We start from the raw sequence: 94,960 nt of genomic DNA on the forward strand, positions 1-94,960 counted from the left end.
ATACGAGGATCATCCAATTGGCCAAAAACATCTAAAAAATCCATCTCTTCCTGTCTCATTAATCAAATTCACTCAAAACGGCGTATTCTGCTTCCAAAAGTTTTAATGAGGTAGCCCTGCATTATTTATAAATTCAGGTTTATTTTTATCTAATGTAATGATATTAGTTGATGCCCTTTTCCATACATCGAAAAGCTCATCATTCATTTTTATTTCATATTTTGCAAGAAACATAATAGTTGCTTCAATCCAAAGTTGAATACAGCTAAGAACCATTTGAAGCGAAAAAATATATTTTTCAGCTTCTACTCCTTTTTCAATCCCTTCTATTTGAACAACTCTAGCCATTAAATTATTAAGAGAATCTTCAGCATCATTATGAGATTGCGAACATAAAGCTGAGTATAATGTTCGGTACTTTATTTCCATATTAACTTTTTTGAACCTATCAAATGTACTCGGCCAATTGCTATTGATAGCATCATAATCAATATCAATTATTGAGAAAGATTCTCTTAACATATCTTCATAACCATCCAATGAACTTTCTTTATTATCAATGAGTTTAATATGGTCAATTTGATATTCTTCTGGTTCACCTGAATTTTTTACAGCTTCCCGCCACTTCTTATTTTGATCACGTTCAGTTTTGATATGGTACTTAAAATAAGAAATAACATTTTCTACATCATTACCCACACTCAAATAATATAAATTAATTGATGATTCTACTGATGTTCTACATATGGCTTCAGCTGAAGCTATATGTGCAATTATGAATAGAGATAGTGCTGCCTCCGTATATTTATAGCTTCTTGTATATATGTCATACACTATTGACCATACAGCTTTGTCTTTTAAAGATTCAATATTTTCTAGCGAAATTCTATTCGCTATTTCATAGGCAGACTCTAAAGTATCTATTGCTTCTATAATGTAATCATTAAGTTCAATATCTTCACAAATAGAATTTTTTTTAAGAAATTTTTCTGTCTTATTAGTCATGCTTAAATATATGTCTTCCTTAGAGCCTAATTAGTTATTATCTGGGTCGGCATATGTTATATACCAAAGTAAATGTAGAGCAACAACTCGGTAGGACGCGGTGAGACACGAACCGCATCTTTTGGATGATTGGTAAGACGCAGGCCTGGAACTAGGCAAAGGCCGCTAAGGAAAGGGAAAATCAACGAGAAGGGATAAATAAAACCGCTCCAGCAGAACGCTGGAGCGACAGGATTTACTCGCTATGCCAGCAATCAATCTTCCAATTGCTGGATGCCGTCCAGATACCAGGAGGGCTGGATGCTGTTTTTGGGTTTAATGAAATGCCAGACCTCGCGGACCTGGCTGGCCTGCGCATCGGCATCTTCGCGCATGATCACGTCGAACAACACGACCGCTTGCAGTTCCGAGCCGACTTCGCGCACTTCCAGCAGTTCCGCGTCCAGTTTCAGAACATCGGTGCGGTTTTCTTCGCTGGAGGCTTTCAGCTGGTCCTGAATCTCGGCGAATACCTTGTCGGTCGTCAGGCCTCTGATTTCGGCCAAGTCGCGGTCATCCCAGGCTTTTTGCAGCGTCTTGAAAGCGGTTTTGGCGCCGGCCAGAAACGCCTGCGTGTCAAAGCCTGCCGGAACGGCGATAGCCTGGCCAAAGTCGGCATCCTGCTGGAAACTCTGCACAGCCGGTTCAGCGCCTGGCTTGTCTTTTTTAAACAGAATATCGGTATCGAAACCGGACGGGTTCGATGAACTTGATTGCGGCTCCTGATAGGGCGTATAGGCCGACGCGCTGTTGTCGTAATGGCCGTCGGTCCGGTCGTAAACGGGTTGTTGTTCGCGCGCTTTTTTGGCCGCGAAGAACTTATACAGCATGAATGCCAGAGCGCCCAGCACCAGGATATCGAGGAAGTTGATGCCCTGGAAAGCGCCGCCGGCCAGCAGCGAGCCCAGCAGGCCGCCCAGCGCCAGGCCGCCCAGCAGGCCCATCAGTCCGCCGCGGTTAGCCATGCCCGATCTGGCCGTCTGGTTTTGTTGGGCGGCTTGTTGCTGTTGCTGCTGTTGAGTCGCCGAACGGGCCGGCGCATCGGCAGAACGTTTGTAAGGCTGGCTGAATGAGGATCTACCGCCGAACGAACTGCCGCCGCCGAAACGTTTGGCTTCGGCATCGGAGATACTGCCCAGCGACAGCGACAGGCCGATTAATAAAGTGGCTACTATGCCGGTATATCTGTTCATAATTTTTCGGAAAGTATTAAATAACATCAAATTGAGGTTTAACTAATATAAGGCTGAATAACCAAATTACAAGTTGTGAATTCTTTTTTATTAGCATAGCATTATAAGCATGTTCTCAGCACTGCGCGTTTATCTCATTTTCTTTCTGGCCCTGCTGCAATTGATTGCACCGCTGGTGCATGCGCATGCCGGTGAGAACCTGTCGAATAAAGGCCTGCATGTGCCCGGCCTTGAGATGTATACGGCAGAACAGCATGCCTTTCTGTCTCAACCGACAAACCATATCGCAGGCTCCGAAGCGCTGATCATCAGCGTCGATGCCGGCATCAAGCACAATCAGGCTCAGGCCGATACCGATACGGACGCCGCCGACCACAGCTATTATCTGCACCAGGAGATAGCCATCTTCAGTGCACCGATTTCGGCGTTCGATATCAACTTTTCTCCGCAACCGTCGCCGTTTGTCTGCCGGTTATTCATCCCATCGCTTTCGCCGCGCGCGCCTCCCGTCTCCTGATCTCCACAGTTTTTTAAGTTCTGTCGCAGAACTTATTCTTAATTTTATTAAAAAAACTATAAGCGGTATTAAACCGCTAACGGAGCCTTTACTATGTTTGCCCTTAATCTTATTAGAGGGTGTTTACCTGTGTATTTGCTGGCCACTTCGCTGGTCTTTGCAGATGCGCTACCTGCTGTTACTGTGGAGCATCGCGATCCGATTGAAATCGATGCCGGCATGAGTCTGGCTCAAACCATCGATTTAACACTGGAAAAACATCCTGACAACGCCTGGCTCAAAGCGTTGGAAGAAGAATCCGCTGCGCTTGAGCAGCGCAGTAAGAGCTGGTTTGCCGGCGCGCCCAGTGTCGGCCTGTTCTTTCAGGAAGCCACCAGCGGCACACTGCATTACGGTGATGCCAACGTTAGAGCGCCGCTTTGGAACTTCGGCCAGCGCGATGCCGAAAAGGCCGTCGCAAGACAAGCCGAAATCAGTGCGCATACCCAATCGGCTGCCATTAAATTACGCGTGGCGGGACTGGTCAGAATGGCATTGTGGGACATGGAACTGCAGCAAATCCGCCTTGATCAGGCACACAACGAGGTCCATATATTTGAACAATTACTGGCCAAGGTTGAACGCCGTGTCGAACTAGGTGACCTGCCGCGCGCGGATTTATTGCTGGCGCAGACCGAATTGCTGCAAAAGCGCGCCGTACTGACGCAAGCCGAGGCCGAAGTCATGCATGCGCGCAAACGCTATACCACCATCACGCAAATGATCAAAGTGCCTGGCAATTACCGTGAAACCCTGGCCGATATAGCTGAAGTCCAGCAAAATCATCCAGACCTGGTGGCCATTAATGACCTGATCGCACGTATGCAGGCCGAGGTCGAGGCTATCAGGGCAGTAGGCTCGGGCCAACCCGACGTCGCGGTTGGTATCAACACCGACCACGGCCCTGACGAACGCAGTAACAAGACCGAAAGCTTCAATATCAGCGTATCCGTGCCGTTTGGAGGTCAAGCACATCTGGCTCCGCGAGTGGCTGCAGCCAATGTCGAACTGAACAGATTGGTGGCCGACCGCGAACAGCTCCGTAGAGATCTCGATCAGGCCCACCATGAAGCCGAGCACAACCTGGAAGTCAATCGGGCCGAGCTGACTATTGCTGAAAATTTAAAGCAGGCGGCCGTAGAGCATTTAAAAATGACGGAATTGAGTTTTTCGCTGGGCGAAATCAACCTGCTCGATTTGCTGAAGATCCAGTCCAGAGCCCAGCAAGCCATCCTGAATGCCAAAGAACGCTCAGTCATACTGGAGCGCGATAAGGCAATGTACAACCAAGCCGTCGGAGTTACACCATGAGAATCCTCTTATTATTACTGTTGAGCCTGGTTGGTGTCAGCGTCCAGGCGGCAGACAATGTTATTCAAATAAGCCAGCCCCAGATTGACAGCCTGGGCATTAAACTGGGCAAGCCGGAACAGGCAAGCCAGGTGCCGATTCTCTATGCGCCGGCCCAAGTTGTGGTCCCGCCTACACGTGAATACGTCGTCAGCACCACTCAGGCCGGCTTGGTCAATAGACTGTATGCAGCAGTCGGCGATAAAGTCCAGAAAGGCCAGGCGCTGGCTGAACTTCATAGCCAGGATTTGCTGGCCTTGCAACAGCAATATCTTAAAGCCGTCAATGAACTGAACTTAGGTCAGGCCGTTTATAACCGGGATAAGAAACTGCTGGAAGAAGGCGTCATATCTGACAAGCGCTCTCAGGAGACCCGCAGCCAATATCAACTCTATCTGACCGAAACGAACGAGACCAGGCAATTGTTGGAAATGGCCGGCATGTCAACTGCGGAAATTAATCGTCTGACTAAATCACAGCGCTTAAGCAGCCTGTTGACTTTACGCGCGCCTATGTCGGGCGTTGTGCTTGAGCGCAAGGCCTCTGCTGGCCAACGCATAGACAGTCTGGCACCGCTATACCGTATTGCCGATCTGAGTGAGTTGTGGCTGGAAATCAATATTCCCCAGGAACGCATAGGCGACATTAAGGTCGGTGACCAGGTGCAGATCGACAATACCAACATCACTGCGCATATTGATCTGCTTGGCCAAAACGTCAACCCGGAGAATCAGACATTGATGGCCAGAGCTGTTATCAAAGGTCCTTCTGCCGCTGTGCGCGTCGGTCAGAAAGTCAACACGAGCATTATTCATGGCAGTGACAAGACGACGGCATTCAAAGTACCGAACGCGGCCATCGCACAGAACGAAGGCCAGACTTATATCTTTATCCGCACGGGCCAGGGCTTTATGGTCAAGCCGATCAAAGTCATCGGCAAGCAGGATACCGATTCCATCATTACCGGCGAACTGACCGGCGCTGAAGATATCGCCGTTACGGGCGCGGTTGCGCTGAAAGCCAATTGGCTGGGGCTCGGGGGCGATGAGTAATGGGTGGTCTTATTCGTTTTGCGCTGAGCCAGCGCCTATTGATGCTGATTGTCATAGTGCTGCTTGCTGGCGGCGGCTTTTATGCATTTAAAAACATTCCCATCGATGCCTTTCCGGAAGTCTCGCCGACCCAGGTCAAGATTATCGTAAAAGCGGCCGGCATGACGCCGGAAGAGGTCGAAGCGCGCATTACCGCGCCGATAGAAATCGAACTACTGGGCATTCCGCATCAGACCATGCTGCGTTCGATTGCCAAGTATGCGCTGACCGATATCACGATCGATTTCGAAGAAGGCACCGATATCTACTGGGCGCGCCAGCAGATCGCCGAACGTTTGAACACGATTTGGGGCGATTTGCCGGCTGGCATCGATGGCGGCATTGCGCCGATGACGACGCCGCTCGGCGAGATGTACATGTTTTCGATTGAAGGCGGCGACCTGAGCCTGATGGAACGGCGCAGCCTGCTGGACTGGGTCATTCGCCCTGCCCTGCGCACTGTGCCCGGCGTGGCTGACGTCAACTCGCTGGGCGGGCTGGTCAGAAGCTTCGAAGTGATACCGGACAATGTCCGCATGGCGGCGCGCGGCATTGATATCGACAAACTGACAAAAGCGCTGGAAAACAATAACCGCAATGACGGCGCCGGGCGTCTGACCGAAGGTGAAGAAGCCTTGATCGTGCGGGCCGAAGGCCGCATCAAGACACTGGACGATGTCGCTGCCATTGTCGTCGATAACAAAAACGGCGCGCCGATCAAAGTCAGCGATGTCGCCGATATCCAGATCGGGGCTTTAACCCGCTACGGCGCGGTCAGCAAAAACGGCAAGGGAGAATCGATCACCGGCCTGGTGCTAAGTTTGCGCGGCGCCAATGCCCGCCAGACCATCGAGGGCATAGAGAAAAAAATGGACGAACTTAAAGCCGGTTTTCCGCCTGGCGTCAAGGCCACGGTTTTCTATAACCGCGGCAATCTGGTCGATAAGGCCGTCGATACGGTTCAGCATGCCTTGCTGGAAGCGATCGTGCTGGTTGTAATCCTGCTGATCCTGTTCCTAGGCAATCTGCGTGCAGCGCTGACCGTTGCCTTGATCCTGCCGCTGGCGGCCCTTGTGACCTTCATCCTGATGCAGCAGATGGGCATGTCAGCCAACTTGATGAGCCTTGGCGGTCTGGCTATCGCGATCGGCATGCTCGTCGATGGGGCCGTGGTCGTGGTCGAAAACATCATCACGCACATGGCGCATACGGAAAAGGCCCAGCGCCTGCCGCGCCTGCATGTGATCTATCGGGCCGTGCGCGAAGTGTCCGTGCCCGTGACTTCAGGCATCCTGATCATCATCATCGTGTTTCTGCCGCTGCTGACCTTGCAGGGCCTGGAAGGCAAACTGTTCACGCCGGTGGCCTTGACCATCGTGTTCGCACTCAGCGGCTCGCTGCTGCTGTCCTTGTCGGTAATTCCGGTGCTGTCCTCCTACCTGTTGAAGAAAGTATCGCACGAAGAACCCTGGCTGCCCCGGCAGTTACTGAGACTGTATCAACCGGCCTTGCTGTGGTGCATCGCCAACAGCAAGAAAGTCTTTACCGGCGTCGGCGTCTTGCTGGTCCTGACGGCGGCGGCCTTCACGCAGATCGGCAGCACGTTCATGCCGACCATGGACGAAGGCGATATTATCGTGCAATTGGAAAAACTGCCGTCGATTACGCTGGCGGATTCGGTCGCCCTGGACGTGCAGGTACAGAAAAACCTGCTCAAGAATATTCCTGAAGTGGTCGATGCGGTCTCGCGCGTCGGTACCGATGAGTTGGGCCTGGACCCGATGGGTTTGAACGATACCGATACCTTCCTGATCCTGAAACCCAAGGGAGAGTGGCGCATGCGCAGCAAGGATGAGCTGATCGAGCAAATCCGGCAGGTCATGGCCGCCACGCCGGGCATCGCCTTTAAATTCACGCAGCCGATCGAGATGCGTGTCTCGGAAATGCTGACCGGTACGCGCGGCGATGTCGCGGTCAAGCTATTTGGCCCGGAGCTGAACGTACTGAATGAGAAAGCGGCGCAGATCGCCGGCGTCCTGAGGGATATCAAAGGCTCCAGCGACGTGTTCACAAAGCAGAATGAAGGCATGCAGTTTCTGCAGGTGGCGATCGACAAAACGGCAGCCGGACGCCTGGGCCTGGACAGCGACAGCATCGAAACGATGTTGCGCTCGCAGATCGAAGGGCTGAAACTGGGCATCGTGCAGGAAGGCATCAAACGCACGCCGCTGATTGTCCGCGGCGGCAGCAATACGACCAACTTCGAAAACCTGCAGGTGACCCTGCCCGATGGCGGCCATGTGCCGATCACGACCGTCGCGCGCCTGGAGAAAGTCGAAGGCGTGGTGTCGGTAGAGCGCGAGCGGGGCCAGCGTTTTGTCGTGATCAGCAGCAACGTGCAGGACCGCGATCTGGTCGGTTTTGTCGATGAAGCGCGTCAGGTCGTCAAGGACAAGGTCGATTTGCCGACCGGCTATTTCGTTGAATTCGGCGGCCAGTTCGAGAATCAGCAGCGTGCGGCCGCGACGCTCTCGGTCGTAATCCCGGTATCGCTGGGCCTGATCTTTCTGCTGCTGTTCTCGACGTTCGGCTCGGTGCGCCAGGCCACGCTGGTTCTGTCGAATATTCCGCTGGCCATGGTGGGCGGCGTTTTCGCCTTGTGGCTATCCGGCGAATATCTGTCGGTGCCGGCTTCGGTCGGCTTTATCGCCCTGCTGGGTATTGCGGTGTTGAACGGCGTGGTCATGGTCAGCTATTTCAACCAGCTGCGCGCGACCGGCATGGCCATGGCGCAGGTCGTGGTCGTCGGCTCCATGCGCCGCTTGCGGCCCGTGCTGATGACGGCCAGCATCGCGGCCTTCGGCCTGATTCCGCTGCTGTTCGCGACCGGCCCGGGCTCGGAGATTCAGCGCCCGCTGGCTATCGTTGTGATCGGCGGTCTGGTTTCATCGACGTTCCTGACGCTGTTTCTGCTGCCTATTTTGTTTAAATTGTTCGGTCAAGCGCCTGAGCTGCAAGCCGAGATGAACTCGATGACCGATGGAGTCAAATCATGAACAACGGTAAAGAATACCTGGTTACTTTGAATGTCCCGCCCGGTCTTGAAGAGGCGGTCGTCGACAATCTTTTGGTTCTGGAATCGGAACACGGCTTCAGCAGTTTCATTGTCAACTCGCATGACCATAGAAACGAGGGCTTGTCGTTGCTTGAGCAGGTGACGGGGCGGCAGAAAAAAATCCGCTTTCAGATGTATGTGCCGGAGCAGGGGCTGCCGGTACTATTGGCGCAGTTGAGGCAGGAGTTTTCCGGCGCCGGCATTCATTACTGGGTCATGCCTGTCATTGAAAACGGCTTTATTTAGAGCAATTATCGATATGATAAATCAACTCACCATGCCCTGATACCTGGTTCAGGCAATGACCAGCGAAAGTTTCAAGCTAATGAGTGCCTGAACTTTTTCAGGCATTTAGGATATGTCTCTACGCAATAAGTAAATGTTCTGGCTCAGCACCAATTTTGAGTGGCGGGTTTTGGCACTTATGCAAAGCTTTGCATAAGTGCCATTATGTATAGTAATGGACTATTTGCAGTCGATCGCGCTAAGCCACGAGTGACCGAACCTGCAGGTCAAATTACTTCACATAATTTTCGATTTCAGGAACAACATTGTTTTTTCAGATTATCGAGCTATCATTAACAGACGTGCCGGTCACAACCAATTTGTAATCAAAGAAAGGGCCCTGTAGAAACCTCAGTAACACGGTATGAAGACTTTTTAGGTGAAATAGCGTTCCTGGTCCCTTTGCTTCCGTACTTAAAATCGTTGAAATTATGTAAAGCTCGTAGGCAAGGTCTGGACGTGGAAGCCAGACCACAACTCGCTCGCGGCAACACCGCTATACATAAAAGGAAACTTTACATAATGGCCGAACTACACCAGTCAATCGACAGGCAAAAATCGACTTTTAAGAGACTGATAGAAACCGGAGAACATTCCAGAGCTAATTGCTTAGAATCTGGTTATCAGGGGTGATATATAGAAACCATTTAATCACTTTTTAGGTTTTAAGCTACATCAGAAAAAGGAGAAATTATGCTGCATATTGATCAAAATGGGCGCGTCTTAAACAAGAAGAAACTTGGCCATTAGTTTAGCTGTTCAAAAAAAGCCCATGTCTCACATTTCAGGAATTATCGTGCATCAGACGGGAGGTGCTACTGCGCAATCTGCGTTTAATAGTTATAAGGCAGGAGGTTCCGGTGCGCATTTTCTTATCGATAAAGATGGAACAATTTATCAAACTGCATCCTTGAATTATCAAACTTGGCATGTCGGAAAATTACAAGCACGTTGTCTTGTAAATATGGCATGCGCTCCGATAGAACTTGAGGCGCTTAAGAAATTTAACCCAACCTCTGAGCATCGCAGAGAAATAGCTAAAAAAGTACCGAACCGTTATCCGGCCAATCAAGACAGTATAGGTATTGAGCTTGTAGGTGAAGCATTGCCTAAAACGGTACCTGAAGAAAAACGAGTATACGAAACAGTCACAAAAGAACAAAATGCTTCTCTTAAATGGCTAATCGATCAGTTGAGGTTTAATTTTAAAATACCTTTGACTGAAGTCTTTCGTCATCCGGTTGTTTCAAGAAAAAATCCAACTGAAGCGGCAACTGCGAGGTGGTGAAAAATGAATAAAGCTATATCAATTCTCTTTTTTTCGTTAGCGTTTGCTTCTTGTGCATCCACATATACAAGTGAAGATATCGAGCCACGCACATATCCACTTCAATTAAGCAAGATAGTAAATATTCGTATTACCAATTCGGGAATGACATCTCCTGCTATAGATGATCCTAAAAAATACAATTGTAGTAATTTTGTTTTATCTGCAAAAGAAGTTAATGACTTCTTCAACGATACGATGATGGTTCATGAGAATGACTACAGACATATGCTTGATTGGTCTCCATGTTATGTAGAAGGGAGTATGGATTTTTCAGATGGCACATCTGCAGTTTGGGCCATTCACCAATTTAAAGCGGGGTCCATCGTTTTGGATAGCGGTAAAACTGTTTATTTATATTGCCCTAATTGTAAGGCTGATGCATTTGTCTCACAATGACGGAGAACAAACCTAACACTCGCGTAAACTCGGACAGACAAAAGTGGGGCGGCTAAAGCGTAGCGGAAGCCGCCCCACTTTTGTCTGCCGGTTACGCCTGGCGTTAGGAGTCTTATTGGGTGAAACTGATACTACGCCTGAAATTTTTATAGATACCGTAGCCTCGCCCGAAAACATAAGAAATGGGCCAAGGATTCAATTTTGAATTCTGAGTATTACTTTTCTTCGCTCGAAGCTTTTAATAATCTATTCGCCTGTCGGCCGGTTATTTGACTGAATGAAACTAAAGAAGAATTAACCAAGTACTACGAAGATGTGATTTTCAGACAAACTCCACATTGGAACCGACAACAGTGCAGAAGAGAGGCCAGAGAGCGATCCCAGGAACGTAATAATTTACTGGAAATGCATCCAATCTATGGCGAGATAGTTACACCAAGGGAGTGCTTTGCTGATCGGCAACATGCAGCAATTCGTATGCGGACGCCCATAAGGGAAAGGAATATATCGGAAGTCTTTCACCAGCCCGCTAGAAACCTCTACAATAAGCCTTAGAACATTTTTTGAAAGCTGCAAATGACCACAAAAGAGAACCAGATCGAGCAAAGCTTAATTAATAAGTTGACCGATCTCAAATACACCCATCGTAGTAATATCCGGGATCGAGAGGCGCTAGAGCAAAACTTCCGCAAAAAATTCGAGACACTTAATCGAGTCAACCTAACCGATTCCGAATTCGCCCGCCTGCGCGACGAAATCGTCACCGCCGACGTTTTCACCGCCGCCAAAACCCTACGCGAGCGTAACACCTTCATACGCGAAGACGGCACGCCCCTACAATACACCCTGGTCAACATCAAAGACTGGTGCAAAAACGACTTTGAAGTCGTCAACCAGTTGCGCATCAACACCGATAACAGCCACCACCGTTATGACGTGATTCTGCTCATCAACGGCGTCCCCGTGGTGCAGATTGAGCTGAAAACACTCCAGGTCAGCCCGCGCCGCGCCATGGAGCAAATCGTTGAATACAAAAACGACCCCGGCAACGGCTACACCCATACGCTGCTGTGTTTTATGCAGCTGTTTATTGTCAGCAATGAACGCAATACCTACTACTTTGCCAACAACCACCACCAGCACTTCAGCTTTAACGCCGACGAGCGCTTTTTGCCCATCTACCAACTGGCGGATGAAGGCAACAACAAAATCGCCCACTTACACGATTTTGCCGATACATTTCTGGCCAAATGCACGCTAGGCCAAATGATCAGCCGCTACATGGTCCTGGTGGCCAGCGAGCAAAAGCTGATGATCATGCGCCCGTACCAAATCTATGCGGTCAAGGCCATTGTCGACTGCATCCATGAAAACCGGGGCAATGGCTACATCTGGCACACCACCGGCAGCGGCAAAACCCTCACCTCGTTCAAAGCTTCCACGCTGCTCAAGGACAACCCGGACATTGAAAAATGCCTGTTCGTGGTAGACCGCAAAGACCTCGACCGCCAAACCCGCGAGGAATTCAACAAATTCCAGGAAGGCTGCGTGGAAGAAAACACCAACACCGAAACCCTGGTGCGGCGCATGCTATCGGAAGACTACGCCGACAAGGTGATCGTCACCACCATTCAAAAGCTCGGCCTGGCGCTCGATGAAAACAGCCAGCGTAACCAAAGCAATAAACAAAAAGGCAAGCTCACCTACAAACAACGACTGGAGCCGCTGCGCGACAAGCGCGTGGTGTTCATCTTCGACGAATGCCACCGTTCGCAATTCGGCGAAAACCACAAGGCGATCAAAGAATTTTTTCCAAAAGCGCAACTGTTTGGCTTTACCGGCACGCCGATTTTTGGCGATAACGCCAGCTACACACAAATCGACGGCACCGTGGGCTCTTTCAAAACCACCAAAGATATATTCGAAAAAGAACTGCACGCCTATACCATCAGCCACGCCATCGAAGACAAAAACGTGCTGAGCTTTCACATCGATTATTTCGGAAAAGATAATAAAGCCGAAGGCGCAAGCAAATCTAAATCGGGCCCCAAAACCGGCATAGCCCCACCACCAGAGGCCGTCGTAAAGGAAATATTAAAGAAACACGATGCCGCCACCAACTCGCGCCGCTTTAACGCCATTCTGGCAACGGCATCCATTAATAACGCCATTGAATACTACGGCGTATTTAAAACCATCCAGGCACAAAAGCTGGCGGAAGACGACAGCTTTCAACCGCTGAACATCGCCTGCGTGTTCTCGCCGCCTGCGCAGGGGCTGGCGAAAGACAGCGACAATCAAAACGGCAAAAACGTTGCAGACATCAAACAGCTGCAAGAGGACTTGCCGCAGGAAAAGGCCGACAACCAGGAAGCGCCGGAACAGAAAAAAGCCGCGTTAATGGCCATTATTGCCGACTATAACCGCCAGTACGGCGCCAACCACAGCATTAACGAATTCGACCTCTACTATCAGGATGTGCAGCAGCGCATCAAAGACCACAAGTATTCCAACCGGGACTACCCGCACAAGAACAAAATCGACATCGTCATCGTGGTGGATATGCTGCTCACCGGCTTTGATTCCAAATACCTCAACACTCTGTACGTGGATAAAAACCTCAAATACCACGGTTTGATTCAGGCCTTCTCGCGCACCAACCGCGTGCTGAACGACACCAAACCCTGGGGCAATGTGCTGGATTTTCGCGGGCAGGAAAAAGAAGTCGATGACGCCATCGCGCTGTTTTCCGGCCAATCGACAGAACAAGCCAAAGAAATCTGGCTGGTGGACCCGGCCCCGGTCGTCATCGATAAACTCAAAGATGCCGTGGTCAAACTCGATACCTTTATGCAATCCAAAGGTCTGGACTGCGCGCCGGAGCAGGTCGCTAACCTGAAAGGCGATGACGCCCGCGCCGAATTTATCAACCATTTTAAAGAAGTGCAGCGCCTGAAGACCCAGCTCGATCAATACACCGATTTAAGCGAGGACAGTAAAAGCCATGTCGAGCAACTGCTTCCCGAAGACACCCTGCGCGCCTTTAAGGGCATGTATCTGGAAACCGCCCAACGCCTGAAAGCCCAACAAGGTAAGGGCGGCGACGCTGACGAAAAAGTCCAGCAACTGGATTTTGAATTTGTACTGTTTGCCTCGGCGGTGATCGATTACGACTACATCATGGCCTTAATCGCCAAATCCACGCAAAAAACCGGCAAACAAAAAATGACCCGCCAGCAACTGATCGACCTGATCAGTTCCAGCGCCAATTTGCTGGACGAGCGCGACGACATCATCTCCTACATCAACAGCCTGCCAGCGGGCCAAAGCCTCAACGAAAAAGCAATACGCGACGGCTACCAGGCTTTTAAAGCGGCCAAAGCCGCCAACGACCTGGCTGTCATCGCGGAAAAACACGGCCTGGAGCCGGGAGCTCTGCAAGCCTTTGTGGATGCCATTATGAGCCGCATGATTTTCGATGGCGAACAATTAACAGACCTGCTCGAACCACTGGAGTTGGGTTGGAAAGAACGAAGAATAAAAGAGCTGGCCCTGATGGAAGACCTGGCGCCTATGTTGAACAAACTTGCCCAGGGGCGTGAAATTTCGGGATTGGCAGCGTATGAGTAAGCAAACGAAAAGGGCTTTAGTGCCTGAGTTGCGGTTTCCTGAATTTCTGGATGCGAGGGAGTGGGAAGTAAAGCGACTGGGGAGCATAGGCTCTTTTGTAAGAGGGCTAACTTATAGTGCGGCCGATGTGTCAGAAAGAGGCCTCTTGGTTTTGAGATCTAGCAATATTCAAGAGGGTAGTCTCGTGCTGGATAAGGATCTGGTTTTTGTGTCGAAATCTTGTCCGAATGAACTTGCATTACATAGAGGCGACATTGTTATTTGTATGTCAAACGGAAGCAAAGCCCTAGTAGGTAAGAATGCTGAGTATGTTGGCAACTACCCGAACCCTATAACGATTGGTGCATTCTGTTCTTTCTTTCGTCCTCGAAGCCAATTTGCCAAGTACATCTTCCAGACTGACAGGTATCTGAGTTTTGTTTCTTTTTCTATTGGCGGTGGCAACATCAACAACCTTAAGAATTCCGACTTAGAAGAATTCACTGCGACAGTTCCCAAAGATGTTGGAGAACAACAAAAAATTGCCGATTGCCTGTCTTCCCTCGACGAATTGATCACCTCACAAACCCAAAAGCTAGCCGCACTTAAAGCCCATAAAAAAGGCCTGATGCAGCAGCTATTCCCCGCCGAAGGCGAAACCGTCCCCAAACTGCGCTTTCCTGAGTTTCGGAATGATGGAAAGTGGAAGGAATATTTATTAGGAAAACTTATAAAGGTAAATTCTGGAAAAGGCTTTAAAGCTTCAGAATATTCCAAAATAGGAATCCGCTTGCTTCAAATTGAGAATGTTGGATATGGCGCAGTAAAGTGGAATGACAAAATCATTTTCCTTCCGCAAAGTTATTCTGTTGAATACCCTGAGCTAGTCCTGCATGAGGGAAATATAGTTCTTGCGTTGAATCGACCCGTTACTAACAACGAACTAAAAATTGCTCGACTTCGAAAAGAAGACGAACCTTCATTACTATATCAACGCGTTGGAAAGCTTGAATTACTCTCTGATGCTGTAAATGAAGATTTTTGTTTTCATTTGTGTCGAACATTTATAAAAGACTTTGTAGAGAAACAATCAATTGGCAGTGATCAGCCTTTTATTTCTATAAAAGATTTATATGCTCAAAAAATTTTTATTCCATCACCATTAGAACAACAAAAAATCGCCGATTGCCTGTCTTCCCTCGACGAACTGATCAGCGCACAAACCCAAAAACTAGCCGCACTCAAAGCCCATAAAAAAGGCCTGATGCAGCAGCTATTCCCCGCTGTTGAGCAAAATAATGAGAAGGATCTTTAACATATGAATTTGGCAGATATCGCAAACCAACTTAAAGAACTAAATGAAAACATTGTTCTTATTTACGCCTTTAATGCCACAGGCAAAACAAGGCTATCAGTAGCATATAAAGACGCAACCAAAGATCCTGAAAGCGGCAAACATGAAGGGGTTTATTACAATGCTTTCAGTGAAGACCTTTTTGTTTGGGATAATGACGACGAGAACGGTGGCAGTAATATTAATCTAACCGTTAGATATAGCAGCTTAAACCAGTTTCATAGCCTATTGAATGAAGAGGCTATTCGAGAAAAGCTTGCACCTTATAATCCAAAATATAACTTCTATTTCAATCCGCACGAAGATGCCGAAAGGGGCATTGAGTCGGTGTCATTTTTCATTGAGAGTGACGAAAATACGTCAATAAAAATCTCTAGAGGGGAAGAACGTATTTTTGTCTGGAGTTTTTTTCTGGCGCTCTTTGATGTTGAAGGATGGGCAGACCAGCAAGACGCGCATTTTTTCATTGATGACCCGGTATCTAGCCTGGATGACCATAATATATTTGTGACCGCCGATACTATATTTCAGTTGATCGAAAGCCAATATCTAAAGAAAAGAATTATTATTACCACACATCACATTGGCCTGTTTTCCATATTGGCAGATCGACTGAAAAAAGGTGAGAAAAGTAGTCGATATAGAAACTTAACTAGGTTGTTTATTTTGAGCAATCGAGACAACGAACTGGTACTCGTTACCCCCAATAACAACGTATTCCTATATCACTTGCACTTGCTGCAAACTTTAGAAAATGCAAGTCACGAACAGCTTTACTCCTATCACTTTGCACTGCTACGACAGGCACTTGAAAACATTGGCTCGTTTTTAGGCAAGGGAAATATTGGCTACACCTTGACACAAATCGGTGTTGAAGATGTTGAGAATGCAGTGAACATCATTAATTCACTCTCTCACAAGGATGCTTATTATTTTCAATCCGAATTAATGGCTCCAAGTGTAGAAGAAATCTTCAGAGATATTTTTAGAAAGCTCATTGAAAAATATCAATTCGTATTACATGCAGGTTAAATATGACCGAAAAATCGCCTAAAACCACCGGCAGCGCCCCGCCTGAATTATTAGCGGCCTTGCGCGGCTTGATTAGCCAAGCCCGCCAGCAGGCACTGCGTAGCGTGGATGTGGTGCAGGTACGAACCTATTGGCGTATCGGCAGGCACATTGTGGAATTTGAGCAAGGCGGACACAACCGTGCCGCCTATGGCAAGCAGTTGTTAAGCCGTTTGGCGGAATCGCTGCCTCATGAGTTTGACAAGGGCTTCGATGCTTCTAACCTGCGTTATATGCGCCTGTTTTATCAAGCGTTTTCAAATTGTGACGCACTGCGCCACGAATTGAGCTGGACAAAATGGAACGCAGTGCGTTCCGAATTGAGATGAGCACATTATCACCCGATTCCGAACAAGAAAAAACCATGACCGAACAAGAACTCAATAGACTGGGCAGCACACTCTGGGGTATCGCCGACCAGCTGCGCGGCGCGATGAATGCGGACGATTTTCGCGACTATATGCTGTCGTTTCTGTTTTTGCGTTATCTGTCCGATAACTATGAAGCCGCTGTAAAAAAAGAGCTGGGATCAGATTACCCAGATGTATACCCGGATGTTATGAAAACAATTGGCGCGATGTCGCCACTTCAAATTTGGTATGAAGAAAACAGAAACGATGTGGCGGAATTTGAAAAACAAATGCGCCGCAAAGTGCATTATGTGATTGAGCCGCAATATCTGTGGGGCAGCATTGCCGAACTGGCTAGAACTCAAAACGACGAATTGCTGCACACCTTGGAAAGCGGCTTCAAATACATTGAAAATCAAAGCTTTGAGAGCACCTTTCAGGGCCTGTTCTCGGAAATTAACCTCAACTCCGAAAAGCTCGGTAAAAAATATGCCGACCGCAACGCCAAGCTGTGTACCATCATCAGCAAAATCGCTGAAGGCATCGCCAAGTTTTCTACCAACAGCGATATTCTGGGCGATGCCTATGAATACCTGATCGGCCAGTTTGCCGCAGGCTCGGGCAAAAAAGCCGGCGAGTTTTATACGCCGCAGCAGATTTCCACCATTCTTTCCGAAATCGTCACCCTTGATAGCCAGGAACCGGCCACCGGCAAAAAGAAAAAACTCGATAAGGTGCTGGATTTTGCCTGCGGCTCCGGCTCGCTGTTGTTGAATGTGCGCAAGCAGCTTGGCCCGCATGGCATTGGCAAAATCTACGGCCAGGAAAAAAACATCACCACCTACAACCTGGCGCGCATGAACATGCTGCTGCACGGCGTGAAAGATTCCGAATTCGAAATCCACCACGGCGATTCCTTGCTGAACGATTGGGCTATTCTGAACGAAATGAATCCCGCCAAAAAGCTGGAGTGCGATGCCGTGGTCGCCAACCCGCCGTTTAGCTACCGCTGGGAGCCGACCGAAACCTTAAGCGAAGACTTCCGTTTTAAAAGCTATGGCCTTGCCCCAAAATCCGCTGCCGACTTTGCCTTCCTGCTGCACGGTTTCCACTTTTTAAGCGATCAAGGCACCATGGCCATCATTCTGCCGCATGGGGTTTTGTTCCGGGGCGGTGCCGAGGAACGTATTCGTACCAAGCTATTAAAAGACGGCCATATCGATACCGTGATTGGCCTGCCCGCCAACCTGTTTTTCTCGACCGGTATTCCTGTGTGTGTTCTGGTGTTGAAAAAATGCAAAAAGCCGGACGACGTGCTGTTTGTCAACGCCAGCGAACACTTTGAAAAAGGCAAACGCCAAAACCGCCTGCTGCCTGAGCATATCGACAAAATTGTAGATACTTACCAATTCCGCAAGGAAGAAGAGCGCTATTCCCGTCGCGTTTCAATGGAAGAAATTGAGAAAAACGATTTCAACCTGAATATCTCGCGTTATGTCAGTACCGCCAAAGCAGAAACCCAAATTAACTTGCAGGCGGTCAATGACGAGTTGGTGAAATTAGAGGAAAACATTGTCAAAAGCACTAACAGGCATAACCAATTTCTCATGGAGCTGGGGTTGGCACCTTTGCCTTGAGCCTATACAGTGGAAGCGGCTCTATTTTCACCGCAAGCAATAGGTCAAGAAACGCAGGCGCTGTATAAAAGGGCGCTACGGTGAGTTTTTGCGTTGAACGACAGCTTTCGGTTTTTCAGTCGCCATACACTGAAAACCGTGAATCTCGCAAAGTGACATCATCTGGAAGTGATTGAAAATATTTCACATCTATTATTCAGCGGCAAAAAAAGCTTTCACAGAAAACTTGACTGAGCCTTATTCCGGCTCCCGGCTTTATTGGGAGAGCAGCGCTTTTAACAACGGCTCCAGATGATGCTGTTGCCGTTGCCTGGTCAACCGGTTGGCGATCAGGATGCTTTTTAATTCCGCCAGCGCCTGCTCAAATACATCATTGACGACCAGATAATCAAACTCATCATAATGGCTTATTTCGGCAACGGCATCGCGCATGCGGCGCGCGATGATCTGCTCATCGTCCTGGCCGCGGCTTCGAAGGCGCTGCTGCAGGATATCGGTTGAAGGCGGCAGAATGAAAATGGACAGGCTGTCCGGCAGCAGTTTTTTTATCTGCTGGGCGCCCTGCCAGTCGATTTCCAGAATCACATCCAGGCCCAGGCTCAGGTTTTCCTCCACGGTTTGCCGCGCGGTGCCGTAGAAATTATCAAACACCTGGGCATGCTCAAGAAATGCCTGCCGCTCCAGCATGGCCTGAAAATCCGCCACCGGAACAAAGTAGTAATCCCGGCCATGTTCCTCGCCGGGGCGCATAGGGCGCGTCGTGTGAGAGGTCGATACGGTCAGACTGTCGAGTTCGGCGATCAGTTGCCTGACCAGGCTGGTTTTGCCGGCTCCGGACGGTGCGGAAATAATGTAAAGTTTTCCGTGATTCATGGTATTTTTTATTAATAGAAATATTGGACTGATGCGAAAAACTCAGGGCGTTTTATTCAACATTCTGTATCTGCTCGCGCATCTGCTCAATCAGCACTTTCAACTCGATGGCGATCTGCGTCATTTCCTTGTCGGCCGATTTGGACCCCAGGGTATTGGCCTCGCGGTTTAATTCCTGCATCAGAAAGTCCAGTCGCCTGCCGACGGGCTCTTTTTGCTTGAGCACCCTCAGCACTTCGGCAATATGGGTTTCCAGCCGGTCCAGTTCTTCGGAGATATCCAGTTTTTGCGCCAGAAACACCAGTTCCTGTTCCAGGCGATCGAAGTCGGGCTCGGCGACCAGTTCAGCGATCCGGTCTTTCAACTTGTTACGAAGCTGAGCCAGAACTTCCGGCAGGCGTTTGCCGGCCGCAACGACAAATTCCTGCATTTTCAGGCAGCGCTCCGCGATCAGTTCGCCGAGCTGGGCGCCTTCCCGCTCCCTGACTTCCAGCAATTGGTTCAGTGTCTGATCGACCAGCGACGATACGCCCAGCTTAAGCTGCTCCCTGTCATTGTCGGACTCTTGCTGTACGCCGGGAAAAGCCAGCACGTCCAGTGCCGAGAATGACAGCGGGGCCATCATCTGCTGTTCGATTTCATTGGCGGCCGCCAGCAATGCCGCGACAGCATCGCGGTTAATCATGAGAGTTTGACCCTCTTTAGCCTGTTTTTTGCAATTTATGATACATTCCACCTTGCCGCGTTTAATTTTGGCCGCGATGAGGGCGCGCAGATCGGACTCGATAAAGCGCAAGCGATCCGGCAATTTGAATGTGATATCGCAGTAGCGGTGATTGACCGTGCGCAATTCACAGCTGAGGGTCAGGTTGCCGATTTCTGCTTCATTACCGGCAAAAGCGGTCATACTTCTAATCATTTTTCACCTATACTTGCAGGGTCTTAGCCCGATAGAATTTTTGCAATGGCCGAATACTACGACCCCGACACCTATCCGAAGCAGTGGAACTATCTTCAAACCGGCACTATTATAGACCAGTATATAATCGAGCGGGAATTGGCGCACGGCGGATTCAGCTCGGTCTACCTGGCCAGGCAAATCAGCGATCAGGTTCAGGTGGCGATCAAGGAATATCTGCCGCGCAAGCTGGCGCATAGAACCTGGAACAACATGGTCGTCGCCAACAATGAAGAAGACCAGCCCCTGTTCCGGCGCGGCCGAGCCTTGTTCTTTGAAGAAGCCAAGGTTCTGGCGAAGCTGAAGCATCCCAATATCGTTGAGGTCATCAATTTTTTTGAAGCCAACGCCACGGTTTACATGGTCATGACTTATGACTATGGCCTGACGCTCAATAAGTTCCTGAAACATAAAGCCCAGCCTGTTACCGAAAAATTCCTGCTGGCTTTATTCACTTCACTGCTGAACGGCATCAACCACATGCATGAGCATCATTTGCTTCACCTGGACATCAAGCCTGCCAATATTCTTGTGCGCCCCGGCAATGATGCATTGCTGCTCGATTTCGGCGCCATCCAGAGTTATCCGCTCAAACGATTGAGCAAGCAAGGCAAGGTGCTGACTAAAGGTTTCTCTCCCATAGAACAGCATGACCTGAGCGCGCCCTTAGGCCCCTGGACGGATATTTATGCCGTGGGCGCCAGCATGCGCGCCTGTCTTGAATATAAGCCATTGATTCCCGCAACGGAGAGAGTGCATCAGGATGCCCTCGTGCCCGCTGTTAAAGCCTTTAAAAACAAATTTCCGGAACCGCTGTTGAAAGCAATAGACTGGGCCATGGAAGTGCGGCCGGAAAAGCGCCCGCATTCGGTTGCCCAGCTGCAGCAGGCGCTTGCCGCGGGAAAATGAACGCGCGCTTCATGCCTATAAATTGGCCCCGTACGACCCGCATTCGGGTATACTGTGCGGTTTTATTTTAGTGGAACAGATAATGAGACCTAGCGGACGTAACCCGGATCAACTGCGAGACATAAAATTCACCTGCGGCTTTACAAAACATGCGGAAGGATCTGTTCTGGTTGAATTTGGCGACACGCGCGTGCTGTGCACGGCCAGTGTCGAAAACCATGTGCCGCGTTTTCTGAAAGGCAAGGGCGAAGGCTGGGTGACCGCGGAATACGGCATGCTGCCGCGCTCGACGCACAGCCGTATCGGGCGGGAAGCCAGCAGCGGCAGGCAAGGCGGCCGCACGCTGGAAATCCAGCGCCTGATCGGCCGCTCACTGCGCGCGGCAGTGGATTTGAGAGCCCTGGGCGAAAACACCATCACGATAGACTGCGATGTGCTGCAGGCGGACGGCGGCACGCGCACGGCATCGATCACGGGCGGCTTCGTCGCCTTGTCGCTGGCCGTGCAGAAAATGCTCAAACGCAGGCAAATAAAAGTTAATCCGCTGCACGGGCAGGTCGCTTCCGTCTCTGTCGGCATCTACAATGGCGTGCCGGTGCTGGATCTGGATTATGCCGAGGACAGCAACGCCGAGACCGATATGAATGTCGTCATGAATGACGCCGCCGCTTTTATCGAAGTGCAGGGGACGGCCGAGGGCCATGCCTTCAGAAAGGACGAACTGGACGCGATGCTGGAACTGGCCGGTTACGGCATCAGGCAGCTGATAAAAAAACAGCGCGAAGCAATAGAAGACTTTATATGAGCGTGAACCCATCACGACAAATCGTGCTCGCCAGTAGCAATGCCGGCAAGATCCGGGAAATCCAGGCCCTGCTTGCCGGCTACACGATCGTGCCGCAATCCGCGTTCAATGTTGTCGAATGCGAAGAAACCGGCCTCACCTTTGTGGAAAATGCGATCCTGAAAGCCCGAAATGCGGCGCGCCAGAGCCAGCTGCCGGCCATTGCCGACGATTCCGGCCTGGTCGTCGATGCTCTCGACGGTGCGCCCGGCGTTTTCTCGGCCCGATATGCAGGCATCGGCGCCAGCGATCAGGACAACATCGAAAAACTGCTGCGCGAATTGCAGGACGTGCCCGATCAGCAGCGCAGCGCGCGCTTTATCTGCGTCATGGTGTTCATGGCGCATGCCGATGATCCCTGCCCGATCATCGCCCAAGGCATCTGGGAAGGCCGTATTTTGACGCATGCCGTCGGTGAAAACGGCTTCGGCTATGATCCGGTGTTCTGGGTGCCGGAGCAGGACTGCGCATCGGCCGAACTGGCGCCGAGCGTCAAGAATTCGCTGAGCCACAGAGGCAAGGCGCTGAAGGATTTGATAGCAGGCCTTACCAAGGGTTCGGTTAAAAAATAACTTTCCGATTCGTCGATGAAATCATGTAGGGGCGACTTTACTTGTGCTCCTTGCGGGTATTCGCCCTGGGCGGCTACCCAAAGGGCACAAGTAAAGTCGCCCCTGCACCTGTTGCCCGTCAAAGTTCAGGGAAGTTATTTCTCACCTTATCCTTATGTAACCCTGTGGGGCGACTTCGCCTAAAGCGCCTACTGTTGGCAGTCGCCTTGGGCGAATGAATTCGCCCCTACAGTTCACTTTCTAAACCCGTTTCAATTCAACTGATGCGTAACATCAGTTATTTCACGCTTTATCCAAGCTGCATGGTTAGGGAAGCATGTCCGGGTTATCGGACCGGACAGTCATTCAGCAAGCCATGCTTCAATCGATAACCCCACGGCGGCTTCGCCTGCCAACAGCAGGCGCTCTTTGTGTCTGAATGAACGACTGCCGAGTGACTCAACTCCTGGCCATTTGTTGCTTGGCCAACAAACGCAAGCTATCCAGCACTTGCTGCAGCACAAGGGAAGCGCTGTCGCGTGGAAAAACCATATAAGTCGGCAGCCTGAAGCGCGGACTGCCAGGGACATGAAACAATTTTTTGGCCTGGATCAAAGGCTCGGCCATGCGAACGGGCAGAAAACAGGAGCCGCCGTTGCTGATGATCAACTGCACCCCCAGCCAGCCGATATTCACCATTTGAGACGGGCTTTCCAGGTCGGGATAATGGCTATTGTGCAGTGCGTAAAAGGCCGGTCCCCAATCCACGTAAATGTAGTCGTCATTCGGCCAGGGCCTGTCGGGGTCGGTGGTCAGCAGCGCCAGCGTTTCATCGAACAGGTGTTCGATCTGAAGGCCGGGGCTGTGGTGCGGCGTGTACATGATGGCGACATCCATCCGGCCTTCGATGAGTGCCCGCATCAAGTCTTCTTCAAAACCGATCTGGCTGCGGATGGATATGTCCGGCGCCTGCCTGCGCATGTCCCCGACCCATCGGGGCAGCAGTTCTTCCCATAAGGCGATCCGCGTACCCACGGTAATGCTGGCGCGAAAGCGGCTGGGCAACCCGATATCATGCCGCGCCTGTTCCAGCGTCAGCAGCAGGGATTTGGCATGGCGCAAAAAGCGCTGCCCCGGAGGCGTCAGTGCGGCGCCGGAGCGATTGCGCACGAACAGGGTGACGCCGAGATAAGACTCCAGCCGCTGTATGCGCGTACTCACGGTCGATTGGGTGACGTACAGCCGGTTGGCCGCTTCCAGAAAGCTGCCGTTGGCGACGACGCTTAAAAAGGTTCTGATCTGTTCTATGTCCATCTGCTTAATATCGGATATATCGATATTAATGTCCAATAAAAATCGTTTGTCTTATATAAAAAGAAATTTTTATAGTATTCGTATGAACATGAATCGATCATTCGCCTTCCCGTCTTCAGCGCTGGCCAGCCTGGAAACCAAACACACAGTCCTACTGAAAAAAAGGCTGCCGGCGCTCGATGAATTTATGCCAATGCGGCCGGGCAGCGTCAAGCGCCGAATCCTCGCGGATTGCGCGCGAAAGGCGTCCGGCTGGTACATACCTTCAACAACCGGCAGGTTAAACCCATGACTCTCATCTACGCCGAACGCCTGCGCGGCTGGCGCTTCATCCTGTTTAATGTCGTGCTGGGCCTGGGGCACATGATCGTGCTGTTCAATGTCGGCTGCTATATCGCACTGCTGCCCCATGTCGCCGGCGATCTGGGCGGGGTGTTGCCGAGTTTTGCCACCTGGGGCCAGACCTATTTCATCATTGCCCTGGCGCTGGCCTTTCCCGGCGCGCGATGCCTGTCGGGCCTGTTCGGCGATTATCGCCTGTTCAGCGCGGCATTTGTCGTGTATGCCCTGGCCTCCTATCTGTGCGCCATCAGCCAGAGCTTATGGCTGTTCGTGCCGGCGCGCATCCTGCTCGGATTCTCGGGCGGGATTACGCTCTATGTCGGGCAGTCCCTGCTGTTGAAGGAATACCCCGATCATCTGAAACTGTTGGGCTTGGGAGTATGGGGCCTGGTCACGCTGATGCCTTTTACCATCAGCTTTCCCATAGGCGGCATGATCGCGGACGAACTGGGCTGGCGTTATCTGTTCTACCTGAATATCGTCTTCGCCCTGGCCATCGCCGGCATCAGCGGCTCATTACTTGCCGGAAGGGGATTCGAGCGCAACTTTACCCGCTTCGACGATATCGGTTTTGTGCTCATGGCCTTGATTCTCGGCAGCGTGCAGACCTTTTTGAATCAGGGCAACGATTTTGACTGGCTGGATTCGCCTTTTCTGTGCAGCATGCTGCTCGTCCTGGCCGTGGCGTTGCCCTGCTTCATCATCTGGGAATTCGATGAACCCTATCCGGTATTCGACCTGCGCCTTTTCACGCACCGTAACTTTACGATCGGCGCGATTTGCCTCGCCGTGGGATTTCTTTCAATCCAGGGGCTGCTTTCCGTGTTCATCGTTCAGCTTCAAGTATTGCTGGGGTATTCCTCGTTTCTGGCCGGCATGGTCTACCTGCCCATGATCCTGCTGGCGGTGCCGGTGACCCTGGCAATGCACAAGCTGCCCGACAGGCTGGACGCCCGCCTGCTGGCATGCCTCAATCTCCTCGGTTTTTCCTTTACCTTTTATTGGCTGGGCCTGTTCGACGACCCCGGCTCATTCGATCAGATTTTTTGGCCCATGCTGCTGCTCGGCTTTTTTCTGGGCTCGTTCTTCACCCCGCTGACCAGGCTGACTCTGCACGGACTGCATGGCGACCGGGAGATGCGCGCGGCCGAAGAGGCGGGGCTTCTGCGGATTGTCGCCGGCGCAATCGGCATCACCTGGCAGGGCGTCGTGCTGTTTCGGCGCATCCCCTTTCATCAGCTTCATTTCTCGGAACAATTCGGGGGGCGGCGGTTCGCTTCCATTGATGTGCTGGAAGGGTTCGCTTCGAACCTGCAGGCTTCCGGCCTCGATACCGTCATGGTCAAGGGCAAACTCCTCAACGTCATCCGGCGGCATGCCACCCTGCTGGCGTTAAACGATGCCTTTTTGCTGACCAGCTACCTGTTTATCGGCTTGGCCGGCCTGGTATGGCTGGCCTATCCCACCTATCAGCCGCTGCATCCGACTTTGCAGCAGGAACTGGGCGATATCCGGGCGGAAACGCTCATGGAGGAGCCATGAGCCGCCGGTCCGTCGCAAAGCAATCGCCTAGGTGGGGACTCTCCGCCGGGCTTGCGCTTTTGATGGCCGGTTGTGCCTGGATACCTGAAGGCGATAAGCCTGCCGAGTTCCTGAAGCCGCCGTCGCTGGAACACGCGCTATCCCATGCGGCTCATGGCGAGCCGCTTGCTCCCGAGGCGCGTTGGCCGCCTGAGCGCTGGTGGTGGGAATTCGGCAGCCCGGAACTCAACGGCCTCATGGCTACCGCCCTGGAAAAGAATATCAGCCTTAAGGTGGCGGCCGCGCGGCTGCGTCAGGCGCATGCCATGACGCGCGTGGAGGGCGCAAGACTGCTGCCGTTCCTGGATGCCGAGGTGGAATTGGCGAACGAGCGCATTTCAGAGAATGGCGTTTTTGCCGTGCTCAACCGCGAAGAGGCGGCGGGCGCGAACATCGTCTTCGGCAGGATTACGCCTTTGAGCTTACGCTATGAATTCGATTTCTGGGGGAAAAACCGGGCCGCGCTGGAAGCGGCGCTGGGCGAGGAGTCGGCCGAGGAAGCGGAGCATGCCGAAGTCCTGCTTCAGTTGACTACCTCGATTGCGCGGGCCTATATGCATGGACTGGCGCTGCGGCACCAACTCGACCTGTTGCATGACATGATCGAGTTGCGGCGCGACCTGCTCGATATGGATGAAACCCGGCTGCGGCTGGGCCTGGATTCCGCCGATCCGGTGCAGCAATCGGCCATTGAATTGGAACAACTGAACAAGCGCGAAGCGGGCATAAGGGACCTGTTGGATCTGCAGCGGAATTTGTTGGCCCGGCTGATTGGCAGCGGACCCGATTCGACACAACGCCTGTTCACTGACGCGGCGATCAGCCCGGAAGGCATGCGCTTGCCGGCGCAACTGCCGCTGGAGCTGCTCAGCCAGCGCCCGGATCTTGCCGCCGCGCTGCACCGGGCCGAGGCAGCCGCGCAACGGATCAAGGTCAACAAGGCCAGTTTTCTGCCCACCATCGATCTGACCGCCTTCGTCGGCGTCAATGCTCTCAGGCTGACGAAGGGGGCGAGTTCCCTGGCCAATCTGCTGTTTTCCGGCTCCAGCTTCTCCTACGGCGTCGCGCCGGGGCTGCGGCTCCCCTGGTTCGAAGGCGGGCGCCTGCGAGGGGAATTATCGGCGCAGCGGGCGGAATACGATAGCGCGGTGGAACTTTACAATGATACGTTGCTGCATGCCGTGCAGGAGGTCGCCGACAGCCTGAGCCGCTGGCGGGAGACACGCGCCATGCTCGTCGCGCAAGGCCGCTTGCTATCCGCCCAGAGCGAAAAACTGGACCTCGTCCAGGAGCGTTTTCACAGCGGCCTGGATGACCGCCGGGCGTTGCTGGAGCGCGAGACGGCCGTGCTGGATCAGCAATATGTCTTGAAGGACCTGGAAGCGGAACAGCGGATCGCCATGGTGGATTTGGCGGAAGCGCTGGGCGGCGGGTACGTGAACGATTTCAAGATCAGTCCGCGCCCGCCGGAACAAACGTGGCGCTGGTGGTTGCCATGGCGGCTTTAACGGAAGCCCGGAGCGGGCGGAAACGCAAACAGCCTCGAGCTTATCCGGCACAAGCCCGAGCGATAGCTGAAAAATATATGTACCTGTTTTCGAAAATAGAATTTGGCATTGCCGATATAAAAATTTATGAGCATTCATTCCAAGATTATTCGCATTCATCCCAATATCATCCGTACCCGCCGCAATCGCTATCTGTTATCGGTTGCGCTCGTTTTGGCCGTGGGGGCCATGGCTTATGCCGGCTATTGGTGGCATTACTGCCGGTTCTGGGTGGTCAGCCGTAATGCGTTTGTCACTGGCAACCTTATTCCGGTGGAAGCGGACGCAACGGGCATCGTCACGCAGATATTGGTCGAGGAGAGCCAGTACGTGAACAAGGGCGATCTGCTGGTCCGCCTTGATGAGCATCGCGCACAGACCGCTTTGGGCCGGAGCCGGGGCGAGCTGGGACAGATCGTGCGCGAAATCGGCGCCGTTTTCGCCACGCGCCGGCAAATGTGCCAGAAACTGACTGCCCGCTCGGCCCGGCTGGCGCGGGTGCGCCACGATGTCATCCGCTTGCGGCAGGCGTTGCCGAACGGCTCGGTATCCGAGCAGGCCTTGCAAAATGCCGAGGATCAGATGACGGCCCTCGAAGCCGATATGCGGGAGGCCGAGGCGGAGCTCGAATCAGTGGACGCGAAAGTCGGCGGCACCAGCCGGATACTGCATCCGGACGTGGAAGCGGCCAAGCATAGATTCATCGCCGCCTATCTTGAATACTCGCGGCAACGCATCCATGCACCCATTTCAGGCTATGTGTCCATGCGCAAGGTACAAGTCGGGAACCGGGTTCAGCCCGGCGATCAGCTGATGACGCTCGTGCCCCTGGAGCATCTGTGGATAGAAGCGAACCTGCGGGAGACCGAGGTGGGGCGGGTGCGGCCCGGCCAATCGGCGGAGATTACCGTCGATCTTTACGGCGAGAGCCGCATCTATCATGGCACGGTGGAAGGGTTGGTGCCGGGCACGGGCAGCGTTTTTGCCTTGCTGCCGCCGGAAAACGCGGCCGGAAATTTTATTCATATCGTGGAACGCGTTCCCGTGCGTATCGGACTGCGGAAGGACGAGGTGCTGAAAAACCCCATTCGCCCCGGACTTTCCACCAAGACCGCGATCCACGTCCAGGATTCGAAGCAGCCTCTGGGCGCTTCGCTGGCGACGGTTTCTACTCAGGAGTATGCGACTGACATCTTTATCGATGAGCTTATCAAGGCGGAATCCAAGGCCCAGGAAATTATCCGGGAGAATCTGATTCAAGAAAACGACCCGCTACTAGAGCCGAATTGCGGATCCCTTAAGCCGGCAGCCGTTAAAGATGCCGGCCTTTAGCGACGATACTGATTTTATGCTTGCTGGCGCGAGCCCTGGCACCACCGGCATTGGAGAGGCGGGGGTTGCCTAATAGGCCGGCCACTTGGAGAGTTACACATGATTTTATCCATTAATCGAAAAGTCGCCTTCAGCTTAATCCTGGCGCTCGTCATTACCGTCATTGCACTATCCGATGCGGCGCTCCACTTATTGCTCGAGTTGATGCATGTTTCGTTCGAATTGTTTGAACAGACGCTTGACCTGATCGTCGAGCATACTTTCCATACGGACCGTCATAAGACGCAAGTCATTGTGTTTTATATAATGTTCTCCATCGCCTGCTATGGATTGTACAAACTGTACAAGCTGTCGCAGATGCTGCATCGCTGGTTCCGCGAATGCAGCGAGAGTCTTGCGATCAGCTGGCTACTGCTGAAGAAAGAAATTTCAGCTTACTGGCAGACTTTACCGGCAATCGGAAAAACCAAATGGCTGATGGGTTTTTCGGCGGGCGTCACCTGCATGGCCTTCTGGATCTTGATGTGATTGCGATGCATAAAGCTGACGAACCGCTGCGTTTTGTAATACTTAGCCATCTAATACCGGAAGAACCGGCCGTCGGCTAATCGGCAGTTCCGCCCCTGAGAGCTGAAGCGCAGAAAATGACTTCCGCCACATCCTTGGCGAGGACAGTTATCTATATTTTGAAAAAAGCCGCTTATAATAGCCATAATAAAAACTTGATCATGGCTGACTTGAAAAAGCTGGCCGTGAGCCGCTTCATCGGATTTAGAAAAACGCCATGCCAGACTTAGAGTCGCTGTTTCCTGTTGCCCGCCAATTCACCAAAAGCCAAGCCGTCATAGCCATACAACCGCTGGGCAATGGCCTGATCAATGACACGTTTCTGGTCACGACGGATTCATCGCCGTTCGTCCTGCAGCGCATCAACACGGCGGTTTTCCCGCAGCCGGCGCAAATTATCGAGAACCTGCACGCATTAAACGAACATCTCCTGCAGAAAAAGCCGGACTCAGTCAAATTGCAGATCCCGGACATTTTATCGACGGCCGAAGATGGCTATTGCTACGAAAAAAACGGTGATTACTGGCGGGCGCTGAGCCTTATCGATAATACGGAAAGCCTGGAAGTCATCGGCAGTACACATGATGCGGCGCAGGCAGGCTTTGCGCTGGGCCATTTCCATCGCCTGCTCAGCGATCTTGACCCCGGCATTCTGCACGATACCCTGCCCGGTTTTCACATTACGCCGGGCTACCTGAGCCGCTATGACCAGGTTTTGGCGACTGCACAGCTTTCAGAACCCGAAAGCCGCTATTGCGCCGATTTCATCGGCCGGCTCCGGCATATTGCCGGCGATCTGGAAACGGCAAAACAACAGGGTTTGCTGCCCCTGCGCGTGATACACGGCGATCCCAAGCTCAATAATTTCCTGTTCGACAAGGACAGCAAAAAGATAGTCAGCCTGATCGACCTGGATACCGTCAAGCCTGGGCTGGTGCATTACGACATCGGCGACTGCCTGCGCTCCTGCTGCCAGACGACGGACCCGGTCGGGTTCGATGCGGATTGCTGCGCCGTCATTCTGGAAAGCTATCTGGCCGAGGCCGGCGCGTTCTTTTCCGAGTCCGATTACGATTATCTGTACCCGGCCATACGGCTGATTCCTTTTGAACTGGGCCTCCGGTTTTTTACCGATCATCTGGAAGGCGACCGCTATTTCAAAGTGACGGAGCCCGGGCAAAATCTTCGGCGTGCGGTCGAACAATTCCAGCTCTGCGAGAGCATCGTGCAGCAGGAACCGGTTATCAGGCAGCTGATAGCGCGCCTGAAAAAACAGACGATGGGAGCGCGATCATGAGCGCCGCCTCGCCCGGGCAGCGCAACCTGCTTATCGGCTGCGGCCTGGTGCTGCTCGGCGCCCTGGGCTTTTCCGCCAAGGCCATTTTTATCAAACTGGCTTACGCGGCCGGCGGGCAAATTGATGCAATCAGCCTGATGACTTTGCGCATGTTGTTTTCGCTGCCGTTCTTTCTGGCGGTCGTGCTCTGGCATAACAGGAAATCGCCGGCCGAGGCGCTCACCAAAAAGCAGTGGGCCGTGATTGCCGTACTGGGGCTGATGGGTTATTACATCGCCAGCTACCTGGATTTCATCGGCCTGCTGTACATTTCGGCCGGCCTGGAGCGGATCATCCTGTTTTTGTATCCGACCTTCGTCGTGCTGTTTTCGGCGCTGATGCACAAAAAAGGTATTTCATTGCGCGAAATGGTCGCCCTGGCTTTAAGTTATGCCGGCATGATCATGGTTTTTATCGAACAATTGTCTACGGAATCAGAGGGCATCTGGCTGGGATCGTCGCTGGTACTGGCCGGCGCCGTGGTCTTTGCCTGTTTCACCATGGGCAGCGGCGTCATGGGCCGGCGCATAGGCTCCGCGCGCTTCACGGCTTACACGATGACGATCGCCAGCATCGCTACCATCGTGCATTTTTCAGTCGGTCATGGCCTGGCACTGACCGGCTTTCCTGCCGAAGTTTACAAACAGGCCTTGTTGATGGCGGTCTTCTCCACCGTATTGCCGTCGTTTTTCATGAATGCCGGCATCAGGCGAGTCGGCGCCGGCTCGGCGTCCATTATCAGCATGATCGGCCCGATCGCGACACTGGTGCTGGCATTCTTATTCTTAGGCGAACCCATCACGATCATGCAGCTGTCCGGCACGGTTTTCGTGCTGGCTGGCGTGTTTGTGATCAGCCGCGCCAAATCCTGACTCAGGCAATCATTTCGGTGCGGTAGCGGTACACTTTGAGCGTATCGGACCAATAGTCGGGCGCGAATCCGGCTTTCTGTTTCAGATGCCGCAGAAACTGTTTAGGTTCCGGCAGTGATTCCCATACCGAGGGCAGGAATGTGCCGCGCCGGAGGCCTTCCATCAGGATCAGCCCGTCCGCCCCTGCCTGAAGCTGCTCCAGCAGATCCTGCTCCGAAGTGAACGACATCGGCTCGGCCGGCGTCAGAAGGGAAAGATGGATGTCCAGATCGCTCAATTCATGGGCCTCCAGCGGCGGAAACCGGGGGTCGCGAAAGGCTGCCGAAAAGGCGTTTTCAGCGATATCGACCGCCAGCGGCCTGACCGCGTCCAGCGTGCCGATGCAGCCGCGCAACAGATGCTGCCTGTGCAGTGTCACAAACGTGGCGCGCTGTTCTGCCAGTTCGGCCGGGTATTCGTTTAAATCGATGATCAACGGCTTGCCTGTTTTCAAGCCATGTTGAATGGAATTGATTGCCAGCCCCATCAGCCAGCGGTGGTGTTCTTTATTCAATGACATAAGCTCCATAACCTACAACTCTGTCTTTATCGCCTGCGGTATCGCCGGAGTTGCGCAAATCAATGGTTTTAATTGAGAGTGAATTATCCCGCGCCAGCTTCAGCAGCCCGCTGACCGGCACTTTGCCGCAAGCAGATCCAGAAACGAGATGCTCATATTGCAGATGCTCTATGGCCTCGCTGGTCGATTTGTCCAACTGTTGAGCGGTCGTGTAATCATGGAAATGGCTCAGGTCCGAGCTGACCACAATCAGCGTTTCGCTGCCTCCCCACAACATCTGTATAACCTGGCTGACCTGTTCCGGCGTAGCGTCGCCAGCCACAATGGGGATCAGTTTGAAGTCGTCGAGCATCTCCTGCAGAAAAGGCAGATGCACCTCCAGACTGTGTTCATAGGTATGCGCCTGTTCAATGTATTCGACAAAAGGCAGCTTGACCAGCGCCTGCACCGCCTCCTCGTCAACAGCGATATCGCCCAACGGCGTGGAGAACGTTTGCGCCCGGCTCACGGCCAGTCCTCGAAAGGCAACACGATGGGAGGGGCCGATCAGCACGACCTTCTGGATCTGATGGCGCGCATTTTTCAAGCGCGCATAAGCGGTGGCCGCGACGGGTCCCGAATAGATATAGCCGGCATGCGGCGCGATGATGGCTTTAGGAACTTTCGCGTCGGATTTAGCCTCATTTAAGTATCGATCTAGCATTTGGCGAAGTTGTTGCGGATTGGCTGGGTAAAAAGTACCCGCCACAGCAGGTTGCCTATTCATGAGATATCCTGTTATTTTCCGGGAGAAGAATGAGTTAGCGTGAAAACTGTTGAAACAGAGCTATTGCGCTGAAAATTAATCAATACAACTGGCGTAAATGTTAGTAACCAATTTTTACCAAAATGTGACCATACGATTTATTACATGGTTCCAGGAGACTATTCATGACTGTCTTCATTACGCCTGATACGGTGAAAACGCGGCATTGGCACCGCCTGAAAGATGGCCGTGTCCAATGCGATATTTGCCCGCGATTCTGCAAGCTGCATGAGGGGCAGCGCGGCCTCTGCTTTATCAGACAAAATCTGAACGATGAAATTGTCATGACCAGCTACGGCCGCTCCAGCGGTTTTGCCATCGATCCGATTGAAAAAAAACCGCTGAATCACTTCCTGCCCGGTACGCCGATCCTGTCTTTCGGTACGGCCGGCTGCAATCTGGCCTGCAAGTTCTGCCAGAATTGGGACATCAGCAAATCGCGCGAACTGGATACGCTGATGAGCCAGGCCTCGCCGGATGCGATTGCGCAGGCGGCGCTCGAGCATGGCTGTACCAGCGTCGCTTACACCTACAATGATCCGATAATCTTTCACGAGTATGCGATAGATACCGCTCAGGCCTGCCGCGCTCTGGGCATAAAATCGGTGGCGGTGTCGTCCGGCTATGTCTGCGCACAGCCCCGTGCCGAATTTTATCAATGGATGGATGCCGCCAACATCGACCTGAAAGCGTTTACGGAGCATTTTTACCATCAGATTACCGGCGGCCATCTGGAGCCGGTGCTGGAGACGCTCAAATACATCAAGCACGAAACCTCGGTCTGGCTGGAACTGACGACATTGATCATCCCGGGCGAGAATGACTCGGAAGCCGAGCTGGAAGAGATGGCGCAATGGGTCGTCGAAAACCTGGGGCCGGATGTGCCGATGCATTTCTCGGCCTTCCATCCTGACTGGAAGATGCGCGACAAGCCCCATACGCCATTATCATCATTGCTGCTGGCGCGCAACACCGCGCTAAAGAACGGCGTGCGTTACGCCTATGTCGGCAATGTGCACGATAAATCGGCCAGCAGCACCTATTGCCACAATTGCGGATCGCTGCTGATAGGCCGCGACTGGTACGACCTTGACGAATGGAACCTGGACGCATCGGGCAATTGCCGTTTCTGCGGCGAGCGCTGCGCCGGCGTCTTCAGCGAAACCCCCGGCGGCTGGGGCGGCAAGCGCCGGGCCGTCGCCATGCCCCGCGCGGGCCATGGCCTATGACGAACAGGCTCGAACTCGCTTGGCTTCAAGCAGCCATATCTCAATCGAATCCGCCGCAATCCACAATGCGCAACATCAGCAGATCTCTGGTTCATGTGGGGAGACTTCAGTCGCCCTGGGCGAGACTACCAAAGGGCACAAGTAAAGTCGCCCCCACATACCTGAAAATTCAGGGAAGTTATTTCTCACCCTATCCCTAACCAATCAGGCAATAAAAAAGCTTGTCATGTCAAATGATAATCATTATCATTTAAACAAGGCGACAATTTGACCTCTCGCTGCTTTTCGTTTAACGCGCCTGCTTGCACAACAGCGCGTTAAACCCTTTTTTCAATCGACTACAAACCGAGGAGTTTTATGCCTGAACAATTATCTACTCCCGCGCGCACCGAAATATCGCAGTTGCACGCAACCACCTGTTTGTCGATGACGCAGTTCATCAACGGCCGCCACTGCCCGAAACTGGCTCATTCGATCGTGCATCAGCTGGGCCTTTTGCTGGCGCATCCGGATCTGGCCGCGGCCAGCCGCGAGCTGTATCAGCAACTGCTGGAACATTGGCAAAAAGTCGCCGCGCATCTACTGGAGCAAGGCGCCAGACGCGAACCCCGGCCGGTTTATCATTAATAACCTGGGTTTTATGAAAGATAAAAATAATAACCGCAACCTCCATCGTCAAAGCGTCGAGATCGTGGAACAGGAAACAGTTCCGGCGCGGCGCCGGGTCAGCAGCAACGAACTGTTCGGCGCACAAAACGAAATCGTCATCGATCACCACGACGACGAATACCGCCTGCGCATCACCAGCAACGGCAAACTGATTTTGACGAAATAACCATACCCGCTCCAACCAGCGGCATAGCCAGCCATCCAGCCCTGCCGGGCCAGGAAGCCAGCCAGCCTTTTTACCAATCGCGAGGCACGCTATGTCGGCACAGGCTAAAAAAATCATCCATTTCCCGGAATCTCCGGCCAGGGCAGAGATATCGGCTTGCGCCCAGTTGCGTGCCGGCAATGAGCCCATGCCGCTCAATAATCCATTCAGCCAACGACTGCCGGAACTGCCGGCATGCCGCCGGAGCGAAGGCGCGATCGGCCTTGGCGCCGCGTTCGCGTTTCACCTGATCTGGCTTGCGGCGGCGCCGGCGTTCGAAAAGCCGGCGCCTGTCACGCCGCCAACACCCATTCAGATCGCCTGGATTGCATCGCCAAAGCCCCGCGCCGAGCCCCCGAAACCCGAACCGCCGAAACCGCAAAAAAAGCCAAAGCCGGCCGCCAAGCCCAAGGCAAAACCGCGCAAACCAACCCCGGCCAAACCGAAACCGCTGATTTCCGCACCCGACAGCGCCTCGGAAATAACCGTTGCGAAAACGGCGGAAACGCCCAAAACGCCAACGGTGGAAGCTCCGAAAACGCCGCCTGCAGCCAGCTCGGCGCCCGCCAAGAGTGCGCCGACGGAAGCGGCGCCGTTAATCCAGCCGCACCTGAACGCCGATTACCTCGACAATCCGCCTCCGGCCTATCCCCGGATCTCGCGCCGGCTGGGCGAACAGGGCAAAGTGCTGCTGCGCGCCATGATCAACACCGACGGCTCGGTCGCCCAACTGGCCGTGCAGAAAACCAGCGGCTTCAGCCGCCTGGACCAGGCGGCGCTGGAAACGGTCAAGCACTGGCGCTTCGTGCCCGCGCGCCGCGGCAGCCAGATTGTGCCGGCCTGGGTCGTCGTTCCCATTTCATTTTCTCTTGAAGGATAAACGCATGGATTTCAAAGACAACCTCACTCATTTCCTGGCCCAGAGCGATGGCGTCGGGCAAACGCTTTTTGCCTTGCTGGCCGCGATGTCGATCGCCAGCTGGTATTTCATTATCATCAAAGCCTGGCAGGGCGCCATGATGCGCCGGCGCTCGGCGCAATTTCTGAAAACGTTCTGGGATGCCGCCTCGCTGGACGAGGTCGCCCGATATCTGAACCGGCACGCGCCGAACGAGCCGTTCGCCTATTTGACCTGGCACGCCATAACCGCGGCGCGGCATCACGCCGCGCATGGCGCGCATCGTCTGCACGAGGCCGGCTCCGCTTCGGAGTTCCTGACCCGCTCGATGCGCCGCGCGATCGACGAGGAAACCGCGCGCCTGGAATGGGGCCTGACGGCGCTGGCCTCGATCGCCAGCACCGCGCCGTTCGTCGGCCTGTTCGGCACGGTCTGGGGCGTCTACCACGCCCTGCTCGGCATCGGGCAGGGCGGAGCCGCCACGCTCGACCAGATTGCCGGGCCGGTGGGCGAGGCGCTGATCATGACCGGCCTGGGCCTGGCCGTGGCGATTCCGGCCGTGCTGGCCTACAACGCCTGCGCGCGCGCCAACCGCCTGGTGCTGGCGCGCCTCGACGCCTACGCGCATGACCTGTTCGCTTTCCTGACCACCGGCGCGCCCATCGCCGTGCAGCCAGACGCCAGCCCCAAAGCGGCCGTCGTTTTAGGGGGTGCGTGATGGCCTTCGGCAGCTTCGACCAAAACAAAAGCCAGCATCCGGTCTCGGAAATCAACATGGTGCCGCTGATCGACGTGATGCTGGTGCTGCTGATCATCTTCATGATCACGGCGCCCTTGATGACGCATGCCGTCAAAATCGACCTGCCGAAAGCGTCCAGTGAACCGCAGGTGTCGGAAACGAAACATGTCGCGCTATCCATCAACGGCGACGGGCAGTTATTCTGGGATGAAGCGGCCGTCTCGCGCGAACAGCTCAACGAACGGCTGGCGCAGCTCGCGCAACAGTCGCCGCAACCGGAACTGCACGTACGCGCCGACCAGGCCGTACCGTACCGCTTCGTCGCCGAGGCCCTGGCCGACGCGGCCAAGGCCGGCGTCACGCGCATCGGTTTCGTCTCCGAGCCCGAGCCATCCCATACACATTAATGAACCACAGCCACCCAGCTTTCCCCGCCAGGCAGCCAGACACTATCAAATAAAAATAAAGGGGAAATCATGTCCTTAAAAAAAACGACAACGCCCGGCGCCAAATGGCGCCTGGGCGCGCTATTGCCGCTGGGGGCGGCGCTGAACGGCATGGCGGTGGCCGCCGAGCCGGCCGTTGAAACGCGCGCCGGCGCGGACAAGGAAATCACGTTGCCGGCCGTCAAGGTCAAGGCGGCCCGCGATCAACAAGACGACGGCTACAAGGCCGACACCTCGACCACGGGCAGCAAGACCGAGATGGCGATTCGCGACATCCCGCAATCGGTCAGCGTGGTCAAGAAGGAACTGATCGAGTCGCAGAACGCCTTCAATCTGCGCGACGCGCTCAAGAATGTCAGCGGCCTGACCATCGCTGCCGGCGAGGGCGGGCGCACCGGCGACTCGATCACCCTGCGCGGCTTCTCGGCCAGTTCCGACACCTACCTCGACGGCGTCAAGGAAAACGGCCAGTATGCGCGCGACACGTTCTTCATCGACCGGGCCGAAGTGCTGAAAGGCGCGTCCTCCATCCTGTTCGGGCGCGGCGCCACCGGCGGCGTAATCAACCAGGTAACCAAGAAGCCGACCGGCGGCACCCATGCCACAGGCGAGTTCACTTACGGCCTGTACGACTTCAAGCGCTCCACGCTCGATGCCGAAACCGCCTATAAGAACCTCTCGGCCCGGCTCAACGTGCTCTACCAGGACGCGGGCTCCTTCCGCGACTACAACTACACCGACCGCTGGGGCATTGCGCCGTCGTTCATGGCCAAGCTCACGCCGGACACCGATCTGTCCCTGAACCTGCTGCATCAGGAAGAGGACAGCGTGTTCGACTACGGCGTGCCGATTTACCAGGGCAAACCGGCCGGCACGCCCATCGAGACCTTCTACGGCTTCAAGGACGACCGCCTGCAGAAAACCGACGTCAACGTCGGCACGGTCGCGCTGACGCACCGCTTCAACTCGGATTTCTCGGTGAAAAACACCGTGCGCTACGGCGGCTATGAGCGCCAGTACCGCACGCACCTGTTCGGCGCAGTCACCGACAATGGCCTGGACTCCACGGTCGCGCGCACCCAGGCGCTGCGCCGGAACACGCAGGAAAACATCTACAACCAGACCGACTTCGTCTACAAAAAACCGCTGTTCGGCTTCAACAACACGCTGATGTTCGGCGCCGAATTCGGCTGGGAGGATTATGACTTCAAATCGAAAAACTCGAGCGGAGTGGCCCCCGTCTCCCTCTTCAACCCGGTGCTGAGACCGACGGTGGGCTCGGGGCGGGCCAATGATTTCAGCGGCACGCTCGCCACCGACCGCATCACGCAAACCCAGACTTACGCAGGCTACGTACTGGACCAGTTCGAACTGTCGCCGCAATGGAAATTGCTGGCCGGCGCGCGCTACGATGTGTTCGAGGCGGAACAGGACGACCTGCTCAACGACGCCAACGACCTCAGCCGCACCGACCGCCAGTGGAGCCCGCGCGGCGGCATCGTCTGGCAGCCGACCGACAACCAGTCCTATTACTTCAGCTACGGCACGTCCTTCAACCCGTCGGCCGAAGCCTACAGCCTCAGCGCCGCGACGGCCAACCTGCCGCCCGAGAAAAACCGCAATTTCGAGATCGGCGGCAAGTTCGACCTGTTCGATGGCCGCCTGTCTGCGACCGCCGCGCTGTTCCGGCTGGAAAAGTCCAACGCGCGCACGGCCGCGCCTGACGATCCCAACCTGACCGTGCTGGCCGGCGAGCAGCGCACCGACGGCTTCGAGCTGGGTCTGGCCGGGGAAATCCTGCCGCGCTGGGACGTGTCCTTGACTTACGCCTATCTCGACTCCGAGGTGACGAAATCCAACAGCACCGCCGTCGGCACGGTCAGCGGCCTGACCAAGTCGCTGCAGGGCATGACGCCAGTCAACGTGCCCGCGCACAGCGGCGTCGCCTGGACCAGCTACCATCTGACCGACAACTGGGAAATCGGCGGCGGCGTGTTTTACGCCACAAAGCGCTACACCGACACCGTCAACGAAGTCGAACTGCCCGGCTACGCGCGACTCGACGCCGTGCTGGCCTACCATCAGAAGCATTACGACGTGCAGCTGAATGTGTTCAACTTGACCGACACGGTGTACTACGAATCCGGCCAGACGCGCTCGGCCCTGCCCGGCGTGCCGGTCTCGGGACAGTTGTCGGTGCGGCTCAAATACTAAGGAAAAACATCCCGATGTAATTTTTGAGCCCCCGTGGGAGAAATATCCATTAAACAACTCAACTTAAGGTGAAGAAAAACATGCATGCCTCATCCGATACCCTGCCGCCGCCCGCCGCGGTCAGAAATCATAAACCCAGCGGCGGCTATCTTTTTTTGCCGCGGCGTCTGTCGCGCGGGGCCTTCCTGAAATGGCTGCGCCGCATGCATGCCTGGATCGGCCTGTGGGGCGCGGCGTTGGGCTTGTTATTCGGATTGACCGGCATTCTGATGAATCACCGCGAGATAATGAAGATCCCCCTCGGCAAGATGGCGCAAAAAGAAATCCAGCTTCCGCTGCCCGCGCCAAGGCCCGCCGATCCCAAGGCCATGGCGATCTGGCTGGGGCAGACTTTGGATATCGACACCGGGCACGCCCGGATACGCCGCGAGCCCGGCAAGACCGTCATTTGGAACGGCAATGAAGTACGGCAGCCGCCGAGCTGGCAGATTGCCGTGCGCAGCCCGCAGCGCTCCCTACAGGTTGAGTACTGGGAGGGCAATGCCTTCGTCAGCGTCAAGCAAGGCGAGGCCAATTTGCCGGCGATGCTGAGCAATCTGCACAAAGGCGCCGGCATGGGCGTCGGCTGGGTCTTGCTGGCCGACACCCTGGCCGGCGGGCTCATCGTCCTGAGCCTAACCGGCACGCTGCTATGGACCCGACTGCACGGCCGCCGGCTTGCCGCCGCCGGGCTGGCGTTGGGCTCCCTGAGCCTGGCCATAGGGTTTGCCTGGCAGGCGCTTTAGCTTGTGCGGGGGCGACTTCGCCTGGAGCGCCTACTGTTGGCGTCGCCCAGGGCGAATGAAGTCGCCCCCACAAATACATTCCTTAAAAAGGAAAGTTATTCTTCACCGTATCGTTAATAGGAATTCTCTGGAGATTCTTCATGCTGATCCATATACCCGACGTACTGACTGCCGAAGCATTATCAAAATGCCGCGCGATTCTGGTGACCGCGCCCTGGGCCGATGGCCGCATCACGGCCGGCACGCAGTCGGCCCAGGTGAAAAACAACCGGCAACTGCCGGAAGATACGCCTGAGAGCGATGCGCTCCGCGCCATCGTGCTGGAGCACCTGAACAGGAACGCGCTGTTCCTGTCCGCGGCGCTGCCCAGGCACATCTTCCCGCCGTTGTTCAACCGCTACGAGGGCGCCGCCAACGCCTTCGGCAATCATATCGACAACGCCGTGCGCATCTGCGCCGCGACCGGCGAGCGCGTGCGCACCGATCTGTCGGCGACGTTGTTTCTGAGCGATCCGGACGACTACGACGGCGGGGAACTGGTCATCGAGGACACCTACGGCGCGCATGCCGTGAAGCTGGCCGCCGGCGACATGGTGCTTTATCCCGGCTCCAGCCTGCACCGCGTCGAGCCGGTCAAGCGCGGCGCGCGAGTGGCCTCGTTCTTCTGGATGGAAAGCATGGTGCGCGAAACGGAACGCCGGCGGCTGCTGTTTGAAATGGACATGGCCATACTCGAACTGCGCGAAATACAAGGCGACAGCGCGCCGACAGTCAATTTAACCGGTTGCTATCATAATCTGTTGCGCATGTGGGCTGAGGTTTGAACGGCAGAGTTAGTATTCTTGCATGTGGAAGACAAGAAGAAATCCTGCTCTCAATGACAAATATTTAGTTTTCCCGTATCAGCTGTACACATTAAGATTTCATCAAACAATTAACCTATTCCTTGATTATGTCTATGATTAAACTTCCTGTTCCGAGTTAATTCCTGATCATTAAAATCATTGTCTCGATTTACTGTTCCCAAAGTTAAATCACCCCCGGCAAAGCCGGGGGCTTATTATTGTTAGCCCCTCAAAGGGGCGAATTCAGGAATCGCCTAAAGGCGATCAATTTTTCCAAAGATTTAACTGTTCGTAGCGTTCCTCTTCACGCTCTTGCTCCTTGATGTAATTTCGGACCATCTCTTCATCAAGGCCAACCGTTGATACAAAGTAACCTCTCGCCCAGAAGTTCTCATCCGTAAAGTTTTTTGTTTTCCCTCGAAAATTCCTGGCAATTGAAATCGCACTCTTTCCTTTGATGAACCCTACTACATTGGAAACTGCGTATTTCGGCGGTATGCTAAGGCACATGTGGACGTGGTCAGCCATCAAATGCCCTTCTACTCTTTCACACCCCTTCTGCTTCGCCAGCTCATGAAATATTTCACCTAAATGGCGACGTAATTCACCGAATATCTGCTTCCGTCTCCTCTTCGGTATAAACACTACATGATATTTGCAATTCCATTTTGTATGGCTCAGACTTTGATATTCTCTCATTTCGATTCTCTTAACTATTGATCAAGTTTCTGAGAATCGTTGTAACCGCCTTATAGGTCAAACCTCTGAGAGTCCCCCGGCATAGCCGGGGGGTTACCATGTTTAATTAAAGTCGGGCAAGAAAAATTATGAAAAAGTTGTATAAACTACTGAAAAATATTCAGGCTTTTTTAGTTTTCTACAACCTTATTAAACAATCGCAGAGTAGTCGATGATTTCTATTGGTTCGTAGCTACTCGCGTTACTCTGCTTTTGACTTGGTTTCTGGTTGTTTTATCGATTCCCACAAAGCAGCTCGCTTTAATTCCCAAACTGGAGCTTGGGAACGGGAAAACTGGTATAAGCCAAACGCTAGATACGCTTAACTTACACAGAATTATCAGGAGATAACATGACAGGAAATAGTGGTCCTCTGGGTGGATCAACCAATAAGCCAGTAATAGATGAAGGCACTCTCATCCTTCATCAGTCGCCGTCACTTGGTCCGATTGGGCTCACCTCCCAAAATAGTCTGTACATTACCCCGAAAAATGGCTCTCGAGGATTGACCCCGGGAGAAATACAAATGGCGAAAAACATCTTTAAGGATTCGATCAGCTACGCTAAAGTTCGGGTCCATAACGAAGGCTACTTTCCTTTTGGGCTGCAAGATGCCAACACTGCAGTGACGCCTAATGGGGAGATGTATTTTCTCCCCGACGATTTTGAAGAGGACTTCTCAACTTCTGGCGATCGGGGGAAACGCTGGTTTATGCATGAGATGACCCACGTATGGCAGCATCAACTGGGGTATTGGGTTAGGATTAGGGGCGCGTTCCGTCCAGGATTGGACTATAGCTACATTCTTGACGCTCAGATGAAGCTCTGCGACTACAATATGGAAGCTCAAGGTGACATTTTGGCAGACTACTTTGCGTTAAAGTTTCTCAATAATCCAGGTATTGTCAGGAATAAGCTGAGTTCAAATCCTCCGGTTACATACTCGGTCAAAGAGTATGAAAGAACATTGAAGGACTTCCTGATCAATCCATTAAACCGTAAAAATCTACCTTAAGATATGTCAATAGAAAAACTATGTTGCTATCTAATAGTCGTGGCAATGCACTTTACGCAGATCAGTGGATGTACTCCGATTAGAAAGGAAGATGGACCGGCTATTGTTCGACAAATTGGCAATGTTCCTTGCTTTTCCATTGCGAACACTGAAAAAACCCGTGCGGGAGAAGCGAATTTAGAAATGATAGAGGTTATAGATGAGCAGGGCGAAAAAATGTGGCTCGTTGATTTTAAGAAAATGCCTCCATTCACGCCGGACCAATGCATACCCTATGGTCAAACGACCGATGTTTTTCCAGCAAAGGTGCCGGCCGTACCACTAGTTACCGACAAGGTGTATCGGCTAACTATCATTGCGCCGATGGAAAAACATCCATACGAGACTTATGCTTACTCAGCGGACTTTTGCTTGCTTAAACATCCGGGACAAGAGGTTCTAGTGCATCAAGTCCAATTTGACTCAAAAACATCGCGATGGCTGCGCGAAGCCTGCAAAACTGATGCGCCAAATTGATCGTTAGCAGCTGAGCTGACAGGTTGGACGAAGCCGCTAACGCGGAGAAAAAGCCCCAGCGCCCGATTATTTATAGAATGTAACCTCAAGCCCTCACTGCGAGGGATCATTCCACGACGAATCATGAGGTTACCCGACAATGACATCATCATCCGAATCCGATTTCAAGCGCAATTATCAAACGCATCTTAAACACCTTAAGCTCAAAGGGCTCCAGCCCAAGACGATAGAGGCTTACGCCCGTGCCATTCGGCGTATCGGTCAGTATTTCGATGACCACATCGATGACCTGTCCGAACCGCAGTTGACCGATTATTTTACCGATTTGCTGACATCGCATTCCTGGAGCGCGGTCAAGCTCGATCTGTACGGTCTCAAGTTCTATTATACCCATGTGCTGCGCAAACCCTGGGTAGCCCCCCATCTGATCAAGCCGCCCAAGGCCCAACGCTTGCCGGATATTGTTAGCGTGGAAGAGGCTCAGCAACTTTTCCTGGCCACCCATGTGCTCAGTTACCGGGTTTTCTTTTTCACCGTCTACAGCTTGGGTTTGCGTCTCGGCGAGGGCTTGCGCTTGCAGGTCGGCGATATCGACGCCGAACGTCAGCGTGTGCATATCCGCGACGCCAAGGGCAACAAGGATCGCCTGGTGCCGCTGCCGGCGGCCACATTGGCCTTGCTGCGCCGCTTCTGGCGGGTTCATCGTAACCCGGTGCTGCTGTTTCCTAATCGCCATGGCGGCCTGAAAGGCGCCTGCCGTGCCACCACCCCGCTGGATCGCGGCGGCGTACAAACGACGCTACGCAAGGTGGCCCAAGACTGTGGCTTAAAAAAAAGATTACCCCGCACAGCCTACGTCACAGCTATGCCACGCATCTGATCGAAGCCGGCGTCGATCTGCTGGAAGTGCAGAAAATCCTCGGCCACCACAGTATCCTCACCACGGCCCGCTATACCCACCTGACCGACGGCACGAATCAGAACGCCAGCCAAGTGATCAATACTTTGATGAATGGCTTTGTCCTGGACTGGGGGAAAGTGAAATGATCCTGCTGTCATCCATCATCGAAACCTTTGAAACTGAATTTCTCGAACGTTATCAGGACTCGCTATTACCCAGCCACCGTCAGGCGCTGGCCGCCATGAAGCACTGCCGTACCTCGCACAGTCCCGTGATGTTGGCGCAATGCGATGACTGCGAGAGCCAACGCTTCGTGCCGCATTCCTGTGGCCATCGCAGCTGTCCCCACTGCCAGCAGCACGAAAGCCAGCAATGGCTGGAGCGCCAACTGCAAAAGCAGGTGCCCGCCGAGTATTTTCTGTTGACCTTCACCTTGCCCAACGAACTCAGAGCGCTGGCCTGGCAACAGCAACGCACACTGTATGACTTGCTGATCCGCTGCAGCTGGGAGACCGTCAAAGCCTTCACGCAAAACGATCCACAGCTTCAAGGGAACGCCGGCGCCATCACCGTGCTGCATACCCATTCTCGCCGCCTCGATTACCATCCCCATGTGCATCTGGTGATGCCGGCGGCGGCCATTGACCCGAACAAACGGCTGTGGCGAACCAAAAAAGGCCAAGATCGGCATAGAACCGGTTATCTGTTCAATCACCAGGCCTTGGCCATAGTCTTTCGTGGCAAACTGCTCGAGGCTATTACTCTGGCGGGGCTGGCGCTGCCCGACCGTTACCCCCAAAAATGGGTCGTCGACGTCAAGTCCGTCGGCCGCGGCGACCAGGCGCTGGTCTATCTCGGACGCTATCTTTACAAAGGCGTTATCCAGGAAAAGGACATTATCGCCTGCCGGGACGGCCAGGTGACTTTCCGTTACCGGGACAGCAAAACCCGACAGAGGCGCACCCGAACCCTGCCCGGCGCCCAGTTTCTGTGGCTGATCCTTCGGCATGTGCTGCCCAAGGGCTTTCGGCGGGCCCGCAATTTCGGCTTTTTACACCCCAACAGCAAGCGCCTGATCCGCCTGCTGCAAGTCCTGCTCGGCGTAAATCCGAATCAGGCCCTGGCCTGGCTGAGAAAACGGCCTGGCCTCAAGTGCCGGTGCTGCGGCGGTGACATGCGCATTGTCAAAACACAGATGCCGCCGTCCTCAATAAGGCTGGCGATGTCAACGGGCTAACGAAACCGGAAGGCACAGGCTATGTAAATCCATCCGTCATTCCGGCCCGGCCTGAAGCGGCATGTTTACGCCGAGGGGTATGCTCGGCTCAAATTCGGGGCATAAGGCACCTGAATGCATCCCTTTCCGGATGTTATTGCTGTCATGGCAACCCTATTGGCTTGTTTTTGAGCCTTACCGCCTCAGACGAGCCGCCGCGTCCCACAAACACCGAAAAGCTATTTGCTTATATTAAAGTCAGATCCGTGATCACCGGGCTTGTCCAACAACCGGTTCAGATTGTGGTTCGCTTTGCTCACACAATCTAACCTTATTCGTTAGATCGTTTTTTCGCTATTTCCAGTAATATTTCGCATGATTATTGTTAACAGACTCGCTGCGCTAACAAGTTAATACCCATGTATTTGGTATAAATCAGTGGAGATAAATTCTGGTGCCGCTGGCAGTTTGCCCGGACAAGTGGCGAAGGCAATCCAATACAGGAGACCAGAATGACTACCAAGACCGTATATGCGTTTATACTGAATTCATGTTGTAGCGGAATTTTGTTATTAATGGCAGCGAGTGCTCGGGCAGAGCTGACTGACGTAACCCAAACGACGCCGAATGTACCGGGCGGCGCTATAGAAAAATCACTGGAGCAGCAGATTGGTGCAGGACATGGAGACGAGTTTACGCCAGGCTCGTCGATCTATCTCATAAAACGTGATCCAACCCGCTCGGTTCGCCGGGGGCGTCAAATCTTCCAACGGAAGTTTACGCACGATCAAGGCCAGGGGCCGCGGGTGAGCAATGATTCAACCGGGGATATCCATGAAAATCCAGCGCTAGGGGCCGGATTGACAGACAGCTGCGCCGCTTGTCATGGTCGCCCGAAAGGCGGCGCAGGATCTGGCGGCGACGAAGCCACCCGCCCCGACAGCCGTGATGCGCCTCATCTTTTCGGCCTCGGGCTGGTGGAGATGCTGGCGGACGAAATCACGAGCGATCTGCGCGCCATCCGGGACAGAGCGGTGCAGCTTGCCGACCATACCAAAGCGCCTGTCAAACTGCCGCTTGTCAGCAAGCAGATTCACTACGGATTTATCCAGGCGTTGCCGAATGGAGAAATTGATACCTCTATGGTGGAAGGTATAAATCCGGACCTTCGTGTCCGACCCTTTTTTGCTCAAGGGGGCGAGTTTTCCATGCGCGCGTTTGCCGTCGGCGCCTTCAAGGATGAGATGGGGCTGGAGTCTGCCGATCCGGTACTCTGCCAGGCTAATGATCCAAGCGCTCCGATCAAGACGGTAAGCCCGGCAGGCATGGTATTCGATCCGACGCTGGATAAAATCAAGCATCCGCCTGTTTGCAATCCCAACGAAGACGGCGATGGGGATGGGGCAGTCAATGAGATTGATCCGGCTCTCCTTGACCATATGGAGTTTTATCTGCTGAACTACTTTAAACCCGGTACGGACCAGACAACTGCACGCGCCAAGTTTGGCCTGAAGCTGATGAAGGCCATCGGGTGTACGGGCTGCCATGTAGAAAACCTGCGCATCGAACATGACCGCCGTGTCGCCGATGTTGAGACTCGCTTCGATCCGAAGAAGGGAATCTTCAACCGTCTTTTTGCAACCGCCACAACGCTTTATGATACTGTCGACGACGGTCAGGAATTTCCGAAACTGCTTCCCAAGGGAGACTCCTTCCTCGTTAAAAACATTTTCGCCGACTTCAAGCGCCACGATCTCGGGCCGGCATTTCATGAAAGACAGTATGACGGAAGCCTGGTGACAAAATTCATGACCGAACCGCTATGGGGCGTGGGCAGCACGGCGCCTTACGGTCACGACGGACGCAGCATTAACCTTCGAGAAGTGATTCTGCGCCATGGCGGCGAAGCTCAGGAATCAAAAGAAAATTTTGCCGAACTGAGCGATAACAAACAGCAGATGATTCTGGAGTTTCTTGCCACGCTGGTGCTGTTCCCGCCTGACGATACGGCATCAAACCTGAGCCCTGGCAATCCGAGAACCGATAATCCGCAAGACCCCGCAGAACACGGCAGTATCAACCTGGGGACGCTGTTCCAGATCCCGGCAGAAGGAAAGGAATAGGATTGGCATGCTTTGCTGACCGTCAACTGAGGAAAGATGCCGCAATAAAGTGTGCTCTTTCCTCAGTTTGAGGTGCTTAACGCATGAATAGAACAATGCCCTGATAACCTTGCAAGCCAGCATGCAATTCACGGCGACCTTGGCTTGCGGCATTTCTGCCGGAGCCGCTGTTTACATATCAATGCCGCCGAACAGCTGCAAAAATGCCGTGCGAAGCCTTCCAACTCTCCCGTCGGATCTTCTGGTTGTGCGCCGTGGAGGACATCCGAAACCGCCGGTTTTCTTTAAGTAATTCAACTTATTGATCTTTATTGCCCCGGCGGGATAATGCAAGCGGCCCTTTCGGAATTACGCTTACCCTGCCCTGATCTGGCGCCATCCCGTTTCCAGCTCAAACACCATCCCTCCAAGAACGGACATTTATGCTTCAGTCTCCCGCATTCCTTCTTCCTCCCATCAGCACCACGGCATCGGGAGATATGAGACGCGTGGGCGTAGAACTGGAATTTGCAGGACTCCCCATTGAAGACATTGCCCGATTGATCCGCGAACAGTTCGGCGGCACCATACTGGTCAACAGCGCTTACGAAAACACGATTACAGGCACGTGCCTGGGCGATTTCAGAGTCGAGCTGGATTTTCAGTACCTGAAGAAAAAAGGCCGCAACAAGCTGGACCCCGAGGCCTCTTTCGCCCTGCTTGACGAATGGTCGGAGCAACTCGTGCGCTTGGCGGCCGAACAGATTGTGCCTTTTGAAATCGTCTCGCCGCCGATTCCGATGGACCGTCTCGGCGAGCTGGAGCTTTTGATTCCAAACTTGCGGGCATCAGGCGCCCAAGGTACGGACAGCGGCACACTGAGCGCCTTCGGCCTGCATTTCAACCCGGAATTGCCCAGCCTGGAGCCCGAAACTATCGTATCCTATCTTAAAGCTTTCCTGTGCCTCTACGATTGGCTGGTTTACCACAGCGAGATCGACCTGACCCGGACCATGACCGGCTATATTGCCCCTTTTCCAACGGATTATATCCGGCAAGTCATTGACCTGGATTATCATCCCGATCAGAGTGCGTTGATCGACGATTACCTGGTCGCCAACCCCACGCGCAATCGGGCATTGGATATGCTGCCGTTATTCACTTATCTCGACAAGTCCCGAACACTGTCGGTCATCGATGACGATCGTGTTCAATCCCGGCCTACCCTGCATTACCGGCTGCCCAACTGCCGCATTGACCAGCCTGGCTGGGGCCTTGATGTGGACTGGCGCAACTGGCTCATGGTCGAAAGGCTGGCCTGCGATGCCGAGTATCTGAATGCCATGTGTCAGGCTTATATGCAATTTTTGGACAGGCCTTTAGCTGACCTGTTCAAAAGCTGGAAAGATACGGTCGAGATATGGCTGGATCGCACTTATCCCCTGTAATCGGCGTCACAGGTCCCAGCAAAGGCGGAGACCGCGCCTGGTTTTTCACGCGCAATGCCATTCTCGCCGCAGGAGGGCATCCCCTGAGGCTCACGCCCAGGCATTCGCATCTGAATGAGATATTGGACGGCATCGTGATCGGCGGCGGCGATGACATTTATCCTACGCTTTACGAATCGGAGGAACTGCCCAATACGCGCTATGACAAGGAGCGGGACATGTTCGAACTCATGTACATCGAAAAATCCCTGAAAGAAGACATCCCCATGCTGGCCATCTGCCGCGGAGAGCAGCTGCTCAACACTTACCTGGGCGGCAATCTGCATCAGAATCTGCGTGAGCTGCGCCGCCATACCCGCAACCGTTTCACGGTACTGCCGCTGAAAACCCTGCTGGTGGAGCCGAACAGCCAAATGGAGGAACTGCTGGGGACCACGCGTTGTCGGATTAATAGCCTGCATACGCAAGCCATCAATCGGTTGGGCAGCGGATTGAGAGTTGTCGGCCGTGATCTGGATAATATTGTGCAGGCGGTAGAAGATCCGTCGAAACCATACCTGATAGGCGTCCAATGGCATCCGGAATACTTGCTCTACCTGTCCCGCCAGCGTAACCTGTTCCGCGCGCTGGTGAAAGCCGCTCGTGAGAGGCTATAAGAGATGACCGCCTATTTAAGTTTGTTTGGAGTAAGTTTTCTGGCCGCCACGCTGATTCCGTTTTATTCGGAAGTGGCGCTGGTTGGTCTGTTGGCCACCGGCCATGATCCCTGGCTGCTGTGGCTGTCTGCATCGGCGGGTAATACGCTGGGCGCCGTCGTGAACTGGGCTCTGGGCCGTTATCTGCTGCATTTCGAATACAGCCGCTGGTTTCCGTTCAAAATCTCTCAGCTGCACCGCTACCAGAACTGGTACCAGCGGTTCGGCGTCTGGTCTTTATTATTGTCCTGGTTGCCGGCCGGCGGCGATGCCCTGACGTTTATCGCGGGCATGATGAAGGTGCGCCTTTCGGTCTTTATGATTCTGGTAGCAGTAGGCAAAAGCTTGCGTTATGCGCTGATCATCGCATTGTCGGACCAGATTTTGTGATGCCAGCATGAGAGCTCGACGACATCAGATTGCCTGGAATTCACTCAATCTGAGACGAATACACGGAAAGATGCGAAGACGCGGAAACCGCCGCTGGCGTTCCTACCAATCCATGCGCAGGAGGAAACCTATGCCTAAAAATGTGACGCAAAAATTAATTGCAAGCCACCTGGTAGAAGGCGACATGATGGCCGGGCAGGAAATTGCCCTGAAAATCGACCAGACCCTGACGCAGGATGCAACCGGCACAATGGTCATGCTGGAGCTTGAGGCTATGGAGCTCGACCGCGTCAAGACCGAAGTATCGGTCCAGTATGTCGATCACAATCTGCTGGAGACGGACTTCAAGAATGCCGACGATCACCTGTTTCTGCAAAGCGCCTGCCGCAGATTCGGCCTCTGGTTCAGCCGGCCCGGCAACGGCGTGAGCCACCCCGTCCATATGGAGCGTTTCGGCAAGCCCGGCAAGACGCTGCTGGGTTCGGACAGCCATACCTGTGCCGCCGGTTCCTTAGGCATGCTCGCGATCGGGGCCGGCGGCCTCGAAGTCGCCTTGACGATGGCCGGCGAACCGTTTCATGTAAAAATGCCGAAGATCGTCGGCGTCAAGCTGACCGGCCAACTGCCGGACTGGGTCAGCGCCAAGGATGTCATCCTGGAACTGCTGCGCCGTCTCGACGTATCGGGCGGCATAGGCAAGATCATGGAATATTACGGGCCAGGCCTGGATCAACTCAGCGCGATGGACAGGCACGTGATTGCCAACATGGGCGCCGAACTCGGCGCGACAACCAGCGTATTTCCATCGGATCAGGCCGTGAGAGTCTTTCTGGAATCGCAGGCGCGCGGCGAAGACTGGACCGAACTGCTTGCCGACGAGGGTGCGGGCTACGACGAGCATATCGAAGTCAACCTCTCGGAACTCGTACCCTTGATCGCCTGCCCCAGCAGTCCCGGCAATGTCGTGCCGGTCAGCGAAGTCGCCGGCAGAAAGGTCTACCAGTGCATGATCGGTTCATCGGCGAACCCGGGACTTCGGGATTTCGCGATCGCGGCGATGATCCTGAAGGATCATCCGGCACATGAAGATGTATCGCTCGATGTCAATCCGACCTCGCGGCAGATCCTCGAAAACATGACCCGCCTGAGCTATCTCGGCACCTTGATCCATCAAGGCGCGCGCATCCATCAGGCTGGCTGCGACGGCTGCATCGGCATGGGCCAGGCGCCGGCCACCCACCGTATCAGTCTGAGGACCGTGCCGCGCAACTTTCCGGGACGCTCCGGCACGAAGGAAGATCTGGTTTATCTTTGCAGCCCCGAAACGGCCGCCGCCTCAGCCATCACCGGCGTCATCACCGATCCGCGCACATTGCCCATGCCTTATCCGAAATTTGAGGAGCCGAAAACCTATGTCCTCAATACCGAAGCCCTTGCGCCGCCGCCTGAGGACGGCTCAAAGGAGGTGCTGGTGAAGGGGCCGAACATTGCCTCGCTGCCGCCGCTGGAACCGTTGCCGCAAAGCCTGGCAGGGCCGGTGTTGATGAAGGTGGGCGACAATATATCGACCGATGAGATCATGCCGGCCGGTGCGAAAGTGCTGCCGTTCCGCAGCAATATTCCTGCAATCAGCAAATTCACTTTCTCCCAGATCGACGAGTCGTACTACGACCGGGCCATGCCGTATCAGCGGACCGGCTCCGTGATTGTCGGCGGCATCAACTACGGCCAGGGATCAAGCCGCGAGCATGCGGCGCTGGCCCCGCGCTATCTGGGCGTCAAGGCCGTCATCGCCAAAAGCTTTGCCCGCATTCACTGGCAGAACCTCTGCAATTTCGGTATCCTGCCGCTGGCCTTTATCGACGAGCAGGATTACGATGCAATCGATCCGAACGACAGCCTTGATCTGCCAAACGCCAGGGAAGAAATTCAAAAAGGCGATACGGTCACAGTCATCAACAAAACCCGGAACAAAACCTTTCTGGCCCGGCACACGATGACGCCACGGCAGGTCCGGATGGTTTTAGCGGGCAGTGTGATTAATTTATATAAAACCGGCAGCTCTCGATAAATTCAGAGACCCAAAGGCCACCGGCATGACAACGAAGACAGCCGACAGACAGGCTGTCCGATTGAACAGATAACTTTTCAGGTTTATGAATGATTTTCTAAACAGACCCTACTCCCGGGACATCATTCCCGGCATTCTTTTAGTCAGCCTCCTTGTGCTGAGCTATATGGTGCTGCGTGAATTCCTGCTGTCGCTGATCTGGGCTTTCATTATCGCCTATGTCACCTGGCCGGCTTACCGATGGCTGCGCCGCCAGATGAAAGGCAGGAAAACGCTCAGCGCGCTGGTCATGACATTGATCATCTCCATGATCATCTTTCTGTCCATTTTCTGGCTGGTCGCTTTGCTGCAGGAAGAGCTGACACTGGCCTATCAAACCTTAAGCGCCAACTTTTCTCAAGGCAACCTCCAGTTACCGGATGCCATCAAGCATATACCGGGGCTGGGCGATTATCTGCAAGACGGCATAACGCGCTTGAGTACAGACCGGGCCGGCGTGGCGAAACAATTTGCCAATACGGCGCAACACTGGCTGGGCGATGTGACTAAGTTTCTGGGCAGTATCGGCAACAACCTGGTAAAACTGGCCATCATTCTGGTCACGGTGTTTTTCTGCTTTCGCGATGGCGAAGAAGCCGTCAGACAGCTGCATCAAGGGCTTATCCGTTTTCTGGGCAAGCACCAGCATGTTTATCTGCAGGCTGCCGGGCATACAACCAATGCGGTCGTTTTCGGCATGGTGCTTGCAGCATTGGCGCAAGGTACTCTGGCCGGCCTTGGCTTTTCCGTGGCCGGCGTGCAGGCGCCGGTATTGTTTGGCGCGCTTACAGCCTTGTTTGCCTTGATACCTATGGGTGCGCCGCTGATATGGCTGCCTATCGCCATCGGACTCATTTTCATGAATAAGGTATTGGCCGGCATAGGGCTGATAGCCTGGGGAGTTCTGGTGGTCAGTACGGTAGACAACGTGATTCGTCCGCTGGCAATCAGCGGCGCGAGCCGGGTGCCTTTCCTCGTGGTAATGTTCGGCGTTTTCGGAGGCCTGACGGCTTTTGGCGTGATAGGTATTTTTTTGGGACCGGTCATACTGGCAGTACTGCGCGCTGTCTGGCATGAATGGCTTGACCAGCAGAGAGAGGAAGAATCCCTGCTGGTAGGCGATATAGCCATCAAGCCCCCTTTGACTGGACAGGATGAGAATATTGATTGAAGGTGCAGGACAATTACGCACCTGTGACGCAAGGCGAAGCGATAGGTTAACCTTCGGAGTATCGCCGGCCAGGAGACCGAAAATGCACACAAAGGTTATGTCATGCAGAAACATATGAAAAGTAATCAGCCTGATATACGGCAAACCGGTCTGCACCCGGATTTTTGGTATCCATTAGCCCGCAGCGCTTCGCTGAAAAAAGGCAAGATGCTATCTGTCTCATTTGCCGGAGAGGTCATCGTTCTGGCCAGGAAAAAGGACGGGGATGTTTTCGCTTTGGAAGACCGCTGTGCTCACCGCCAGATTCCGCTCAGCATGGGTGTTGTGGAAGGCAATCGTTTGAAGTGCGGCTATCATGCCTGGGAATACGAAGATACCGGACGGGTGGCAAAGATTCCTTATCTGGGCAAGGATAGCCCCGCGCCTCCACGATGCATCAGGAATTATCCATGCAAGGAAGCTTATGACCATATTTTCGTCTATACCGGCGATCCGAAAAAATTGGAACACATATCTTTCCCCGAATTGCCGGTTTGGCACCGCACCGACTTTAAGACCATGTATTTCGAAAGAGAAGTAGGCTGTCACTATTCATTCATGCATGAAAACCTGATGGATATGAATCATCAATTCCTGCACCGGAGATTGCTGGGCGGCCTGAAACCCACATTGATCGAATACTGCAAAGGAAAAAGCTGGATTGAGGCGCGCTATAAATTTGAGAGCGGCGGAAAAAGAAGGATTGGCGCCGATTTTCTGATGGATGGCTCGAAAAAAGGCACAGACAGCGACGATGAAGATATCATGACCATCCGTACCGATTATCCCTATCAATCCTTGACGCTGCAGCGCAGCGGTGATGAGGAGCCGGCACTGCATTTATGGTCCGTCTACATTCCCGTCACTCTCGACCAGCGTATACACAAAAGCTTCGGCATGCTGATGATAAAAAAACCGCCGATTCCCGGGTTGATCTATTTGTTCTGGCCTTTCATGCGCTGGTTTACCGAGCGGGTGTTCAGCGAGGATAGAATGGCGGTCATGGCTGAACAACAGGCCTACGACCGGCAGGGAGGCGATTGGAATAACGAGGTTTTTCCATTGATCCTGGACCTGCGCAGTGTATTAATCCGCAACGGTATTCCTCTGGATAAAACGGATTAGGTTGGTAAAACGCCCTATTCAATACTCGATGGACTTACTCAAGCCTGTAGGGGCTACTTTAGTCGGCCATTCAGATAAAAGGCGACTACCAACAGTAGGCGCTCTAGGCGAAGTCGCCCTCACAGATTTTAAAACCGCTTGTTTCGATGGTTGAACAGGCAAACAGCGTAAATCATTGACACTTTAATATCGATTAAATCACTTTCGAAAACTGCTGCTGTTTTTGCGCCAGATAGCGGTCGAATACCATGCAGATATTGCGGATCAATAACCGTCCTGCCGGCAGCACATGGATATTCTGTTCCGACACGGTCAGCAAGCCGTCGGCCTGCATCGGCGCCAGGGCTTTCAGTTCGTCGGCGAAGTAATCGTGAAAATCAATGGCGAATGCTTTCTCTATAGCCGCAAAATTCAGGTCGAAGTGGCAGATCAATTGCGTGATGACAGCGCGGCGCAGTTTGTCGTCATCGTTCAGCTCGACGCCCTTGAAAACCGGCAGCCTGCCTTGCTCGATCAATTGGTCATATTCGGCCAATTCTTTGACATTCTGAATATAGGCATCCCCTACCCGGCCGATCGAAGTAATGCCCAAGCCCACCAGATCACAGTCCGAGTGCGTCGAATAGCCCTGGAAATTCCGGTACAGCTTGCCTTCGCGCTGCGCGATGGCGAGTTCGTCGTCGGGCCTGGCGAAATGGTCCATGCCGATGTAGACATAGCCCGCCTCCGTAAGTCGTCGTCCGACCATCTGCAGAATATCGAGCTTAACGTCAGGCGACGGCAGATCCGCATCGTTGATCTGGCGCTGCGTTTTAAAGCGCGCCGGCATATGCGCATAATTGAAAATGGAAAACCGGTCAGGCACAACGGCCAGAAGTTTGTCCAGCGTTCTGGCAAACGTTGCAACTGTCTGCAATGGCAGACCGTAAATCAGATCGATATTGGTCGAACGAAAACCTTCAGCCCTGGCGGCTGCCAGAACCGCGAAGGTTTGCTCTTCGCTTTGCAGGCGATTAACGGCCTTTTGCACGGCCGGATCAAAGTCCTGAACGCCCAGACTGATGCGGTTAAATCCCAGTTCGCGCAACTGGTGAATGGTCCGGCCGTCAGTCTCGCGCGGGTCGATTTCAATCGAGTATTCGCCCTGATCGTCGTTCCTTAACGAGAAATGCGCGCGCGTCACCTGCATCAGCTTTTGCATTTGCTCATAGCTCAAGAAGGTCGGCGTGCCGCCGCCCCAATGCAATTGGTTGACGATCCGGCTGCGGTCGAACAAGTCGCCCTGCATGGCGATTTCTTTATAGAGATTCTCTAAATACGGCTGGGCATGGCTGCGGTTTTTGGTAATGATCTTATTGCAGGCGCAGTAAAAACAGACCGTATCGCAAAACGGAATATGGAAATACAGCGACAAGGGGCCGCCGGCCGCGTTGGACTTGGCGATATGCTCGCGGTATTCCTGATCGCCGAAGCCTTCGTGCAGTTCCAGAGCGGTCGGGTAAGAGGTATAACGCGGACCGGCCTTGTCATAACGGTTAATCAGGTCCAGATCGAATTTAATAGATTGATCCATTATTTCACTTCGCTATCAATCACTATGATGTTGCGGGTATGATCGGCCTGAGCGACGGAATCGATCACGCCGATCAGGTCGCCGGACTGCTGCGTCGCATTGCCGGACTTCGAAATGCGCGCGATCAGTTTAACCGGATCGAAACGCGACAATTTCATTTCCGGCATCATGGCCATGCTGTCATTCAGATTCACGGTCAACGGCAGATCGGAAACCTGCTTGCGGACAATCGCCAAAGGCATTTTCGGGCCTGACAGCGCCTGGGCATAGATGAAAACAGTTTGCTCGGGGCTGATCTTTGACTTAAGCTCGGGCGCCAGACTCACCTCCACATCGATGCCTGGCGAAGCGGCTTCAGTGGGCTGCTCCTCGGGCCTCCGGTTCTCGACATTGGCCATCAGCGTCTGAATTTCCTGCCGCGCTTCCGAATCGGGCGGCAACAACGCTTCCAGCTTGCGCCACAATTGAACCGCCCCCGCCGCATCGCCCGCTTCGGCCTTGGCCATGCCGCCCAGCCACAGGCCGGTCATGTTATTCGGTTCCAGCGCCAATGCCTTAAACACCAGTTCGGCCGGCTTGCCTGAGAGCCGGCCGTCATTGGCCATGGCTAGGGCATCGGCATAAGACAGCAGCACCTCAGCCTGATCGCCCAGCAAGCGGTAGGCTTGCGCAAAAGCATCGGCGGCCTCTGGATATTGCTGCAGATATTTGTACGACCGGCCTAACATGAGCCAGCCCTGCGCATCATTGGGATTACTCTTCATGCGGGCAGCCAGACCTGCCACCATGCGGTTGATATCTTCGGGGCCGGGCATTGCTGAATTATCGCTAGTCTGATTCAATGAAGCATAGCTGCCAAGTCCCGCATACAGTGTCAGCGCCGCCAGCGGCACCAGCAAAACCAGCACGAAGACCATCCATCGCCCTTTCGTACCGGATGCTTTCGCCTGAGTTGGTATATCGAGATCATCGCTGAGCGCGACTTCCAGCTCGGCGCGCTGCTCTTCGTATTGCGCCTGGGTTAACGTCCCTGTCTGCAATTGCTCCTGAAGCTCAACCAGTCGCTGCCGGGCAATGACAATATTACGCTGGTCCTGGTCGGCAGCCGCAATTTCGCGAGAACGCCATATCGGCGGCAGGACAATCAATAAAGCGGCCAGAATCAACAGGCCGACCAGCATCCAAAATATCGTAGTCAAGATTTGTCCCCTTTTTCCAGCAAGCTGTGTATTTTTTTCCGCTTCTCGGCGCTGATCTCGACCGTTGCCGGCGTCTTGTTGCGCCGCACAAATACCAATACGGCAATCAGGCCGATAGCCAGAAAGGCGACCGGGCCAATCCACAGCACGCCGGTTTTGGCTTTGAAAGGCGGATTATATAAAACGAAATCGCCATAGCGCTGGGTCATGAAATCGGCGACATCCTGCTTGGTCTTGCCTTGCTGGAGCATTTCATAGACCTGCCGGCGCAGGTCCTTGGCCAGATCGGCGTTGGAGTCGGCAATGGTCTGGTTCTGGCAAACCAGACAGCGTAATTCCGATATCAGATCATCATAGGCCTGCTGCTGCTCGGCATTAGCAAATTCCCGGTATTCGACGCCGGCGCCGGCAAAAACGGACAAGGTCAACAGCAAGACCAGCGTTAAAATCTTCATGAGTTCTCGGCCTGTAATTTAGCGATTAAAGGGAGAAAGATAGCCTGAACGTCCTGCGATGTCACAGGCCCCGTATGCTTGTACCGGATCACGCCTTTTTTGTCGATGACGAACGTTTCCGGTACGCCGTAAACACCCCAGTCTATGCCGATACGGCCATCCTGATCCATGATGCTGACGTCGTAGGGATTGCCCAATCGGGTCAGCCAGTTTTTCGCCGCGTCCGGCTCATCCTTGTAGTTCAAGCCGACAATAACGGCCGCTTTCTGCTGAGCCAATTGATTCAAGATGGGATGTTCGGACCGGCATGACACGCACCAAGAAGCCCAGACATTGAACAGCCAGACTTTTCCTTTCATATCGGTCTGGCTTAGTGTTTCGGAAGGCGCGCCGAGTTTGGGCGCCGAAAACGCCGGCGCCGGCTTATCGATCAGCGGCGAAGGAATATCGCGCGGATTCAGGTTCAAACCGACGGCCAGGAAAACGGCCATGACGATAAAGATGACTAACGGGATAATATATTTAAGCATATCTCATCAATAAGGTTGTGGCGCAAAAGGTTCTTACCTTGCCTCTTTTATCTTGTACCGGTAGCGCCTGTCGAAAGCCGCGCACAAGCCGCCCGCCGCCATGAATACAGCGCCCAGCCAGATCCAGCGGATGAAGGATTTGTAGTAAATGCGAAGGCTCCAGGCGCCCTCGTTGCCCAGCGGCTCGCCTATGGCTACGAACAGATCCCGGAACAGGCCGGCATCGATCGCCGCCTCGGTCATCGGCATGGTCTGCACGCGATAAACACGCTTCTGCGGCTCTAACTTAGCAACCTGAGCACCTTTGTGGCTGACCGTGACGAATGCCTGCTCGGCGCGGTAATTAGGCCCTTCGGACTGCCGCACGCCATGGAACTCAAACAGATAACCCGACATATCCAGTGTCTCGCCGGGCGCCATGCGCACGTCTCGCTCGATGCTGTAAACGGTCGTGAAGGTAATGCCGACCACAAACACTGCGATACCCAGATGCGCCAGGGTCATGCCGTAAAAACCGGCCGGCACGCTCCGCAGTCGCTGCCATGAAAAGCCCCGTGCGCCGACCGCCCGGTCCATAAAGGCCAGAATCGAAATAGCCGCGGTCCATAACGCCAGCGTCACGCCCAGCACCGCCGCCCAGGAATAAAAAGGCATGACGAGAGGGATCAGCAGACCGCCTGCCGCACAGATCAGGATCGCCCAGCGCACGCGCAAGGCGACCGTCTTGATGTCGTCCCGCTTCCAGCGAAGCAGCACGCCCAAACCTACGGCAATCGACAGCGGCGCCATCAAGGGTATGAATACGGCATTGAAATAAGGCGGGCCGACCGAAATCTTGCCTAGCCCCAACGCATCGATAATCAATGGATACAAGGTGCCGAGCAGGATGCTGGCTGCCGTCACAACGAGCAGGACGTTGTTCAGTAAAATCACGGACTCTTTCGACACCAGTTCAAAAGTCGCACTGCTTTTGACGTAAGGTGCCCGGACCGCATACAGCAGCAGCGAGCCGCCGACGACAACGGCCAGGAATACCAGAATGAACAAGCCTCTGGCCGGATCGCTGGCAAACGCGTGCACCGACGTCAAAACACCAGAGCGCACCAGGAACGTACCGAGCAGACTCAAAGAAAACGCGAAAATGGCCAGCAATACCGTCCAGGTTTTGAAAACGCCGCGTTTTTCGGTTGCCGCCAAGGAATGGATCAATGCGGTTCCGACCAGCCAGGGCATGAATGAGGCATTCTCCACCGGGTCCCAGAACCACCAGCCGCCCCAGCCCAGCTCGTAATATGCCCACCAGCTGCCCAAGGCGATGCCCAGCGTCAGGAACATCCAGGCAATATTGGTCCAGGGTCTTGACCAGCGCGCCCAGGCGGCATCCAGCCGGCCTTCCAGCAGCGCCGCAATAGCGAAAGCAAACGCGACAGAGAAGCCGACATAGCCCATATACAGCATAGGCGGATGTATGGCCAGGCCGGGGTCCTGCAACAATGGGTTCAAGTCACGCCCTTCGACGGGCACTGGAAACAGGCGCTCGAAAGGATTGGAGGTCAGCAGCAGGAACAGAATGAAACCGACGGCGACCAGCCCCATGACGCCCAGCACTCTGGCAACGGTCGTCTCGGGAATGTTGCGGCTGAACAGCGCCACCAGCGCCGTCCAGCATGACAGTACCAGCGCCCAGAGCAATAAAGAGCCCTCATGCGCGCCCCAGACGCCTGAAATCAGATACAGGAAAGGTAAGGCCGTGTTCGAATTGGTCGCCACATAGGCGATCGAGAAGTCATGCGTCAAAAAGCCGTAAGTCAGACAGCCGTAAGCGATGATCATGAATAAAACCAGCGCATAAGCCGCAGGCCTCGCCACGGCAATCCAGCCAGCAATGGCGCGCGATGCGCCGATAATCGGCAATGTGCCTAAAATGGCCGCCATGCACAACGCCAGAATCAGTGAGAAATGCCCGAGTTCCGCAATCATTGTTTTTGTCCTGTCGCCTGATTCATGCCGGTCTTCAAACTGCCGGCCACTTCCGGCGGCATATAGTTTTCATCGTGCTTGGCCAGGACTTCCTCGGCGACAAAAACGCCCTGTTCATTGAGCCGGCCATGCGCTACGATGCCCTGCCCCTCTCTGAACAAATCCGGCAGAATGCCGGTATATTCGACCGTCACGTCTTTGCTGAAATCAGTCAGCTTGAAGCGCACCGTCATCCCGTCGCCGGGCCGCTCAACGCTGCCTTTGACGACCATACCGCCCAAACGGAACAGAGCATCCTTAGGCGCCTTGCCTTCGATCACATCGGTTGTCGAAAAGAAATACATCAGATTTTCATTGAATGACTTCAACGCAAAACCGGCGGCAAAACCGGTGCCGATCAGCATCAAGGCTATCAGTATCAAGCGTTGTTTTCTGGCTGGTTTCATAGCGTACCTTGTCGTTTCTGCTTTAAAGCCTGCTGACGTAAAAATTGTTTACGCCGCACGATGGGAATGACGATATTGGCCAGCAATACAATGAAAGTGACCGCGTAAGAAGTCCACACATAAAAGGCGTAACCGCCCATTGCAAAAAATTCCTGCCAATTCATCATTCAGCTCCCAATGATGCCATAGATTTGACCCATTGCGCGTTGCGTTCGCGTGAAAGCAGTTCGACGCGGGCGCGCTGCAGCATGGCGATCAGATAATAAAATTTAAAAGCCACCGCCATCAACAACAGCGGTATCAGCATGCTGACATGAATGGAAGGCTTATCCATTTTGGTCACGGTCGGACCTTGATGCAAGGTGTTCCACCATTCAACGGAATAATGGATGATCGGGATATTGACTACGCCAACCAGCGCCAGAATCGCCACGGCCTTCGATGCCGTGCGCTTGTCATCTATCGCACCGTAAAGGCCGATGACGCCGAGATACAAAAACAGCAGAATCAATTCGGACGTCAAACGTGCATCCCAGACCCACCAGGTTCCCCACATCGGCTTGCCCCACAGCGAACCGGTCACTAACGCGATAAACGTAAAACCGGCGCCGACCGGCGCGCTGCTGACGGCGACGATCTCGGCCAGTTTAATACGCCAGACCAGTCCTATGCCGCCGGCAATGGCCATGACGACGTAGATAAACAATGACATCCAGGCGCTGGGCACATGGATATAGATAATGCGGTAGCTGTCGCCCTGCTGATAGTCCGGCGGAGCCAGATAAAGTCCGCCGTACAGGCCTGCCGCCAGCAGCAGCAGAAAAATTACCGCCAGCCACGGCATCAGGCGCTCCGTAAAAGCATAAAAATGCGGCGGCGAAGCCATGCGATGGAAGAATCTAACAACCGGATCCGGAATCAAAAACATAATGAACAGATAAAAAGCGAAAAGTTAAAGACAAAAAGTGGAAGACCCCTGAATTACTTTAGCAGCCTTACAAACCCGTTTTTTTATGCCTTGCAATTAAGACGGCATCCAAACTTCGTTCAATCATATACTCAGGCAATCTATTAAAATCAAAGCCAATGCCGTCTTTGATCATCCGATCAATACCAGACAATTGACCTGCTTCGGAAATATCATTGAAGAATAATGTGTAAATAAGGTAATCGGTAAAAACGCTCTATTCTTTAATTTGTAACTGATGTTATGCAAAGGCGGTTTCATCCCGTTTGCCGCGCCAAGCGCCGCAGCTTTTAGCGGCGGTAGACTGGGTTGCTAAACCCAGCATTTCGTCCGCCCACGCCGGGTTTCCGCTAAAGCTCCAACCCAGCCTACACAGGCTGTTAAAAGCAAGTAACTCGCCCTCGGGCGCGGTAAATCCGATTAACACAACCGTCGCGTTAGCGACACTTTGTTAAACCGATCTGAATTCAACTTACTGTGTAACATCAGTTTGTAATATTCTTCGCCCATTCTACGAAATATTATCAGCTAATACTCATTTTTAATGCCGCAGCTACAGGTAGTGGCGCCAGCACCAATGCCATCAATAAAATCGCTATCAAAATACTGATTTGCGCGTCCACAGGCAAGCCGCTGCCCGCCATCTCTACCGCATTGCCGGCAAAAATCAGTACCGGCACGTACAGCGGCAGAACCAGCAAAGACAGAATCATGCCGCCCCGGCGCAGGCCTATCGTTAGCGCGACGCCGATGGCACCTATTAAACTCAATACCGGCGTTCCCAGCAGCAACGTCAGCAACAAAACGCTTAACGCCGAACCAGGCATACCCAGGAAAACAGCCAGCAGCGGCGCCACCAGCAGTAACGGCAAACCTGTCACCAGCCAATGGGCAATTATTTTGCCCAGAACCAAAACAGAGGTCGGATGCGGACTCAACAAAATCTGCTCCAGAGAACCATCGTCAAAATCCGAGCGAAACAGGCTATCCAGCGAAAGCATGGCGGCCAGCAGCGCCGAAACCCAGATAATTCCGGGGGCAATGGCTTGTAATAACTTCGGCTGCGCGCCTATTCCCAACGGAAACAGCGTGATTACCAGGATGAAAAACAGCAGCGGATTAACCATTTCCGAGCGCCGGCGCAATGCCAGGACCAGATCGCGCCGGATAATGGCGAAAAATGCACGTGATAAAGACATCAGGACAAATTAATACGTTGCACGTCAACATCATGCAAATCGATGTCATGATGTGAAGTCAGGATGATCATGCCACCTTTGACCGCATGTTCGATCATTAAAGTTTCAATAAGAGCAATCCCCTGTTTATCCAATGAGGTAAAAGGCTCATCAAGAATCCACAATTGATTGTCCGTGATCAGCAAACGGGCCAATGACAATCTTCTTTTTTGTCCAGCCGACAAGGTCTGCACGAGTGCATCATCGAATCCGGCCAGATGGACTTTATCTAAAGCTGCCTCAATCGTATAGCGTCCAGGCTTGCTTAATGCCAATGCCATTTTTAAATTTTCAAGTACGGTCAGTTCTTTTTTAATGCCGTCCAGATGGCCGACATAAGCCATCTGCGCATAAAACTGACTGTCGTTTACGGCTTCACCGCACCAGCGCACCTGCCCCGCATCCGGCTCGCGAAACCCGCATAGAATGCGCAGCAACGACGTTTTACCGCTGCCGTTTTTACCTTCCAGCAATAAAACTTGGCCCGAGTATAGCGCGAAATTAAGCCCGGCAAACAGGACTTTGTCATCGCGTATGCAGCTTAAATCACTGCCTTGCAAAAATAATTGTTGCTTTGTCGCTATCATGTTTTTAGTTCGAGCGCTGCCTTACAGCCTCATACAGCAATACGCCGGTAGCCACAGATAAATTGAGACTCTCCACTTGCCCCAGCATGGGCAGTTTAACCAGAAAATCACATTGTTCCTGCGTCAACCGCCTCAAGCCCTTGCCTTCGGCGCCAACCACTACGGCAAGCGGCATGGTCAAGTCAGTCTGATAGACAGTCTGGTTTGCGGAACCGGCGGCTCCCATGATCCAGATGCCTTGATCCTTGAGCCAACGCAGGGTTCTGGACAAATTGGTCACCTGATAAACAGGCACTGTTTCGGCCGCGCCGCTGGCCACTTTACAGACTGTCGGTGTAATGCCGGTTGCGTTGTCCTTGGTAATAATCACGCCCTGCACACCCGTTGCATCGGCCGTTCGAAGACAGGCGCCGAGATTGTGCGGGTCCTGGACATTGTCCAGCACCAGCAATAAAGGCGTGCCTGATAAAGCTTCCACAGCCTGCTTTAAGTCGCTTTCCGACAGCTCGGCCGGCATTTCCACTTCGATCACAATGCCCTGATGATTCTTGCCTTCGGCAAATCGGTCGAGTTTTTTGCGATCGGTTTTTTCCGGGTCTATGCCCAACGACAGCAAATCGTCAATAGCCTGCATCAAGCGTTTGTCTTGCCGTTGCGTGTCCACCCAGGCTTTATTGATTTTTTTGGGTGAGTAATCCAAAGAGGCCTGTACCGCATGAATACCGAATAGTTTGGTTAACTTCATTTTTTACTTCTACGCCGCTTTTTTTTAGGTTTGCTCAACGCCGCTTGCTTATGCACCAGTTCAAAATCAATTTTCTTTTCATCCAGGTCTACGCGGACTACTTTGACCTTGACGCTGTCGCCCAAACGATAGCGGGTGCCGGTTTTTTCGCCAAGCAACTGATGACTGGTCGGATCAAAATGAAAGTAATCCTGAGCCAGATTGCTGATATGAACCAAACCTTCCACATAAATTTCGGTCAACTCGATAAACAAGCCGAATGAAGTGACTGATGAAATAATGCCGGGGAATTCTTCGCCGACCTTATCCATCATATACTCGCATTTGAGCCAGCTGATTACATCCCGTGTGGCATCATCGGCGCGGCGTTCATTGGCAGAGCAATGCTCACCCAGTTTCTCCATGTCAGGCAGCCCGTAAGAGAAATTCTCTGCGGTTTTGCCTTGCAGACAATGTCTAATGGCGCGATGGACGAGCAGATCCGGATAACGTCGTATAGGTGAAGTAAAGTGAGCATAAGCTTCCAGCGCGAGACCGAAATGGCCTTTTAACTCAGGACTGTAGACTGCTTGGGACATGGAACGCAATAAAACGGTCTGTATCAAGTGCGCATCAGGCCTGCCTTGGATCGAATCCACTAAATACATATAGTCCAGAGGCGTTGGTTTGGCGCCGCCACCCAATCTTAAGCCCAATTCGCCAAGAAAACTTCTCAAGCTCAGCAATTTATCAGGAGTTGGCCCATCATGTATCCGCAGCAACTTGGGCATTTTCTTACGGTTTAAAAATCGCGCTGCCGCCATGTTTGCTGTAATCATGCATTCTTCAATCAGCTTGTGCGCATCATTGCGCACTACAGGCACTATTTTTTCGATTTTACGGTTTGGCCCGAAGATAATGCGTGTTTCCTGTGTATCAAAATCCATTGCGCCGCGTTCTTCCCGGCTTTTACGCAGAACTTTATACAGCGCATATAGCTCCTGCAGATGCGGCATCAAAGCTTTATACTGCTTGGCCAGTTTCTTATCGCCTTCGACGAGCATCTTGGCTACATTGGTGTAAGTCAATCTGGCATGTGAGCGCATCACGGCTTCAAAGAAGCGTGATCTGAAGACTTTACCTTGCTGGCTTATATAGAGTTCGCAGACCATACATAAACGGTCTACGTCGGGATTGAGCGAGCATAATCCGTTCGACAGGATCTCCGGCAGCATCGGGATGACCCTTTCCGGAAAATAGACAGAAGTGCTGCGGTTTTGCGCCTCTCTGTCCAAAGCCGTATTGATCTGCACATAATGAGAGACATCGGCGATTGCCACCAATAATTTCCAGCCGGTTGAAGTTTTCTGGCAATAGACCGCGTCATCAAAATCGCGGGCATCTTCGCCGTCGATTGTGACGAGAGGAATATCCCGTAAATCGACCCGATTCTGCTTGGCCGATTCCGGCACTTCATTCTTTAACGGTTTAATTTCTTTCAGCAGTTCATCGGGCCATTGATTGGGCAATTCATAGGAGCGAATAGCCATCTCAATTTCCATGCCGGGCGCCATATGATCGCCCAGCACTTCGATGACCCGGCCGATAGGCTGCCGCAGTTTGGTCGGTTGTTCAAGGATTTCTGCAACAACGATCTGCCCTACTTTGGCTTTGCCAGCATCGCCTTTTTCAATGAGGACGGTTTGCGCGATATTCTTAATATCCGGCACCACATAGGTAAAGCCTCTTTCCTTGTAGAGCCGTCCTACAATCTGGTGTGTATTCCTTTCAATAATTTCAACAACTGCGCCTTCCCTACGGCCTTTTTTATCGATTCCTGAAACGCGGACAACGGCCCTGTCGTTATGTATTAATTGATCCATTTCCCGTGGCGACAGAAACAGATCATCAGAGCCGTCATCAGGTTTAATGAAACCAAAACCGTCGGGATGACCGATAATGCGGCCGGCAATTAAATCCCTACTGTTAACCAGGCAATATTGCTGCGCCCGATTAAAGATCAATTGCCCATCTCGTTCCATAGCTCTGAGCCGACGCCGCAACGCCTCCAACTGGTCTTCCCCTGCCAAGGAAAAGGCTCTTGCAATCTCTTTACGGCGCAGAGGCCGCCCTACCTCCTCAATAAGCTGCAGAATCAGCTCACGGCTGGGGATCGGATTCTCATACTTCTCAGCTTCGCGCTGAGCATATGGGTCTATTGTTGAACTAAAATCAACGTCTTTTTTTGACTTCGCTGTCATTTATTTTAATGAAATGCAAGGTGATGGATACCATAAGTAATATTCATATAATACATTACTTAGTATATCGATTAGCATGAAAAGAAAAAACTTTTGAATTTTTCGCGTGTATACAAAAAAAGAATCTCCATTTATCTGGCTCTCCATTTGTGCAGTTAATTAACATTTCTATGTCCAAGACGGCCTGAAATTCATATCTTCAGACCTTAGAATAGATTACAGACTAATTGTTCATTGGAGGAAATTGGTTATTAAGAGTTCCTTAAACTTCAAAAATAACCTCAATGTTAAAAAAATTTACAATTTGTTTGACAAAAATCAAATAAGCCAATATTATATGCGCTCACTCAGCTTATACAGCTTCCCTCAGCCGAGGTGGTGAAATTGGTAGACACGCTAGCTTCAGGTGCTAGTTGGGGCAACCCAGTGGAGGTTCAAGTCCTCTCCTCGGCACCATCACTTTTTAAGAATATCAAAAACTTGCGCTTTTTACTTTAAGCTCGCAATTGGAACCGATAGTCTACCTATCGCTAGATAACGCGCAAAAATTCTGTTTTGGCCTTGCCGAAAGCCTCGATGTCATCTCAGCTTTCCACCCACGCAGATGACTGCATGTATGCAGAATTTCCAGCATCGAATGCAATTTCCTACGCTTCGATAAGAAAATCGCCCAATCGACCAAAACCATCTAAAAAAATCCATTTCTTACTGTTCCATTAATCAAGTCGCTCAAAACGAAGCACTCCAGAGCTTAATCAGGCACCCCCGCTTCCCCATGCTCCAACTATTGACAACATGCGCAGCATATGGTAATCATTAATCATGTGTTAGTATTTTCTAAACACATTTCGTCGTTAGACGCTGCCATCCAAGCATAAGGAAAACATATATCACCGTCTTGCTATTAAGGAAACGTATATGTTGTACAACAATATTGGTAAACACACCATTAAAAGTGTAAAAGACGCCGGAAAAATTATTGTCTTAGAGGACAATTCAAAGTGGGAAGTCTATTCCCTTGATAAATTCACATCGAAAATATGGGGCTTCGCAGACAGAGTTACCATCAAACCTGACATCGGCTCTAAATTTAGAATTGAACGTATGGCTAGAAGTGGTAAAGTCGAGAAAGTTAGAGCAACTCTTTTAAATTAACCATTTCCGTCAAAAACTCAACCTAACAAAAAGGCCGCTTATGCGGCCTTTTTTCATAATTATCTATTATGATAGCTAAGCATCTTAAAAATCACTTGTTACAGATGCAGCGCTTTTATTTGTTCCTTTTTCAATAGACATGAACCAAAGGAATTACATGAAGAGAGGAAGACTTATTCATTTCGAGACCTTTCCCCAGAAAGCCATCGGCTCATGCGAACGGATGCTCCAGAATAATTGTTTCATCTCTGTCAGGTCCTGTTGACAATATAGCCACCTTAACGCCTACAAGCTCTTCAATTCTCTTGATGTAGGCCTTGGCATTCTCAGGCAGGGCATTAAAGTCGGTTACGCCGGCTGTAGTTTCGTTCCAGCCTGGCATCTCTTCGATAATGGCCTGGCATTCTTCATATTGATCCGCGCCTAAAGGGGCTGTTTCAGTAATGTGCCCGTTAAGTTTGTAAGCCGTACATATACCGACTTTTTCCAAACCATCAAGCACATCCAGTTTGGTTAAACAAATTCCGCTTAAACTGTTCATTTTCGCCGATTTACGCATGGAAACCGCATCAAACCAGCCGGTACGGCGTTTACGCCCTGTCGTAGCGCCGAATTCATGCCCTTTTGTACCCAAATGTTCACCGTTGCCATCATGCAATTCAGTCGGAAAAGGACCGTTTCCTACGCGAGTTGAATAAGCTTTGGTAATACCCAGCACGTAATGAAGATCCAGAGGACCGATGCCGGTTCCTGTCGCCGCTCCGCCCGCTGTAGTATTGGACGAGGTGACATAAGGAAAAGTGCCATGATCAATATCCAGCAAAGCGCCTTGAGCTCCTTCAAATAATAGATTCTTGCCTTCAGTCTGATATTTGTAGAGTTCCTCACCCACATCCGCCAGCATAGGCTTGATTTGCTCACCCAGCTTTAGCGCCTCATCAAGTGTCTGCTGATAATCTACCGCATCAGCATGATAATAATTAGTCAGCATGAAATTATGATATTCAACCAACTCTTTCAGTTTTTCTGCAAAACGCTTCGGGTTCAGCAGATCACCGGCGCGCAATCCCCGCCGAGCCGCCTTGTCCTCATAGGCAGGACCGATGCCGCGTCCTGTCGTACCGATCGCTTTGCTGCCGCGGGCTTTTTCACGCGCCTGATCTATGGCAACGTGTACCGGCAAAATCAGAGTGCAGGCTTCACTGATCAATAGACGGTTTCTGACCGGGATGCCGGCCTTTTCAAGCAGTTCAATTTCTTCCATCAAGGCATTCGGCGACAATACCACGCCATTGCCGATCATGCATTGCACATCATCCCGCAGGATGCCGGAAGGAATAAGATGCAGAACGGTTTTCTCCCCCCGTATAACCAGAGTATGACCTGCATTATGTCCGCCTTGAAAACGAACGACCGCTTCCGCCTGATCTGTCAGCAGATCAACCAGCTTACCTTTACCTTCATCGCCCCATTGAGTACCGATGACAACGACATTTTTTCCCATAATTATTCCAAACTTAAGCTAAGGCCGTTACGACCCAGTTTTGATTATCTTTTTCTAAAATAGATGTACAACCCAGATCCCCGGCATTTCCAGTTTGACCTGGCAACTGCTGAATGACAATCTGACCTTGCGCGCGTAAATCCCTGATTTTTTCGTTCAGTGCCAAATCATCTAAACAAGGAGCGAAAATTAGCGTCCGCCGTTCTTTCTGATTGATTTCCTTGCTTAATGACGATAATAATTTCAAATCGGCACTAAACCCTGTTGCCGGACGCGCACGTCCAAAAACAGCGCCGATGTTGTCATAGCGGCCGCCTCGAGCGATTTCTCTTCCCAGCGATGGCACAAAAGCCGCAAATACCACACCGGTATGATAATGATACCCTCGCAGTTCCGCTAAATCGAAACTGATCGGCAATGATGGATAAATGCCAGACAGCCTTTCCGCGATAGACTCCAGATCAGCCAAGGCTTGCCTCACATTTCCATCAGCAACCGACAGTACTGTGCGCGCTTTATCAAGAGTTTCCTTGCCACCATTCAGTTCCGGCAATTTAAGAAACATCGCCTTAAGTGCGCTATCAATGGCAAAACCATCCATTAATTCCTGAAGCTCTGGCTTGGCTTTACGCTGCAATACATCAAATAATGCAGTTTCCTGCACTTCCGTTAATCCTGCCTGTCTCGATAAAGCCCGGTATATGCCCACGTGGCCCAAATCAAGATGAACATTTTGCAACCCCGTTATCGCCAGCATTTCCAGCATTAAACGAATAACTTCCACATCGCTTTCCTTGCCGGCATGACCGTAAAGCTCGGCGCCAATCTGCATCGGACTTCTGGTTTTCTCCAAAGCATCGCCGCGTGTATGCAGAATAGTTCCCACATAACAAAGACGCGTGGGCCATTCATGTTTGAGATTATGAGCATCTATTCTGGCAACCTGCGGCGTCATATCAGCCCTTACTCCGAGCATTTCACCGCTAATCTGATCCGTCAGTTTAAAAGTTTGCAGTTCCAGATCATGCCCTGAACCGGTCAACAACGAGTCCAGATAATCTATAAACGGAGGGATAACTTGCTCATAGCCCCAGCAAGCAAACGTATCTAATATTTTACGGCGTAAGCTTTCAAGATGCTTGGCATCTTCCGGCAAAATCTCATCAATGCCGTCTGGCAACAGCCAGGAGTCTTTTTGTTGCATATTTTTGCGCGTCCACTCAAACAAAACGCCCCGCACGGGCGGAGCGTTTCTATATTTTAAAGCAATGTAGTGAATGAACCTACTTCACTAAAACCATCACGGCTATTTTTGCCTCTTAAAGTACTTAAAGAAATCCGAGTCAGGTTCGAGCACCATTATATCCGAGCCTGAGAAAGATCCTCTATAAGCGTTCAAGCTACGGTAAAAAGCAAAGAACTCAGCATCTTGTCCATATGCATTTGCATATATCTCTGCCGATTTCGCATCGCCTTCGCCACGCAGCTTTTCCGCATCGCGGTAAGCATTAGCCAGCGTGACGACCTGTTGCCTGTCTGCATCGGCACGAATTCTCTCCGCAGCTTCCGCACCCTGCGAACGGAATTCGCGAGCAACTCTTTCACGCTCCGCTTCCATTCTGCGAAAAACAGAACTGCTGACTTCGCTAGGCAAATCAATGCGTTTAACCTGGACATCGACAATATCCATACCCAAATTTGCCGCAATAGCTCTGGAATTTTTGATTAGAATTTCACGAATAGCCCGACGATCAGTCGAAACTAATTGCTTGATATCACGTTTACCGAATTCGCCACGGAAGGCATCTTTTATAATTTGATCCAGACGCAGGTTGGCTTGATCTATATCCCCGCCTACCACGGTATAAAAAGTGGTTACATCGCCAATTCGCCATTTAACAAAAGAATCAACGATCACATTCTTTTTCTCCGCCGTTAAAAAGCGCTCAGGTTTTGAATCCATAGTCTGGATACGTGCATCGAACTTCTTAACATTGTTAATAAAAGGCATCTTGAAATGAAGTCCAGGCTCGTAATCAGACTTTACGATTTCACCTAACTGGAATTTGATCGCCTTTTCAGTTTCATTAACTGTAAATATGCACATCATGCCGATAAGCAACAGCGCGCCTATGCCTAACAATATTTTATTATTCTGTGTCATTGGCGCCCCCTTGCATCACGACCGCGAGTTGTAGTTCGCAACGCAGGTTGTTCTATTTTAGTTGTCTGTTCAGGCTGTTCTGCCGCGCTTTGAGGAGCAGGCTGTGAAGTTGGATGCGACTGCTGGATCATCTTATCTATTGGTAAGTAAAGCACATTATTGCCGCCTTTAGTGTCAACCATGACCGTATTTGTTTCATTCAATATGGATTCCATGGATTCAAGATAAAGACGTTGTCTCGTTACTTCAGGCGCTTTTTTGTATTCTGTCAGCAATTTGGAAAAACGATTGGCTTCACCTTCTGCCCGAGCGATAACCTGCTCCTTATAGCCTTCGGCTTCCTGGAGCGCTCTGGCTGCCGCACCACGTGCCTTGGGCACAACGTCATTAGAATAGGCTTCCGCTTCGTTAATTAGGCGCTGCTGATCTTCACGCGCTTTAATGGCATCTTCAAACGCGCTTTGAACCTGTTCAGGCGGCTGCGCATCCTGGAGGTTAACACTAGTAACCTGAATACCGGACTGATAATTGTCCATGATATCCTGTATTTCCTTCTTAATCTGGGCCACAACTTCACTACGGCCTTCCGTCAAGACAAAATCCATTTTGCTGCTACCGACGACGCCGCGGGTTGCGCTCTCTGTAGCCTGCTTCAAAGTAGCTACAGGGTTGGCCACATTGAAGAGAAATTGCTTAGCATCTTTAATCTGATACTGAACAGCCAGACGAACGTCAACAATATTTTCATCCTTGGTCAGCATTAATGCTTCTTTGGGCACCGTTCCAAGAGTCTGCTCGCTGCCCGCGCTCCGGTAACCAACTTCAATGTAACGCTGCTGCTTAATATTGATAATATCAACGCGCTCAATGGGTGCAGGAAAATGCCAGTTCAAGCCCGGCTCAGTAGTAACGGTATATTTGCCAAAGCGCGTTTCAACGCCCTGGTTCCCCGCATCGACAGTGTAAAAACCGAATAATCCCCATACCAGGACCACGCCACCTGCTATCCAAAAGCCAAGACCTTTTATTGGACCGCCGGAAGAACCTTCGCCGCCACCTTTACCGCCGCCAAAAATCCTGCCCAATTTTTCTTGCAATGAACGTATCGCTTCATCGAGATCAGGTGGACCCTTTTGGTCACCCCGACCACTCCAAGGGTCTTTCTTATCGCCGCCAGGCTCATTCCAGGACATACATATGCTCCATATGGGATTATTTGTAATTTATTTAATGGTTATTCCGAAGGACGTTCAGCCAGCAGCATAGGCCGCCGGCCTAACCTACCCATGCAAATCCTACATTTTTATCCAATTCTGATTGTTTAGCTGGGGAATTATCCTAAAAAAAAACACTTTATACAAACCTAAGCTAAAGTAATTCTTCAATTTCTATTGATTTGAGCAAACCTAAATGCTTCGCATCCATCTCGATAACTAATTCATAGCCGCCGAAATCATCAACTTCCTCTTCAAGTATTTTAGCAACAGCAAATAGTTTAGCTCTCACATCCCCTTGATCAGGCCTCAAATAGCATTTTCTTTTGATTCTGGTGCTTGAAAACATTTCCGCCAGTGCCTGGTAAAGAAGATCGACACCCTCTCCTGTTTCGGCAGACAGCCATACCCGCACGGGATTCCCTGCCTCATCGCGATCAATCCGAGGATTAATATCCGTTAATAAATCAATTTTATTGAAAATTTCCAATTGCCTGATTTCGTTAGCCTCTATATCTTCCAGCACCTGATTGACCTGAATTATAGTCTCATCTCTGTCTTCGGCATTAGCATCAATCACATGCAACAACAAATCTGCTTCACTGGCTTCCTGCAGCGTAGATTTAAATGCGGCAACCAATTCATGCGGCAAATGGCGAATAAAACCAACCGTATCGGCAAGCACTATTTCCGCGCTATTGGGCAATTGACAATTACGTAATGTTGGGTCCAAGGTAGCAAAGAGCTGATCCGCTGCGTAGATATTCGCCCCGGTCAATTTATTAAATAGTGTTGATTTTCCGGCGTTGGTGTACCCTACCAACGAAACAGACGGAATTTCGGCTTTTTTTCTTTTACTCCGTCCTTGATGCCTTTGCTTTTCAACTTTTTCCAATCGCTGTTGAATCTGCTTAATACGCAAACCCAATAGTCTCCGGTCAGTTTCCAACTGAGTTTCGCCCGGACCACGCAGACCGATACCACCTTTTTGACGCTCCAAATGCGTCCAGCCTCTGACTAGTCGAGTTGATAAATGACGCAGTTGAGCTAACTCAACCTGCAACTTCCCTTCAAAAGTTTGTGCGCGCTGGGCAAAGATATCAAGAATCAATCCATTCCTGTCCACCACTCGAACACCTAATGCATTTTCAAGGTTTCTTTCCTGACTAGGTGAAAGCGGATGGTTGAATAAAACAATATCTGCAGACTGGCTTTCTATAACATTTTTTAGCTCATCAAGCTTGCCTGTTCCGATAAAATATTTCGGGTCAGGACTGCGCCGACTGCCGGTTACCACGTAAACAGGATCTGTCCCGGCCGATTTAGCCAATTCCTTTAATTCTAAAAGATCTTCCTGCCCGGAATGAAGTGTTAGATGAACCAAAATCGCTCGCTCACCTGAGCCAGGACGATCAAACAAGTAAACACTCCAATACCATATTTATAAAAAGATTGTTATTTTCTTTTGTTTTAATGTTTTTCGGCACCAAGACTTACTCTCAAAGAGTTATTCTTCATTAGATTCATTTTCACGCGTTAGCTTTACGGCCTTACTCGGCACAATCGTTGAAATGGCATGCTTGTATACCATTTGGCTGACTGTATTCTTGAGCATAATCACATACTGATCAAATGAATCCACTTTTCCTTGCAATTTAATTCCGTTAACAAGGAAAATTGAAACAGGTGTATGTTCTTTTCTAAGAGTATTTAGAAAATTATCCTGCAAATTCTGACCTTTTGACATCCGGTTTCTCCTTATTATTTTTTATAAAAAAGCTGCTTAAGACAATTGCAATTACAAGTCATGACAAAAGCTTATGAAATAACTCAAAAATTGCTTCTAGATATTTTAACGCCATTCAGACTGAATTTTCATATATTCCTGCTTTCTCATGCTTAAAAATATAAAAATCCGCATCATTACTAAAATTTGTCCGGTAAATTGATCTCTAACCGTTGTTTTGCCGTATCCGGCACGTAACCGAGTACTCTCGGCCGGCCTGTCTTCTTCATAAGACTTTATTTGCAAGCTTATAGCCGGAAGCACACTAACCGTCCATACACCCTGAAATCTTATTGCATTGCCAATGCCTGCACCTGATGCTCATAAGCCTTTACTCTCACAACGACTGCTGACGCTCCGTTTATCCAGTTTAAAATACCCAATAAGCCCAACCGCTACATTTTTGCAGCATTTAATGCAATATTGATGAAAATAATTCCACCGAATTGGTCTGCATCCATCGATTGCCACTCGTAATCGGGAAAATATCGGCTGACAGACAAATGGCTTTTTGCAGTGCTCAAACGCGCCTATTGTCAGACAATAAAATTCGCTTTTTGTGCAAACCATTTTTTATCAAGATTTCCTGTTATCGTCACCTTTACTGACAAAGACTGTCCATTGTCGTCTACTTTTACTTATGTGATCAGTGTTTTACCGATCTGGAATTTTGCCAATCCGCTTCAATAATTATAGTCTTGGCTCAAAAACAGACTGCAGTTTTAGACATATTGATTGCCCTGTTTTTAACCCAACCTGACATCCATTGAAGAAAAATTGCTATCCGTTGCAACAAAGACCATAATTTTTTGCTGCCGTTTAAGAATTTTTTAGCGCGAACTATAACTGACTGAAGATACGAATAACGCGTACTCCTTTGCATTAATATAAAGACAGACTCTGCTTTAGATAGAATTGGATGGCGCTTTTAGTAAGGCATTAATCCACAGCCCATCTTTTCGCAGTCAAATGTCTGGCAGATGGTTCCTGTTTTAGTCTGATGAAAAATTCACGACCTGTTCCACAAAGATATCCGGCTGTTGCACATGCACCCAATGCCCCGCATTCGCAATGACATTGAGCGTAGCTTTGGGAAATAACGTAGCAATATCCTCGGATTTGACGTAATTCGAATCTGCACCGGCAATGAACAGTGCCTTTCCGACAAAAGGTGCCAACGTTCCAGCATCGGGAAAAGCTACTATATTCGGAGCCATCCGGTAAAAAATATCCAGATCAATTCTCCAGCGATACTCGCCATGGTTCAGTACAAGATTTTGCAATAAAAATTGACGATAGCTAAGTTCCGGTATGTCTGCTGCGAGCATGGCTTCCGCCTGCTTACGATTGCTGATTTCACTAAGCGGCAAGGACTTCAGTGCTTGAATGAGAGGATCAAAACTGTGCTTATAACTGACCGGAGCAATATCAACGACCACCAACTTGTCCACACTCTCGGGATAATTAAGCGCAAACCACATCGCAATCTTACCGCCCATGCTATGCCCCAATAAATTGACCTTCTTTATCCCTCGCTGATCGATAAACGACTTAAGATCGGCAGTCATGGAAGGATAATCCATTAATGGATCATGAGGCGACACGCCGTGATTACGCATATCCGGCACATAAACATGAAATTTATCCGACAGCCGGTCAGCCACTTGTCGCCAATTACGCGAGGAAGCAAAAAAGCCATGCAGAATAATTAACGGACAATTATCCGAACTACCCGATTCTTCAAACGCTAATTCGACAGTTTTCATTATGCAAACCCGAATATGGCGCCCAGCAAGCCGCCAAAGACGCCGCCCCAAACAACCAGCCACCCCAGATGCTCGCGGATTATCGCCTGAACCATTTCTTTGACTAATTGAGGTGTCAGTTCACTCAATCGCTTATCAATCACTGTTTCAATTTTGCCGACAATGTCCTCACCGATTTTATGCGCATTCAAGCCCTGCTGCAGCGCTGCCTTAAAGCTGTCGGATTCAACTGTCTCAGTCAATGTATGCTTCATCTTTTCGATAAAAGGCTCTTTTAACGGTGCCAGCGCTTCCGGCCCACCCATCATCATCAGCATGCCGCCAAAAGAAGAGCCCATGATAGATACAACCAGCCCTTCATACACTCTATCATAATCAACCGCGTTCAATAGCGGCTCCAGATTCAATATTTTTTCGCCTTGCTGCTCTTCAGCCTCAATAAAATTCTCAATATTATTGATCGTAAAGAACTGCTGCATCATGAGTTGCTTGATAGAGCTCTTAAACTCTTCAAATCGGTTCGGTATTACGCCTGAACCGTATAGATAAGGTACTTTCTCAAATAGCATATGAATGGCCAGCCAATTGGTAATTGCGCCCGACAGGGCAAAGTAACCAATTGCTCTCACCAGTTCCTGTTGTACGATATAGCCTGTAATAATAATCGCAACAGCAATTAGATTAGTGAGAAAACTTTTATCAATTATTTTTTCCATTGTTTTTAATATAGAGTTGGAAACTTCTCCAACCACTGCTGAAAATTCTAAAATTTTGCTTAAAATGGGATGTGCGTGATCAACTGACGCCAAGTTTTCAACTTAGGCAGTCGCCGCCAGAACTTTTGCTTTGAGTTGTCTTTATTATATCAAGGCATCATCAGTCTATGTAATATTGATGGATTTAGTAATTATAAAATAAGATTGGCCAATATGGCTTTTAGTAGCTTGCCCATTTCTATACATACTGCCCTGCGCACCAGGCTGAAGACCATGCCCATTGAAAATTATAGCCGCCCAGCCAGCCGGTAACATCCAACACTTCGCCAATAAAGTAAAGCCCTGGCACCGCATTGCTTTCCATTGTTTTAGACGAGATGGCGTTACAGTCAACCCCGCCACAAGTCACTTCAGCAGTACGATAGCCTTCGGTGCCGTTAGGCTTAATGGCCCAGCTATGAATCTGCTCCGAAATCTGTCGAATCTGTTTGTCGGAAAGGTCCTGCAAGGAGAGCTCCAGCACATCCTCAGCAAATAAGCTACTGATCAATCGCTTAGGTAAGTAACCGTCCAGGTACGTCTTCAGCTTGCTTTTGATCTTTTGCAGACGCTTTGATTTCAGATCCGCATCCAGATCCATGCCCGGCAGCAGATTAATCATTATTTCCTCACCAGGACGCCAATACGATGAAATCTGCAAAACAGCCGGACCACTCAAGCCGCGATGCGTAAACAAAATATTTTCACTAAAGCTTCGGCTTTTGTTGCTGATGACGCATGGAACCGCAACCCCCGATAACACCGCGAATTTAGCTTTATCCTCCGGCTGCAATGTAAACGGCACCAGGCCCGCACGCGTAGGCAGCACTTTGATGCCAAACTGTTGTGCGATTTTATAGCCCAAAGGCGTAGCGCCCATTTTCGGAATGGACAGGCCGCCGGTTGCAACCACCAATGACTGACAGATATAGTTGCCTTTGTTAGTTTTAAGCTGGAAGCGCTTGTCGATTGCCTGCTCAATGGTGCCTATGCTGGTGTTCAGCTGTATGACTGCACGGGCTTTATCGCATTCCGATAGCAGCATATTGAGAATATCGCGAGCGCTCTCATCACAGAATAACTGCCCATGATCTCTTTCATGAAATGGAATACGGTAGCGCCCGACTAGGGCCAGAAAATCCCACTGCGTGTATCGGCTTAGCGCTGATTTGCAAAAATGCGGGTTATGTGAAATGTAATTGTCAGGTCCAACCTCATAATTAGTAAAATTGCAGCGTCCGCCGCCGGACATCAGAATTTTTTTGCCAGCCTTGTTGGCATGATCCAGAACAATGACTTTACGGCCTCTTTTGCCCGCCTCGATCGCGCACATCAAACCTGAGGCCCCTGCGCCTATAATGATCACATCAGCCTCAATCATGACCCGCTCCCACACAAAAGCGGGCAACTATACAACAAATATGCTCATTTTTTAAACATAAAAACCGGTCGTATAGCCAGGCTTTTTATACTGGAACTATTGCAGCTCACTAGACCACTAGAAAAGCTCAGGATAACTGTCCGGCTCATGCATGATCTCAGGACCGAGCTCGCTGAACTTAAACAGCCTCATAGCGCGCTCACCATTGTAATCGACAACACGCAAATGATCCGTTTCATATAAATCATGGGTCGCTATATCAAAATGCTTGCCATACCGTTCTTTTGCCAGCTCCAAAGGAATTTCGTGAGCGATGAATTTATAGATGCCTTTGCCAGCCAACTTTTCCAGAAACAATTTGTGTTCGACATCGTCATGCTGCGATAGAACCACCAGAGTACCACTGCCAGAGAATAATAAATAAGCTTTCACAATTGTCTCTCCTCTCCGCTAACTTAATAAAGGAGCAATAACCAGGCTGACAATAGCCATCACATTGATGAGAATATTCATTGATGGACCGGCGGTATCCTTAAAAGGATCACCGACCGTATCTCCGACAACGGCAGACTTATGGGCTTCAGAGCCCTTACCGCCGTGATGGCCTTTTTCAATATACTTCTTGGCATTATCCCAGGCACCGCCTGCGTTCGCCATCATCAAGGCCAACAATACGCAGGAAAGCAACGCACCGCCCAGCATGCCGCCCAGTGCTTCAGGGCCCAGGGTAAAGCCGACCACGGGCGGCGCAGCAATAGCAATCGTTCCCGGCAAGATCATTTTCTTAAGCGCCGCCTTGGTCGCTATATCGATACAGGTTGCCGTATCCGGATCAGCATTCCCTTCCAGCAGACCGGGAATTTCGCGAAATTGTCGGCGAATTTCCTTGATCATCTCGAATGCGGCATCGCCAACCGCTGTCATTGTGATCGAGGCAATAATGTAAGGCAACATGCCGCCGATAAAAAGACCGATCAGCACCTCTGGATTATTTAAATTCAACTGGAAATTTTCGACGCGAACGCTGACAGTCTCAACATAAGCAGTGATAATCGCCAATGCCGCCAATGCGGCGGCACCGATGGCAAAACCCTTGCCGATTGCAGCTGTAGTATTGCCTACTTCATCAAGAGAGTCTGTGATCGCACGCGTTTTAGGCCCCAGTCCGGCCATCTCGGCAATGCCGCCGGCGTTATCAGCAACGGGGCCATAGGCATCAATCGCCATGGTAATGCCCACGGTTGCCAGCATGCCTACTGCCGCAATGCCAACGCCATATAAACCCACCAGAGAGCTGCTGGCCAAAATGACTGCACAAATTGTCACCACCGGTATGACGACGGATTCCATCCCTACAGCCAGGCCCGTGATCATCACTGTAGCCGGCCCGGTTTCCCCTGATTCAGCAATTCGATGAACCGGTTTACTGGCCGTGTAATATTCAGTCACCAGCCCAATCACCACTCCTCCTGCCGCACCAGCCAATACGGCTAATGCGACTTTTAAACTAATCCCCATAACGGCTACAACCAGAAAAGCTGTCAAAATAAACAGAATGGACGCGCCCAATGTACCACTGCGCAAGGCCAATTCAGGCTTTTCGCTGGCATTTAACTTGAGTTCCATCAAAGGTTTAGCAAGAAACCCCAAAACTTCATGCCTCAGAAGCACTTCAATCTGTTTATTGCCTGCCTGATGCACTAAGGCGATACCCGCTATGGAACAGATGAGTCCTGTAGAAGATAAAGCCAACGGCAAAAACATCAGATCCTCACGCAACCCCAGAGGATCGATAATTTCAGCCTCCATAGAACCGGCCATGGCAATGGTGGCAATCATCGCTCCACAATAAGATTCAAAAATATCTGACCCCATGCCGGCCACATCGCCGACATTATCACCGACATTGTCAGCAATAACGCCTGGGTTACGCGGATCATCTTCAGGAATGCCGATTTCGATTTTACCTACCAGATCAGCTCCGACGTCAGCAGATTTGGTAAATATTCCACCACCTACGCGAGAAAATAAGGCAACAGTTGAAGCTCCCATGCCAAATCCGTGAATTGCATGAGCTGTTTCTGCATCACCGCCAAAAAATAAATAGAGCGTGCCCAATCCGAGCAAACCTAACGAAGCTACGGCTAAACCCATCACGGAACCGCCAAAAAAAGCGACTGATAATGCGGCGGACATACCGTCTTCATAAGCTGCGGTAGTTGTTCTGACATTGGCTCTAGTAGCGGTAAACATACCAAGAAAACCGGCTAACCCCGAAGTTATTGCACCAACAATAAAAGACAATGTTGTCATCCAGCCCAGCGAAAAATACAGCAGCCCCCCTATTACACCAGCAAATAGGCTCAGCATCGCATATTCGCGCCGCATAAAAACCATAGCCCCCAGATGAATCTGATGCGCAATTTTGGTGACCCGCTCACCGCCTTCGCGATAACGCATTACCTTGAGGAAAATTATAAAAGCGGCCAGCAGCCCAAACAGCCCAAATAACGGCGGAATAAAAGTTGTTTGCATCATCTGTATTCCCCATTTTTTATTATTAATCCATTCGATATTAGATAATCAGCATTACCAAATAATTATTTTTCATCAATTAAAAATTACTGATTCTTTATGACACCCTACTTTAAGCTGCTCTATCAGTTATAAGCAAAAAATTAGTATTAAAAGCCGCTTTAACCATCTGTGTATGAGATATAAAAATTAAGTCATATAAATAAATATTTTTCTTGCTTATTATTTATACATTTACCATTAAAAAAATTTATAACTCATTTTGTCATTTATAAATGATTTAATTAAGCAAAGCTAATTAGAGAACCTTTTTTGATTTTCTGGAACTAAAATTCAGTAATCAAACAACGATTCACTACTCCCGTTCGTTCCAACTTGATCATAAGCTCTGGGTCGGCAAGTACATAGGAAGATGCGCTCGAATATCAGCAGCGCTATGTGTAGTAATAGATTTATCCAGCTCTAAGCAAACCATTTTTTTTATTTGCTCCGAAAAATTATTACGAAGCATTCCCAAAAACTTAGGCTCTGCAATAACTACTAATTGCTCAAACTTATTTTCACTACGGGCCTTTTCCAAATGCTGAGCAATGGAATGAGCAAAATTGTCGATTTCGTGTTTTTTTGGATCACTGGACGGACTATAATTATGCCCCTCTACGTTACCCCCACTTCCTGTACCACCTGAATACCGCATTCCTCCTGACAGGTCAGAGGTTATTTCCCTATCATGCAGACGGCCTTCTGTATGGGCAATATCTTCAAGTTCTTCTAAAGGTGAAGAAGGCGTATCGGCGGTAAATATTCGCGCCCGACTACTATCAGCAACAAGTATCCAGAATGATTTCATGGTTATTTCCTCTAGTAAGAAATTATCCAATTGACCATTCAACATTATGCTCTATTACTAAAAATATCTATACGTATGCTTACATAGAGCTATTTACTCAATGACCATGTGATCTATTTATTTTCTAAGTGTTTATACTTAAGTTATTACACCAATACCTTTGCATTTGATGTTACGTTATAAATACTTAAAAATTAAAATGGTTATATAGAGACATTTGAAGTGATCCTGAGTGTGAGTTTCTTTAGCCATTCGATGAAAACTGGAGAGATAAGATGGCTGCCTCTTGCACTAATGAAACGCTTCATGTCCTGCAGCAAAGTACTATCGAAAGCGACAAGGACCTATGGGGATATCAGAATATGATTGTTGAACCTGGTTATACTGAATTAGCAATCATCTATGATACAAATGAAAAGCTCATGCCTAATAAAGCGACTTTAAGCCATAACTTCTAATGACTATGCAATATTCCATTATTGTCGCTTTAACGTGTATTACAATACTTGTCAGTTCGCAGGCATCAGAACTTCCAAAAGACAAAAGGCAAAATCAAACAATACAACAAAAAAATTTTACCGCTGAAACCCTCGCTCAAAATCCACAGCTTGAAACTTATTTCAACGAAGGCCAATGTCAGTCATGTCATAGCATCAAGCAATTAAAGGGATTTTTAGCTGAAACTGAGCGAGAAAAATAACTTGGCTGCCTCCATTGCGAGTGTTATAGGCAAGGAAGAATATGCCGAAACGGCACTTTAGAAAAGCCAAATAAATAACGGGCATAAAAAAAGGGCTATCCAATACAAGATAGCCCTTCTATTATATGGCGTCCCCAGGGGGGTTCGAACCCCCGTTACCGCCGTGAAAGGGCGGTGTCCTAGGCCACTAGACGATGGGGACTAAAACGGGTTTAGTCAGCCTAATTTTTAGCAAACTATAAAGTCTGCTGATAGCTACTTCTTAACTATATTATATAAACCCCATGTTCTCATATAGCCCATGCAAAACATAAGCCTATTGAATTCATGGCGTCCCCAGGGGGGTTCGAACCCCCGTTACCGCCGTGAAAGGGCGGTGTCCTAGGCCACTAGACGATGGGGACTAAAACGGGTTTAGTCAGCCTTTGGCTTCTTGGTGGAGCCAGGCGGGATCGAACCGCCGACCTCAACACTGCCAGTGTTGCGCTCTCCCAATTGAGCTATGGCCCCTTAGTTAAGAACCGCCATTTTACAGGTTTTTTCAGTTTTGTCCACTATTATTTTGAGTTTTTATAAAATTTATCGCTCGCAGTATCCGAGACAGGGTTTTTTCTTTGCCAAGAAGCGATAAAGTCACATCGATCGCCGGTGAAACAGAAGTCCCGGAAACAGCGACACGTAAAGGCTGCGCCACTTTCCCCAAATTGAGTTCCATCTCTTCGGCAAGGTTGATGACGATCTGATGTAATTTCTCGCCTTCCCATTCGGCGATTGCGGAAAATTCATCGTGCAATCGGGCCAACACTTCTTCCGTCCCTGCCGTGAAGTTCTTTTTAGCCGCTTTCTCGTCATAGGAATCGAAGTCTTTATAGAAGTAAACACTTGCTGCCGCCATTTCAACTAATGTTTTGCTGCGTTCCTTTTGCGCTTTTACGACATCAATCAGATCCGGCCCTTCCGAAGGATCAATGCCCAGTTCGCCCATATGCCAGCTTAAATGGCGCGCAACATGAGCTGGATCGCTGTTCATGATGTACTGATGATTCAGCCATAACAGCTTTTCAGGATTGAATGTGGAAGCCGATACGTTGACGTTTTCCAGTTTGAAATACTCAACCATTTCATCCAGGGAAAAGACTTCCTGATCACCATGAGACCAGCCCAGCCTGACCAGATAATTAAGCAGCGCATCCGGCAGATAGCCATCATCACGGTATTGCATGACACTGACAGCGCCATGCCGCTTTGACAACCTGGCACCATCAGAACCCAGTATCATAGGCAGATGGGCATATTTCGGCAGCTCGGCACCCAATGCTTTCAGGATATTCATCTGCCGAGGCGTATTGTTTATATGATCATCGCCGCGAATAACATGCGTCACACCCATATCCATATCATCAACCACAACGGTTAAATTATAGGTTGGCGTACCATCTGCCCTGGCAATAATCAAATCATCGAGTTCTTTATTGGCGACGACAATTTCGCCTTTAACCAGATCAGGAATGGTAACAACCCCGTCAGTCGGATTCTTGAAACGAACGACCGGCATCCCCTCGCCGTGCGGTACGGCAGAATCCCGGCATTTGCCGTTATAGCGCGGCTTTTGCTTGTTAGCCATTTGCTCGGCGCGCAACTGCTCGAGTTCTTCTTTGCTGCAGTAGCAATAGTAGGCATCGCCTTGATCCAGCAATTGTTGAATAACTTCTTTATAGCGATCGAAGCGATGAGTTTGATAAAAAGGTCCCTCATCGTACTCCAGCCCCAGCCAGGTCATACCTTCCAGAATGGCATTCACCGATTCCTGTGTTGAACGCTCCAGATCGGTATCCTCGATCCTTAAGATAAACCTCCCTCCATGCTTGCGCGCATAAAGCCAGGAAAACAAGGCGGTACGAGCGCCGCCTATATGCAAGTAGCCCGTTGGACTCGGGGCAAATCGTGTTTTGATACTCATTTGATATTTATTTCTTCAGTAAAATTTTTTTCGCATATTCTGTTGGAATTTGCCTGGCTGCAGTTAAGCGGGCCGTTTTGTAATTAAAGGCAACGCTGCCTTTAGCCGTCTCATTCCTTCCCAGAAGTGCCAGCGAGGCACCATGACCTTTGACAGCGGCTTTTTCATACCATTGCGTTGCCGTATCAACATTTTGCGGCACCCCCATTCCTCTATCATATAGCGCCGCCATAACCACTTCCGCTTCAATAAGACCCTGCTTGGCGGCTTTCAGCATCCACTCGGCCCCTTTCTGTTCATCTTTGTCTACGCCATCCCGCCCCAATATGTACATCGCGCCCAATTTAGCCTGAGCTAAGGCGTCACCCTGCTCCGCCATTTGTTGAATATCGCTTTCGACTGCTTGTATGGCAATACTTGACGCTAACAGCACTGATAAAACCAATACTCTAATCATTTCCAACCCCATAGTTAATAAACCATTTGTATTATTTCACGTCATATTATAAAGATGAATTATTCATTTATGAAAAAGTCAATGATCTGCATTTTTTAAGTAATTGATAGTAAATTTGTCTGCAGCATTTTACTAAAATGCTGCTGTACCGGTCGCAATTGAAGCCGATGATGACGGGGCGGCGTTCCTAAAAGCCGGGGCTAATGCCCAGGCACAACCAGTTCATCCGATTTAACACATCAAATACACTGCTGGAAGCACAGCTATGAATTGAATTAAGAAAGGCAGGCAAAAAGGGGTTAACTTTGACTAAATCAAGCAAGAACCAAGTTAAAGTTCTGCAAGTTTCACAAGCATAGCGACGCTTGTCGCTCATGAATTTAAAAAATAAAACCGAGGATGCAACTCTACATCCTCGGCCTCTTGGATGATTGTTTACAAATTAATGTTTGTGTTTATCATCATGTTTATCATCGTCATGGCCATGATGATGTTCTGAGTCAGGGAATCCAACGACTTCCCAGTTCATGGAACTGCCGCGCTGTTCCATTGTAATATCATATCTCTTACCGTTGACATCTAAGCAAGGAATGAACAACTCTCCTTTATGCCCATCATTCAAGTTAACAACCGGCTCGGCATCGCAATAGCTTGATACGCACGTGCTGACATCAACTGTTGCCACAGTTCCAGTGCTTGTAGTAACAAATGCTGTCCCGTCTTTAACAACGACATCAGTTGCATTGGGTACTGGAGTAGTTGCTGGACACGAAGCGTCTGATGGCGGAACCAACTTGAGCGGATCGACTGCATCAACCAATCGAACAGTTAAGAAACCATTAGCCGCTGTAAAAACGGCCCCGCCCTCTACTACAGTAGGAGCGGCTACCGCTGCATTAGCCGCCAATAAGCCAGCAACCAAAGAACTTAAACCAAATTTTTTCATTATTATCTCCCAAATATACGTATCACCATGATACATATTGGGTATAAGTATATATGCTTAAAACTTAACAAAGCGTTAACCGGCTCGCATTTTTTTTAAAGAAAATGTGTTACGAAATTTGTCATTTTGTTACCAAATTTGTCACTTCCACCGTTTATAACTCATTTAAAGAATATTATGTGGAACTGTATGTTTATTCCGTTAAGCGCAAAACTGAATATTGTCGCGCTTTTATTTCGATTAATAAAATAGCCGGCAGATTTCATAATCTGCCAACTTACTTAATGAATACATTAATATTCAATTACTCAATAATCTCCAGTCCTCCCATATAAGGGAGCAATGCTTCAGGAATGCGAATACGTCCCTGAGCGTCCTGATAATTTTCCATAACCGCGATCAGGGTTCTGCCGGCCGCCAGGCCTGAGCCATTCAAGGTATGCACCAGTTCAGGTTTGCCGGTTTCCGGATTGCGCCAGCGCGCCTGCAGGCGACGGGCCTGAAAATCCTTGAAATTACTGCACGAAGATATTTCACGATAGGCGCCCTGCCCCGGCAGCCAGACTTCGAGATCATAGGTTTTTGCTGAGGAGAAGCCGGTATCGCCGGCGCACAGCAACACCTTGCGGTAAGGCAGTTTCAGTTTTTTCAGGATATTTTCAGCATGCTCAGTCAGTTCTTCATGCGCTTTGGCGGAATCTTCAGGCTTGACGATCTGCACCAGCTCGACTTTTTCAAACTGATGCTGGCGGATCATGCCGCGCACATCGCGCCCGTATGCGCCGGCTTCGCTGCGGAAACAGGGCGTGTGCGCAACGAATTTCAGCGGCATGTCCTTGGCGTCGACGATAACGTCTCTGACAATATTCGTGACCGGCACTTCAGCAGTCGGGATCAGATAGAAAGGCGTGTCATTTTCGACCTTAAACAGATCGGCCTCAAACTTCGGCAACTGGCCGGTGCCGCGCAGACTATCCGCATTGACCAGAAACGGCACATAGGTTTCGCTGTAACCATGTTCCAAGGCATGCGTATCCAGCATCAATTGAATGATCGCGCGCTGCAGTCTTGCCAATGGACCGTTCAAAACCACAAACCGGGCGCTGGCAATTTTGGCGCCCAACTCGAAATCCATACCCCTCTTTGCCCCCAGATCGACGTGGTCCTTGGGTTCGAAATCGAATGCGGGAATATCGCCCCAGCGGCTGATTTCAACGTTATCGTCTTCGCTTTTGCCGTCCGGCACGCTGACATCGAGTATATTGGGAATACCCTCCATCAAGGCGGCCATTTGCGCCTGGACTTCGGACAATTCCGTTTCCGCTTCTTTCAATTGATCGCCCAAATGCTGAACCTGATCCAAGAGAGGCTGAATGTCGTCGCCTTTGGCCTTGGCCTGCCCAATCGCCTTGGACCGGCTGTTGCGCTCGTTCTGCAATTCCTGGGTTTTAACTTGTATGTCTTTGCGTCTGGCTTCCAGCGCGGTGTAGAACTCCGAATCAAAACTGAATGAACGTCTGTTTAATTGTTCTTTTACAAAATCAAGATCAGCTCTAAATAAATGGGGGTCTAACATGACGGTGTAGTTACCTTCTAAAATTAAGAAATTGAATGAATATGTGCCGTTGCCGGCCAGCTAACGATATGTTTGAGATTCAGCCTTGACTGAAGTTCATGGATGGCTTTTTCGACTTTTAAAGGCTCATCGTAAAATTCGATGATCAACGGCAATTCCAGCGACAGATCAAGCAGCGATGAGGTATGGATCTCACCTGACGCGCCCGCTCCGGCAATACCGCGAATCACTGTGAGGCCCTTGATCTTTTCCTCGTTATGCAGAATATCCAGGATCCGATTAAGATGATCGCGCCCTTCCATGGTATAAACTCTGGCAATTGTGATTTCAGTTGTAGTCATATCTGTCTGCCCACCCATAAGCCCGTCCAGAGCACCAAGATACTGATCAAACCGTTGCCGGCAAAAATGCCGAGCATTAAATTCAAATGGTTTTCAAATGAATAACCATGCTCGATCATATATAAAATTAAATATAAACCGGATAAGGTTAAGTAAAGGCCCACGATAACTATCATAATCGCAGCCCGATACTCCATGGATAGCGACGCTTTCTGCAATAAAATAGTTGCTACAATACCTATTAAAAAAGCGCCGATGGCGTTCACGATAACCAATGCATAAGGAAATAATCCGCCCGGCCATTGTATGGCGCCGCCCGAGTAAAGAAATAACGATCGACCGGAAAGCAGCCCTAGCCAGACAGCCAGCAGACACGCCGCAATGCTGACCAAGACATTCAGTGCGGCTTTAGCGAAACTGCCCTGTTCGATCAAATAAATCGTTTCCAGCGAGAAACTCGAAAACGTCGTAAAGCCGCCCATGATACCCACCAGAATTCCGGCCCGATATTCCAAGGCGAAGGCGATACGTTGCAGAATAAGGGCTTCAGCCAGCAAGCCGATTAAAAACGAGCCGATCACATTTACGGCTAACGTGCCATAAGGGAATCCTCTCCCTAGCCATTGATAAGTTCCCGTTGAAACTAAAAAGCGCAGCACCGAGCCAAGCGAGCCGCCCAATGCCACGGCGATCAATTGATTCATGTTGACTCAGGCGCTACCTGTGCCCTTATAGGCAATGAAATGATCCCGATAATAACGCAGCTCTTCAATCGATTCGATAATATCGCTTAAAGCCATGTGTGTAGCTTTCTTGCTAAAGCCGCTTCTCAATTCCGGCGCCCAACGGGCAACCAGTTCCTTCAGCGTTGACACATCCAGATTGCGGTAATGGAAGTAGGCTTCCAGCTTGGGCATATACCGATAAAGAAAACGCCGGTCCTGGCAAATACTGTTGCCGCAGATAGGTGATTTGTTTTCAGGCACCCATTCCTTGATAAACTCCAGAGTCAGCCGTTCGGCTTCGGCATCATCAATGGTTGAAGCTCTGGCTCTATCAATCAAGCCCGACTGCCCGTGGTATTTCTGATTCCAGTCATCCATAGCCGTCAGCGCTGCATCGGATTGATGGACCGCCAGCACAGGCCCTTGAGCCAGGATATTCAAATCTTTATCGGTAATGACCGTGGCAATCTCAATGATTAAATCAGTATCAGGATTTAATCCGGTCATTTCCAGATCTATCCAGATGAGATTCTGTGAGTCCTGCGCCATATTATTGTTTCCATAATATTAATAAGGTTGCGGTAAATTGTAGCATTGGCTATCTTGTATGCCTAATTCTTAAACTTTTGCTTCAAACCCATGAATACTTTTACCATTATCTTCATAATCGCATTGATTATTTCCTATTCGGTTCAATTCTGGCTGTCCAAACGCCAGGCCGCTTATGTTAAAAGTCATCGTAGCGCCGTGCCTGAAGCGTTCAAAAACAGCGTCTCTCTGGAGGCCCATCAAAAAGCGGCCGACTATACCATCGCAAAAGGAAAACTCGGCGATATCGACAGCATTATCGGGGTAATCGTCTTGCTGCTTCTGACGGTGGGCGGCGGGATCAATGCCGCTTTTGAATTATGGGCCTCTTTTGACTTGTCGCCGCGAATAGCCGGCATCGGAGCCATAGCCACTCTTTTTCTGGTCATGCATCTGATTGATCTCCCGACCAGCATTTATCAGACATTCGTCATTGAAGAAAAATTCGGTTTTAACAAAAGCACTCCCAAACAGTTCATCAAAGACCAGTTTCTGCAACTGGCTTTATCTGCAGCTATCGGCCTGCCTTTGCTGGCCCTGATTTTGTGGATCATGGACAGCATCGGCTCCCTTTGGTGGCTATGGACGTGGGTAGTTTTGATCAGTTTCTCATTGCTGATGAGCTGGCTTTACCCTACCGTCATCGCGCCGCTGTTCAACAAATTCACGCCCATGCAGGAAGGCGCGCTGAAAGACCGGATCCAGGGATTGCTGGCCCGCTGCGGTTTCAACAGCCAGGGCATCTTCATCATGGACGGCTCGAAGCGCTCAGGCCATGGCAACGCCTACTTTACAGGCCTTGGCAATAACAAGCGCATCGTGTTCTTTGATACGCTGGTCAATTCACTGGAAGATGAAGAACTGGAAGCCGTGCTGGCGCATGAACTGGGACATTTCAAATGCAAGCACGTCATTAAAATGCTGATCGCCACATCGCTCATGAGCTTGATCAGTCTGGCTGTTCTTGGCTGGCTGATCAATGAGCAATGGTTCTATGCCGGGCTCGGCGTACAACAGCCGTCCAATGCCGCAGCCTTATTGTTGTTCACGCTGGTTTCGCCTGTCTTTACCTTTTTCATGCAACCGGTCATGGCGTACTTTCAACGCAAGTTTGAATTTGAAGCCGACGATTTCGCCTCGAAAAACGCTCAGGCCAGCAAAATGATCAGCGGACTGGTCAAGCTGTACGAGGAAAACGCCAGTACGTTGACGCCGGACCCGCTCTATTCGGCCTTCCACTACAGTCATCCGCCGGCGGCTATCCGTATCGCCCACCTGGAATCCAAAATGCAGAGCGCATAATGGCTGAACTGCTTGAAGGCTTGGTCCTTTCCCACTTAGGTCAGGGCATCGCCGTCGAAACCGACGGCAAAATCTACCTGTGCCAGACCCGCCGGCGGCTCGATACCGTCGCCGTCGGCGATAAGGTTTTATGGATGCAATCGGCGCCCGATCAGGGCCGTATAGAAGAAATCCTGCCCAGGCGCTCATTACTGGCCCGTCCGTCCAGAAACGACAAAGTCCGCCCGGTGGCCGCCAATATCGACACCGTGTTCGTGGTCTTTGCTATCGAACCTTACTGCGATTTTCTACTGATCGATCAATACCTGGCCGTCTGCGAAAACCATAACATCAACGCCTCTTTAGTGTTCAACAAGATCGATCTGGGGCAATCGGACGCTATCGAACAGGAGTTGCTCGACTACCAGAAATTGGGTTACCCGTTATACCGGGTCAGCACCAAAATTCCAGGACACGAAGGCTTGGAAGAACTGAAACAGGCGTTAAAAGGTCAGGTCAGCATTTTTGCGGGCCAATCGGGCGTCGGCAAATCGTCCTTAACGAATACCCTGATCCCGGATAAGGAACTCAAAACCAATACCATTTCGGCAACAACCAAACACGGGCGTCACACCACCACGGCCGCGACGCTGTATCACATGGATCAGGGCGGTGATCTGATCGACAGCCCCGGCGTAGCCATTTTCGGACTGGCAGGTCTTAACGAACAGCAACTGGCTTACGGATACAGGGAGTTCCAACCGTTGATTGACAGCTGCCAGTTCAACGACTGCCGGCATGTCAATGACAAAGGTTGCGGCGTGCGGGCGGCGGCCGAAAACGGCGAAATTTCAATGAAGCGCTATCAGCGATTTTTGAAGCTTAGGGAGAAAATGCCGCCCGCATAACCTCTTATTATCAAGAGCCCTGAACAGATTTTTGAGCTGATCGGAGTAAAGAAAGTATGGCACAGAACACCTTTAAGCTGGGAATCCCCGGCTTTCACTACGCAGATCTCTATGACGCCACGCGCCTGAAAGACCTGCTGGACGTATTCGACACGACGGTCGAACAGCAAAATCCTGAACTGTTCAGGGCCTTTCAAGACTATCGGCTGAGCCAGGGCGAAGGACTGGAGCCGACGGCAATCTCCGACCTGCTCGTACGCATGGGGCCTTATGTCGGCCAGTTCGTCGCCAAACTGTTCAATGTAACCGGGCAACATCAGACTCAAACCCTCAAAATCAAGGACGAATTCGATACGGTCTATACCTATAAACATGAAGTCGTCGACAAGCTTGGCGCACTCTTTAAGGGGCAGGATATCAATGACTGGGACATTTCCGCCATCACAAGCCGCTTTGAACTGCTGATTGAAGCGGGTTTCCCGAAAACCAATAGCGATAATGATGCGGAGCGCCGCGTAGCCCGTGCCGGCTCCGAACTGGCACGGCTGGCCAAACATTACGCGCTCATCGCCAAAGGCCAAGACAGCGGCTACGAGAATGCCGATCAGGCGGTAGAGGCGTTGCGTCGGAATCTGAGCGCGCATGGGTCAGCGGCTGTCGCCTTTGCCGACATTCTAGCACTGCAGTATGCGCCCGAATTCGTAAACTGCCTGCTGGACATCGTTCAGCGCTGGAGCTTTGCAGCGCGCCATGACGAACAAATCAGCCAGACAGTCAGCGATTGGCTCAGCTTCAAAACGCCCGGCAAACAGGACTTCGACGATCTTGTCGAACATGAAATCGCCGATCGCGGACTCTACAAAGCCTGGGTGGGGCCCAAGCAATTACGCAAGCGGCGCGACGGCTTTACGCTGACCGATCCGCGCTTCAACGAAAGACAGGTACTGTACGAAGTCGACCATTGCATCTACTGCCACGAGCGCGACACGGATTCCTGCTCCAAAGGCATGCGCAACAAGAAGACCCAGACCTTCAAAACCAACCCGCTGGATGTCACCATCACCGGCTGCCCGCTCGAAGAAAAAATCTCCGAGATGCATGTGGTCAAGCGGCAAGGCGACAATATCGGCGCGCTGGCCATCGTCATCATCGACAACCCCATGTGCCCCGGCACCGGCCATCGCATCTGCAACGACTGCATGAAGGGCTGCATCTTCCAAAAGACCGATCCCGTCAATATTCCGCAGATCGAGACCAATGTCCTGACCGATGTGCTGTTCATGCCTTACGGCTTTGAAATCTACAGTCTGCTGACGCGCTGGAACCCGCTGAACGTCAAGCGCCCTTATGCCTTGCCCTATAACGGCAAAAACGCGCTGGTCGTGGGACTGGGGCCGGCCGGCTACACCATGAGCCATTACTTGCTGAATGAAGGTTTCGGCGTTGCGGCTATCGACGCCTTGAAGCTGGAGCCGCTGCCCGTCGGATTGGTCGGCGATGCCGATACGCCGCCCGAACCGATCCGGGATTTCAGCGAGCTCTACGAACAACTGGACAAACGCAGGCTGGCCGGCTTCGGCGGCGTGGCCGAATACGGCATTACGGTGCGCTGGGACAAGAACTTCCTGAAAGTCATCTATATCAACCTGCTGCGGAACCGGAACTTCCGCGCCTACGGCGGCGTCCGCTTCGGCGGCACGCTGACTATCGACGATGCCTGGAACATGGGCTTCGACCATATCAGCATCGCCACCGGCGCCGGCAAGCCGACCGTTATTAACCTGAAAAACAACCTGATCCGCGGCATCCGCAAAGCCTCCGATTTCCTGATGGCGCTGCAGCTGACCGGCGCCGCCAAAGACTCATCGCTGGCTAATCTGCATGTGCGCCTGCCGGCCGGCGTCATCGGCGGCGGCCTGACCGCGATCGACACCTGCACCGAACTTTTGGCCTATTATCCGGTGCAGGTTGAAAAAATACTGACGCGCTATGAAAAACTGGTGCAGGTGTTCGGCGAGAAAACGGTACGCATCCGTTATGATGAGGAAGAAATCAAAATCCTTGATGAATTTCTATCACACGGCAAAGAAATACGCGCCGAACGCCAACGCGCCGAAGCGGCCGGCGAGAAACCGAACTTCCATCCGCTGCTTGAAAAATGGGGCGGCGTCACCCTGTTCTACCGCAGAGGCATCAAGGATTCCCCAGCCTACCGGCAAAATCATGAAGAAATTACGTCAGCGCTCACCGAAGGCATTGCCTTGGCCGAAGGCATGAGCCCCATGCAGGCGCTGGCCGATGAGCATGGCCATCTGAAAGCGGTACAGTTTGAAAAAATGGTTCAGGACGATGACGGCAGCTGGGTCATCTCAGGAAACGACGTGGCCGTGCCGCTGCGCAACCTTTATATCGCCGCCGGCACCTCGCCTAATACGATTTATCAAAGCGAGCATCCCGGCACTTTCGAGATGGACCGGCAGTTTTTCCAACGCTATCAGCCGGAATGGCTGGATAGCGGCCTGGAGCTGGTGCCTATGGCCGATAAGGCCGCGCCGAAACTGGGCAAGCCGGCGCCGCTGACTTCCTACCGGAAAGGCGATAAATTCATCAGTTTCGGCGGCGACAACCATCCGGTCTATGCCGGCAATGTCGTCAAGGCCATGGCCAGCGCCAGAGACGGTTATCCCTATATCGTCAAGCTGTTCGAGAAAGAACTGGCCAACCTGGACCCGGCCCAGCAGCCGCAACTCGATGCAGCGCTTCGGGCCTTTTTTGCGGCTCTCGATGAAGCCCTGACAGCGACCATAGTCGCCATCAACCGGCTGACGCCGAACATTATCGAAGTCGTCGTCAAGGCGCCGATGCAGGCCAGGCGGTTCCGGCCGGGTCAGTTCTACCGGGTGCAGAACTATGAAGCCCTGGCGCCGACCGTCGAAGACACGGTACTGGCGGCGGAAGGCATCGCCCTGACCGGCGCCGAAGTCGACAAGGAAAAAGGCACGATCTCGCTGATCGCACTGGAAATGGGCGCCTCCACGCGCCTGTGCGCCAACTGGAATATCGGCGATCCGCTCATCGTCATGGGCGTCACGGGTACGCCGACGGAAATCCCGCATGGCGAAACCGTGCTGCTGCTGGGAGGGGGCTTAGGCAATGCCGTCCTGTTCTCTATCGGCAAAGCGTTGCGGGCGGCCGGCAATCGCGTCATTTATTTTGCCGGCTACAAAAACAAGCATGATGTTTTCAAAGTCGAGGATATCGAAGCCGCCTCGGACATCATCATCTGGTCCGTCGACAAAACGCCTGATGTTGAAGAGCCTATCGTACCGTCGCGTCCGCAGGATAAAACCTTTATCGGCAATATTCTGGAAGCCATGCTCGCCTATGCCGACGGCAAGCTGGGCGACCAGCCCATCAGCCTGTCCGAGGTCGACCATATGGTTGTAATCGGCTCGGACCGCATGATGGCGGCCGTCAAGGAAGCCCGCTTCGGCGTACTGCAACCGTACCTGAAAGCGCACGTAGCCATCGGCTCCATCAACTCGCCGATGCAATGCATGATGAAAGGCGTTTGCGCGCAATGCCTGTGCAAGCATACGGATCCGACAACAGGCGAAGAATACTTCGTCTATTCCTGCTATAACCAGGATCAGGAACTGGACCGTGTGGACTTTACGCATCTGCATGAACGGCTGCGGCAAAATTCGGTACAGGAGAAGTTGACCAATCTTTGGCTGGACTATCTGCTGGAAAAACAAAAAGAAGCGGATCGGCCATAAACTCTATGCCATGCCGGTGTGCCTATAATTGCACCGGCATGGCCTTGAAATTGCGATTACATTCTTACCGCAGTTAAAGCCGCCTCGGCGCGATCGCCGATATGGCTCTTTTCAAAGTCGCCCCGCAAAATCTTCAAGGCGTATTTCTCCCGATCGATTTCCTTGCGTGTGCGAACGCCCAGCCGGCGCAAAATCGGGACCGGAGGGCACCAGCCCTGGACGGCATGCTGAAATAAAAACGGCAAGGTAATGGGTCAAATATGTGATTTGCTCATATAATATGGAGCATGACCTGTTATCAAGAAATTACCTGCCCGGATTGTGGCAGCAACCAAATTATGAAGTCCGGCCGTAGTGCATCG

Annotated in this window: 86 protein-coding genes, 4 tRNA genes and 1 pseudogene; 48 read left to right on the top strand and 43 right to left on the bottom strand. The window is 51.4% G+C overall.

The window, feature by feature from the left end:
* Nucleotides 1–102: 102 nt before the first annotated feature.
* Entirely contained in the window at nt 103–1,005 is a 903-nt protein-coding gene (locus tag V2P20_RS13795) for a DUF5677 domain-containing protein (protein ID WP_331819259.1), read from the bottom strand.
* A 254-nt stretch (nt 1,006–1,259) separates the two neighbouring features.
* Nucleotides 1,260–2,237 carry a Tim44-like domain-containing protein gene (locus V2P20_RS13800; protein WP_331819261.1) on the bottom strand — a complete coding sequence of 326 codons (978 nt, stop codon included), beginning with the start codon at nt 2,235–2,237 and terminating at the stop codon, nt 1,260–1,262.
* A 109-nt stretch (nt 2,238–2,346) separates the two neighbouring features.
* On the opposite strand from V2P20_RS13800, the gene V2P20_RS13805 reads away from it, so the two are divergent.
* The 12 genes from V2P20_RS13805 (at nt 2,347) to V2P20_RS13860 (ending at nt 18,381) form a co-directional block, all read left to right on the top strand.
* Nucleotides 2,347–2,754, top strand: coding sequence for a hypothetical protein (locus tag V2P20_RS13805; protein WP_331819263.1), 408 nt, complete (start codon nt 2,347–2,349; stop codon nt 2,752–2,754).
* Between the two features lie 93 nt (nt 2,755–2,847).
* Complete coding sequence (locus V2P20_RS13810) at nt 2,848–4,104, top strand: TolC family protein (RefSeq protein ID WP_331819265.1); 1,257 nt, start codon at nt 2,848–2,850, stop codon at nt 4,102–4,104.
* Nucleotides 4,101–5,195 (top strand): efflux RND transporter periplasmic adaptor subunit, encoded by a 1,095-nt coding sequence (locus tag V2P20_RS13815; RefSeq protein ID WP_331819267.1) that lies wholly within the window; start codon nt 4,101–4,103, stop codon nt 5,193–5,195. The genes V2P20_RS13810 and V2P20_RS13815 overlap by 4 nt, the downstream gene beginning before the upstream one ends.
* Nucleotides 5,195–8,290 (top strand): CusA/CzcA family heavy metal efflux RND transporter, encoded by a 3,096-nt coding sequence (locus tag V2P20_RS13820; protein ID WP_331819269.1) that lies wholly within the window; start codon nt 5,195–5,197, stop codon nt 8,288–8,290. Before V2P20_RS13815 ends, V2P20_RS13820 begins: the two co-directional genes overlap by 1 nt.
* Complete coding sequence (locus V2P20_RS13825; protein WP_331819271.1) at nt 8,287–8,595, top strand: DUF3240 family protein; 309 nt, start codon at nt 8,287–8,289, stop codon at nt 8,593–8,595. Before V2P20_RS13820 ends, V2P20_RS13825 begins: the two co-directional genes overlap by 4 nt.
* Nucleotides 8,596–9,373: 778 nt before the next feature.
* On the top strand, nt 9,374–9,922 hold the full coding sequence (locus V2P20_RS13830) for a peptidoglycan recognition family protein (RefSeq protein ID WP_331819273.1): 549 nt from the start codon (nt 9,374–9,376) through the stop codon (nt 9,920–9,922).
* Between the two features lie 3 nt (nt 9,923–9,925).
* Complete coding sequence (locus V2P20_RS13835) at nt 9,926–10,360, top strand: hypothetical protein (protein WP_331819275.1); 435 nt, start codon at nt 9,926–9,928, stop codon at nt 10,358–10,360.
* Between the two features lie 576 nt (nt 10,361–10,936).
* Entirely contained in the window at nt 10,937–13,990 is a 3,054-nt protein-coding gene (locus tag V2P20_RS13840; protein WP_331819277.1) for a type I restriction endonuclease subunit R, read from the top strand.
* Nucleotides 13,983–15,284, top strand: a complete 1,302-nt coding sequence (locus tag V2P20_RS13845; RefSeq protein WP_331819279.1) for a restriction endonuclease subunit S — start codon at nt 13,983–13,985, stop codon at nt 15,282–15,284. Before V2P20_RS13840 ends, V2P20_RS13845 begins: the two co-directional genes overlap by 8 nt.
* 3 nt (nt 15,285–15,287) lie before the next feature.
* Complete coding sequence (locus V2P20_RS13850; protein ID WP_331819281.1) at nt 15,288–16,355, top strand: AAA family ATPase; 1,068 nt, start codon at nt 15,288–15,290, stop codon at nt 16,353–16,355.
* Nucleotides 16,356–16,357: 2 nt separating this feature from the next.
* The gene (locus V2P20_RS13855) at nt 16,358–16,723 is read left to right on the top strand and encodes a DUF1016 N-terminal domain-containing protein (protein WP_331819283.1); all 366 of its coding nucleotides are present in this window, start codon (nt 16,358–16,360) and stop codon (nt 16,721–16,723) included.
* Nucleotides 16,720–18,381 (top strand): type I restriction-modification system subunit M, encoded by a 1,662-nt coding sequence (locus V2P20_RS13860; RefSeq protein ID WP_331819285.1) that lies wholly within the window; start codon nt 16,720–16,722, stop codon nt 18,379–18,381. Before V2P20_RS13855 ends, V2P20_RS13860 begins: the two co-directional genes overlap by 4 nt.
* Before the next feature lie 255 nt (nt 18,382–18,636).
* On the opposite strand, the gene gmk is transcribed toward V2P20_RS13860, so the two are convergent.
* Both gmk and V2P20_RS13870 read right to left on the bottom strand, forming a co-directional pair.
* Nucleotides 18,637–19,254, bottom strand: coding sequence for a guanylate kinase (gene gmk / locus V2P20_RS13865; RefSeq protein WP_331819287.1), 618 nt, complete (start codon nt 19,252–19,254; stop codon nt 18,637–18,639).
* 52 nt (nt 19,255–19,306) lie between these two features.
* Nucleotides 19,307–20,173 (bottom strand): YicC/YloC family endoribonuclease, encoded by an 867-nt coding sequence (locus tag V2P20_RS13870; protein WP_331819289.1) that lies wholly within the window; start codon nt 20,171–20,173, stop codon nt 19,307–19,309.
* A 45-nt stretch (nt 20,174–20,218) separates the two neighbouring features.
* Here V2P20_RS13870 and V2P20_RS13875 point away from each other — a divergent pair, with 45 nt between their 5' ends.
* The 3 genes from V2P20_RS13875 to rdgB all read left to right on the top strand — a co-directional run bounded on the left by V2P20_RS13875 (nt 20,219) and on the right by rdgB (nt 22,537).
* Nucleotides 20,219–21,121, top strand: a complete 903-nt coding sequence (locus tag V2P20_RS13875; RefSeq protein ID WP_331819291.1) for a serine/threonine-protein kinase — start codon at nt 20,219–20,221, stop codon at nt 21,119–21,121.
* Between the two features lie 82 nt (nt 21,122–21,203).
* On the top strand, nt 21,204–21,926 hold the full coding sequence (rph, locus tag V2P20_RS13880) for a ribonuclease PH (protein WP_331819293.1): 723 nt from the start codon (nt 21,204–21,206) through the stop codon (nt 21,924–21,926).
* Nucleotides 21,923–22,537, top strand: a complete 615-nt coding sequence (rdgB, locus tag V2P20_RS13885) for an RdgB/HAM1 family non-canonical purine NTP pyrophosphatase (protein ID WP_331819295.1) — start codon at nt 21,923–21,925, stop codon at nt 22,535–22,537. Before rph ends, rdgB begins: the two co-directional genes overlap by 4 nt.
* 438 nt (nt 22,538–22,975) lie before the next feature.
* On the opposite strand, the gene V2P20_RS13890 is transcribed toward rdgB, so the two are convergent.
* Nucleotides 22,976–23,866 carry a LysR family transcriptional regulator gene (locus V2P20_RS13890; RefSeq protein WP_331819297.1) on the bottom strand — a complete coding sequence of 297 codons (891 nt, stop codon included), beginning with the start codon at nt 23,864–23,866 and terminating at the stop codon, nt 22,976–22,978.
* Between the two features lie 252 nt (nt 23,867–24,118).
* On the opposite strand from V2P20_RS13890, the gene V2P20_RS13895 reads away from it, so the two are divergent.
* The 6 genes from V2P20_RS13895 (at nt 24,119) to V2P20_RS13920 (ending at nt 31,407) form a co-directional block, all read left to right on the top strand.
* Entirely contained in the window at nt 24,119–25,714 is a 1,596-nt protein-coding gene (locus V2P20_RS13895) for an MFS transporter (protein ID WP_331819299.1), read from the top strand.
* A complete protein-coding gene (locus tag V2P20_RS13900; protein ID WP_331819301.1) occupies nt 25,711–27,261 on the top strand; it encodes an efflux transporter outer membrane subunit in 1,551 nt (516 codons plus the stop codon). Before V2P20_RS13895 ends, V2P20_RS13900 begins: the two co-directional genes overlap by 4 nt.
* A 126-nt stretch (nt 27,262–27,387) precedes the next feature.
* Complete coding sequence (locus V2P20_RS13905; RefSeq protein ID WP_331819303.1) at nt 27,388–28,632, top strand: HlyD family secretion protein; 1,245 nt, start codon at nt 27,388–27,390, stop codon at nt 28,630–28,632.
* 99 nt (nt 28,633–28,731) lie between these two features.
* Entirely contained in the window at nt 28,732–29,160 is a 429-nt protein-coding gene (locus tag V2P20_RS13910) for a hypothetical protein (protein ID WP_331819305.1), read from the top strand.
* 256 nt (nt 29,161–29,416) lie between these two features.
* Entirely contained in the window at nt 29,417–30,496 is a 1,080-nt protein-coding gene (locus V2P20_RS13915) for an aminoglycoside phosphotransferase family protein (RefSeq protein ID WP_331819307.1), read from the top strand.
* The gene (locus tag V2P20_RS13920; RefSeq protein ID WP_331819309.1) at nt 30,493–31,407 is read left to right on the top strand and encodes a DMT family transporter; all 915 of its coding nucleotides are present in this window, start codon (nt 30,493–30,495) and stop codon (nt 31,405–31,407) included. Before V2P20_RS13915 ends, V2P20_RS13920 begins: the two co-directional genes overlap by 4 nt.
* Before the next feature lies 1 nt (nt 31,408).
* Here V2P20_RS13920 and amrA read toward each other — a convergent pair whose 3' ends face one another.
* Nucleotides 31,409–31,966, bottom strand: a complete 558-nt coding sequence (amrA, locus tag V2P20_RS13925) for an AmmeMemoRadiSam system protein A (RefSeq protein ID WP_331819311.1) — start codon at nt 31,964–31,966, stop codon at nt 31,409–31,411.
* Entirely contained in the window at nt 31,953–32,732 is a 780-nt protein-coding gene (gene amrB / locus V2P20_RS13930) for an AmmeMemoRadiSam system protein B (protein WP_331819313.1), read from the bottom strand. The genes amrA and amrB overlap by 14 nt, the downstream gene beginning before the upstream one ends.
* A gap of 164 nt (nt 32,733–32,896) precedes the next feature.
* Between amrB and amrS the strand changes: the two genes are divergently transcribed.
* From amrS to V2P20_RS13975, 9 genes are all read left to right on the top strand, one after another.
* Nucleotides 32,897–34,000 carry an AmmeMemoRadiSam system radical SAM enzyme gene (amrS, locus tag V2P20_RS13935; protein ID WP_331819315.1) on the top strand — a complete coding sequence of 368 codons (1,104 nt, stop codon included), beginning with the start codon at nt 32,897–32,899 and terminating at the stop codon, nt 33,998–34,000.
* Between the two features lie 357 nt (nt 34,001–34,357).
* Nucleotides 34,358–34,627 (top strand): hypothetical protein, encoded by a 270-nt coding sequence (locus V2P20_RS13940; RefSeq protein ID WP_331819317.1) that lies wholly within the window; start codon nt 34,358–34,360, stop codon nt 34,625–34,627.
* Between the two features lie 13 nt (nt 34,628–34,640).
* The gene (locus tag V2P20_RS13945) at nt 34,641–34,835 is read left to right on the top strand and encodes a hemin uptake protein HemP (protein WP_331819318.1); all 195 of its coding nucleotides are present in this window, start codon (nt 34,641–34,643) and stop codon (nt 34,833–34,835) included.
* Between the two features lie 91 nt (nt 34,836–34,926).
* Entirely contained in the window at nt 34,927–35,754 is an 828-nt protein-coding gene (locus tag V2P20_RS13950; RefSeq protein ID WP_331819320.1) for an energy transducer TonB, read from the top strand.
* Between the two features lie 4 nt (nt 35,755–35,758).
* Nucleotides 35,759–36,490 (top strand): MotA/TolQ/ExbB proton channel family protein, encoded by a 732-nt coding sequence (locus V2P20_RS13955; RefSeq protein WP_331819322.1) that lies wholly within the window; start codon nt 35,759–35,761, stop codon nt 36,488–36,490.
* Nucleotides 36,490–36,918, top strand: a complete 429-nt coding sequence (locus V2P20_RS13960) for a biopolymer transporter ExbD (protein WP_331819324.1) — start codon at nt 36,490–36,492, stop codon at nt 36,916–36,918. The genes V2P20_RS13955 and V2P20_RS13960 overlap by 1 nt, the downstream gene beginning before the upstream one ends.
* A 69-nt stretch (nt 36,919–36,987) precedes the next feature.
* Entirely contained in the window at nt 36,988–39,171 is a 2,184-nt protein-coding gene (locus V2P20_RS13965; protein ID WP_331819326.1) for a TonB-dependent siderophore receptor, read from the top strand.
* A gap of 80 nt (nt 39,172–39,251) precedes the next feature.
* Nucleotides 39,252–39,956 (top strand): PepSY-associated TM helix domain-containing protein, encoded by a 705-nt coding sequence (locus V2P20_RS13970; RefSeq protein WP_331819328.1) that lies wholly within the window; start codon nt 39,252–39,254, stop codon nt 39,954–39,956.
* 140 nt (nt 39,957–40,096) lie between these two features.
* Nucleotides 40,097–40,780, top strand: coding sequence for a Fe2+-dependent dioxygenase (locus tag V2P20_RS13975; RefSeq protein WP_331819330.1), 684 nt, complete (start codon nt 40,097–40,099; stop codon nt 40,778–40,780).
* 285 nt (nt 40,781–41,065) lie between these two features.
* On the opposite strand, the gene tnpA is transcribed toward V2P20_RS13975, so the two are convergent.
* Nucleotides 41,066–41,500 (bottom strand): IS200/IS605 family transposase, encoded by a 435-nt coding sequence (tnpA, locus tag V2P20_RS13980; RefSeq protein ID WP_331819332.1) that lies wholly within the window; start codon nt 41,498–41,500, stop codon nt 41,066–41,068.
* Between the two features lie 391 nt (nt 41,501–41,891).
* On the opposite strand from tnpA, the gene V2P20_RS13985 reads away from it, so the two are divergent.
* From V2P20_RS13985 to V2P20_RS14035, 11 genes and pseudogenes are all read left to right on the top strand, one after another.
* Entirely contained in the window at nt 41,892–42,554 is a 663-nt protein-coding gene (locus V2P20_RS13985; RefSeq protein WP_331819334.1) for a hypothetical protein, read from the top strand.
* Between the two features lie 3 nt (nt 42,555–42,557).
* A complete protein-coding gene (locus V2P20_RS13990) occupies nt 42,558–43,070 on the top strand; it encodes a hypothetical protein (RefSeq protein ID WP_331819336.1) in 513 nt (170 codons plus the stop codon).
* A gap of 139 nt (nt 43,071–43,209) precedes the next feature.
* Nucleotides 43,210–44,117, top strand: a pseudogene (locus tag V2P20_RS13995) (site-specific integrase).
* Entirely contained in the window at nt 44,114–45,208 is a 1,095-nt protein-coding gene (locus V2P20_RS14000) for a transposase (protein ID WP_331819338.1), read from the top strand. Before V2P20_RS13995 ends, V2P20_RS14000 begins: the two are co-directional and overlap by 4 nt.
* Nucleotides 45,209–45,762: 554 nt before the next feature.
* A complete protein-coding gene (locus V2P20_RS14005) occupies nt 45,763–47,310 on the top strand; it encodes a di-heme oxidoredictase family protein (RefSeq protein WP_331819340.1) in 1,548 nt (515 codons plus the stop codon).
* A gap of 422 nt (nt 47,311–47,732) precedes the next feature.
* Nucleotides 47,733–48,737: an amidoligase family protein gene (locus V2P20_RS14010; RefSeq protein ID WP_331819342.1), complete on the top strand. Its 1,005-nt coding sequence runs from the start codon at nt 47,733–47,735 to the stop codon at nt 48,735–48,737.
* Nucleotides 48,710–49,393: a gamma-glutamyl-gamma-aminobutyrate hydrolase family protein gene (locus V2P20_RS14015; protein ID WP_331819344.1), complete on the top strand. Its 684-nt coding sequence runs from the start codon at nt 48,710–48,712 to the stop codon at nt 49,391–49,393. The genes V2P20_RS14010 and V2P20_RS14015 overlap by 28 nt, the downstream gene beginning before the upstream one ends.
* Nucleotides 49,394–49,396: 3 nt before the next feature.
* Nucleotides 49,397–49,822 (top strand): YqaA family protein, encoded by a 426-nt coding sequence (locus V2P20_RS14020; protein WP_331819346.1) that lies wholly within the window; start codon nt 49,397–49,399, stop codon nt 49,820–49,822.
* Nucleotides 49,823–49,952: 130 nt separating this feature from the next.
* Nucleotides 49,953–51,893 carry an aconitate hydratase gene (locus V2P20_RS14025; RefSeq protein ID WP_331819348.1) on the top strand — a complete coding sequence of 647 codons (1,941 nt, stop codon included), beginning with the start codon at nt 49,953–49,955 and terminating at the stop codon, nt 51,891–51,893.
* Nucleotides 51,894–51,978: 85 nt separating this feature from the next.
* On the top strand, nt 51,979–53,103 hold the full coding sequence (locus tag V2P20_RS14030) for an AI-2E family transporter (RefSeq protein ID WP_331819350.1): 1,125 nt from the start codon (nt 51,979–51,981) through the stop codon (nt 53,101–53,103).
* 114 nt (nt 53,104–53,217) lie between these two features.
* Nucleotides 53,218–54,267 carry a Rieske 2Fe-2S domain-containing protein gene (locus V2P20_RS14035; RefSeq protein WP_331819352.1) on the top strand — a complete coding sequence of 350 codons (1,050 nt, stop codon included), beginning with the start codon at nt 53,218–53,220 and terminating at the stop codon, nt 54,265–54,267.
* A gap of 193 nt (nt 54,268–54,460) precedes the next feature.
* On the opposite strand, the gene hemN is transcribed toward V2P20_RS14035, so the two are convergent.
* The 12 genes from hemN to rnr all read right to left on the bottom strand — a co-directional run bounded on the left by hemN (nt 54,461) and on the right by rnr (nt 66,227).
* The gene (hemN, locus tag V2P20_RS14040; protein WP_331819354.1) at nt 54,461–55,840 is read right to left on the bottom strand and encodes an oxygen-independent coproporphyrinogen III oxidase; all 1,380 of its coding nucleotides are present in this window, start codon (nt 55,838–55,840) and stop codon (nt 54,461–54,463) included.
* Nucleotides 55,840–57,039 carry a c-type cytochrome biogenesis protein CcmI gene (gene ccmI, locus V2P20_RS14045; RefSeq protein WP_331819356.1) on the bottom strand — a complete coding sequence of 400 codons (1,200 nt, stop codon included), beginning with the start codon at nt 57,037–57,039 and terminating at the stop codon, nt 55,840–55,842. The genes hemN and ccmI overlap by 1 nt, the downstream gene beginning before the upstream one ends.
* Nucleotides 57,036–57,494, bottom strand: coding sequence for a cytochrome c-type biogenesis protein (locus V2P20_RS14050; protein WP_331819358.1), 459 nt, complete (start codon nt 57,492–57,494; stop codon nt 57,036–57,038). The genes ccmI and V2P20_RS14050 overlap by 4 nt, the downstream gene beginning before the upstream one ends.
* Nucleotides 57,491–58,024 (bottom strand): DsbE family thiol:disulfide interchange protein, encoded by a 534-nt coding sequence (locus V2P20_RS14055; protein ID WP_331819360.1) that lies wholly within the window; start codon nt 58,022–58,024, stop codon nt 57,491–57,493. The genes V2P20_RS14050 and V2P20_RS14055 overlap by 4 nt, the downstream gene beginning before the upstream one ends.
* A gap of 33 nt (nt 58,025–58,057) precedes the next feature.
* Nucleotides 58,058–60,004: a heme lyase CcmF/NrfE family subunit gene (locus V2P20_RS14060; RefSeq protein WP_331819362.1), complete on the bottom strand. Its 1,947-nt coding sequence runs from the start codon at nt 60,002–60,004 to the stop codon at nt 58,058–58,060.
* Complete coding sequence (ccmE, locus tag V2P20_RS14065) at nt 60,001–60,450, bottom strand: cytochrome c maturation protein CcmE (protein WP_331819364.1); 450 nt, start codon at nt 60,448–60,450, stop codon at nt 60,001–60,003. The genes V2P20_RS14060 and ccmE overlap by 4 nt, the downstream gene beginning before the upstream one ends.
* Nucleotides 60,447–60,614: a heme exporter protein CcmD gene (ccmD, locus tag V2P20_RS14070; protein WP_331819423.1), complete on the bottom strand. Its 168-nt coding sequence runs from the start codon at nt 60,612–60,614 to the stop codon at nt 60,447–60,449. Before ccmD ends, ccmE begins: the two co-directional genes overlap by 4 nt.
* Nucleotides 60,614–61,378 (bottom strand): heme ABC transporter permease, encoded by a 765-nt coding sequence (locus V2P20_RS14075; protein ID WP_331819366.1) that lies wholly within the window; start codon nt 61,376–61,378, stop codon nt 60,614–60,616. Before V2P20_RS14075 ends, ccmD begins: the two co-directional genes overlap by 1 nt.
* Before the next feature lie 563 nt (nt 61,379–61,941).
* Nucleotides 61,942–62,616 (bottom strand): heme exporter protein CcmB, encoded by a 675-nt coding sequence (gene ccmB, locus V2P20_RS14080; RefSeq protein WP_331819368.1) that lies wholly within the window; start codon nt 62,614–62,616, stop codon nt 61,942–61,944.
* Nucleotides 62,616–63,242, bottom strand: coding sequence for a cytochrome c biogenesis heme-transporting ATPase CcmA (gene ccmA, locus V2P20_RS14085; RefSeq protein WP_331819370.1), 627 nt, complete (start codon nt 63,240–63,242; stop codon nt 62,616–62,618). The genes ccmB and ccmA overlap by 1 nt, the downstream gene beginning before the upstream one ends.
* A gap of 4 nt (nt 63,243–63,246) precedes the next feature.
* Complete coding sequence (rlmB, locus tag V2P20_RS14090; RefSeq protein WP_331819372.1) at nt 63,247–63,987, bottom strand: 23S rRNA (guanosine(2251)-2'-O)-methyltransferase RlmB; 741 nt, start codon at nt 63,985–63,987, stop codon at nt 63,247–63,249.
* The gene (rnr, locus tag V2P20_RS14095) at nt 63,984–66,227 is read right to left on the bottom strand and encodes a ribonuclease R (protein WP_331819374.1); all 2,244 of its coding nucleotides are present in this window, start codon (nt 66,225–66,227) and stop codon (nt 63,984–63,986) included. Before rnr ends, rlmB begins: the two co-directional genes overlap by 4 nt.
* 369 nt (nt 66,228–66,596) lie before the next feature.
* Here rnr and V2P20_RS14100 point away from each other — a divergent pair.
* Nucleotides 66,597–66,683: transfer RNA gene (locus V2P20_RS14100), tRNA-Leu, on the top strand.
* 462 nt (nt 66,684–67,145) lie between these two features.
* The gene (locus tag V2P20_RS14105) at nt 67,146–67,382 is read left to right on the top strand and encodes a hypothetical protein (RefSeq protein WP_331819376.1); all 237 of its coding nucleotides are present in this window, start codon (nt 67,146–67,148) and stop codon (nt 67,380–67,382) included.
* 211 nt (nt 67,383–67,593) lie between these two features.
* Here the strand turns inward: V2P20_RS14105 and V2P20_RS14110 are convergent, their stop codons facing one another.
* The 12 genes from V2P20_RS14110 to V2P20_RS14165 all read right to left on the bottom strand — a co-directional run bounded on the left by V2P20_RS14110 (nt 67,594) and on the right by V2P20_RS14165 (nt 81,337).
* Nucleotides 67,594–68,886 carry an adenylosuccinate synthase gene (locus V2P20_RS14110; protein WP_331819378.1) on the bottom strand — a complete coding sequence of 431 codons (1,293 nt, stop codon included), beginning with the start codon at nt 68,884–68,886 and terminating at the stop codon, nt 67,594–67,596.
* A 13-nt stretch (nt 68,887–68,899) separates the two neighbouring features.
* Nucleotides 68,900–70,090, bottom strand: a complete 1,191-nt coding sequence (locus V2P20_RS14115) for an ATP phosphoribosyltransferase regulatory subunit (protein WP_331819380.1) — start codon at nt 70,088–70,090, stop codon at nt 68,900–68,902.
* A 102-nt stretch (nt 70,091–70,192) separates the two neighbouring features.
* Nucleotides 70,193–71,050, bottom strand: a complete 858-nt coding sequence (gene hflC, locus V2P20_RS14120; RefSeq protein ID WP_194970140.1) for a protease modulator HflC — start codon at nt 71,048–71,050, stop codon at nt 70,193–70,195.
* A complete protein-coding gene (hflK, locus tag V2P20_RS14125; RefSeq protein WP_331819383.1) occupies nt 71,047–72,243 on the bottom strand; it encodes an FtsH protease activity modulator HflK in 1,197 nt (398 codons plus the stop codon). The genes hflC and hflK overlap by 4 nt, the downstream gene beginning before the upstream one ends.
* A gap of 175 nt (nt 72,244–72,418) precedes the next feature.
* The gene (hflX, locus tag V2P20_RS14130; RefSeq protein ID WP_331819385.1) at nt 72,419–73,684 is read right to left on the bottom strand and encodes a ribosome rescue GTPase HflX; all 1,266 of its coding nucleotides are present in this window, start codon (nt 73,682–73,684) and stop codon (nt 72,419–72,421) included.
* 87 nt (nt 73,685–73,771) lie between these two features.
* Nucleotides 73,772–74,011 (bottom strand): RNA chaperone Hfq, encoded by a 240-nt coding sequence (hfq, locus tag V2P20_RS14135; protein WP_020160432.1) that lies wholly within the window; start codon nt 74,009–74,011, stop codon nt 73,772–73,774.
* Nucleotides 74,012–75,042: 1,031 nt separating this feature from the next.
* Nucleotides 75,043–75,816 carry an alpha/beta fold hydrolase gene (locus V2P20_RS14140; RefSeq protein ID WP_331819390.1) on the bottom strand — a complete coding sequence of 258 codons (774 nt, stop codon included), beginning with the start codon at nt 75,814–75,816 and terminating at the stop codon, nt 75,043–75,045.
* Nucleotides 75,816–76,532, bottom strand: coding sequence for a DUF445 domain-containing protein (locus V2P20_RS14145; protein ID WP_194970185.1), 717 nt, complete (start codon nt 76,530–76,532; stop codon nt 75,816–75,818). Before V2P20_RS14145 ends, V2P20_RS14140 begins: the two co-directional genes overlap by 1 nt.
* Before the next feature lie 238 nt (nt 76,533–76,770).
* Nucleotides 76,771–77,952, bottom strand: a complete 1,182-nt coding sequence (locus V2P20_RS14150) for an NAD(P)/FAD-dependent oxidoreductase (RefSeq protein ID WP_331819392.1) — start codon at nt 77,950–77,952, stop codon at nt 76,771–76,773.
* Between the two features lie 117 nt (nt 77,953–78,069).
* Nucleotides 78,070–78,384, bottom strand: coding sequence for a hypothetical protein (locus V2P20_RS14155; protein WP_194970145.1), 315 nt, complete (start codon nt 78,382–78,384; stop codon nt 78,070–78,072).
* Between the two features lie 18 nt (nt 78,385–78,402).
* Nucleotides 78,403–80,490: a V-type H(+)-translocating pyrophosphatase gene (locus V2P20_RS14160; RefSeq protein ID WP_331819394.1), complete on the bottom strand. Its 2,088-nt coding sequence runs from the start codon at nt 80,488–80,490 to the stop codon at nt 78,403–78,405.
* A gap of 376 nt (nt 80,491–80,866) precedes the next feature.
* The gene (locus V2P20_RS14165) at nt 80,867–81,337 is read right to left on the bottom strand and encodes a host attachment protein (protein ID WP_331819396.1); all 471 of its coding nucleotides are present in this window, start codon (nt 81,335–81,337) and stop codon (nt 80,867–80,869) included.
* A 275-nt stretch (nt 81,338–81,612) separates the two neighbouring features.
* Here V2P20_RS14165 and V2P20_RS14170 point away from each other — a divergent pair, with 275 nt between their 5' ends.
* Nucleotides 81,613–81,795, top strand: a complete 183-nt coding sequence (locus V2P20_RS14170) for a hypothetical protein (protein WP_331819398.1) — start codon at nt 81,613–81,615, stop codon at nt 81,793–81,795.
* The gene (locus tag V2P20_RS14175) at nt 81,795–82,037 is read left to right on the top strand and encodes a hypothetical protein (protein WP_331819400.1); all 243 of its coding nucleotides are present in this window, start codon (nt 81,795–81,797) and stop codon (nt 82,035–82,037) included. Before V2P20_RS14170 ends, V2P20_RS14175 begins: the two co-directional genes overlap by 1 nt.
* Before the next feature lie 126 nt (nt 82,038–82,163).
* Here the strand turns inward: V2P20_RS14175 and V2P20_RS14180 are convergent.
* The 10 genes from V2P20_RS14180 to orn all read right to left on the bottom strand — a co-directional run bounded on the left by V2P20_RS14180 (nt 82,164) and on the right by orn (nt 88,591).
* Nucleotides 82,164–82,239, bottom strand: a tRNA-Glu gene (locus V2P20_RS14180).
* 126 nt (nt 82,240–82,365) lie between these two features.
* Nucleotides 82,366–82,441, bottom strand: a tRNA-Glu gene (locus V2P20_RS14185).
* Nucleotides 82,442–82,471: 30 nt separating this feature from the next.
* Nucleotides 82,472–82,547: transfer RNA gene (locus V2P20_RS14190), tRNA-Ala, on the bottom strand.
* A gap of 31 nt (nt 82,548–82,578) precedes the next feature.
* Complete coding sequence (gene gltX / locus V2P20_RS14195; protein ID WP_331819402.1) at nt 82,579–83,997, bottom strand: glutamate--tRNA ligase; 1,419 nt, start codon at nt 83,995–83,997, stop codon at nt 82,579–82,581.
* Between the two features lie 7 nt (nt 83,998–84,004).
* Nucleotides 84,005–84,454 (bottom strand): tetratricopeptide repeat protein, encoded by a 450-nt coding sequence (locus V2P20_RS14200; RefSeq protein WP_331819404.1) that lies wholly within the window; start codon nt 84,452–84,454, stop codon nt 84,005–84,007.
* A gap of 442 nt (nt 84,455–84,896) precedes the next feature.
* A complete protein-coding gene (locus V2P20_RS14205; protein ID WP_331819406.1) occupies nt 84,897–85,400 on the bottom strand; it encodes a hypothetical protein in 504 nt (167 codons plus the stop codon).
* Between the two features lie 304 nt (nt 85,401–85,704).
* Complete coding sequence (gene serS, locus V2P20_RS14210) at nt 85,705–86,976, bottom strand: serine--tRNA ligase (RefSeq protein ID WP_331819408.1); 1,272 nt, start codon at nt 86,974–86,976, stop codon at nt 85,705–85,707.
* 23 nt (nt 86,977–86,999) lie between these two features.
* Nucleotides 87,000–87,317: a DUF190 domain-containing protein gene (locus V2P20_RS14215; protein WP_194970154.1), complete on the bottom strand. Its 318-nt coding sequence runs from the start codon at nt 87,315–87,317 to the stop codon at nt 87,000–87,002.
* Complete coding sequence (gene crcB, locus V2P20_RS14220; RefSeq protein ID WP_331819411.1) at nt 87,314–88,021, bottom strand: fluoride efflux transporter CrcB; 708 nt, start codon at nt 88,019–88,021, stop codon at nt 87,314–87,316. Before crcB ends, V2P20_RS14215 begins: the two co-directional genes overlap by 4 nt.
* Before the next feature lie 6 nt (nt 88,022–88,027).
* Nucleotides 88,028–88,591 carry an oligoribonuclease gene (gene orn / locus V2P20_RS14225; protein ID WP_331819413.1) on the bottom strand — a complete coding sequence of 188 codons (564 nt, stop codon included), beginning with the start codon at nt 88,589–88,591 and terminating at the stop codon, nt 88,028–88,030.
* Between the two features lie 90 nt (nt 88,592–88,681).
* Between orn and V2P20_RS14230 the strand changes: the two genes are divergently transcribed.
* Genes V2P20_RS14230 through V2P20_RS14240 form a run of 3 tightly spaced genes read left to right on the top strand, consistent with a single transcriptional unit; the run spans nt 88,682 to nt 94,598 of the window.
* A complete protein-coding gene (locus tag V2P20_RS14230) occupies nt 88,682–89,932 on the top strand; it encodes a M48 family metallopeptidase (RefSeq protein WP_331819415.1) in 1,251 nt (416 codons plus the stop codon).
* Nucleotides 89,932–90,819, top strand: coding sequence for a ribosome small subunit-dependent GTPase A (rsgA, locus tag V2P20_RS14235; RefSeq protein ID WP_331819417.1), 888 nt, complete (start codon nt 89,932–89,934; stop codon nt 90,817–90,819). Before V2P20_RS14230 ends, rsgA begins: the two co-directional genes overlap by 1 nt.
* Nucleotides 90,820–90,875: 56 nt before the next feature.
* Nucleotides 90,876–94,598 (top strand): pyridine nucleotide-disulfide oxidoreductase, encoded by a 3,723-nt coding sequence (locus V2P20_RS14240; RefSeq protein WP_331819419.1) that lies wholly within the window; start codon nt 90,876–90,878, stop codon nt 94,596–94,598.
* Between the two features lie 56 nt (nt 94,599–94,654).
* On the opposite strand, the gene V2P20_RS14245 is transcribed toward V2P20_RS14240, so the two are convergent.
* Nucleotides 94,655–94,843, bottom strand: coding sequence for a hypothetical protein (locus tag V2P20_RS14245; RefSeq protein WP_331819421.1), 189 nt, complete (start codon nt 94,841–94,843; stop codon nt 94,655–94,657).
* Between the last annotated feature and the right edge of the window lie 117 nt (nt 94,844–94,960).

Source organism: Methylobacter sp. Wu1, from assembly GCF_036553575.1.
Lineage (GTDB): Bacteria > Pseudomonadota > Gammaproteobacteria > Methylococcales > Methylomonadaceae > Methylobacter.

What these genes read in the sequence shown, in the direction of transcription:
- V2P20_RS13800 (WP_331819261.1), bottom strand. Translation starts at nt 2,237, where the DNA reads ATGAACAGATATACCGGCATAGTAGCCACTTTATTAATCGGCCTGTCG.
- V2P20_RS14150 (WP_331819392.1), bottom strand. Translation starts at nt 77,952, where the DNA reads ATGATTGAGGCTGATGTGATCATTATAGGCGCAGGGGCCTCAGGTTTG.
- V2P20_RS13965 (WP_331819326.1), top strand. Translation starts at nt 36,988, where the DNA reads ATGTCCTTAAAAAAAACGACAACGCCCGGCGCCAAATGGCGCCTGGGC.
- V2P20_RS14000 (WP_331819338.1), top strand. Translation starts at nt 44,114, where the DNA reads ATGATCCTGCTGTCATCCATCATCGAAACCTTTGAAACTGAATTTCTC.
- V2P20_RS13975 (WP_331819330.1), top strand. Translation starts at nt 40,097, where the DNA reads ATGCTGATCCATATACCCGACGTACTGACTGCCGAAGCATTATCAAAA.
- V2P20_RS13795 (WP_331819259.1), bottom strand. Translation starts at nt 1,005, where the DNA reads ATGACTAATAAGACAGAAAAATTTCTTAAAAAAAATTCTATTTGTGAA.
- V2P20_RS14240 (WP_331819419.1), top strand. Translation starts at nt 90,876, where the DNA reads ATGGCACAGAACACCTTTAAGCTGGGAATCCCCGGCTTTCACTACGCA.
- V2P20_RS13845 (WP_331819279.1), top strand. Translation starts at nt 13,983, where the DNA reads ATGAGTAAGCAAACGAAAAGGGCTTTAGTGCCTGAGTTGCGGTTTCCT.
- crcB (WP_331819411.1), bottom strand. Translation starts at nt 88,021, where the DNA reads ATGAATCAATTGATCGCCGTGGCATTGGGCGGCTCGCTTGGCTCGGTG.
- V2P20_RS14020 (WP_331819346.1), top strand. Translation starts at nt 49,397, where the DNA reads ATGACCGCCTATTTAAGTTTGTTTGGAGTAAGTTTTCTGGCCGCCACG.
- hfq (WP_020160432.1), bottom strand. Translation starts at nt 74,011, where the DNA reads ATGTCAAAAGGTCAGAATTTGCAGGATAATTTTCTAAATACTCTTAGA.
- V2P20_RS14160 (WP_331819394.1), bottom strand. Translation starts at nt 80,490, where the DNA reads ATGATGCAAACAACTTTTATTCCGCCGTTATTTGGGCTGTTTGGGCTG.
- ccmE (WP_331819364.1), bottom strand. Translation starts at nt 60,450, where the DNA reads ATGAAACCAGCCAGAAAACAACGCTTGATACTGATAGCCTTGATGCTG.
- V2P20_RS14010 (WP_331819342.1), top strand. Translation starts at nt 47,733, where the DNA reads ATGCTTCAGTCTCCCGCATTCCTTCTTCCTCCCATCAGCACCACGGCA.
- V2P20_RS13895 (WP_331819299.1), top strand. Translation starts at nt 24,119, where the DNA reads ATGACTCTCATCTACGCCGAACGCCTGCGCGGCTGGCGCTTCATCCTG.
- V2P20_RS14005 (WP_331819340.1), top strand. Translation starts at nt 45,763, where the DNA reads ATGGCAGCGAGTGCTCGGGCAGAGCTGACTGACGTAACCCAAACGACG.
- V2P20_RS13985 (WP_331819334.1), top strand. Translation starts at nt 41,892, where the DNA reads ATGACAGGAAATAGTGGTCCTCTGGGTGGATCAACCAATAAGCCAGTA.
- V2P20_RS13850 (WP_331819281.1), top strand. Translation starts at nt 15,288, where the DNA reads ATGAATTTGGCAGATATCGCAAACCAACTTAAAGAACTAAATGAAAAC.
- V2P20_RS14035 (WP_331819352.1), top strand. Translation starts at nt 53,218, where the DNA reads ATGAAAAGTAATCAGCCTGATATACGGCAAACCGGTCTGCACCCGGAT.
- rdgB (WP_331819295.1), top strand. Translation starts at nt 21,923, where the DNA reads ATGAGCGTGAACCCATCACGACAAATCGTGCTCGCCAGTAGCAATGCC.
- V2P20_RS13910 (WP_331819305.1), top strand. Translation starts at nt 28,732, where the DNA reads ATGATTTTATCCATTAATCGAAAAGTCGCCTTCAGCTTAATCCTGGCG.
- rnr (WP_331819374.1), bottom strand. Translation starts at nt 66,227, where the DNA reads ATGACAGCGAAGTCAAAAAAAGACGTTGATTTTAGTTCAACAATAGAC.
- ccmB (WP_331819368.1), bottom strand. Translation starts at nt 62,616, where the DNA reads ATGTCTTTATCACGTGCATTTTTCGCCATTATCCGGCGCGATCTGGTC.
- amrB (WP_331819313.1), bottom strand. Translation starts at nt 32,732, where the DNA reads ATGAATAGGCAACCTGCTGTGGCGGGTACTTTTTACCCAGCCAATCCG.
- orn (WP_331819413.1), bottom strand. Translation starts at nt 88,591, where the DNA reads ATGGCGCAGGACTCACAGAATCTCATCTGGATAGATCTGGAAATGACC.
- V2P20_RS14115 (WP_331819380.1), bottom strand. Translation starts at nt 70,090, where the DNA reads ATGCAACAAAAAGACTCCTGGCTGTTGCCAGACGGCATTGATGAGATT.
- rlmB (WP_331819372.1), bottom strand. Translation starts at nt 63,987, where the DNA reads ATGAAGTTAACCAAACTATTCGGTATTCATGCGGTACAGGCCTCTTTG.
- V2P20_RS13855 (WP_331819283.1), top strand. Translation starts at nt 16,358, where the DNA reads ATGACCGAAAAATCGCCTAAAACCACCGGCAGCGCCCCGCCTGAATTA.
- rph (WP_331819293.1), top strand. Translation starts at nt 21,204, where the DNA reads ATGAGACCTAGCGGACGTAACCCGGATCAACTGCGAGACATAAAATTC.
- V2P20_RS14170 (WP_331819398.1), top strand. Translation starts at nt 81,613, where the DNA reads ATGGCTGCCTCTTGCACTAATGAAACGCTTCATGTCCTGCAGCAAAGT.
- hflC (WP_194970140.1), bottom strand. Translation starts at nt 71,050, where the DNA reads ATGACACAGAATAATAAAATATTGTTAGGCATAGGCGCGCTGTTGCTT.
- V2P20_RS13860 (WP_331819285.1), top strand. Translation starts at nt 16,720, where the DNA reads ATGAGCACATTATCACCCGATTCCGAACAAGAAAAAACCATGACCGAA.
- V2P20_RS13810 (WP_331819265.1), top strand. Translation starts at nt 2,848, where the DNA reads ATGTTTGCCCTTAATCTTATTAGAGGGTGTTTACCTGTGTATTTGCTG.
- V2P20_RS13960 (WP_331819324.1), top strand. Translation starts at nt 36,490, where the DNA reads ATGGCCTTCGGCAGCTTCGACCAAAACAAAAGCCAGCATCCGGTCTCG.
- V2P20_RS14105 (WP_331819376.1), top strand. Translation starts at nt 67,146, where the DNA reads ATGTTGTACAACAATATTGGTAAACACACCATTAAAAGTGTAAAAGAC.
- V2P20_RS13945 (WP_331819318.1), top strand. Translation starts at nt 34,641, where the DNA reads ATGAAAGATAAAAATAATAACCGCAACCTCCATCGTCAAAGCGTCGAG.
- V2P20_RS14025 (WP_331819348.1), top strand. Translation starts at nt 49,953, where the DNA reads ATGCCTAAAAATGTGACGCAAAAATTAATTGCAAGCCACCTGGTAGAA.
- V2P20_RS13870 (WP_331819289.1), bottom strand. Translation starts at nt 20,173, where the DNA reads ATGATTAGAAGTATGACCGCTTTTGCCGGTAATGAAGCAGAAATCGGC.
- V2P20_RS13970 (WP_331819328.1), top strand. Translation starts at nt 39,252, where the DNA reads ATGCATGCCTCATCCGATACCCTGCCGCCGCCCGCCGCGGTCAGAAAT.
- V2P20_RS14060 (WP_331819362.1), bottom strand. Translation starts at nt 60,004, where the DNA reads ATGATTGCGGAACTCGGGCATTTCTCACTGATTCTGGCGTTGTGCATG.
- V2P20_RS13940 (WP_331819317.1), top strand. Translation starts at nt 34,358, where the DNA reads ATGCCTGAACAATTATCTACTCCCGCGCGCACCGAAATATCGCAGTTG.
- hemN (WP_331819354.1), bottom strand. Translation starts at nt 55,840, where the DNA reads ATGGATCAATCTATTAAATTCGATCTGGACCTGATTAACCGTTATGAC.
- V2P20_RS14050 (WP_331819358.1), bottom strand. Translation starts at nt 57,494, where the DNA reads ATGAAGATTTTAACGCTGGTCTTGCTGTTGACCTTGTCCGTTTTTGCC.
- V2P20_RS13820 (WP_331819269.1), top strand. Translation starts at nt 5,195, where the DNA reads ATGGGTGGTCTTATTCGTTTTGCGCTGAGCCAGCGCCTATTGATGCTG.
- V2P20_RS13805 (WP_331819263.1), top strand. Translation starts at nt 2,347, where the DNA reads ATGTTCTCAGCACTGCGCGTTTATCTCATTTTCTTTCTGGCCCTGCTG.
- V2P20_RS13835 (WP_331819275.1), top strand. Translation starts at nt 9,926, where the DNA reads ATGAATAAAGCTATATCAATTCTCTTTTTTTCGTTAGCGTTTGCTTCT.
- gltX (WP_331819402.1), bottom strand. Translation starts at nt 83,997, where the DNA reads ATGAGTATCAAAACACGATTTGCCCCGAGTCCAACGGGCTACTTGCAT.
- V2P20_RS14215 (WP_194970154.1), bottom strand. Translation starts at nt 87,317, where the DNA reads ATGACTACAACTGAAATCACAATTGCCAGAGTTTATACCATGGAAGGG.
- V2P20_RS14165 (WP_331819396.1), bottom strand. Translation starts at nt 81,337, where the DNA reads ATGAAATCATTCTGGATACTTGTTGCTGATAGTAGTCGGGCGCGAATA.
- V2P20_RS14175 (WP_331819400.1), top strand. Translation starts at nt 81,795, where the DNA reads ATGACTATGCAATATTCCATTATTGTCGCTTTAACGTGTATTACAATA.
- V2P20_RS13920 (WP_331819309.1), top strand. Translation starts at nt 30,493, where the DNA reads ATGAGCGCCGCCTCGCCCGGGCAGCGCAACCTGCTTATCGGCTGCGGC.
- serS (WP_331819408.1), bottom strand. Translation starts at nt 86,976, where the DNA reads ATGTTAGACCCCCATTTATTTAGAGCTGATCTTGATTTTGTAAAAGAA.
- V2P20_RS13815 (WP_331819267.1), top strand. Translation starts at nt 4,101, where the DNA reads ATGAGAATCCTCTTATTATTACTGTTGAGCCTGGTTGGTGTCAGCGTC.
- V2P20_RS14145 (WP_194970185.1), bottom strand. Translation starts at nt 76,532, where the DNA reads ATGGAAAAAATAATTGATAAAAGTTTTCTCACTAATCTAATTGCTGTT.
- V2P20_RS13955 (WP_331819322.1), top strand. Translation starts at nt 35,759, where the DNA reads ATGGATTTCAAAGACAACCTCACTCATTTCCTGGCCCAGAGCGATGGC.
- V2P20_RS14015 (WP_331819344.1), top strand. Translation starts at nt 48,710, where the DNA reads ATGGCTGGATCGCACTTATCCCCTGTAATCGGCGTCACAGGTCCCAGC.
- V2P20_RS13990 (WP_331819336.1), top strand. Translation starts at nt 42,558, where the DNA reads ATGTCAATAGAAAAACTATGTTGCTATCTAATAGTCGTGGCAATGCAC.
- V2P20_RS13900 (WP_331819301.1), top strand. Translation starts at nt 25,711, where the DNA reads ATGAGCCGCCGGTCCGTCGCAAAGCAATCGCCTAGGTGGGGACTCTCC.
- amrS (WP_331819315.1), top strand. Translation starts at nt 32,897, where the DNA reads ATGACTGTCTTCATTACGCCTGATACGGTGAAAACGCGGCATTGGCAC.
- rsgA (WP_331819417.1), top strand. Translation starts at nt 89,932, where the DNA reads ATGGCTGAACTGCTTGAAGGCTTGGTCCTTTCCCACTTAGGTCAGGGC.
- V2P20_RS14230 (WP_331819415.1), top strand. Translation starts at nt 88,682, where the DNA reads ATGAATACTTTTACCATTATCTTCATAATCGCATTGATTATTTCCTAT.
- V2P20_RS14075 (WP_331819366.1), bottom strand. Translation starts at nt 61,378, where the DNA reads ATGTTTTTGATTCCGGATCCGGTTGTTAGATTCTTCCATCGCATGGCT.
- V2P20_RS14110 (WP_331819378.1), bottom strand. Translation starts at nt 68,886, where the DNA reads ATGGGAAAAAATGTCGTTGTCATCGGTACTCAATGGGGCGATGAAGGT.
- V2P20_RS14140 (WP_331819390.1), bottom strand. Translation starts at nt 75,816, where the DNA reads ATGAAAACTGTCGAATTAGCGTTTGAAGAATCGGGTAGTTCGGATAAT.
- V2P20_RS14030 (WP_331819350.1), top strand. Translation starts at nt 51,979, where the DNA reads ATGAATGATTTTCTAAACAGACCCTACTCCCGGGACATCATTCCCGGC.
- ccmD (WP_331819423.1), bottom strand. Translation starts at nt 60,614, where the DNA reads ATGAATTGGCAGGAATTTTTTGCAATGGGCGGTTACGCCTTTTATGTG.
- gmk (WP_331819287.1), bottom strand. Translation starts at nt 19,254, where the DNA reads ATGAATCACGGAAAACTTTACATTATTTCCGCACCGTCCGGAGCCGGC.
- V2P20_RS13875 (WP_331819291.1), top strand. Translation starts at nt 20,219, where the DNA reads ATGGCCGAATACTACGACCCCGACACCTATCCGAAGCAGTGGAACTAT.
- tnpA (WP_331819332.1), bottom strand. Translation starts at nt 41,500, where the DNA reads ATGAGAGAATATCAAAGTCTGAGCCATACAAAATGGAATTGCAAATAT.
- V2P20_RS13825 (WP_331819271.1), top strand. Translation starts at nt 8,287, where the DNA reads ATGAACAACGGTAAAGAATACCTGGTTACTTTGAATGTCCCGCCCGGT.
- V2P20_RS13905 (WP_331819303.1), top strand. Translation starts at nt 27,388, where the DNA reads ATGAGCATTCATTCCAAGATTATTCGCATTCATCCCAATATCATCCGT.
- V2P20_RS14205 (WP_331819406.1), bottom strand. Translation starts at nt 85,400, where the DNA reads ATGAAAAAATTTGGTTTAAGTTCTTTGGTTGCTGGCTTATTGGCGGCT.
- V2P20_RS14200 (WP_331819404.1), bottom strand. Translation starts at nt 84,454, where the DNA reads ATGATTAGAGTATTGGTTTTATCAGTGCTGTTAGCGTCAAGTATTGCC.
- V2P20_RS13840 (WP_331819277.1), top strand. Translation starts at nt 10,937, where the DNA reads ATGACCACAAAAGAGAACCAGATCGAGCAAAGCTTAATTAATAAGTTG.
- V2P20_RS14055 (WP_331819360.1), bottom strand. Translation starts at nt 58,024, where the DNA reads ATGCTTAAATATATTATCCCGTTAGTCATCTTTATCGTCATGGCCGTT.
- amrA (WP_331819311.1), bottom strand. Translation starts at nt 31,966, where the DNA reads ATGTCATTGAATAAAGAACACCACCGCTGGCTGATGGGGCTGGCAATC.
- V2P20_RS13950 (WP_331819320.1), top strand. Translation starts at nt 34,927, where the DNA reads ATGTCGGCACAGGCTAAAAAAATCATCCATTTCCCGGAATCTCCGGCC.
- V2P20_RS13915 (WP_331819307.1), top strand. Translation starts at nt 29,417, where the DNA reads ATGCCAGACTTAGAGTCGCTGTTTCCTGTTGCCCGCCAATTCACCAAA.
- ccmA (WP_331819370.1), bottom strand. Translation starts at nt 63,242, where the DNA reads ATGATAGCGACAAAGCAACAATTATTTTTGCAAGGCAGTGATTTAAGC.
- hflK (WP_331819383.1), bottom strand. Translation starts at nt 72,243, where the DNA reads ATGTCCTGGAATGAGCCTGGCGGCGATAAGAAAGACCCTTGGAGTGGT.